This window comes from Haloarcula salina (assembly GCF_049603855.1).
Classification (GTDB): Archaea; Halobacteriota; Halobacteria; order Halobacteriales; family Haloarculaceae; genus Haloarcula; species Haloarcula salina_A.
Genome location: NZ_CP187146.1, coordinates 57,672 through 165,165 on the forward strand (window position 1 = coordinate 57,672; position 107,494 = coordinate 165,165).

Here is a 107,494-nt window from a genome sequence, read left to right on the forward strand (position 1 = left end):
GAGCAGGCCGGCCACCCCCACGTCCATGAGCGCCGCCAGCTCCAGCTGGGCCGCCAGCGCGATGAAGACGAACGAGAGCACCAGCAGCGTGATGTCGCCTTTGAACGCCTCGATGTCCTCCTCGTAGGGGTGGTCCACGTTGCCCAGCGCCATCCCGGCCGTCGCGGCGGCGGCGACGCCCGCCTCCGTCGCGATGGTGTTCGCGCCCGCGTAGGCGATGAGCGCGCCGGCGAGCACGAGCAGCCGGGAGTTCCGCGGGGCGTCGCCGGGCGAGAGATCCACGTACTGCAAGAGATAGTAGACGACGCCGGCGACGACGAGGCCGACGAGCAGGCCGGTCCCCAGCCGCAGCGCGAACGCCTGTAGCAGGCCGTCGCTGGAGACGGCGGGGTTCACGGTCTCGAAGACGACGACGGCGATGATGGCCGCGGTCACGTCGTTGACGATGCCCTCCGTCTCCAGTGCGGCAGCGACGCGGTCCCTGACGGGCACGACGTTGAGGATCGGCGTGATGACCGTCGGTCCGGTGGCGACCAGCAGCGCGCCGACGAGGAAGGAGAGCTTCCAGGACACCGCCGGCGACGAGAAGGCGAACTTGACGGCGATGGCCGTTCCGACGAGTGCGATCGCCGCGCCGACGGTGACGAGGCGGAACGTCGCGGTCGGGGCCTCCCGCAAACGATCGAAGCGGAGGTGATAGGCCCCCTCGAAGACGATGATCGCGACCGCCAGCCCGACGATCGCCGAGAGCGCCCCGCCGAACGTCCCGCTGGTGATGATACCCAGTCCCGGCTGGCCGATGACGACGCCGACCAGCAGGTAGAAGATGATGCTCGGGACGCGCAGGCGCGCCGCTAACACCTGTGCGAGCACGCCGAGTCCGATGATACCGGCGACGAGCGGAATCAGCAACGTCGAGCTACCAGCCACGGTTGGCCTCCATCTGTCCGGGCGAACGGGCCCCCCCGGTATAAACGCACTCACTCCCTCCCGCAGGTGCCGGCTTATCGCGCGTCCGTCGCCGTCACTCCTCGCGGTTGTCGAGCGCGACGAGGACGCCGCGGACGTTCAGCCGCGCCTCGGCCCGCCCCTTCCGCTCGCCCCAGACGTCGGCGTCGGCCCGCTCGACGAAGTAGTCGACGACCGCCTCGTCGTCTTCGAGTTCCGCGCGCTTCTGTGCGACGCTCTCGACCCACTCCGGCAGGATTTCGGCGTAGGTCTCCAGTTTGTCGCCGGCGAGTGCCGGGCCGTAGTGCCCGTACAGCAGCGTCTCCGGGTCGAGGTCCTGCAACATCGCCACGTCGTCGAGTGCGCCCTCCAGCGTGAAGTTGATCGGCGGCGTCGTGACGTGGACCTCGTCGGTCGACGGCGTGTAGATGCCGGCGGCGTCGGCGGTGAACACGGCGTCGATGGCGGGATCGTGGAAGACGACCTGGTGGGGGGCGTGACCCGGTGCGTGGAGCGCGCGAAGCTCGTGGTCGCCGAGGTCGATCACGTCGCCGTCGGTCAGCTCTTCGATGCGCGCTTCGGGGACCGGCTTCGGCTCGCCGTAGTACTGGATCTGGTCGCCGACCGCGTGCTTGGTCCCCTCCCAGAGCCGCTCGGGGTCGACGAGGTGCCGCGACCCCATCTCGTGGACGTAGACGGTGGCGTTCGGGCACGCCTCGGCGAGGTAGCCGGCCCCGCCCGCGTGGTCGAGATGGACGTGCGTGACCGCGATGACCTCCAGGTCCTCGGGCGCGATGCCGACCGACTCCAGGGCCGCGACGATGTTCTCGTGGCGCGCGCCGATGCCGGTGTCGACCACCGCCGGTCGCTCCGCGTCGACGACGTACACCGACCCGTACTCGGGCACGTCGTACATCCCGGTGTCGACGTAGTGAACGTCCGTACAGCTCCCGACCGTCACCTCGTAAACGTCACCGATTGCCATACGCACTCCCCCGGCCGGCGCGGGCAAAACCGTTGTGCCGACAGACCTGACGGGAAACTGTCAGGAACCGCAAGTGGGTTCACCGGGTATCGGAAACACTGCGGTATGTACGACGCCGTGCTCCTCCCGACCGACGGCTCCGCGGACTCCGCTCTCGCGGCCGACCACGCCATCGACCTCGCCGAGCGTCACGACGCCGCCCTGCACGCGCTGTACGTCCTCGAGACGTCCCACGCCGTCGACCAGCTAGAGGGCTTCGAGGACACCAGCATCTTCGACCGCCTCGAAGCCGCCGGCACGCAGGCCGTCGCGGCCGTCGCCGACCGGGCCGAAGACGCCGACGTCGACGTCGTCGAGACGACTGTCGTGCAGGGCGTGCCCCACGAGGAGATCGTCGATTACGTCGCGGCCGCGGACATCGACGTGGTCGTGATGGCGACGGCCGGCCGGACCGGGACCTCGCGCGAACTCATCGGGAGCGTCACCGAGCGCGTCGTTCGCGCCTCGCCCGTCCCGGTGCTCGCGGTCAAGGCCGGCGACGAGTAGCCGCGCTCCCGCGGCCGCGACGCCGCGGCACGGCCCCGCGACACCTGCGCCGGCCGGGACCGACACGCCTAATTTCCGCCGTCGAGAACCCTCGGCCATGTTATCGAGACAGTTCGTCCGGGAGCACCCCGAGACGGTCCGGGACGCCATCGAGCGCAAGGGCGTCACGGGCGTGGACCTCGACGAAATCCTCGCCATCGACGAGGAGTGGCGCGAACTGAAGGCGAAAGGCGACGGGCTGCGACAGGAGCGCAACGAGATCTCGAGCAAGATCGGCCAGTACAAACAGGAGGGCGACGAGGACGCGGCCCAGGAGGCCATCGAACGCTCCCAGGAACTCAAAGACGAACTGCAGGACGTCGAGGACCGCGCGGACGAACTGGAGTCGAAACTGGAGACGGCGCTGCTGGAACTCCCGAACGTCCCGCACGAGTCGGTCCCGACCGGCGAGGGCGAGGCCGACAACGTCGAGCGCTACCGCGAGGGCTTCGACGACCTCCGGGACCTGCCCGACGAGGTCGTCCCGCACTACGACCTCGGTGAGGAACTCGACCTGCTCGACTTCGAGCGCGGCGCGAAGGTGACCGGCGGCGGCTACCAGTTCGTCAAGGGCGACGGCGCGCGCCTCGAACACGCGCTCATCCAGTTCATGCTCGACGTGCACCGCGAGCAGGAGTACGTCGACGTGCTGCCGCCCATCCCGGTCAACTCCGACTCGATGGAGGGGACCGGTCAGCTCCCGAAGTTCGACGAGGACGCCTACCGCGTCGGCGCGCGCCAGGACGACGACTACGACAGCGACGACCTCTGGCTGCTGCCGACGGCGGAGGTCCCGGTCACGAACATGTACCGCGACGAGATCCTGCTGGACGACGACCTCCCGGTCAAACACCAGGCGTTCTCGCCGAACTTCCGCCGGGAGGCCGGCGAGCACGGCACCGAGACGCGCGGGTACGTCCGCGTCCACCAGTTCCACAAGGTCGAACTCGTCAACTTCGTCCGCCCGGAAGACAGCTACGACCGACTGGAGGGGCTGCTCGACGAGGCCGCCGAGGTGCTCGACCGCCTCGACCTGCCCTACCGCGTGCTGGACATGTGCACCGGCGACATGGGCTTCACGCAGGCCAAGAAGTACGACATCGAGGTGTGGGCCCCCGGAGACGACATGGACGAGGGTCCCGAGATCGGCGGTCGCTGGCTCGAGGTCTCCTCGGTCTCGAACTTCGAGGACTTCCAGGCGCGCCGCGCCGGCCTGCGATTCCGGCCCGAGCGCCACGAGTCCGCCGAGTACCTCCACACGCTGAACGGCTCCGGGCTCGCGGTGCCCCGCGTGCTGGTCGCCATCCTCGAGTACTACCAGAACGACGACGGCACCGTCACGGTCCCCGAACCGCTGCGCCCGTACATGGGCGGTCAGGAAGTCATCGAAGGCCACGAGCCGATCGGCGAGAGCGCCGTCGGGGCCGGCGAGAAGGACTGACCGATCGCCGCGCTCGCACCGCTCGCTCGCACTGGCGATTTTCTCCGCCGCTATCGCGTGTACGTCTCGATGCGCTCGATGCCGCCGTCGGCAAACGAGAACACGTCGACGAAGCCGACGATGCGCTCGCCGTCGCTATCGAGCAGTCGCCCGCGGGCGACGACCTCGTCCGCCGTGCCGTCGCCGGCCGGGCAGTAGAGCCCGTCCAGCGGATGGCTCGTGTCGGGCTGAGGTCGTTCCTCGCGCATGAACCGGACGAAGCGCTCTCGCCCCTCGATGGTCCGGTCCGGTCGGTCGTGGACGAAGCTCTCGGCGAGCAGCGACGCCAGTCGGTCGTAGTCGCCGCCGTCGATGGTCTCGTAGTACGTTCGGGCGCGCTCGACGCGCTCGGTGTTCGTCACGAGTCCGCCCCCGGCTCCTCGCCGTCCGCTCGGGCCGCGTTCTTGACCCGTTCGCCCTCGCTCTCCTCGTCGCGCTCGGCCGCCGTCGCTCCGCCGCCTGTCTCGACCGCCCCGCCGTCCGTATCGGCCTCGTCGTCGCCGGCCGGTCCGGCGTCGGTCGGCCCGTCCTCGTCGTCGCCGGCCGTGGGGTCGGCGAGGTCGAGTTCGGCCGGACCGCCCGCCTCGTCTTCGGCCTCGGCCGCTGGCTCCGCCCCCGAGTCGGATTGATCCGGTCGGTCGTCGGCCGCCGGTTGGTTCGGTTCGCCGGCCGCGTCGGCGTCTTCACGCGGGCCGTCCGCACCGACCGTCTCCGGCGGCGCGTCGACCATCGCCGTCGGCGTCTCGTCGAGCGGCTCGGTCGGCCGGGTCTCGGCCTCGCTCGCCGCCAGTTCGGCCTGTATCTCTTCGATGTCCGTCTCGTCCACGTCGGTGAGTTCGCCGTCGCTCGCGGCGGACGCCCGCGCGTCGTCGCCGTCAGCCTCGGTCTGGTCGCCCGGCGGTCTCGGCTCGGGTTCCGAAGCTGTCGGCGCTTCAGTCTCGTCCACCGCCGATTCGTCGCCGTCGGCCCGCTCGACCTCGTCGTCGATGTCCACGCCGAGGGAGGTGTCGACGTCCTCCGTTTCCGTCGGAAGGAAGGACCCGTCTTCCGCCGGTTCGTCCTTCTCCAGCGACTCGACCGCGGGCGGCCACTGCTCGTCGGGGTCGGGCGGCTCCCGGTAACCGCGCGCGTCTTCGAGCGGGCACTCGGCGTCGTCGCGGAGTTCCTGGCCCTCCGCACCGCTGCCACTGGAGTAGGCACTCGCGGCCCGGGTGAGCCAGTCGCTGGCCTGCCACAGCGCGTTGGCCTTCGCCTTCGCCCCCTCGTAGATCGGTGACAGCGACCCGTCGTCGACGAACCGGACGGCGGTATCGAAGTGGTCCTCGGCCGCCGCGAACTCCTCGCGGGCCTGCTGGAAGTCGCCCTGTGCCACGACCCACTCCGAGTCTCGAAACCCGCCCATCGCCGCGGTGAACGACCGCCGCCCCTCGGTGTAGTGAGCGTGGCCGACGCGGTAGCGGGCGAAGGCGGTGTCGTCACCGCCGGTGTCCGCGATGGCGTCCTTGATCTCCTCGACGCGGGGCAGTTCCTGGAGGTCGTCTGTGCTCCAGGCGTACTGAACCTCGCCGTCGTGGTCGATGACGACGACGGCTCGCTCGACGAGGCGCTGGCCGATGGGGTCCACGAAGTCGACGCCGTACTCGCGGGCGACCTCGTGGTCGGTGTCGGCGAGCAGCGGGACCTTCAGGTCGTAGCGCTCGGCGAAGGCCCGGTGGCTGTACACCGAGTCCGGGCTGATTCCGAGGATGGTCACGTCCTTCTGCATCGTAAAGAGGTCGAGTTCGCCGAGGTCACACGAGGCGTCGTCGCAGGCCGGGTTGAAGTCCGCCGGGTAGAACGCGAGGATGACCACGTCCTCGCCGAGGTACTCCGACAGCGCGACCCGCTTGCGTGACCCGTCGACCAGCGCCGGGAGTTCGAACTCCGGCGCCGCTGTCCCCTCCGAAAGCACGTCCTCACAGATCCGCCCCGTCTATAACAGTGTTTGCCCCGTATCGCGGAGCGAGCCCCTTTTACCGCCCAGCGCGCTACGAACGGTGTGGAACTGCACGTCCGATACGAGGGCGACGACGACCCAGACAAGTGCAGCGCGCGGAAACTCGCGCGGATGGACGAGGCCGAACTCCACCGCGCGACGCGCTCGACACCGCCGGGTATCGTCCTCAACCCCTTCGCCGACCAGGCGCTCTCGCCGGCCGACCGTCCGGGCCCCGGCGACGGCGCGCGACACAGCCGCGTGGTCGCCCTCGACTGCTCGTGGGAGACGGCCGAGCGGGAGGCGTTCGATCTCGAGGGCATCCACCGGTCGCTGCCCTTCCTCGTCGCGGGGAACCCGGTCAACTTCGGGACGCCATTCCAGTTGAACACCGTCGAGGCCTTCGCCGGCGCGCTCGCCATCCTGGGCGAGCGCGAGCACGCCGAGCGCATCCTCTCGTCGTTCTCGTGGGGCCACACCTTTCTGGAACTGAACGAGGAACCGCTGCGGCGCTACGCGGACTGCGAGGATTCGAGCGACGTGATCGCCGTCCAGGACGACTACCTCGCCGAGGAGTGACGGTCACCGGGGCTGTGCTGGCTTCTCGTTGAGCGGCGCATCGCAGTGCGGGCAGGCCTCTCGGGCGTGGGCCTCGAACACGTCTTCGATGCGCTCGCCGCAGGCTTGGCAGCGCATACTGGACACTACCACACGTCGAATATTGTAGCTTTCCCTATATGTTTCATGGACGCTGGTGGCCCGCGCCTCAGCGAAAGCCGGTCCCGATGCCGACGGGTGATTCCGGTGGCTTCAGGGGGCTCGTCGGCAGGTCTGCCGCCGGGTCCGGGTCGTTGTAGCCGCCCGGTGCCACGTCGTTGGGGCCGTCGGGATACCACAGCGACGCGAGCGCCTGGACGTGGTCCCGGCCGACGCCGAGTTCGAACTGGCCGCCGCCGTAGAGGTCGATGTCGTTTCGCTCGCAGTACGCGATGGTGTCCAGCACGGACTCGACGGTGCCACACCGGGACGGTTTCATGTTGAGCCACTCGGGTTCGAACGGCAGGGCCTCGATGCTCTCGACGCCGGTGATCGGCACGTCCCACGTCACCCGTTCCTCCCGCCCGTCGAACACCGGCCGGGTCGCGTCGGTCAGGTTCGGGTCCTCGACCAGCGCGTTCGGGAGCCCGTCCACGACGCGGCGGTAGAACGCGGGGTCCGCGTCGACGCCGACCTCGCCGTCGTCGTACAGCCCTTTCAGGTCGAGCACCCGCACGTCGTACTCGCTCACCTCGGCGACGAGGCCGTCGTCCCAGGACGGCGTGGGGTCGAGCTTGAACCCGAGATCGCCGTAGCGGTCGTACAGTGTCGCCAGCCGGTTGGCGGCTGGGGGCGCGTCGTCGCCGGGATCCGACAGCCGCGTCGAGACGACGAACGAGACGGGGTCGTAGGACCGTCCGACCGCCGCCCCGAGAGAGGTGTCGGCCTGCTTCAGCGCGAGGTCGAGCGCCGCGCTCTCGAAGCCCCAGCGCCGGTAGTGGCGAAAGCGCTCCTCCTCGGGGGGCTCGGGCCAGAGGTCGGCTCCGTCGAGCGCCGTCGAGAAGGTGTCGAGCGTGTACTCACCCGCCAGCGACACCTCGTGACCCTGAAGCGCGTCGTGAGCCTCTGTGGCGTAGGTCACGTCCTCGCCACGACCCGTCACACCGTTTCCTTCGAGAGAAATCGTTGTCGTCGCCCGGTCGAACCCACTCGACGTGGCGCGCTCTCGGCGTTCGAAACTGCAGTCCTCGACGGACAGGGGGAGCGCTGCGACTTCGTCGTACATAGGGGTCCTTCGCGCGGCGGCCGCCTAAAAGCGACGGGGCGGGCGACACCCGCTCTCGGACGGATCTTGGACGAACGTTTATGGGAATTCCGGGCGACGTTGCTCACATGAGCGTGTTAGAGACCGTCAAAGACGTACTGCGGGCGTCCACGGAGTCGGCCGACCGCGGCGAGGGGTCGGGCGCGGCCTCGAAGGGGGCGTACTGGTGTGACGACTGCGGCGAGCGGATCCCCGACGCCGACGTGGAGGGAGACGACCCGCCCGCGTGCCCGTCCTGCGGCGAGACGATGCGGTTCGAGCGCTCCCCGAGTTCCACCGGGTGCGCGTGCTGACCGACCATGGACGTGGACAAACGTATCGAGGCGTACCTCGACGCGCTCGAAGAGTGGCTGCACGGCCTGTATCACGGGATGATCGAACACCCGTCGGTCGAGAAGATCGAGAAGGAGGCCGAGGACACGGCGGACGTGTTCATGTTCGCCTGCTTCGCCGACGCCTTCGGAATCCCCAGCCCGGTCTCGTACTACACCGCCGAGCTCCTGCCGTATCTCACCGACGAGTTCACCCAGTGGGAGCGCCGGATGTGGGACCGACAGTCGCTGCTCGAACGCAAGGGCCAGCAGTACCACTTCTGAGATGAACAGGTTCGTCTTCTTCGGCGGTAAGGGCGGGGTCGGCAAGACCACCGTCTCGGCCGCCTACGGACTCAACTGCGCTCGCGCCGGCCTGGACACGCTTCTGGTCTCGACGGACCCGGCTCACAGCACGTCCGACGTGTTCGACCAGCAGTTCGGCGACGAGCCGACCGCGGTCGACGGTCACGACGGCCTCTGGGCGATGGAGATCGACCCCGAGGCCGAGATCGACCGCCACATGCGCGAGATCAAGGCGACGATGTCGGACCAGGTGAGCCCGGCCATCGTCAACGAGATCGACCGCCAGATCGAACTCGCCCATCGCACGCCCGGGGCCTACGAGGCGGCGCTGTTCGACCGCCTCATCGACGTGATGCGGTCGAGCGAGGACTACGACCGCGTCGTCTTCGACACCTCGCCGACCGGCGGGACCCTGCGCCTGCTGTCGCTCCCGGAATTCCTCGAATCGTGGGTCGAGCGCCTCCGCGAGAAACGCGCCGAGAGCGTGGACCTGTTCGAGAAGGCGGCGATCGGTGACCAGGAGGCGCGGGCGAAACTCGCCGACGACCCCATCCTGGCGCGACTGGCCGAGCGCAAGGAGCAGTTCGCGTTCGCCGGCGAGACGCTCCGGGAGGACGCCGCGTTCTTCCTCGTGCTCAACCCCGACGACCTCTCTATCGAGGAGTCCCACCGCGCCGTCGACGACCTCGAATCGGCGGGGCTGAGCGTCGGCGGCCTCGTCGTCAACAAGGTCGCCCCCGAACCCGACCCCGAGGAGAGCGGGACCGGCGCGACGTTCCTGCGGGAGCGCCACCGGACCGAGCGGGACCGACTGGACCGCATCGAAGGGGAGTTCGACCAGCCGATCGTCGCCGTCATCGAACAGCGGGTCGCCGAGATCAAGGGCAACCTCCTCGACGAGATCGCCGCCGAACTCGACATCGACGTGACGGCCGCGCCGCCGGAGCAAGGGTAGCCGTCACCGCCCGGATTCGCGGCGGCACGGCCGCGGTGTGACGACCGATTCCGTCGGTACGAAACCGATTCCTTCGTGAGAGAAATGCCGAAGTAGCCACGGCAGTGCCACTTTTGCCGACCGGGACTGACGTTTTTGCGCCAGAGGCGGGCTGTAGCCTGACCATTCAGAGACTGTTATAAAAAATCGTCAGCAATTATTAAGTGAGTATTGGACGCAACGATATGTGAGGTTCACTATCATGGTACAAGTCATCTGGCTCGTCATCGCAACGCTCGTGACGTTCACGGTCGGCTACGTCAGTTACTCCCGGTATCTCGCGCAGTTCGTCGAACTCGACGACAGCAACGAGACACCGGCACACAAGTACGAGGACGGCCAGGAGTACGTCCCGGCGAAGAAGCCGGTGTTGCTGGGTCACCACTACTCCAGCATCGCCGGCGGCGCGCCCATCGTCGGCCCGATCACCGCCGGCGTCGTCTGGGGGTGGGTGCCGGCGCTGCTGTGGATCGCCATCGGGAATCCGCTGATGGGCAGCGTTCACGACTTCGTGTCGCTGTCCGGGAGCCTGCGACACGAGGGCAAGTCGATCGGCTACATCATCGGCGAGTACGTCGGCGACCGCGGCAAGAACATGCTGCTGTGGTTCGCGTTCCTGACGATCATCCTCGTCGTCGCGGTGTTCGCGCTCGTGGTCGCCATCGTGTTCAACGCCTACCCGCAGGCGGCGACGGCCAGTTTCGTCTACATCGCGCTCGCGCTCGTCTTCGGCGTGTACCTCTATCAGTTCGACCTGCCGTTCATCCCCGGGACGGCCGTCTTCGTCACCGCAGTGTTCGGCGGCGTCTGGGTCGGTCTCAATTTCCCTATCGCGCTGTTCCCGGCCGCGGAGGGGTCGTCGTACGCACCCGAAACGATCGTCCTGTTCGGCTCGGGACTGGCCTCGATCGTGCCCGCGGCGGGGACGCTCGGCGCGAACACGGCCGGCTGGATTCCGGTCATTCTCGTCTACGCGGCAGTCGCGTCGGTGCTACCGGTGTGGATGCTGCTCCAGCCGCGTGACTTCCTCTCGTCGTTCCTGCTGTACGCGGGGGTCGGCGGGGCGCTGCTCGCCGTCATCGTCGGGACGATCTTCGGGACGGCCGCGGAGCCCCTGACCATCTCGCTCGAACCGTACTACGGCTTCATGGGGACCGCTGGGCTCCCGCTGTTCCCGCTGCTGTTCGTGACCATCGCCTGCGGGACCATCAGCGGCTTCCACTCGCTCGTGTCCTCGGGCACGACCGCGAAGCAACTGAACAAGGAGAGCGACGCCCGGACCATCGGCTACGGCGGGATGCTCGGCGAGGGACTGCTCGCGACGGTGGCGCTCGGCACGGTCGCCATCGCCGGCGTCACCGCCGGCGGCGGTATCGGACGCGCGCTCCCGAACTTCGCCAGCGGCGGATCCGTCATGCTGTCGAGCTTCGGTATCCCGCTGGAGGTCGGCGCGGTGTTCATGGCGCTCGTGTTGGTGAGCTTCCTGCTGACCTCGACCGACACCGCGGTCCGCCTCGGCCGCTACATGGCCGAGGAGATCGTCGGGGCGCCGACCGCCTCCTCGTCGGCCGTCCGGCAGGTCCAGTCGGTCGGTATCAACCGCTACAGCAACGCCGTGATCCAGTGCCTCGTCGCGTACGCGCTCGTCGCCAGCGGGTCGTGGGCGAGCCTCTGGCCGCTGTTCGGCGGCGCGAACCAGTTGCTCGCCGCGCTGGCGCTGCTGACCGCGACCGTCTGGCTCGCCAACTGGGACGACGACAAGCAGCTCATCAGCACCGGCGTCCCGATGGCGCTGATGACAGCCATCACCGTCTGTGCGCTGCTGTACCTCTCGCTGTATCAGAACCTCTATCAGCAGTTCATCATGGGCGGCTTCGCGGATAGCGCGGGGCTCGTCACCCGCATCTCCGTCGCGGTCCAGATCATCCTCGCGCTCGTGCTCGTCGGCCTCGCGCTGTCGCTGGTCTGGATCGGCTACAACAACATCAAGTCCGTCCGCCGGGAACCCGGCACGACGCCCGCTGACGACTGACTGCCGCCGACGCGACGCCTCGATTTTCCGTTTCTCACCCGACGAGAAGCCGCCGGCTCAGCCGAGCCACGTGCGGAGTCGCCCGAGCAGGCCCCGCGGCTCGGTCGCTTCGAGGTCGCGCCACAGTTCGAACGCCGCCGCCACGTCGGCCTCGGTGCTGGCGACGGCCTCCTCGCGGTCGGGCGCGACGACGGCGAGGTTGACCTCGTAGGCCCCGTAGTAGCCGTACTTCAGGAGCGTGCGGTCGCGGAAGCCGTCGATGAACTCCCGGACCGCCTCGGGGATGCGGGGCGCGACGAGGACGAACGTGAACTCCGTCCCGTGGTGTTCCTCGTCGGCGTCGACGCGCTCGTCCGCGAGGTCGTGGCCCAGGTCGACGAGGGCCTCCAGATCGGCGGTGGAGACGCCGCCGACGCGCCGGGCGAACAGGTGTTCGACGGTCTCGTAGTTGGCCCAGTTCAGCGACTGGTGGAGCACCTGCTTCTGGCTCTCGATGGTGAGCCGGCCGTACAGGTCGAACCGCTCGCTCCCGGCGGTGTGGTCCCGTTCGAGGTCGTAGTTGAACGCGAGCCGGTCGGCGACGGCGTCGAGGTACTGGTCGTCCCACTCCGGTCGCTCGTCCCGGGCGGGTTCCAGTTCGTCCGCCGCCGGGTCGTCTGTGCCGCTCATCGTCACTCCTCGTAGGCGTGGGCGTCGTCGACCGCCGGCGCGCCGACGACGACGGCGCGAACCGACTCGTCGGCCGATTCGGGGACGAACGCCCGCTGGGGACTGTCGGGTTCGACGACGAACACCTCCTCGGCCCCGACCTCGAAGGTCTCGTCCGGCGTCTCGACGTGGAGCGTCCCCGAACCGACGTAGAACACCTCCTCCTGCTCGTCGTGAGTGTGATAGGCCAGCGGGATCTGCTCGCCGGGCGCGACGTCGTAGACGTTCGCCCCGAGGTTCTCCAGCCCGGCGGCCTCGCTGACCGACCGCCGTGTGCACGGGCGCTCGGGCGTCGTCTCGATGTCATCGACGGCAATGTGGTGGTATCCCATGGCAACCCCGTACGCCCTGTGTCCCCGTAAAACGTCGGGCGCGCCGACGACCCCGACCTGCGGTCCCAGTACGCCGCCGAAGCGACCCGAATGGCGGCGGCCCACGACCCGGCCGACCCGATCTAGCCCTCCGCTGTCGTCGTCGCGCCGCCGAAAGGCCTGACCGTCGGGGGCCACAAGGTCCTGTCAATGACGGAACTGGACGGTCGAGACGGGCCGGCGACGTTCGCCCGCCGATACACGAAGACGTGGGTCCACGCCGTCGCCACGGCGGCGCTGACGGCGTTCGGGACGCTGACCGTCGTCGACCAGCGCTTCGCCGCCGTCGCCATCGCGGCGTACGTCCTGCCGCCGGTCGTGCTGTATCTCGGCGTCGACGGTGACGGCGACGCGGCGGCCGCCTCATCGTCGGAGACAGGTCCTGGGTCGTCCGCAGCATCGGCAACGGACTCGGCGACGTGGACGCTCGCCTCCGTCCCGACCGACGCTCGCCTGTACGACGCGGCATCGACCGAGGCGGGCGCGTACGCCGTCGGCGCAGACGGCACCCTCGTCGCGGACGACGGCACGGGCTGGGAGACGGTGCTCTCCGACGGACCGCGCGCCCAGTCGCAGACGCTCCGCGGCGTCGACTCGGTCGGCGACGGCGGCGGCGTCTGGATCGCGGGCGACGGCGGGACGGTCGCCCGCGTCGACCCCGAGACCGGGCGGCACGTCGACCACTCGGAGCCTGCCGGCGACACGTCGAATCTCGTCGCCGTGGCCGCGAGTAGCGGGCCGGACGGCGAACGCGTCCTGCTGGGCGACGGGTCGGGACGGGTCCGCCGGGGCGACTACCGCGACGGGAGCGTCGCCTGGCGCGACCCCGTGACGCCCGGGAGCGGGTCGAGCCTCGCCGGCCTCGCCTTCGGTGCCGACGCCACCGGCTGGGTCTGCGACACCAGCCAGGGCGTGTTCGAGACCGCCGACGCCGGCCGGTCGTTCACCGACGCCGGAATCGGGGGCGTCACCGGGACGCTGACCGACGTGGCCGCGACGAGCGCCGGCCCCGTGGTCGGCACCGACGCTGGCGTCGTCTACCGGAGGGATTCGGGCTCGTGGACTCCGGAACGGGTCGCGGACGCGGCGCTCCGGTCCGTGGCCGGCCGCGGCGACCGCTGGCTCGCGTGCGGCGATGACGGCGCGGTCTTCGAGCGAGCGGCCGCCGCCGACTGGGAGCGCGCCGTGACCCCGACGACCGAGTCGCTCAACGGCGTCGCCGTCGGCGGGTCGCGCGCCCTCGCCGTCGGGGACGGCGGGACCGTTCTCGAATGCGACGGGCAGTGACGCGGTGCTCGGTCACAGAATCAGTGCCGGCGGCACGGCGGCCGCCGTAGTTCGTCTTCGCGTCGACGATGCTGGAAGCCGACGGTGCTCGCACAGAGGCGAGCTTAGTTCGTCTTCGCATCGGTCTCCTCCCCCGGCTCTGTCACATCAACACCCTCCACGGCTTCGACCGCCTCGGTGACCTTCTCGGTGTCGACGTGCCAGCGGTCGACGTCCTGCTCGTAGTCGGCGAGCTTGTTCGAGACGCGCATCTTCAGGTCGTCGTCGTTGACGTTGACCTCGAAGACGTACTCGGGGCGCTCCTCGTCGCCGGTCCGCTGGAGGTTCGCGCTGACGAGGTCGTTGTCGAAGTAGTACGGCGCGATCTGTGTCATCACGTTGCGGTAGACCGCGTCTTCGACCTTCCGCAGGGCCTTCCGACTGGCCGAGTCGGCGGCGCGGGCGACGTAGTCGACGGACTCGCTCCAGCGCTCCATGGCCTCGTTGGGCTCGTCGAGGTTCTCGTAGGACTCGCTCAGCTTCTCGCCGGCAGTCTGGAGGTCCTCGTCGGGGTCCTTGCCCGCCTGCTCGCCCTTGCCCTCGTCGATGCTGGCCTGCTCGGCGGTCTTCTCGTTGACGTCCTCGTCGAGTCGCTCGTGGCTCTTGGGACGCCACTCGTCGAACTCCTCCAGCGAGTCGAGATCGACCGTCGCCTCCTCGCCGATGTCTTTCAGCGCCCGGGTGATGCGCTCACCGTGTTCGACGACGTCCACCCAGCCACCGCGTGTCTTGAAGCCTGAAACGCTCTCTTCGATATCAGCCATGGTACAATAAGTGCGTGTGCGACAGCCGCCGTCCCTGCAGGTGGCTGTCCATTATACTCTCCTCGTTACTGCTCAGAGCGGTTAAGCGTTTCCGCACCGGCGGCGAGCGGCCACTTATCAGTCACGACCACGAATTATCCGTCGATGTCATCCGCACTGTTCGTCGTGAGCGAACACGGCTACTGGGGCGAGGAGTGTATCGAGCCGCTGACCACGCTGTCCGACGCCGGCGTGGACGTCACGGTGGCGACGCCCACTGGAGAGCCGCCGGTGCTCGACGAGCGCTCGGTCGACCCCGACCAGGTCGACGAGGAACTGGCAGAGCGCGTCCGCGAGGTCCACGAGACCGACGACCGGCTCAACGATCCAATCCCGCTGGCGCGGGCCGACGCCGCCGACTACGACGCCGTCGTCTTCCCCGGTGGCCACGGCACCGAGTGGGACATCAATCAGGACACGCACGCGCGGCAGTTGCTCCGCGAGGCCGTCGAGGGCGACGACGGCACGGCCCTCGTCGTCTGTCACGCCGTCGGGATTCTGGCGTTCACGCGGTCGAGCGACGACGATTTCCTGGTCGAAGGCCGGTCCGTCACCGGCTTCCCGAACGCCTGGGAGGAGGGTATCGTCGACGACGACGACCTGATGCCCGACGGCCGTAAGCTCCCGTACTGGGTCGAAGACGAGGTCAAAGCCGCCGGCGCGAACTGGGACGCCGAACTCGACGCAGACACGAGCGTCACCGTCGACGGCGACCTGATCACGGCCCGCGGCCCGCCCTCCTCGGCCGCGGCCGCGCAGACCCTCCTGGACGAACTGGGTATCGAGACGCCGGCGTAGGCCGCGACGTGCTGGTCGTCGACCGCTCTTCGGTGTCCGGCCGACCGGGTCGGCACGTCCTAGGAGACTCGCGTTTTACGTAGCCAGTCGGCCCGGACACGACACCGGCTCCCGTCGTTCCCTCGTGAGTACCGATCACTAACTTTGATACGTTTCGTGCGTGAGAATAACGAACATCGGCTTGCCGTCTCCCGAATATATTGCTATATCGGTCTCTCGAGAACAGTAAAGTAACCGTTGTATTATAGATAACACTTTTCAACATGCCGTCCAACGTAGCAGTACGTATGGCTGACAACTCTTCGCGTCGACGGTTCCTCAAGACAGTCGGAATCACCGGAGTCGCTGCCCTCGCCGGGTGTAGTGGTGACGGCGGTGACGGTGGCGGCGATGGTGGCGACGGTGGCGCAACCGAGACAGAGGGCGACGGCGGCGGAATGACCGAGACGGAGGGTGACGGCGGCGGGATGACCGAGACCGAGGGCGACGGCGGCGACGGCGGGAGCGGAGACACCCGGCTCTCGTGGCACGCGGGCGGGACCGGCGGGACGTACTTCCCGCTCTCGAACGAGTTCAAGTCCGTCGTCGAGGCCAACACCGACTTCACGCTGAACGTCCAGTCGACCGGGGCGAGCGTCGAGAACGTCGGCAATCTCGCCAGCGGCGACGCCGACTTCGCGCTCATCCAGAACGACGTGGCGTACTTCGCGAAGAACGGGACCGGCATCGACGCCTTCCAGGGCAACGCCATCGAGAACCTGCGGGGCGTCGCGACGCTGTACCCCGAGACCATCACCGTCGTCACGCTGGCGGACACGGGCATCACCTCGCTGTCCGACCTCTCGGGGGCGATCATCAACACCGGCGACCTCGGGAGCGGGACGCAGGTCAACGCGAACCAGATCCTCGAAGCCGTCGGTATCTCCGATTTCACCGAGCAGAACGCCTCCTTCTCGCAGGCGGCCGACCAGCTCCGTAACGGCGACATCGACGCCGCGTTCGTCGTCGGTGGCTGGCCGGTCGGGGCCATCGAGGACCTTGCGAACACTAACGACCTCGTCATCGTCCCGATTCAGGGCGACAACCGCGAGGCCGTCAAGGACGCGGCCTCGTGGTTCGCCGACGACACCATCCCGGCCGGGACCTACACCGGCGTCGATCAGGCCATCGAGACGGTCGCCGTCCAGGCCATGATCGCGACCAACGCCGAACAGCCCGAAGCCACGGTCGAGACGATCACGGCGGCCATCTTCGACAACGTCGACGACCTGACGATCAAGACGGACTTCATCAGCAAGGACTCCGCACAGGACGGGATGTCCATCGAACTCCACCCCGGTGCGGCGGCCTACTTCGACATGTAGGCCCCCGCCGCCCCGTCGAATCGCGGTCGACCGCTCGCTGACCGCTCGTGGACGAGACGAGATGAGACGACGATACGTAGCTATCACGGCGCTCGTTGCACTGTTGCTCATCGGATCAGCAGCGGCGCTACCAGGCGGCCGCGTGCTGGTCGTCGAGGACGCTCAGACCGGTGACGCGTACCTGCAGGTCCCGGTCGAGGACGGCACCGTCGTGGCGCTGGAGTACACTCACAGCGTGGAGAAGACACGCGTCTACGACGAGTACACCGTCCGCGGCGACCACCTGGAGATGACCCGCATGGAGTTCGAGTCCTTCGGCTGGGGGCTACCCAGCGGTGCGAACGTCACCCGCGAGGACGGCGTGTACGTCTTCGACCCGCCCGGCAACTACACCCGCATCACCGTCGCTCCGGGCGAGATTGCCGGTCACAAACTTCACGTCAACGGGGAAACATACGACTTGGTAGCACAGACCAATGAGCGCTCGGTCACGATCCACGTGGCCCGCCGCTCGGCGTTCGATGCTGCAACGGACCACCTCGACACATGACCGACGACACGACACCTGACGACCGCGAGGCCGAGACTGTATCGGACGAGGAAGTCGAAGAAGTGCTCCAGGAGATCGAGCGCAAGCGGTCGCTCCGGGGGGTGAGCGTCGTCGCCGTCGCCGTCATCGGCATCGCCTTCTCGCTGTTCCAGATGTGGCTCGCGGCCAAGGGGTTCATCCTCTCGATCGACGTGCCCGGCGTCGGCCGGGTCACGCTGGCGTCGCTGCAGCTCCTCCAGATCAACGCCATCCACGTCGCGTTCGGCCTGATACTGGCGTTCCTGCTGTACCCGCCGTCGACCGGTGACGGGCCGTTCTCGCGGGGCTGTCGCGCGCTGGCGGCGCGGACCGAATCGCAGTTCGGTCCGTCCCACCCGGTCACGAACGCCGTCCGGACGGTCGGATCGGTCCTCGCGTTCCTGTTCGTCGACCCCGACCTCGACCGCATCACGCCGGTCGACGTGCTGTTCTCGCTCCTGATGGTGCTGGCGGCGGCGTACTTCATCACCGACTTCCAGGAGATCCAGCGCATGCGGGCCCTGGGGCTCGAACGCGGCCGGCCGATCCAGGAAGTGTTCACCTTTCTCGAACCGACCGCCGGCCTGCTCGGGCCGCTCGCCGACACCTCCTACGCGTTCGTCCTCGGCGTCCTCGGCGTCCTCCTCGTCCTCGAAGCCACCCGGCGGGCGATCAGTCTCTACCTCATGGTCATCGTCGCCGCGTTCGTCGTCTACGCGCGCTTCGGCGTGCTCATCCCGCAGAATGCGGCCTACGTCGGCGTCCTCTCCATTCCGGAACTCGGGTGGGGTTCGATCATCCAGAACCTCTGGTACAACACGGAGAACGGGGTCTTCGGTATCCCGATCACCGTCTCGGTGCAGTTCATCTACATCTTCATCCTCTTTGGCGCGTTCCTCGAGATGTCCGGCGCGGGCCAGTGGTTCATCGACCTCGCGTACTCGGCGACGGGGACGCGAAAGGGCGGCCCGGCGAAGGCGAGCATCCTCGCCAGCGGCTTCATGGGGACCATCTCCGGGTCTTCCATCGCGAACACGGTGACGACCGGCGCGTTCACCATCCCGCTCATGAAGCGCTCTGGCTACCGCCCCGAGTTCGCCGGCGGCGTCGAGGCGTCGGCGTCCTCCGGCGGCCAGATCCTCCCGCCCGTGATGGGGGCCGCGGCGTTCCTCATCGTCCAGTACACGGTGACGCCGTTCGCCGACGTCATCGTCGCCGCCACCGTCCCGGCCATCGTCTTCTTCTTCGGCGTCTGGGTGATGGTCCACTTCGAGGCGACGCGAAAGGGCATCGGCGGCCTCGACCGCTCGGAACTGGTCGACCTGCGGTCGCACCTCCTGAGCGGGTGGTTCTACCTCGTCCCCATCGGCCTGTTGCTGTACTACCTCATCATCGAGCGGCTGTCGGTGGCCCGCTCCGCGTGGTTCACGCTCATCGCCATCGGGGCGCTGATCACGCTCGTGGCCGCCTACAGCGACGAGACGCGCGGCCGCCTCGCCGCGATCTTCGCCGGCCTCTTCGCTCTGACGCTGCTCTCGCAGTTCCTCACCGGCGCGGGCGTGCTGACCGCACTGTCTGGCGGCGGCCCCGGCAGCCAGTCCATCGGCGCGGCCTTCTCAGCGACCGTCGGACAGGTGGGCACGGTCGCCATCCTCGCCGGCGTCCTCACGCTCGCGACGAAGCCGCGGCTGGACGCCGCGCTACTGGAGTTCGATTCAGCGGTGGACGACGCCGCGGAGTCGACCGCCGACGCGGTGAATCGGCCGAATCTCGCCGACAACGGCCTGTACCGCCTCGGCGTCTTCCTCGGCAAGTCGATGGAGGGCGGCGCGCGGACGGCGGTCCCCGTCGTCGTCGCCGTCGCCGCGGCCGGGATCATCCCCGGCGTCATCAGCGTCTCCGGCCTCGGCCCGAACCTCGTCGCGCTCATCGAGGCCGTCGCGGGCGGCTCGCTCGTCCTCCTGCTGGTCGTCACGGCCTTTTCCTCCATCCTGCTCGGGATGGGGATGCCGACGACGGTCACCTACATCATCCTCGTCTCCCTGCTCGCGCCGGCGCTCGTCGACTTCGGCGTCCCGGAGCTGACGGCCCACCTCTACATCCTCTACTTCGGCGTCATCGCCGACATCACGCCGCCGGTGGCCGTCGCCGCCTACGCGGCCTCCGGGGTCGCGAAGTCCGACCCGTTCCAGACGGGCATCGAGGCGTTCTCGCTCTCGCTGAACAAGGCCATCGTCCCGATGGCGTTCGTCCTCGCGCCGGGCATCATGCTGATCCGCCGGAAGGCCAACTGGCAGGAACTCGAACAGGACGAACAGCACCGCGTCCTCCAGCTCGCGGACCTCGGCGACGTCGGGTTCATCGTCCCGGAGGTCCTGTTGCCCATCGCCGGCGTCTTCCTCGGTGTCGTCGCCCTGGCCGCGACGGTCATCGGGCACGCCTACGCCAGGGTCACCATCGCCGAGCGCGCCGCGTTCGCGGTCAGTTCGCTTCTCCTGATGGCACCGGGGCTGGCGGTGCTGACCGTCTACGACCTCATGGGCCTGCTCGGACTCGGCGGCGGCGAGATGACGCTCGTGATCGACCTCGCGCTCCGCGGGGTCGGCCTGGTGCTGTTCGCCGCGCTCATGGTGCGCAACCGCAGGCGGAGCCGAGCGACGCTCGAGCAGTCGGGGACGCCGGAGCCGGCCTGAGACGGCCTGCTGTCACCGTGTCGAGACGGCCGTCGAGCCGTCCCGACGACCGCCGGAACGAGGTTTCGGCGACTCCCGTATCGGCGCCCCGACGCGCCGGCGTATTGAGAACTATTTATGCCGACGGGGGTCGACGGCCCGGGTATGCCAATCGAACAGCGCGGCGACGCGTCCGTCGTCACCCACGCGCTGGCGAAGGACGAACTGACGCGAATCCGAAACGTCGAGACCGAACAGGTCGCCTTTCGCAAGGGCCTGGTCCGGCTGGGCCGCATCTGCGGCTACGAGATCATCGACGGCCGGATGGAGACCGAGTACACCGAAGTCCAGACGCCGCTGACGACGACGATGGGCGAGCGCGTCAAGGGCCTCGACGACGTGGTCATCGTCAACGTCCTCCGGGCGGCGACGCCGTTCGTCGAGGGCCTGTTGAAGGCCTTCCCGCGCGCCAGACAGGGCGTCATCTCCGCCAGCCGTGACGAGGAGGCCGGGATGAACGAGGACGGGGAGTTCCCCATCTCCGTCGAGTACGTCAAGCTCCCCGAGATCACCGAGGACGACACCGTCATCGTCGCCGACCCGATGCTCGCGACGGGGTCGACGATGACGACGGTCCTCGAGTACATCGCCTCCGAGAAGACCGAACCGGAGAACCTGCTCGTCCTCGCCGCCGTCTCCGCTCCCGAGGGTATCGTCCGCGTCTCCGAGGCGGATGCCGACGCCGACATCATCAGCGTCGCTATCGACGACGAACTCGACGATGACGGCTTCATCGTCCCCGGTCTCGGCGACGCCGGCGACAGGGCGTTCCGGACGACCTGAGGTCGACGCCGGGCGAGTGTCGCTCCGAGACGGAACCCTTTTCCCTCGGACTCTAATTATCAGCAGGCGTCGCGATTTCTCGCTGACCGCTGGTGCCACAACCCTTTCGCTTCACGTGGAGACCGACAGACGGCGGCCAGATCCATCTCCAGTTGAAATCCGCTCGCCAGTGTGGCGCGGCCCGCGCGTGGGCCCTGTCCATCTCGAACTTGGGCGGGCGGGCCGTCTCACATCGGGGGTTTTTCGTGTCGAGCGAGCGGTCACTGGGCATGGGCCGTCGCCGATACCGAATCGCAGACACCGCTCAGCAGGTCGTCGGGGGGTTCCTCCTCGCTGGGCCGTTCGTCGTGACCGAGGAGGTCTGGGTCCTCGCCGAGAACATGTCGTGGTACCACGCAATCGCGGTCACCGCTATCGTCTTCGCCATCGGGTACGGCGCGCTGTACAAGGCCGACGCCGGGCGAGACATCGACCGTGAGGCGGAGGTCGCCGGGGTTCCGATCCGGTTCGTCTCGCTGATGCTCGTCGCGTTCAGTTCTGTCGCGATCCTGGCCGTTGCGCTGACCGCGCCCGACGCCTTCCTCGTCGAAGGTGGGATCCTCGCGAACGCGACACCGACACTGGTCGCGCTGACGACGCTGAAAGCGGTCGCCGTCGGCGCGATCTTCAGCGTCGTCGGAGCCGCGACCGCCGACAGCGTGTTCTGACCCGCTGATACCCGTATACTTAATTGGCCCCGAGTCCCCTTGGAGACCACATGGAGTACACGCTGGCTATCGACAACGCGCCGGAGACGATACCGGGCGGGACGGGCATTCTCCTCCTCCATCCGAGCACCGGCGAGACGGACCGACTGGACACCGACTTCCTCTCGACCGACACGGACGCGATGCTCGTCATCTCGACCCGAACGACCGCCAGAGAGGTCACGCAGAAACTGGACTACTACGAGGTCGACGAGTCGAAGGCCGACATCCTCGACACGCTCTCGGTCGAGCGGGGCTACACCCGCCGGCGCTCGGAGAACGTCCGGTACGTCTCCGCACCGGACGACCTGAGCGGCATCGTCGACGAGACAGAGTCGTTCCTGCACGAGCACGACGGCAAACTCCGCGTGAGCTTCGACTCGCTGACGGAGCTCATCTACTACGCCGACGAGGAGGGCGCGCTGGCGGCCGTCGAAGACATCCTCGACCTGCTCGACGAGTACGACGCCGTCGGGATGTTCCACCTCGCCGACGAGGTCCACGACGAGGCGACCGTCGCGTCCTTCCGCGACCTCTTCGACGGAGTCATCGAACTCTCGGAGGACGGCTCTATCGAGAGTTCGTTCGACGGCGAGTGAGCGAGCACGGCAGTTCGTGACAGCCGAACGACTCGAGTCCGTTCATCCGTTGCGAACGAAACGCCGATTTCACCGGGTAGACGGGCCAGCCCTTGGAGACCTATCATCTTGCCAGACCAACAACCATTAAGAGGGTCTGACCCCCATACAGGCCTGTATGCCGGAATGCCAGAACTGCGGTAATTTTGTCACGGCTGACTATGCGCGTGTGTTCACGCCGAACGGGGTCGAAAAGCCCAGGGTCTGTCCGCAGTGCGAAGACAAGATTCGTGACGGGGCAGACGTCCGTGAGGCTCGGTCCACACGACGCGGATAGCGCGTCCAACCGGGTCAGGAATCGCCGCCCTGTGACCACTTCGGTTGCGGGGGATTCTCACCTCCTCGCTTCTGTGCCAGCGCCCGCTAGCGGCGGGCGTCGTCGACGACAGTCCGTGCCTCCTCGAACGCAGCGTCGGCCCGATCGGTGTCTCTGGCCTCGGCCGTGATCCGGACCAGCGGCTGCGTCCCGCTGGCCCGCAGGAGGAACCACGCGTCGCCGAGGTCGACGCGAACGCCGTCGAGCGTCGTCACGTCGTCGTACTCGTCGGTTACCCGCTCGCGGATTCGCTCCATCACCGCTCCCTTCTCGTCCGTCTCGACGCTGTCCCGTCGGATGGGGTAGGTCGGCACGTCGGCGGCACGCTCACCGAGCGGTCGGTCGGCGTCCAGCGCGGCGACCGTACAGGCCGCGAGCGGCCCGTCGGGACAGAGCGTCCGGTCGGGCCAGATCCACGCGCCGCTCGGTTCGCCGCCGAAGGCGACCCCCTCTTCGCTCGCGGCCTCGGCCACGTACACGTCTCCGACGGGAGTGTACTCCACGTCCACATCGGTCTCGGCGAGGTGGTCCGCGACGGCGAGGCTCGTGTCGACGGGGACTGCCACCCGTTCGCCGGCCGACGCCGCGGCGCGGGCGAAGACGGCGAGCAGTTCGTCCCCCGAGAGGAAGGTCCCGTCGGCCGCCACCGCTCGCATCCGGTCGGCGTCGCCGTCGTGGGCGATGCCGAGGTCCGCGTCTGACTCGGCGACCAGCGTCGACAGCGACTCGCAGTGCGCCGCTTTCGGCTCCGAGGGCCGCCCCGGGAACGAGCCGTCCGGCTGACCGTTCAGCGTCTCGACGGCACAGCCCAGTTCGCTCAGCGCCTCGACGCTGACGCGGCCCGCCCCGTTGCCGAGGTCGACGACGACGCGACTGTCGAGGCCCGACGCGCCGACTTCGGTGACCAGCGCGTCGACGTGGCGCTGGCCAGCGTCCCACGATTCGACCGTCCCGCTCGCGTCCCAGTCCGCCGGGTCGAACGCCCCGTCGCGCAGGCGCTCCTCGATGGTCGCCCGGAGGGCCGCGTCGAAGGCCTGGCCGCTGGGTTGCCAGAGCTTGATGCCGTTGTCCTGGGGTGGGTTGTGACTCGCCGTCACCGAGACGCCGGCGTCGGCGTCCTCCCAGGCCACGGCGCGCCCAACCGTCGGCGTCGCCGCCACGCCGAGGTCAACCACGTCTGCGCCGCTCTCGCGCAGGCCGGCCGCGAGCGCCGCCTGCAGGTATTCGCCGCTCTCGCGGGGGTCCCGCCCGACGACGACTCGCTCGCTGTCGATACCGAGCGCGCGACCCACCGACAGCGCGAGGTCGGCCGTGACCGTCTCGCCGACCGGTCCGCGGATCCCGCTCGTTCCGAACTGTGTCATTACCCGCCCCTGCGAGCGGCCGCCCTAAAACGTATCCGGCGTCGGGCGGTCGCGGCCGTGATTGACGCCGACACTATCGTTTTTACACCCCCGTCTGTAGGACGCGCCGTGCCAACCGTCGCCGACACCCACATCGTCAACCGCGAACGCGTCCAGCCGACCCACGCCAACAACTACGAGAGCGCCCACGGGGGCATCGTCATGAAGTGGATGGACGAGATCGGTGCGATGTCCGCCATGCGGGCCGCCCGCGAGACCTGCGTGACCGCCCAGATGTCCCGCGTCGACTTCGAGCGCCCCATCCCCATCGGAAACACCGCCCTGGTCGAGTCCTACGCCTACGCCACCGGCCGGACGAGCGTCCGCGTCCGCATCGAAGTCTCTCGCGAGGATCCCCGGACCGGCGAGACCGAACAGACCACCAGCGCCTACGCCACCTTCGTCGCCATCAGCGACGGCGAACCGACCGAAGTTCCGGAACTGACGGTCAAAGGCGAGAAGTGCCGGGAACTGCGGGACACGGCACTGGCCGAGGAACCTGAGCGATAACGGTCTGTCTCTCGCGGAGATCGAACTCCGCGCAGATAATTCGCGTGAGACGCCTCGGCCGGAATTTGAACCGGAGTCAGACGGTTCTGCTCGTCTCGCGGTGCTCGACTGCGCGGACTGCGACTGACAGGGATTCAAATTCTGGTTCAGATTCTCCGACCACAGCGGTCGCTCGGCGACGGAGCGCCTCGCAGAAGTGTGGTCGGAAGAAGCCTCGGCCGGAATTTGAACTACGCGAAGACGGTCGCTCACATCCGTTCGCGCTGCGTCTTCTCTCGATTCAAATCCCGGATCCGGTTTCTCACGCACTCTGGACCCGTCGCTGCCGCTCCGGGTCAGTCGCTTGGAGAAAGCCTAGGCCGGAATTTGAATCCGGGGTCTCGTCCTTACCAAGGACGCGCTTTACCGCTAAGCTACCCAGGCGCGCATCAGTGTGTATCCGGCAATTGTCTTTAGGCGTTTCGATTCGGGGCCGGCGTGCCGGTCACTGTCAGTGGTCGGCCGCGGCCTCGGTCCCGTCGCCGGCGTGCTGTTCGGTGCCCGAACGGGCTCGGAGGGCGTCGGCGACGTCCTCGGCGAGCAGGTCGGCGTTCGAGGGCAGACCGTCGGCGGCCAGCCCGGTCGCGTACTCCCGGAGCGTCGCGGTGGGGCGGATGCCCGCGGCGGTGACGCCGGCGACGACGGCGAGTTCGAGGATGTCCGTCTCCAGCGCGCCCTCGAGTCGTTCGTCGCCGGTGGTCCGCTGGACGGTCTGATCGCGGCCGAACGAGCGGACGACAGAGACGGCGGCGTCCGCGGCGTCGGTCCGGGCAAGCAGGTAGAAGCCCCGCGAGACGAGGATGTCCGCGATGAGGATGTCGAGGTCCGCCGTCTCGCCGTCGCCGCCGTCCCAGGGGTCGTCGCGGGCGAGCTGGCGGGTGAGCGAGAGTCCCTCGTAGATGAGCTGGACGCCGGCGGCCCGGTCGGCGACGCCGTCGGCGAGGTCGGCCGGGGGATCGCGTGCCGCACCGGCGCTGACGAGGGTCAACACGCCGGGTGCGAGCGACGCCTCGTCGAGGCGCGCGTCGATGCGCGCACGGAGCCGGTCGGGCTCGACGTCGTCGACTGCCGCCAACGCTGCTCGGCGGACCGCCGCCACTTCCTCCATTAGCGCGACCTAGCGGCGGCAAGGGCAAAGACCTTTGGAAACGGCCGAGTGGAGGGCGGCATGGTTCGGACGACGACCGACGACGGCGTCTGTGTCCTGACGCTCGACCGACCCGAGCAGCGGAACGCGCTGACGCGGGCGGCCCTGCGCGACCTCGAAGCGGCGGTCGACGACGCGACGGCACCGGTGCTGTATCTCCACGGGGCCGGCGAGGCGTTCTGCGCCGGCGCGGACCTGGACGTGGTCCGGGACCTGGACGCCGACGGTGCGGACGCGTTCGCGGCGCTCGGACAGCGGGTCGCACGCACGCTGGAGACCTACGACGGTGCGGTCGTCGCCGGCATCGACGGTGCGGCGCGGGGCGGCGGCGTCGAACTGGCGCTGGCCTGTGACGTTCGGGTGGCGACGCCGGACGCGACGCTGGCCGAGACAGGTGTCAAACTCGGGCTGTTCGGCGCGTGGGGCGGCACGGCGCGGTTGCCCGACGTCGTCGGCGCGGGCGAGGCGCTGGATATTGCGCTCTCGGGCCGGACGCTCGACGCCCGGACGGCGCTCCGAATGGGGCTGGTCTCGCGCGTCACGGACGACCCGCGGACGGTCGCCGACGAACTCGCCGCCGTCGACGAGCGGGCGCTCCGCACGCTGAAAACGCGGATGCGAGACGATGCCGACCGGGAAAATCAGGAGGAACGCGAGCGGGCGGCCTTCGCCGATCTGATCGCGAACGCGGACCTGTGAGCAGAGGAAAGGGTACAAGAGGGGCGCTTGCCTAGCGAGGCGCGATGGTCGACTGTGACTACTGCGGGGAATCGTTCGATGGCGAGGACGCGTACCTGGACCACCTCGCCGACGCCCACGACGGGGAACTTGGTGCCATCGACCGGCGTCGGGTGGACAACCACGTCGGGAGCGACGACGGCGACGGGCTCCCGCTGGGCCCCATCGTGCTCGGCGTCGTGGTCCTCTTCGCACTCGGAATCGGCGTGTACGTGACGCAACTGAGCGGCGGGAGCGGCGGCGTCGAGGTCGACGGCATCGAGGCCGAACCGCTGGCCGAGTCCGGCGACACCGACCGCCTCGAAGCGGTCGAGTCGTTCCCGAACCAGGGGACCCAGCACGTCCAGCAGGGGTCCACGGTCGACTACGCGCAGATGCCGCCGCTGTCGGGGCCACACTACAGGTCGACCGTCGATGCAGGGTTCTACGAGGAGACGCCGCCGCTCGGCGACATCGTCCACACGCTCGAACACGGCGCGGTCGTCGTCTACTACGACCCCGCGGCGCTCTCGAACGAGTCGCGAGCGAGCCTGCGGGAGTTCGCGAACGCCCACACGGGGACCTACCGGAGCGTGGTCGTCGCGCCGAACCCCAGCGACGACCCAGAGGCGGCGTTCGTCCTGACCGCCTGGCAACACCGGCTGTACATGGACGACTACGACGCCCGGACGGTCCACGCGTTCCTCTCGGAGTACCTCGGTCGCGGGCCGGAGAACCCGGTCCGGTAGTCGTCGATAGCGGGAGTGAAACTCAGTACAGCGGGCTCGGGCCCGGCGGCATCGCGCGCTTGTGCGCGCTCGACTCGTGCATCTCCCGGACCCTGTCGATGACGTCCGTCGAGACGCCGATGTGGTCCGCCGTCGCGGCCGCCGGCACGCCGCCGTCGACGTGCAGCGCGAGGATGGAATCGAGCGTGTCGTAGTCCATCCCCATCTCGTCGGCGTCGGTCTGGCCCGACCACATCTCCGCGCTGGCGGTCTTCTCGGCGAGGTCCTCGGGGACCCCGATGTGGGCCGCGAGCTGTCGGACCTGCTGCTTGTACAGCGCCGCGATGGGGTGGCAGTCGACCGCGCCGTCGCCGTACTTCGTGTAGTACCCCACTGCCGCCTCGCTGCGGTTCCCGGTCCCCAGCACCAGCCCCTCCTCGTGGTTGCCCACCAGGTAGTTCAGCACCGCTCGACAGCGCACGCGGAGGTTTCCGACCGCGAGCTGGTCGCCTTCGGCCTCTGGATAGGCGTCGAGGAACGCGTCGACCAGCGGATTGATCTCGATCACGTCGTAGTCGATGCCGAGCAGGTCGTTTGCCACCCGCTCGGCGTCGCTCATGTTGTCCGCGCGGTTGACCTCGCTCGGCATGACGAGCCCGTGGACGGCGTCCTGGCCCAGCGCCTCGACGGCCAGGTGAGAGGTGAGCGTGCTGTCGATGCCGCCGGAGAGCCCGATGACCGCTGTCTCGACGCCCGCGGCGTCGAGCTGTCCCGCGATGAAGTCCGTGATATGCTCGCGGTGGGCCGCCAGCTCGGCCTCGGAGAACGTGAGGTCGAGCGGGTCGTCCGCCCGCACGATGGAGTCGGCTGTCGCCATACCGGTCGGTCGGCCGGCCGGAACTAATAGCCATCCATCGACGCGATATTTCCGGACGCGCGTCCACTCGAAACGCTACGTTCAAGTGCGACGACTGACCACAGTCTGATACGAAGTGCCTGTCGTGCGTCGGTGACGACCCACCTCGGTGGCGACTCCCGGCGCGACTGATGTGTACGCCGGCGGAAAGCGATTCCCCTGAATCGCAATCCTCGGGCGAGTGTAACGGGCGCCGGTGGTGAGCAGTTCCGTCGGAACTGCGAGCCTCGGGGCACGAGCGAACGAAGTGAGCGATGTGCGCCGGTGGTCCAGTGGTAGGACATTGGCTTCCCAAGCCAATAGCCCGGGTTCAATTCCCGGCCGGCGCACTCCCTGCGGTCGTTTGCCGCCCGATGTTCGCAATCGCTCCGCGATTGCTCACTCCCGGCCGGCGCATTCTGCTGTGAGCAGTCCGCCCCTCTCTAGCCGCCGCGGTGTCTTGACCACGGCCGGCGAGACACACGGACCGCGGGATACTTGTCGGGGCCGGGCGTACCAGCGGTGAGCAATGGACGCGCCGCTGTGGACGGAGACCCACGCCCCGGAGCTGTCGGAGATTCGCCAGCCGAAGGCCCGCGAGCACCTCGAAGGGGCCATCGAGGAGCCGATGAACCTCCTGGTCCACGGGCCGAAGGGGGCCGGCAAGACGGCCGCCGTCCGCGCGTTCGCCCGCGAGGTCCACGCGAACCCCGACGCGGACTTCACCGAACTCAACGTCGCCGACGTCTTCGACATGACGAAAAAGGAGGTCGCGAACGACCCGCGCTTCTCGTCGTTCATCGACAGCAAGCGCCGGCGCGAGTCCTCGAAGGCCGACCTCATCAACCACGTCCTGAAAGAGTCGGCCAGCTACACGCCGATGTCGGGGAGCTACAAGACCATCCTGCTGGACAACGCCGAGGGGATGCGCGAGGACTTCCAGCAGGCGCTGCGGCGGGTGATGGAGCAGTACTACGAGGCGACGCAGTTCGTCATCGCGACGCGCCAGCCCTCCGCGCTGATTCCGCCGATTCGCTCGCGGTGTTTCCCCGTCGTGGTGCGCGCACCGACTCACGAGGAGACGGTGTCCGTCCTGGGCGACATCGTCGCCGCGGAGGGGGTCGACCACGACGACGACGGCCTGGAGTACGTCGCCGGCTACGCGGAGGGCGACCTTCGGACGGCGGTGCTGGCAGCGCAGACGACCGCCGAGGAGGAAGGCGAGATCACGATGGACGCCGCCTTCGAGACGCTGAACGCCGTCGAGGCCGACGACCAGGTCGAGCAGATGGTCGAAGCGGCCGAGGAGGGGCGCTTTACCGACGCGCGCTCGACGCTCGACGACCTGCTCGTCGACGAGGGCTACGGTGCGTCCGACGTGCTCGACGACCTGCTGGCGGTGGCCCGTTCGCGGTACTCCGGCCAGCGACTGGCCGAGGTCCACCGGCTGGCCGGCGAGACGGACATGGCGCTGGTCGACGCGGCCAACGAGCGGATCCACCTCTCGCACCTGCTGGCCCAGCTCGGGCAGCGATAGCGGGCGCGGGCGGTCGTCGGGGACCCCCGCGTCGCTGGGAACAGCGGGCGTGCAGCCGTCGAGCGGGCGTCCCGGGCTTCGAAATCCTTTTACGCGCTTCGACGGGTAGATACGGACAACGAACCATGGATATCGACATCATCGAGGAAGACGAAAATCCCATGTTGCACCGAACGGACGTCCGCTTCGAGGTCGTCCACGACGAAGCCACGCCCTCCCGTCTCTCCGTGCGCGACTCGCTCGCCGCGACGCTGAACAAGGACGCCGAGGAAGTCGTCATCCACAAGCTCGACACGAAGTTCGGCATGCGAAAGACCATCGGCTACGCCAAGGTCTACGACTCCCCCGAGGCCGCCCGCGACGTCGAGCAGGACCACATGCTCGAACGCAACAAGATCGTCGCCGACGGCGAGGAAGAGGCGGAGGAGGCATAGATGCCCCACAACGAGTACTACGACGACGGCGAACTGGCCCGCGAGACCTGCCCCCGGTGTGGCGACACCGTCCTCGCCGAGCACGAGGACCGCCAGCACTGCGGCAAGTGCGGCTACACCGAGTGGAAGTAAGGCCGCCCGATGCGCGTTCTGGGTATCGAGGGAACCGCCTGGGCAGCCAGCGCTGCGGTGTTCGAGACGCCTGACCCCGCCCGGGCGACCGACGACGACCACGTTTTCATCGAGACCGACGCCTACGCGCCCGAGAGCGGCGGCATCCACCCGCGCGAGGCCGCCGAACACATGGGCGAGGCCGTCCCGACCGTCGTCGAGACGGCCATCGACCACGCCCGCGAGCGAGCGGCCGCGGCCGGCGAGGACGGAACTCCGATCGACGCCGTCGCCTTTGCGCGCGGCCCGGGGCTCGGACCCTGCCTGCGCATCGTCGGCACGGCCGCCCGCGCCGTCGCCCAGCGCTTCGACGTGGCGCTCGTCGGCGTGAACCACATGGTCGCCCACCTGGAAGTGGGTCGCCGCCGCTCGGGCTTCGACTCGCCGGTGTGTCTCAACGCCTCCGGCGCGAACGCCCACGTTCTGGGCTACCGGAACGGCCGCTACCGCGTGCTCGGCGAGACGATGGACACCGGCGTCGGCAACGCCATCGACAAGTTCACCCGCCACGTCGGGTGGTCCCACCCCGGCGGCCCGAAGGTCGAGCGCCGTGCTCGCGAGGGCCAGTACCACGAACTCCCCTACGTCGTCAAAGGGATGGACTTCTCCTTCTCGGGCATCATGAGCGCCGCGAAGCAGGCCGTCGACGATGGAGTCCCGGTCGAGGACGTCTGTCGCGGGATGGAGGAGACCATCTTCGCGATGCTCACCGAAGTCTCCGAGCGGGCGCTGTCGCTGACCGGGGCCGACGAACTGGTACTCGGCGGCGGCGTCGGCCAGAACGACCGCTTGCAGGGGATGCTCGCCGAGATGTGCGACCAGCGCGGGGCCGACTTCTTCGCCCCCGAGGACCGCTTCCTCCGCGACAACGCCGGCATGATCGCGATGCTCGGCGCGACGATGTACGCCGCCGGCGACACCGTCGCTATCGAGGACTCCGGCATCGACTCGAACTTCCGGCCGGACGAGGTGGCCGTCACGTGGCGGGGTCCCGAGGAGTCCGTCGACCGCACCCGGGAGGCAGAGACCGAGGTCCAGGGCGCGGAGGCGACGGTCCGCTTTGAGGCCGACCGCGTCGTCAAGGAACGGGTCCCCCGGAGCTACCGCCACCCCGCCCTCGACGAGCGCCTCCGGACCGAGCGAACCAGACAGGAGGCCCGTCTCACCAGCGAGGCGCGTCGGAACGGCGTCCCAACGCCGCTGATTCGCGACGTGGACCCCCAGGAGGCCCGCATCGTCTTCCAGCGCGTCGGCGAGGCTGACCTGCGTGAAGGGCTGTCCGAATCACGGGTCGCGGACGTGGGCCGCTGGCTCGCCCGCATCCACGACGCCGGGTTCGTCCACGGCGACCCGACGACGCGGAACGTCCGGGTCGGGGCCCGCAACGCTCACCCGGACCGTACCATCCTCATCGACTTCGGCCTCGGCTACTACACGAAGGACGCCGAGGACCACGCGATGGACCTCCACGTGCTGGCCCAGTCACTGGCCGGGACCGCCGACGACCCCGAGACGCTGCTGTCGGCCGCCGAGGACGCCTACCGGGCCGAGAGCGACCACGCCGACGCGGTGTTCGCGAGTCTCGACGACATCGAGGGGCGCGGGCGGTATCAGTAGCTGATAAGTGCAGTGTAGCGGCCTGACGCGTTCGGCGGCGAAGCCGCCGATTCACCGGAAACCGCGTCGCGGCGCTTCCGGCCGTTTTCCCCACCGTCAGAACGCCGTTCTGACGAGCCTGCCTCGCATCGCTCGGCAAGATCACGTTTTTCCGTGACCGGTGGTCTGCGGACACCATCCGAAGCAAAAAGCTGGGGGTGGACAAATGGTTTAACGTCGGCCCGAGTAGGGAGTGGTATGGCTGACAAACCGCAGTCGGGAACGTTGTTCGGCGTGCCGTACAACTTCGAGCGACCGAGCCTCAAGCGTCTCGTCTCGTCGTACTGGAAGCCGGGCGAGGACATGCTGGTCGAGAAGCCCTTCGGCATCGGCTACACGCTGAACCTGGCGAACTGGCGCTCGTGGGTCGTGCTCGCGGTCGCCGGCGTGATGCTGTACCTCGAACGCGGCGGCGGCGAGGCGGAGTTCGAGTCCGAGTCCGAGGACGAACCGGTCGAAGTCGTCGTCGACTGAACGCTTTCGACGGCTCTTTTGTCGCCGGACGCGGTGTGCCGGTATGCTCAATTTCGTCACGACCAACCCCGGGAAGGTCCGGGAGGCGACGGCGTATCTCGACGACGAGGTCCGGCAGTTCGACTTCGACTATCCGGAGGTGCAGGCCGACGACCTCGGGACGGTGGCGGCCGAGGGCGCGCGGGCGGCCTACCGCGCGGCGGACGGCCCGGTCATCGTCGACGACGCGGGGCTGTTCGTCGACGCCTTCGACGGCTTTCCCGGTCCGTACTCCTCGTACGTCGAGGACACGGTCGGCGTCGAGCGCGTCTGGCGCATGACCGAACCCGAAGACGACCGCGCGGCGGCGTTCAAGACGGTCATCGCGTACTGCGACGGCGAGGACTTCGCCGCAACGCCGGAGCCCGTGGACCGGACGGAGCGCCGGGGCCAGGACCTCGCGGCCGACGACCGCGGCGCGGCCACGACGGACGAGCAGGTCCGCGCCGGCGACGACGACGCGCTCCCGGTCAAACTGTTCGAGGGCCGCGTCCCCGGTGAGATCGTCGCCCCGCGTGGCGAGGGCGGCTTCGGATTCGATCCGATCTTCGAGCACGACGGCACGACGTTCGCCGAGATGAGCACCGAAGAGAAGAACGCGGTGTCCCACCGCGGGCGGGCGCTGTCGAAGTTCGCCGAGTGGTACGGTGAGCGCTAGCGAGCCGTCCGTCGAGGGATGGCGGTCCATCCCTCGGAAGTTTCAGCGGAGACGCGGCGCGGAGACGCTGAAACCCGCGACGACAGTCGGAGCGTGGTACGGTGAGCGCTAACGACGCGATCCGGCGCGGCGACCCCGCGCTGATCACCGGCGCGTCGGCCGGAATCGGTGCGGCGCTGGCACGGGAGTTCGCCGCGAACGGGCACGATCTCGTGCTGGTCGCCCGACGCGAGGACAGACTGGCGAGCCTTGCTGACGATCTCGAATCCGAGGGAGTCGTGGTCACGCCGATCGCGATGGATCTGGACCGCGGGTCGGCCGCAGAAGACCTCTACGATGAGGTCAACGACCGCGGGCTGGACGTGGGCGTGCTCGTCAACAACGTCGGCGTGGGGACCTACGGCCCGTTCGCCGAGAGCGACCTCGACGCCGAGCGCACGCAGTTGCAGTTAAACGTCGTCCTCCCCGTCGAACTGACGCGGCTGTTCCTCGACGACTTCGCGGACGGCGGCGCGGTCCTGAACGTGGGGTCGGTCGCCGGCTTCCAGCCCGGTCCGTGGCTGGCGGGCTACTACGCGAGCAAGGCGTACGTCAACAGCTTCAGCGAGGCGCTGGCCGAGGAGCTTCGGGAGACGCCCGTCGACGTGACCGTGGTCTGTCCCGGCCCGGTCGACACCGAGTTCCAGACCCGCGCGGGGATGGGTGATTCCGCGGTGGGAACGCTCACCTCGAACACGCCCGAGGCGGTCGCGTCGGCGGCCTACGACGGCCTGGCCGCCGGTGAGACGGTCGTCGTGCCCCGACGGACGATGAGGGCGATCGACCTCCTCGGCCGCGTCCTGCCCCGCGGTGTCGTCCGGCGTGTCGCGAACTGGGTCAACGGCGACCGATAACGTCAGATCTGATAACGATCTGCTATTCGGACTCGAAAACTCCTATCCTCCTCTATCGTTCGGGTATATCTTTTTCAACTTCCGATAATCTGCGGGAGTGTTTATAAGCAGTACGTCGAAAGCGTTCGGTATGCCTACAGACCCGGTCGAACGGTACAAACAGTTCATACGGAAGACGCTCGCCATCGCCGGCGTCTCGGAGTCCATCGAACGGAAGGTGCTCGCCGCCGTCGGCCTGCAGTTCGCGGCCTCGGTCGCGCTGGCGCTCGTCTCGGTCGTCACGGGGGGGACCCTCCAGCTCCTCCTCACCGGGGCGCTGCTCGCCGGCGCGGTGGTCGCGTTCGCGAACACCGTGTTCATCACGCGGGAGGACCTCGTCGAACCGGTCGTGGCGATGTCCGAGAGCGCAGATCACATCGCCGCCGGCGAACTCGACGCCGACCTGCCCGAGAGCGACCGCGACGACGAGGTCGCGAGCCTGCTGGCGTCGTTCCGGTCGATGCACGCGTACCTCGAAACCGTCTCCGAGCAGGCTGACGCGCTCTCCAGACAGGAGTTCGACGCCGACGTGCTCGACGAGGACGTGCCGGGCACCTTCGGCCGGTCGCTGGAGCGGATGGCGGCGAGCATGGACGACTACACCACCGAACTCCAGGCGATGACGAGCGACCTCGAACGTCGGTCGCAGGCGCTCAACGACCTCGTGGTCGCCTTCGGCGAGGCCGCCGAGCGAGCCAAGGACGGCGACCTGACGGCGACCATCGACGAGGAGTTCGCCGCCGTCGACGACGAGCAGTTCGAGGCCGTCGTCGAAAACTACAACGACCTCGTGACGACGCTCGGGGACACGGTGGGGACCGTCGCGGCCTTCGCCGACGAGGTCGACGACACCAGCGACCACGTCACCCGGAGTGTCGAGGAGATCGACGACGCCAGCGACGAGATCGCCCGCTCGGTCCAGGAGATCTCCGCCGGAGCCAGCCAGCAGTCGGACCGCCACGCCGACGTGGCTTCCGAGATGAACACGCTGTCGGCCACGGTCGAGGAGATCGCCGCAACCGCCGAGAACGCCGCCGACACGGCCGAAAAGGCGAGCCGGCGGGGACGGGAGGGACGCGCCGACGCCGAGGCGGCCATCGACGAACTCGACGAGATGGAGACTCGGATCGGCGACATCGCCGCGTCGGTGGAGAGCCTCGGCGACCAGATCGGCGAGATCGACGAGATCGTCGAGGTCATCACCGACATCGCCGAGCAGACGAACATGCTCGCGCTGAACGCTTCCATCGAGGCGGCCCGCGCGGACGGCGAGGGCGACGGGTTCGCCGTCGTCGCCGACGAGGTCAAGACGCTCGCCGAGGAGACCCACGACGCCGCGACCGACGTGTCGAACCGCATCGAGTCGGTCCAGGCGGAGGCGACCGAGACGGTGACCGACGTGGAGGCGACGAACCAGCAGGTGACCGACAGCGTCGAGACCATCGAGTCGGCGCTCCGGGACTTCGAGGACATCGTCGACGTGCTCGGCGAGGTCAACGACTCGATCCAGGAGATATCGGAAGCGACCGCGGAGCAGTCCGACACCACCCAGGAGGTCGTCGACATGGTCGACGAGGTGGCGTCGGTGAGTGAACAGACCAGTTCGGAGTCCGAATCCGTCGCCGCCGCGACGGAGGAACAGACCGCGACCATCACGGAAGTGACCGACGAGGTGCAGGCGATGGCGTCACGGACCGACGATTTGCAGGACGTGCTCGACGAGTTCGAGGTCGCAGACGACGCGATCGGCACGTCGGGCGCGGTGGACGAATCGACCACCGTGCCGGCCGACGACTAGGCTCTCGGGTCTCGATCCGGGCCGGGGTAGGGACCGCTTTCTACGACGGCGTACAGCGATTCCGCATCGAACAGCCGGGCGAAGGCGTCCGGCGGCCTGACGCTCAGCGACGCGTGCCGACTCAGCGACGCGGCGGTCTTCGCGCTCCGCAGTCGGTCGTCGTAGGAGAGCAGGTGCGCCGCGCCACCCCGGTAGGCGGCGGCCAGTGCGGGGTGGTCGTCGGCGGGGTGTTCGACCAGTTCGCATTCAGATTCGAGTTGCGCTCGCCAGTCGGCCGCAAGCGACGCGTCGGCGAGGTCGCGGACGACGGCGGACGCGTCGTCGAGCAACGCCTCGCTCGCGACCAGCGTGACCCACGAGTGCCGGCGGACGTGATCGAGCGCCGCGCGGGCGTCGCCGTCGGGCCCACACAGCAGGTCCGCGGCGAGCACGTCTGCGTCGGCGACGATGCGGGCGGGCGAGGACTCAGGCATCGCCGTCCTCCGCCCGGTGGTCGGCGAGGGATTCGCAGACGGCCTCGACCGTGGTCTGGTACTCCGTCGCGCGCTCGAAGAGGGTCGCCCAGGTCATACCGGACGCAGGGTCGCGCCGGTGAAAAAGCCGCGCCGTCTGTCGTCCGTCGTCCGCTCGTCTGACGGGTGTTTATGCGCACCGGTTCCCTCCGAACCGATACGGGCGCGCTTCGACGGCCTCAGTGTGTGTCGGTGACACTGACAGCCATCCTATCCTCCCCTCACGCGCGCCCGGACACCGCGATCCTCCCTTTCGATATCCTCGCCGAGAGACCCGTCTCCGCAACTCAGGCCGGCGCGTCGCCGCGGAGCGTCGCCCGAACGTCGTCGAGGCCGCCGGGGTCGGCCATGACAGCGAGGCTGTCGCCCGGTTCGATCGTGGTCTGTGGCAGCGGAATCGTCATCGGCTCGTGGCCGCTGCCGTGGGCGTAGATGTGGGCGTCACCGGGCAGTTCCACCTCGACGACGCGCTGTCCGACGAAGGGCGACCCGTCCGGGACGCGGATGCTGGCGACGGAGAGCTGTTCGGTCAGGTCGGCGAGGACGTTGAAGTCGCCGCCCAGCAGCGCCGTCTTCGCGCCGGCCGCACCGAGGCGCTCGGGGTAGATGATCTCGTCGACGTCCGCGGCGTACTTCTCGTAGATCTCCTCGCGGTAGTCGGCGTCGATGCGCAGGACGGTTCGACAGCCGTGTTCCTTCCCGATCATGCAGGCGGTGAAGTTCGTGTTCAGGTCGCCGGTCAGGCCGCCGATGGCGTCGACCGACGCGACGCCGGCTTCCTCGAGAACGCTCTCCTCGTTGCCGTCCCCCTGGATGGTCGTGAACCCGGCTTCCCTCGCCCGTTCGACTTTGGCGGGGTCGTTGTCGACGATCGTGACCTCGTGGCCCTCGCTCTGCAGGATCCGCGCGGTTCGGATACCGACTCGGCCGTAGCCGACGATCAGGAACTTCATGGGCCACGGTACGACGGCCACTGTTAAAAATGTGAACGGGTAACAGGTGACAGGCTCAGTTAGCCTTCGGTCGTCGCCTGTTCGGTGCCTTCCTCAGTCCCGCTCTCGGTGGGTTCTTCGGTTTCCTCGATTGGCTCGGAGGTTTCGTCTTCAGTGGGTTCCTCGGTCTCGTTGCCGATGGGTTCCGCGGTTTCGTCTTCAGTGGGCTCTTCGGTTTCGTTGTCGATCGGAGCCTCAGTCTCGTTCTCAGTGGGCTCCTCGGTCTCGTTGTCGACGGGAGCCTCGGTCTCGTTTTCGGTCGGCTCCTCGGTTTCGTTGTCGATCGGAGCTTCGGTCTCGTTCTCAGTGGGCTCCTCGGTCTCGTTGTCGACGGGAGCTTCGGTCTCGTTTTCGGTCGGCTCCTCGGTCGGGGTCTCCGTCGGCTCCTCGGGGGCCTCTTCGACGGTGAGTTCGGCGAATTCGCCGTCGTCACGCGTGAAGACGCTGTGGACGTACGTCCCGGGATCGACGTCGGACGTCGAGAGGTTGAACGAGACGTCGGTCGTCTCGTTGGCCGAGAGGTTCACCGACTGGGTGGCGAGTCGCGCGCCGTCGAGTCGGAACTCGACGGACTGGGTCGTCTGGAAGTCGTTGGGGTTGGTGACGGTCGCGTTGACCGTGACGTTGTCACCGGCCGTGACGTTCGACGGGGCGTCCAGGCTGTCGAGCGTGAACGACTCGGAGACGGTGATCGCCGCGATCTGCCCGTCGTCGCTGGTGAAGACGCCGTGGCGGTACTCGCCCGTGTCGAGGCCGGTCGTGTTGGCCTCGAACGTGACGGACGCGCTCTCGTTGGCGTCGAGCGAGACGACCGTCCGCTCGACGACTTCGCCGCCGAGGCGGAACTCGACGGGCTCGGTCACGGCCTCGTCACCGTTGTTCGTCACCGTGGCGGCGACGGTCACGGTCGAGTTCGGTGCGGTGCTGTTCGGTGCTGTCAGCGAGTCGACGCTGACACCTGTGGTCGGTGCTGTCGGCGCTTCCTGTTGCGCTGTCGCGCCCGGGACGGCCCCCGCCTGTGCGGCGAGGCCGCCGGCGACGAGCAGCGCGACGAATACGGCGAGCGTATGGGTACGTATCATGGATAGTGTAGCTGTGGTGTGGCAGTGGTCGGAGGCAGTGCAGACGGTGAGATGGCGCACGGCTGTATAAACCGAATCGACCGTTCAGCGGCGAATAACGAGGTGCTAAGCCATAATTCGAGATTGGAAGGACGTGGGTGCGAACGTTGCCCGACCTTACTCCGGACGCGAAACGTTTGGATGGTTATTAAAACCGGCCTCCGGGTGATTCGACCGCGTTCTCGGGTCGTCGGGGTAGACGATGCAGGGCGCGAACGGCGGCGCAGTGTGTGACTCCGTCACCCGACACGTCGGCTTTCGACACCTGTTTACCCGTCGGCGGCCCAGCATTCGACGCTATGCGCGTGACGTTCCTGGGAACGAGTGGGGCCGTGCCGACGACCCAGCGCAACACCAGCAGCATCTTCTGCAACCGCGACGGCGACTACCTCCTCTTCGACTGCGGCGAGGGGACCCAGCGCCAGATGATGCGCTACGGCACGGGCTTTGCCATCGACCACCTGTTCGTCACGCACCTCCACGGGGACCACGTCCTCGGAATTCCGGGCCTGCTCCAGACGTGGGACTTCAACGAGCGCGACCGTGCCATCGCCATCCACACGCCGGCGGGCACCCGCGGCAACATCGAGCAACTGATTCAGGCCAACGGGACGACGCCGTCGTACCCGGTCCGCGTCAACGAGGTGTCGGCCGGCGACGTCGTCCTCGACCGCCCGGAGTACGAGGTCCGGGCCATCGAGACCGAACACCGCTGTGCCTGCGTCGGCTACGTCATCGACGAGGACGACCGCAAGGGGAAGTTCGACCGCGAGAAGGCCGAAGAGGAGTTCGGCATCCCACCGGGTCCGAAGTACTCGAAACTCCACCGCGGCGAGGCGGTCGAGCACGACGGCGAGACGATTCCGGCCGAGGCCGTGGTCGGACCGCCGCGGCCCGGCCGGACCGTCGTCTACACGGGCGATACGCTCCCGACCGAGAGCATCGTCGAAGCCAGCGAGGACGCCGACCTGCTGGTCCACGACGCCACGTTCGCCGAGGACCGCAACGAGCGAGCGAAGGCGACGGCCCACTCGACCGCGCGGGAGGCCGCCGACATCGCCCAGCAGGCCGGCGTCCGGTCGCTGGCGCTGACGCACATCTCGACGCGGTACGCCGGCGGAGCCGACCAGTTGGCCGCGGAGGCCCGCGACGCCTTCGACGGCGAGGTGTTCGTCGCCGAGGACGGGATGGAGCGCCACGTCCAGTTCCCCGACGCCGACGAATAACGGTCGAATATTGATGAAATAGTGCAGCATTTATCCTCTCGAACGGTACCACGACTATGACACAGCGACTGGTCCACGTCGGCCTGGGCGGACAGGGGTCCACCTGGGCGACCGACGCCATCCCACCGAACGTCGACGACGGCCGCATCGAAGTCGTCGCAGCGGTCGATACCGACCCCGAACGACTCGCACGCGCCGAGACGTACCTCGACCTCTCGCCGGAGCAGTGTTACACCGACCTCGAAACCGCGCTCGGCGAGCGCGAGGCCGACGTCTGCTCGGTCGTGACGCCGCCTTCGACCCACGAACCGGTCGTCGAGACGGCGCTCGAACACGACCTCCACATCATCTCGGAGAAGCCCGTCGCCGACACGCTGGAGGGGTCGGTCCGCATCGCCGAGAAGGTCAGCGACGCCGGCAAGAAGATGGGCGTCACGATGAGCCACCGCTTCGACCGCGACAAGACGACGTTCCGACGCGCCGTTGCCGAGGCGGGCGCGGTCGACTATCTGACGGGGCGCTACACCGGCAACGTCCGCGAGCGCGGCTTCTACGCCGACTACGTCTACGAGATGGACGACATGCTCCTGCTCGACGGCGCGATTCACCACCTCGACATCCTCGCGTCGCTGGCCGACGCGCCCTGCGAGCGGGTGTACGCCGAGACGTGGACGCCGGAGGGGGCCGACTACGACGGCGACTGCGCCGGTCTCGTGACGCTGCACTTCGCCGACGGGACGCGCGCCCAGTACGAGGGCAGTTACGCCAACGCGACGACGCTCAACGGCTGGGGTCACGAGCAGTTCCGCGCCGAGTGCACGGACCAGACCGTCGTGCTCGACCGCCGCGACGTCGAGCGGTTCCACGCCGACGACTACCCGGTCGGGAACTTCGAGAGCATCGGCAACGGCGACGGCGAGACGGTCCCGCTGGCCGAGCGCCCCCACTGGAAGAACGCCTGGCTCATCGAGCAGTTCGTCGACTGGGTCGAGGGCGGCGAGCCGATGCCGACGAGCGTCGACAGCGTCCTCGAATCGATGGCCATCGTCTTCGCGGCCATCGAGAGCAGCGAAACCGGCGAGGCCGTCGACGTGCAGGACATGCTCGACGAGGCCCGCACCTACGCCTGACTACTCGCTCCGAGCGCCGCGGAACACGTCGCCGCGTCGCTCGTACTCCATCTCCTCGCAGACGGCCGCCGCCACGTCCGCGCCCCACTCGCGCTCGACGAGATAGAGCGCGAGGTCGAGGCCGGCCGTGACGCCGCCGCAGGTCAGCACGTCGCCGTCGTCGACGACGCGCGCGTCGACCACCTTCGCGTCGGTCGCTCGCAGGTCGTCGAGCGCGCCGCCGTGTGTCACCGCTGGTCGGTCGTCGAGGATGCCGGCCCGCGCGAGCAACATGCCGCCGGTGCAGACGCCGGCGACGGTCGCCCCGCGGTCGTGAGCCGCCGCGACGGCGTCGGGCAGGTCGCCGCGCTCGGCCTCCGCCCACGCACCCGCGTCGCTCCGCGCGTTCCAGCCGCCGCCGGCCACGACGAGGAGGGCAGGGTCGGCGTCGGCCAGCGGGCCGTCCGGTTCGACCCGGAGGCCGTGGCTCGCGGTGACCGTCTCGGCGTCCCGGACCGAACGGAGCGTCACGTCCCACGACGCGCCCATTCGCGCCGCGTTCTCGAACACCTCGTAGGGGCCGACGGCGTCCAGTTCGTCGAACCCGTCGAAGCAGACGACTGCCACAGTGTCCATGCGTTCATCTCGGGTCCCGCCGGCAAATAGCCACGCGCTCGCTGGCCGAGACGCCTGCGACGGTCTCTCGGGCTGTTCGTGCTGACTTCGCGTGGCCGACCCACTCTCCGGGTCCGTCACCACTGGTCGACCGGCAAACACTTTTCCCCCGGTGGCGTGTCAGAATCGCCCGATGGCAACCGCCCTCCATCCCTCCAAGACCCTCCTCGTGGTCCTCGCCATCGGCCTGCTCTGTGGCACGGTTCCGCTCTTCGTCGGGACGCCACAGCAGGACGACTGCCAGTATCAGGCGACGGCGTTCGACCCCGAGACCGAAGCGAACGTCCTGGCGCACCGCTCGGACGACGTGACGAACCTGTCGTACTACGACGACACGAACCGAACCCGGCGGCTCGTCCGTCGGGCCACCAACGGCGAGGCGGTCACGTTCGCCACGAACGACAGCGAACTCTCTGGCCTCCCCCACGAGAACGAACACGCCGTCTACCGCGGCGAGTACTACCGCCTGAACGTCACCGAACGCGACGAGACGGCGACCCTCAGACTCGAACCCCGCAGTGCGGACGCGTTCGTGAGCGACCTCGCGGTCGAGTACGAGTCCGCCCGCCCATCGGTCCAGCGGGTGGTCGACCGTGGGAACGGCACCGTCTCGGCTGCCAACGCGTCGGCACCGATCGGGTTCGGCGGCGGCGTTCCCTCCGTCGTAGAGAAAGACGGCACGTACTACGTCGTCGAACCGACGAACGAACTGGCCGTCATCGCCCGGTTCCTGCTCGGCATGGCGTGGCTGATGGTCGGCCAGACGCTGGTGTGGCTCGCCGGCGGCTACCTCGGTGCCGGGCTGGGCGTGTACGCCGTGCAAGTCGCTCGCGGACGACGCCGGGCGCTCACCGCTCGCTCGGTGGCCGTCGTGGTCGCGCTGGTCGCGGTCGCCAGCGGGGTCGGAACCGCCGTCTGGCAGGTCACTGTGGCCGGAGCGACGTGGGGAGGCGGCGAGGCCCTCCTCCTGAGCGCGGTCATGGCGGCCCCGTCGGCCGTCGCGCTGGCGTTGCTCCTCGGCGTCGGCGTGGCGCTCCGCCGCCGGTCTTCGGACACCGAACTCGTCACCGCCGGTGCGCTCGTCGTCGGTGCCGTCCTCGTCGGTGCGGCCGTCGACGCCGCGATGGCGGGGTCGGTGTTCCTGTTCGTCTCGACGGCCGTCATCGACACCGTGACGACGACCGTCTTCGGACTGCCACTCGCCGCGCTGGGATACGTCCACGCCGACGCGAAACCAGCCGGAAGCGCCTGACGGCGCTCACCGGGCCACCTCGCTAGCAGTTCACACTGTGCCCCAGCGCTCTTTTGCGTCCCCGTCCAGGCCACCAGTATGTCTCACCCGTTCCACATCGTCGACGTGTTCGCCAGGCAGCGCTACGCCGGGAACCAGCTCGCCGTGGTGACCGACGCCGGCGACCTCGACGGCGAGGAGATGCAGGCCATCGCCGCCGAGATGGATTACTCCGAGACGACGTTCGTCACCGGGGAGCCGACCGACGGCGCGTGGCCGGTCCGCATCTTCACGCCCGCCGCGGAGATTCCCTTCGCCGGCCACCCGACGCTCGGCACCGCCGCTGTGATCCGCGAGCACCTCGCGGACGGCCGCCCGGAGTCGGTGGCGCTCGACCTGGACGTGGGCGAGGTCCCCGTCGAGGTCCGCCGGCGCGACGGCCGCGAGACGCTGTGGATGACACAGCGCCCGCCGACGTTCGGCGAGGAGCTGGAACACGCCCGCCTCGCAGAGGTGCTCGGACTCCCGGTCGCGGACCTCGACGGCGACTGGCCGGTCCAGGTGGTCTCGACGGGGCTGCCGACCATCGTGGTTCCGGTGGCCGATCGGGCCGCGCTGACGGCCATCGACCTCGACCGGGCGGCCTACGACGCCGTCACCGGCGACCGGGAGGCCAAGAACGTCCTCGCCGTCTGCCGGGACCCGCGCGATGACGACAACGACCTCGCAGTCCGGGTGTTCGCGCCGTTCTACGACGTGCCCGAGGACCCCGCGACCGGCTCGTCGAACGGCTGTCTGGCCGCCTATCTCGCCCGTCACGAGGTGCTCGGCGGCCCCGTCGTCGACGCCCGCGTCGAGCAGGGCTACGAGATGGGGCGACCGTCGCTGTTGCACCTCGCCGCCGACGCGACGGGCGACGCGGTGGCGGTGGAGGTGGGCGGCGGCGTCGTGCCCGTCGCCCGCGGCGACCTGCTGTAGCGGCCGCGACCGGCACACTCATTTCGGCCCCGGCGGAATCCCGTCGTATGGATCTCGCACACGTTGCGATCTGCGTCACGGACCTCGACCGCGCGATGGAGTTCTACGGCGACCTCGGCTTCGAAGAGACCCACCGCTTCACGCTCGATGGCGTGACGAACGTCTATCTCGGCCGCGACAGCGACGGCGCGGCCGACCTGCAACTGCGCCACGACCCGGACCGGACGACCCCCATCGCCCCCTCGCGTGCGGACGTGGACCACGTCGCCTTCACGGTCGAAGACGTGGACGACACCTACGAGACGGCCATCGACGCCGGCGCGGCTCCGGTGGTCGAACCGACGGAAATCGACGCCGCCGGGGCCTACGTGACTTTCGTCGAGGACCCCGACGGATACACGCTGGAGTTCTACCGCTGGCTCTGAGGCGCACAAGAGGGCCGTCCGGGCGGGCCGGTAGCACCAATATTCAACTGTGAGTCGGGAGAATCCGTCTCCTGTGAGTACCTACTCTATCGCCGTGATTCCCGGCGACGGCATCGGCCCGGCTGTCACACGCGCATCGGCCGAGACGGTGGCGGACGTGGCGGACCGGTTCGGATTCGCGGTCGAGACGACGGAGTTCGACTGGGGGACGGAGCGCTACCTCGACCGCGGGGCGATGATGCCCGAGGACGGACTCGACCGACTGGCCGAGTTCGACGCCGTGTTCCTCGGCGCGGTCGGTCACCCCGACGTGCCCGACCACGTGACCCTCCACGGGCTGTTGTTGCCGATCCGAAAGGGGTTCGACCAGTACGTCTGCAAGCGGCCGAACGTCCTCTTCGAGGGCATCGAGAGCCCGCTCCGGGGATACGAGGGCGGCGACATCGACTTCGTGGTCTACCGGGAGAACACGGAGGGCGAGTACGCCGACATCGGCGGCCGCGAGCACGCGGGCTTCGAGCACGAGGCCGCGGTCCAGTCGGCGCTGTTCACCCGGCGCGGGACCGAACGCATCGTCCGTGCGGCCTTCGAGGCGGCGACGGAGCGCGCGGGCACGCTCACCAGCGTCACCAAGTCGAACGCGCAGGCCCACAGCATGGTGTTCTGGGACGACGTGGTGGCGGACGTAAGCGAGGAGTACCCCGAGGTGTCGGTCGAGCGGATACTGGTCGACGCGGCGGCGATGGACCTGATCCGCCGGCCCGACGAGTTCGACGTGGTCGTCGCGTCGAACCTCTTTGGCGACGTGCTGACCGACATCGGCGCGCAGGTCACCGGCAGCATGGGACTCGCTCCGTCGGGGAACATCCACCCCGGTGAGGCGTACCCTTCGATGTTCGAGCCGGTCCACGGCAGCGCCCCCGACATCGTCGGCGAGGGCGTGGCGAACCCGCTCGCGGCCGTGCTCTCGTGGTCGATGCTGTTCGAGGACCTCGGCGAGGACGACGCGGCGGCGGCCCTCTGGGACGCCGTCGCCGAACAACTCGCGGACGAGTCGGCCCCGCGGACGCCCGATCTCGGCGGCGACGCCGGCACCGAGGCGGTCGTGGCGGACCTCCGGGACCGCCTCTGAGCCGCACGGCGCGGGTGGCGACCGCGACCCCACTCCCGCTCGCTGTGTCCGCGTGACCGCCGGAGAGACAACCGTTATGCCCGTCCGGTCTGTAGCGGCCCCGGTGTGACGGCGAGACGTGATCGAATGCCGATCTGGCGGGAGGCGCGTCGACGCGGGACGGAGGCACACCGCGGGACGTCCGCGGCGCGTGACCCGCGGCCCAACGGTGGGTGTCGGCCGTGAAGTCGGGCGTGCGACTCCCGTCGCTCTCGGGGCTCCGGCGGTTCGACGCGCTGGCGTTGACCTCGGCGCTCTGGTTCCTCGGGAAGTTCGTCCGGTACGCGTTCCCGCCGCTGTTCGAACAGCTGGCGGGCGTCTACGACGTGTCGACGGCAGTGCTCGGAACCGCCTTCAGCGCCCTCCTGTTCGTCTACGCGCTAATGCAGTTCCCGTCAGGGTGGCTCGCCGACCGGTTCAGCTCCGTCGTCGTTATCGGTGCCGGGGCGACGGGTGCGGCGCTCGGTGCGCTCGTCCTCGCCGTCGACGGGCCGCTGGCGGTCCTCGTCGGAGCGATGGTGGCCATCGGAGCCGGAACGGGGACGCTGAAGACGGTCGGCGTCCGACTGCTCTCGCGGACCTACCCCGCCCAGACCGGGCGCGTCCTCGGCGTGTTCGACACGTTCGGAACCTTCGCCGGGGTCGCCGCGCCGGCCGTCGCGCTCGCCTTCGCGGCCCGGCCCGGCGTGGTGGGGGCCGGCTGGCGGACGACGTTCCTCGCCGCGGGCGTCGCCACCGTCGCCGTGGCCGCCGCCTTCGTCGCGCGGGTCCCGCACCGGCTCTCGGCCGCTGGCGCCGCCGGCACCGACGGGGACGCCGACGTGTCGCTGTCTTCGTATCTCTCCCTGTTCCGCCGGTGGCGCTTCACGGCGTTCGTCGCGGTCGCAGTGCTGTTTTCGTTCGTGTTCAACGGGACCATCGCCTTCCTCCCGCTGTTTCTCACGCGACAGGCCGGGTTCGGGCCCGGCACCGCGGGGCTCCTCTACAGCGCCCTGTTCGCCGTCAGCCTCGTCCAACTCGTCACCGGCGAGGTCAGCGACCGTGTCGGCCCGCTCCCGGTGCTCGCGGCCACGCTCGGCCTCTCGTCGACCGCACTGGCCGGCCTGATCGTCCTCGCGGGAGACGCCGGTCCGCTGGCGGTCGGTGCCGTGGTCGCGGTGCTCGGCATCGGCATGCACGGGTACCGCCCGGTCCGGGGTGCCTACCTGATGGCCGTCATCCCGTCGTCCGTCGCCGGCGGCAGCCTCGGCGTCGTCCGCACCCTGCTGATGATCGCCGGCGCGCTCGCCCCGGCGGTCGTCGGCGTCCTCTCGGAGACGGCCGGCTTCCCACCCGTGTTCTGGGGTCTCACGGCCCTGCTGGCGCTCTCGACGGGACTCACCGGGGTGCTGTGGGTCGCCGGAGACTGACCTCTGGGACTGTGTTCGTCGCCGTCGCTTCTCACTCACAGCCAGTCGGAGAACATCTCGCTCACGGCTCACTCCGCTCGCCGCTGCGACTCGCGTGCTCAAACCACAGCGGTGGCGCACACTCGCTCACGGATGCTGAGAACACGCTACGCGGTTCTCGGCGGTCTGTTCGCAGTAGAAACGCCAGGACTGGGATTTGAACAGATGGGAGACGGTCCGGGCGTGCGGCCTCCACTTCGGTCGGCTGTTCCGGGGCTGCGACTCCCGTGTTCAAATCCCAGCGTCGGGGGTCACCGTCACGGGGGACGCGGCGCGATGAAACGCGCCGCTCACAGTCAGATTCCGTAGAAACGTCCGCTCACGGCTCACTCCGTTCGCCGTTCGCGGTTTCGGAAGTTCTCACTTCGTTCGAACTTCCCTACGCCAGGACTGGGATTTGAACCCAGAATCCCGAAAGGGAACACGCTTTCCAGGCGTGCGCCTTACCGTTCGGCCATCCTGGCACGCAGACGAGAGTCCGGGGGCGGCCGATTAAGGGCTTTCGTTTCCGAACAGGCGCGGCTGGGTGGCGTAGGTGGCCAGCGCGGCCCCGACGGCGACGGCCAGCGTGACCCCGGCCTTCACCGCGACCGTGACCGGCACGCCGGCGAGGAGTTCGTAGCCCTGGACGAGCACGAGGAAGGCCAGCCCGCCGACGACGCCCCACAGCAGACTCGATTTGGTCCGTGGCTTCATCGGTGCTGGGAAGCGGCCGCGCCGATACTTGCTGTCCTGACGGTTCGGTCCATATCCGAAATCGGGACCGCCGTCGTCAAAACACCGCCGAAATCAGAGCAGGAGCGTGACGATGGCCAGCACGACGAAGACCACGACGAGGAGCTTCGCGACGCGCATGCTCAGGCCGGCGACCCCGCGGAACCCGGCGACGCCGGCGATCAGCGCGAGGACGAAGAAGACGATGGCGTAGTACAGCAGGCCGCCACCGCCGGCCTGGAGCGGGACGGCAGTCGAGAGCGCGGCGAGGGGTGCGACTACCATTGCGACCACCCGGCGGAACGGCGGTGCGACGACGGTTGTCCGGGACGCGTCTGCGGCTGTTGTGGCATTCGTGACATGATTTTCCGTTCGAGGCCCGGTCCCCACCGTGTTGTGCTTGCGAGCGCATCCAGCGCGGAACGGGCCGCAGCGGGACGTGCGAGGACCGCCGACGTCGGTGACGCGAGCGCCCGCGACCAGGGAGGGTATCAGACGCCAGTCATACACCTTTCGCACGCAGGGGTGGGACGCTCCGCGCGGCGTCGGCCTCAGACGAGTACGTCGACCTCGTAGCCCGCGTCACGCAGCGCCGACAGGAGGTGGTCGACGTGGTCCGGGCCGCGGGTCTCCAGGTCCAGTTCGACCTCGGCGGAGTTCATCGCCACGTCGCGGTTGGTCCGCTCGTGCTCGATGGCGTAGATGTTGACCTCCTCGCGAGAGAGCACCGTCACGAGCTCTTCGAGTGCTCCGGGGTGGTCTTTGAGCACGGTCCGAATCTTGAGGTAGCGCCCGGTCTCGACCAGCCCGCGCATGATGACGTTGGTCAGCATGTTCAGGTCGATGTTCCCGCCACACAGCGCCGGAACGATGGTCTCGTCCTCGGCGTAGTCGAACTTCTCCTCCATGACGGCGGCCAGCGGGACGGCCCCCGCACCCTCGGCGAGCGTCTTCGAGCGCTCCAGCAGCGCCGTCAGCGCGACGGCGATCTCGGAGTCGCTGACGGTGACGACCTCGTCGACGCGCTCGCGGATGACCTCGAAAGTCTGCTCGCCGACGGTCCGGGTCGCGATGCCGTCGGCGATGGTTTCGACGCTGTCGCGCTCGATCCGGTGGCCCTTCTGCAGGGACTCGGCGACGCTCGACGCGCCCTCGGCCTGGACGCCGACGACGCGGATGTCCTCGTCTTTGCCCTTCAGCGCGGTCGCGATGCCGCTGATGAGGCCGCCGCCGCCGATGGGGACGACGACCGTCTCGACGCTGGGGAGGTCCTCGTAGATCTCTAGGCCGATGGTCCCCTGGCCGGCCATCACCCGCTCGTCGTCGAAGGCGTGGACGTAGGTCCGCCCCTCCTCGCGCTCGATCTCGTGGGCGCGTTCGGCGGCCGCGTCGTAGTCGCGGCCGTGGAGGACGACCTCGCCGCCGTAGCTCCGGGTCGCCTTCACCTTCGAGACGGGGGCCTGCTCGGGCATGACGATCTTGGAATCGACGCCGATGCGCGTGGCGGCGAGTGCGACGCCCTGGGCGTGATTGCCGGCGCTCGCCGTGACGACGCCCGCCTCGCGCTCCGCGGGCGAGAGCGTGGCGATGCGGTTCGTCGCGCCTCGGACCTTGAACGACCCGGTCCGCTGGAACAGTTCGTGTTTGAGGTGGAGGTCTGCACCCGTCATCGCGGAGAAGGTGTGCGAGTAGTCGAGCGGCGTGTGCCTGGCCGTCTCGGAGACCCGATCCTGTGCGGCGAGGACGTCCTCGAACGAGAGCATGGCCGTGGCTATTCGCCGAACCGTGTTATACTGTCGGCTGTCGCGTTGCGATGGCCCCACCGTTCGCGGAGTGGTAACTATCGGGGATGTACTCGGGAGGGAAAGGGGAGCGTGTGACTGCAATCGGGGAGTCGTTCCCGAGTGACTTAAAGGCAGTCGTAGCAGAGTGAAAGTGAAAGTGCCGGACGCGGACGGGGTGAGTCGGCCACCAGCGAGACGACTGGCCCTGTATCTCGTGCCCCCCGCGGCCGTCGACTACCGGTCAGAACTGTTTTGGTTTCGGTGCGTAAGGTTGGGGTAGATGGACACCTGGCAGCGACGGACCTTCCTGTACGTCCTCGCCCTCGTCGGCATCATTCTCGGGTACGCTCTCGCCTACGACTACGGGATGTCGGCCTTCGAGAACGAGCCGCGGTCGTTCCTCAAATCGCTGCAGATCGTCGTCGAGACGTTCACGACGACCGGGTACGGATCGGATGGAGACTGGCAGAGCACAGGGATGTTGCTCCTCATCATCGTGATGGACCTCACCGGCGTCGTCCTCATCTTCCTCGCACTCCCGGTCCTCCTCTTCCCGCTGTTCGAGGAGGCGATGGCGACGAACGCCCCGACGTCAATCGAGGAGGCCATCGCCGATCACGTCGTCATCTGCCAGTTCACCCCCCGCGGCGAGACGCTCATCACGGAACTCGAGACGTGGGACGTGCCGTACGTCGTCGTCGAACCGGACCGCGATCGGGCCAACGAACTCTACGAGGAGGGGTACCACGTCATCCACGCCGACCCGCAGTCCGTCGAGGGACTCGAACGGGCACGCCTGTCCTCGGCCCGCGCGCTCGTCGCCGACGCCTCCGACCAGGTGAACACGAGCATCATCCTCACCGCACGCGAAGTCGACGAGTCCGTCCAGACCGTCAGCGTCGTCGAGGAACCGGATCGCGCGCGCTACCACGACCTCGCCGGGGCCGACGCCGTCCTCTCGCCGCGCCGATTGCTCGGCGAGAGCCTCGCGAGCAAGGTCACCACCGGCGTCTCGACGACGCTCGGCGACTCCATCGAGATCGGACAGGACTTCGACATCGCCGAACTCCCCGTCCACCGGGGAAGCGACCTCGTCGGGACGACGCTGGCCGACAGCGGCATCCGCGAGGAAACCGGCGTCAACGTCATCGGGGCGTGGTTCCGCGGCCAGTTCGTCAGCCCGCCGGACCCGGACGCCGAACTGGACGGCAGCACGGTCCTGCTGGTCTCGGGGACCGAGCGCCAACTGGAGCAACTGAAAGAGATGACGCTGTCCAGCGTCCGGGGCTTTCGCCGCGGCGAGACCGTCATCATCGGCTCCGGCGAGGTCGGCCAGGCCATCGCCGCGGACCTGCGGGGTGCTGGCGTTCCCCATACCGTCCTCGACAAGTCCGACAAGCCCGGCGTCGACGTGGTCGGGGACGCGACGGAACCGGACGACCTCCGCGCCGCCGGCATCGAAGACGCCCGGACGGTGATCCTCGCGCTCTCCGAGGACACCGACACGGAGTTCGCCACGCTGGTCATCCGCGATCTGAATCCCGGCGTCGAGATCATTGCCCGCGCCGAGCAGACCGCGAACGTCAAGAAGATCTACCGTGCGGGGGCGGACTACGTGCTCTCGCTGTCGACGGTCAGCGGTCGGATGCTCGCCTCCACGATCCTCGAAGACGAGGACGTCATCTCGATGGACCAGCAGGTCGAGATCATCCGCGTCTCCGCCGACGGCCTCGGTGGGACCTCTCTCGGCGAGGCGGACATTCGATCTCGGACGGGCTGTACCGTCATCGCCATCGAGCGCAACGGGACCGTGCTCACCAACCTCGGTCCCGACGTGCGGATCCAGTCGGGGGACAAGCTCGTCATCGCGGGAACCGACGACGGCGTGAACCGGTTCCAGTCGCTGTTCGAGTAGGACCGACGGAAAATCTGCGACTGAACTACCTCGTTACCGCTCGTCCAGGGGAACGAACGTCGTGTCTTCGGGCGTCGCCCCGACGTAGCGGGCACGCGGGCGGATCAGGCGGTTGTCCTCCACCTTTTTCGTCGTCGGGTTTCCTCGCTCGCGTTGCTCGCTGCGGGAACCGCTCCTCGAAAAACGTGGGCGAAAAAGGCGAGTGCTCGCTTCGCTCGCACTCGGAACTGCGTCGTTATCGCTCGTCCAGGGGAACGAACGTCGTGTCTTCGGGCGTCGCACCGACGTAGCGGGCACGCGGGCGGATCAGGCGGTTGTCCTCGATGTACTCGAAGACGTGGGCCACCCAGCCACCGACGCGGGACATCGCGAAGATGGGGGTGTAGATGTCGATGGGGATGCCCATCTGGTAGTACGTCGACGCGGAGTAGAAGTCGACGTTCGGGGCCAGGCCCTTCTCCTCCATGAGGTAGTCCTCGATGGTGGTCGACATCTCGTACCACTTGAGCGAGCCGGCGGCCTCGCCGAGTTCCTTCGAGCGCTCGCCGAGGATCTTCGCGCGGGGGTCCTTGACGTTGTAGACGCGGTGGCCGAACCCGGAGACGCGGCGGCCCTCGTCGAGGGCGGTCTGGACCCACTCCAGCGGGTCCATCTCGGCGTCGTCGACCTCCTTTAGCATCTCCATAACGTCCTGGTTGGCCCCGCCGTGGAGCGGCCCCTTCAGCGTCCCGATGGCCGAGGTGACGGCGCTGTGCACGTCGGAGAGCGTCGACGCGGTGACGATGGCCGAGAACGTCGAGGCGTTGAGTCCGTGGTCGGCGTGGAGCACGAGCGCCTGGTCGAACACGTCGGCCAGCACGTCGTCGGGCTCCTCGCCGTTGAGCATGTAGAGGAAGTTCGCCGCGTGGTCCAGGTCTTCCCGCGGTTCGACGGGCTCCTCGCCGTCGCGGATGCGGGTGAACGCCGCGATGATGGTCGGGATCTTGGCCGTGATCCGCCGTCCCGTCTCCAGGTTGACCGTCTCGTCGGTCGGTTCGGCGTCTTCCGGCGCGGGGTCGAACGCCGAGAGCATCGACACCGCCGTGCGGAGCGCAGCCATCGGGTCTTCGTCGGCCTCGGCGAGCTGACGAACCGTCGAGATGACGTCCTCGTCCACGTCGCGGGCGTCCACCATCGCCTGCTTGAACGTGGCGAGTTCGTCGCTGTCGGGCAGCTGGCCGTGCCAGAGCAGATACAGCACCTCTTCGTAGCTGGCACCCTTCGCGAGGTCCTCGATGGTGTACCCCCGATACACGAGTTCGCCCTTGTCACCGTCGATGACGCTGAGTTCGGATTCGGCGACGAGGACACCCTCGAGTCCCTTCTTGAGGTCGTCGGACATACGCAATCAGTTCCCAACCTGCCGGGAAAAGCATTTTCTTTCCAAGCGTGTGTGCCACAATGTCAGGACTGTTTTACTGGACGTTTGGCCACTAATTCCTCCACAGTAGAGTAATTTTATTCCAATCTGGCACCGTCGCTGTGGTTCTGGCGTGCAGATTCGAGCGAAACGGGGACCGATACCGTCTCTCACAGTGAGGAACGCTTTTCCTCGGTGCAATCGAAGCGAGGCGTATGGATCGGACGGGGACGGTCGAGTACGAGCCGGTCAGCGTCAAGGAGCTGCTGGCCGAGATGAAAGACACCGCCGAGTTGCTCATCGACCTCTCGTACTCGGCCGTTCTGCTCGGGAGCGACGACGTGGCCGCGGAGGTGCTGGAACTCGAAGAGAAGATGGACGTGCTCCAGTTGCGGGCCCGGATGAGCCTGTTGATGGCCTGTCGGTCGACGGAGGACGCGGAGGCGCTCGCGCCGGTGCTGGGGATGGTCGGGGCCGCCGAGAAGATCAGCGACGCTGCCGGCGACATCGCGAAGGTCGTCCTGGAGGACATCGGCCTGCCGGACACGATGCGGGCGGCGCTGCCCGAGGCCGTCGAGACACTCGTCCGCGCGACCGTCGAACCGTCGTCGCGGCTGGCCGGCGAGACGCTGGGCGCGCTGAACCTCGAAACCGAGACGGGCGTGCGGGCGCTGGCCATCCGCCGGCAGGGGAGCTGGCTGCTCAACCCCGACCGGGAGACGCGCATCGAGGCCGGCGACGTGGTCCTCTTTCGCGGCCCCGAGGACGGCGTCGCGGAGGTCTACCGCGACGCCACGGGCGAGGCGTACGAACCGCCCGAGCCGCCGGACGGGGGAATTCGGGACCTCGAACGGGCCGTCGACTCCATCGTCCTGATGAAGGACATGGGCGAACTGGCGGTCGACCTGGCCTATGGCGCGGTGCTGTTCGATAGCACGGAGGTCGCCGAAGAGGTCGTCGAACTCGAAGCCGAGGTCGACGCGCTCCAGTCCCGTCTCGAAGCGTGGACGCTCCGGGCCGCCGCCGACATCGACGACCCGGTGTCGCTGCGCGGCCTCGTCCACCTGGCCCGCTCGACGGAGGTCATCTCGGACGCCGCTCTGGAGATGAGCGAGGGCGTGCTCCGCGGCCTCTCGACGCACCCGGTCGTCGCCGAGGCCGTCCGCGAGTCCGACGAGGTCATCGTTCGGACGACGGTGTCGCCCGGCAGCGACCTCGCGGGGACGACCATCGGCGAGGCAGCGGTCAAGACGGCGACGGGAATGCGCATCATCGCCATCCGGCGAGCCGCCGGCGAGAGCGAGCGCACCGGCCGCGAGGGTGGCGACTGGGTCGTCTCACCGGGACCGGAGACGCCGCTGCGGACGGGCGACGTGCTCATCGCGAAGGGGACGCGGACCGGCGGCGATCGGCTCGCGGACCTGGCGGCGGGCTGACCCGTCAGGCTGGCTCGGCCGTCGCCTCGGGTGCCACAGCGACGACAGCACCGAGCGTGTACAGGAACCCCAGGATGCCGAGCACGGCGACGACGGGCGCGAGCGCGAGCGAGTCCCCGCCGGCCGCGTGCCCGAGCGCCAGCGGCGTGGTGCTCACCCCGAACACCCCCGCGGCGTAGCCGAGCTTGTCCCGGCGGCGGTCGAACGAGAAGACGCCGGTCCGTAGCGCCGCCGGATAGCTGGCCGCGAAGTAACACCAGCCGACGTACAGCGCGGCGGCCCCGAGAGACAGGTACCACCCGGCGGCCAGTAGTTGTGAGAGGACGATGCCGACGGCGAGTCCGACGACCGCCGCGAGCGGGAGGGCTCTGTCCATATCAGACCGTGTCGACACCGCGACATAAATCCCCGCGCCTCGCGAGAGCGCTATCGCGGGCCGTCCCGGCGCGCCAGCCGAACGGCAGAGACCGCCGTCAGCAGCGCCGTCACAAGCCCGCCGAGCGAGACGGTCAGGACGAACGCCAGCGCGACGTACAGCGCCATCGGTCGCTGGGTCCCCGGCAGCACGAACAGGGCGAACACTGCCGCCGTGAACAGGGCGGAAATTGCGAACCCGATGGCCGCGTTCCGCGGGACCTCGAGCGCCGAGACCATCGCTGCCTTCCCGCTCCGTGGCTCGGACTCTGACACGACCGCCGGTACGGCCGGCGGCCCCAAGACGCCGTCGGTCCGGCGCCGCGCGAATCCGAACCAGTAAAGGCTCCCAACGCAAACGTGTCGGTAATGGTTACTCTCGGTACGGCGAGCGCCGCTCCCGGCGAGATCGACACGGGGCGGCTGGAGGTCGGCGAGGCCCGCGACGGGTCAGCCGTCGGGCTACCCGTCGCCGTCGTCAACGGCGTCGACGACGGCCGGACGCTCTACATCCAGGCCGCGAGCGACGGCGACGAACTGAACGGCGTCGGCGTCATCCGGCGCGTGCTCCCGCGACTCGACCCGGCCGAACTGTCCGGGACGATTCTTGTCTGTGGCATCGTCAACTATCACGCGTTCCAGGTCGCCGAGCACCGCAACCCCATCGACGACACGAAGATGAATCGGGCCTACCCCGGCGACCACTCGGGAACGTCGAGCGAGCGAATCGCCGCGGCCACCTTCGACGCCGCCATCAGCGCCGACCTCGTCCTCGACCTCCACCAGGGGTCGACCTCCCGGATGATCGACGAAGTCCGGGTGCGCTGTGGCTCCCGCCACCGCCTCCACAGTGACTGCCTGGAACTCGCCAAGGTGTTCGGCTGCGGCCACATCCTCGACCAGAAGGGGCCTGACGGCCAGCTCGCCCGCGCGGCCCCCGACGAGGGCGTTCCGACCATCGACCCCGAACTCGGCGGCTGCGTCGGCTGGGACGAGTCCTCGATCCAGCGCGGCGTCGACGGCGTGTTCAACGTCCTCACGTACTACGACTTTCTCGACGGCCGTCACGACCCCCGCCCCCAGACCCGGGCGACGGGCTTCGAGCAGTACGGCTCGCCCGTCGGCGGCCTCGTCGACCTCCAGGTCGACCTCGGCGACCGCGTCTCGCGGGGCGAGACGCTGTTCGAGGTCACGGACGTGTTCGGACGGACGAAAGCCGAAATCACCGCCGACTCCAACGGGATCTTCTGGCGCGCTCGCCGCCTCCCCCAGGTCGCGACCGGCGAGTACGTCTGCTCGGTCGGAACGAACATCGATACGTACTGAACCTCGCGCGGTGGCGACGCCGTCACCGCATCAACAGGGTCGAAACGGGGAACTCAGCGTCGACAGAAAGCCACTGGTTCTCGACGTCGGTCGCGTCGACGTCCGGCGCGTAGCAGATGAATCGGTCGGTACCGTCAGGGCGGGAGCGCACCACCGCGGGCAAGGCCCCTTCGTCCGTGTCGGGGGTAGTCGTCACGTCGTCCGTTGACCGAGTGTCCGAGTCCATACCTTCGCTGTTGATATCAGTACTCATTGTTACCAGTCGATTATCGTCAGAAAGGACTACTGAACGTCCTCGAGCGACACGAGCGCGTCCGCCGGCACGGCCAGCCATTTCGACTTGGCTTCGGAGCCGGATCCGTTCGCCGGGTAGAGTATCGCTCGCTCGCCACCGTCGACCGCCGGCTCGCGCTCGACGGCCAGTAGCTTCTCCGTGACGTCATCGTCAGACGCATTTCGCCGCTCCGTCTCGCGGTTCTCGCCGTTCATACCAACCGTGTACACCGAACCGTGGGATTGTTATCCGCCACCTAAACGGTCGTTTTCAGTTCTGGTACTCCGACGTTACCAGGCCGGCCGGCGTACTGACGGCCCGCCGCCTCGGCCACGACGGGAAGGCAGTACCGACGACGGTACGCGCTCAGTCAGCGATATCATTCTCGCACGAAGGCAGTGACTGTGCGGCCCCGCGTGCACCCCTCTCTGGCTCTCACCGCGACGGGTGCGTGGGCGCGTCGAACCCACCGCGCACGAGCGGCTTCGCGATGTGGCGGCGCGCCACCGGCGGGACCTCGTACCAGCCCCGTTCGAGGCCGCGGTCGAGCGTGCGTTCGACCTTCCCGTCGGCGCTGGTGTCGCAGTCCCGACAGCGATAGCCCTGATCGCGTCCCGCCGACTTCATCGACCGGCCGCAGTCCGGGCAGTCCGGCGTGACGCGTTCCGTCGTCACCAGGTCGCGAACGCCGAACTTCTCCAGTTTGAGCGTCCCGTCGCTGACCTCGCCGCAGACGGTGACCCGGTCGCCGGTTCTGAGCGCCCGGACCCGGTCGCGAAAGCCCTTCGTCGGTTCGAACGCCGCGCAGTCGAGGGTCGCCCCGCCGTCGCCGAGCGCGAAGAACACGTGTCCGCCGCGGCGCGTCTCTGGCGGCTCGGTCACGTCGCCGGTGACGCGGTAGGCGCTGTCGGCCGTGACCGCCTCGACCGCGGCGTCCTGTAAGTGCACGTCGGTCCCCTGATTGGTGACGAACGTGGCACGCTCGTCGATCGGTTCGCTCTCGATCGCGTCGGCGACGGCGCGGCAGGCCGCGGGGTCGTCACCACGGATCCCGTAGAGGACGGGACACGGCGTTCGCGGGACGCAGACCGGATAGCCCGACGCGCGGTCGACCGTGTCCCAGACGGACGGATAGCGCTCCTCGGCGGCGGCACGCACGCTCTCGGCGTCGACCGCGCGCTCGGTCCCCCACCGCTCGCGCTCGCGGTAGGCGATGTGTTCGTACGTCCAGTCCGAGAACGCCGCCCACGCGCCGACGGCCGCGAGCGCGCCGATCACGCCCCGCCCGTTGCCACGCTGCCGGCGGGCGAAGCCGACCACGTCGGACAGCGTCGTCGCCGCCACTGGATCCTGAATCGACCGGACGGCGTCGCGGGCGAACGTCGCGACCTGCTCCGGCACCGCGTCGGGGTCGCAGTCGGCGACGACCGCGCCGGGGTTGGTCCGCGGGTCGTCGGTCTCGGCCATGTCGAGCGCGTCGTCGACCAGCGTGACCGCCGTCTCGGCGTCGAGATCCGTGTGGACCGCGAGCGCGGCGTTGCCGCGGGTCTTGTGCTCGACGGCGGGGTTGAGGCGGACGAGGAGCAAGCGCTCGACACGCCCCCCTGCGTCGCGTATCGAACCGGCGAGTCGGGCGGCGGCGTAGGTCGTGCACATCCCTCGCTCGCGCGAGTCCGTGTCGTCGAGGCCAACGACCGTCATGGCACCCTGTAGTCCCGAGTCGGCCAAACCCCTTTCGTCAGCCCGCCGAACGCCTTCGCAGGTACCGTAATCTCCGTATAACCGTGCCTGAAACTTCAACGAGCGGCGCAACGCATATAACCGGTGAATGGCTTATCATCACAATAGAGGTACAGAGGACTATGTCACGGTCGGCGCTGGTCGGAAACGTCATGGCGATGCTCGAGGACGCTGGCTTCCTCGTCAGCGATCGCTGTGCGATTCGTCCGAAGAGCTTCGACGTCGCGGCCCGACGCGGGGAAGACGTGTTGCTCCTGAAGATACTGGGGAACATCGACGCCTTCGACGCCCAGACCGGCGGCGAGATGCGGCGGCTCGGCACCTACCTGAACGCCACGCCGATCGTGGTCGGCCTCCGGACGCGCGACGAAGAACTGAAGCCCGGCGTCGTCTACTTCCGCCACGGCGTCCCGGTGCTGTCACCGGACACCGCGATGGACCTGTTCGTCGAGGAGGTCCCGCCGCTCATCTACGCGGCCCCCGGCGGGCTCTACGTCAACATCGACTCCGAGATCCTCGCCGACGTGCGCGAGGAGCGCGACTGGTCGCTCGGCCGCCTCGCCAAGGAGCTCGGCGTCTCCAGGCGTACGGTCTCGAAGTACGAGGACGGCATGGACGCCTCCGTCGAGGTGGCCGCCGAACTCGAAGACCTGTTCGACGCACCGCTGACCTCGCCGGTCAGCGTCCTCGACGGCGCAGAGGGGGTCCGCGACGACGAGCCGACGCCCGACGACCCCGACGTGGCCCCGGAGGACGAACCCATGGTCACCGTGTTCACCCGGATCGGCTTCGAGGTCCACCCGACCGATCGCGCGCCGTTCAAGAGCGTCAACGAGAACGCCGACCGCCGCGAGCAGGTGCTCGCCGGTCACTCCGCGTTCACCGAGACCGCCGAGAAGCGAGCGCGCATCATGTCTTCGGTCGGCGAGGTGACCCGCACCCGCTCGGTGTACGTCGTCGACGAACTCCGCCGCGAGTCCGTCGAAGGGACCGCGCTCATCGAAGAGGAGGAGATGGAGAACATCGAGGACGCCGTCGACCTGCGCGACCTCATCATGGAGCGCGGCGAGGAACCCGAGGAAGTGGCCTGAGCGGCGCTCTCTGATTCGTTCGACGCTTCGAGTCGAAAAGCGGCGGCTCCGTTACTGTCCGTAGGTCTCTTCGAGGTACTCGACGATGTCAGTCCCACCTTTTTCGTCGTCGCCGTTCCTCGCTCGCTTCGCTCGCTGCGGGACGACTCCTGGAAAAACGTGGGTGAAAAACCGCCCGCTCACGTCGTTCGCGGGCGAACGAGTAGCTTACTGTCCGTAGGTCTCTTCGAGGTACTCGACGATGTCGTCGGACTCGGCCATCCCGTCGATGCCGTTGTCGGGGTCGACGAGCACCGGCACGCCGGTCTGGCCCGAGACTTCCTTCACCTCGGTCCGCTCGTCGTGCGAGCGCGGGACCATGTGAGACTCGTAGTCCAGGCCCAGTTCGTCCAGTTTGGTCTTGACCTTCGCGCAGTACGGACAGCCCGACAGTTCGTAGAGTTCGAGGGTAGCCATTGCGTCACCCCGTAACGGGTCCTCCGTCAAGAACACATCGGTGGTGTGTCCGTGACGTACAGGACCGCGGACGGGCGTGTGGCGAGTGGGGGCGCTATCGTGACGAAACAGTTATATATTGGTGTAAAACATGTTTTACTGTAAAGCGAGCTTTACACACAGATCGATTTACACTGATACAGATGGTTACACAACATCCAGTCCAGGCCGGTCGGCGATATCGACGCCTCTCGCTCGGCATCCTCGCTGTCGGGGTCGTGAGCCTCTTCGTCGGAGCCCAGATCGGACAGTACATGGTCGGCCTCGTGATTTACGCCGTGGCGGTCGTCGGCGGTTTCGCTCTCATGGGATACGTATGGTACAACAGTTCGATGACTCTCCAGGACGAGCGAGAGGCGACTCTCGAGCGCCGAGCGAGCCACCTTACCTTCCGGTTGTTCGGATACGTCTGCTTGTTCGCGTTTATCGGCGTCTTCCTCGTCACTGAAGCCGGCTACTACGAGCCCTCACAGACGGTTACGACGCTCCTGTATGCCTTCAGTGCCGTCTCGCTGGCCTGGGGTGGGATCTACACCGGCCTCCGGTTCCGATCATGAACAATGCTGTTCGAGACCATCGGGAGGACGAGGGACTGAGTCAGGCCGACCTTGCCGGCGCTGTCGGCGTCACTCGCCAGACGATCAACGCGATCGAACGCGAGCGTTACGATCCATCACTGGAACTCGCGTTCAAACTGGCTGCCCACTTCGACTGCCGGCTGGAAGACCTGTTCGACCCCAGAATCGATACCACGTCACACGCAGAACGAAATACAGAGCAATGATTCAACGATACACCGAACTCGACACAGTAGTACAGTCAGCACGTCTCTCGACGACGACGATGGACGTACTCCTCGCAACGACGATCTTCCTCGGGGCGATATCGCACGTCGCGATGGTCGCGGGGGAACCGGAGATGATGGCTCTGGTCGCATTCGCTGGCGTCGCTTTCCTCTTGGTGGCTGCGACCCTGCAGCGACAGGCGACCACACTCAGTGCCCGCAATTTCGAGCGGTAGCCGAGTCGAGACAACAACAGCGTAGCCGTCCACCGGGACTCGATCGACTCGCGCTACGCGTCCACGTCCTCGGGGGCGTCGGCGAGCAGGTCCGAGGCGGTCACCAGCGACTCCAGTTCGAGGCCGTGCTCGGCGAGGTTCTCGCGAGCCCCCTCCTCGCGGTCGACGACGACGAGGACCCGCTCGACGGTCGCGCCGGCCTCGCGGAGCGCCTCGGCGGCGTCGACGGCGCTCTGGCCGGTGGTCGCGATGTCTTCGAGGATGACGACCTCCTCGCCCGCGGCGAGGTTCCCTTCGATGCGGTTGCCCGTGCCGTACTCCTTGGCCTGCTTGCGGGCGATGACGTAGGGAATGCCCGTCTCGACGCTGGTGACCGCGACCAGCGGGACGGCGCCGAGAGCGACGCCGGCGAGCGTCGGCTGTTCGTCCCACTCGGCGATGCGCTCGGCGAACGCTTCGGCGATGCGCTGGAGGCAGGTCGGGTCCGTCTCGAAGACGTACTTGTCGACGTAGTAGTTCGACGTGCCGCCGTGCGAGAGCTCGAATTCGCCGAATTTGACGGCCTCCGCGTCTCGGAGCGCCGCGATGAGTTCCTCGTTTGCCATACCTGCACTGCACGGGCACGGGGCTAATGACTGTTGGAATCGGGCGGCCCCTGATTGACGAAGCAGATGGCGACATTCCTAAGCACCTCGCCCTCACACACTCGCTCGAATGCAAGTGTTCGGGTCGAGCGGCGTCCGCGGTGTCGCGGGTCACGAGCTGACACCTCGGTACGTCCTGCGAGTTGCACAGGCCGCCGGGGCCGTCTGGCGCGAGGACCACGACCGTGTCGCTATCGCCCGAGACACGCGGATGACCGGGCGGACGTTCACCAACGCCGCGACGGCCGGGCTGACGGGCGTCGGGTTCGACGTCGACCGCCTCGGCGTCGTGCCGACCCCGGGGCTGCAGGCCTACTGCGAGCGCGAGGGCGTCCCGGGCGTGATGATCACCGCCAGCCACAACCCGCCGGCGTACAACGGCGTGAAGCTCATCGGCCACGAGGGCGTCGAACTGACCCGCTCGACGCTCGACCGCATCGAGACGGCGTTGCGGGCGGACGATCCGGCCTACGCGGACTGGGAGACGGTGGGGGCCGATACCGCCATCGAGAGCACGCGGCGGCGCTACCGCGAGCAGTTGCTCGAGGCGGTCGACCGCGACCGCATCGCTGACGCCGACCTCACCGTGGTCGTCGACCCCGGCCACGGCGCCGGTTCGCTGACCAGCCCCGAACTGTTCCGCGAACTCGGTTGCGAGGTCCACACCGTCAACGCCCAGCCCGACGGCCGCTTCCCCGGCCGGAACCCCGAGCCCGTCGCCGAGAACCTCGCTGACCTGCGCTCGCTCGTGCGCTCGACCGACGCCGACCTCGGATTCGCCCACGACGGCGACGCCGACCGGGCGATGTTCGTCGACGAGACCGGATCCCACGTCGAGGGCGACGCCGCACTGGCCGCGCTCGCGGCGGCGGAACTCGACGCGGACGACAGCGTCGTCTCGGCGGTCAACGCCTCTCAGCGCCTCGTCGACGTGGTCGAGGACGCCGGCGCGTCGCTGTCACTGACGCCCATCGGCTCGACGTACATCGTCAGCCGCATTCGGAACCTCCAGAACGAGGGGGCGCACGTCGCCATCGCCGGCGAGGGCAACGGCGGCATCCTCTTTCCCGACTACCGCATCGCTCGCGACGGCGCGTTCACCGCCGCGAAGTTCCTCGAACTCGTCGCCGACCGGCCCGCGAGCGACATCGCGGCGGCCTACGACGACTATCACAACGTCAGGCGCAACCTCCACTACGAGACCGAGGACGAGCGCGAGACGATGCTCGACGGCATCGAGACCCACGCCCGGGAGGCGACTGCCGACCTCGACACGACCGACGGCTACCGCCTCGACTACGGCGACGGCTGGGTGCTGGCCCGCCCCTCCGGCACCGAGCCGGTCGTCCGCGTCTACGCCGAGGCGCGCACGCCGGACCGCGCCGGGGAACTCGCCGAGACGATGGTCGACCGGGCGACGCGGGACGTCGAGGCCTACACTGAGGAGTAAGTCTCCAGCGCGTCCTCGACGGCCGCGAGCCGCTTCCGGGCGGCCGCCAGTTCTTCGTCGACGGCGCCGCTCGCGAGCCGTTCGCGCTCCGATTCGGTGAGGTCCGACCGGGCGACGCTACTCTCGCGCAGTCGCTCGTAGTCGTCCCGGCGCGCCAGCGCCCGTACCTCGCGGAGCGCGGCGACGACCGACTCGTCGGCGAATCGGGCGACGACGGACCGGTACTCCCGGCAGCGCCACGGGAGTTCCGCGGCCGTCGGCGGCGGCCAGTCGAACCGGAGCGGCTCGGCGTCCAGCCCGCGCAGGTACGTCCGCCGGGTGGCGACGGCGCTCTGGAGCGCCGACACGTCGTCGACGTAGTGGTCGAGCTTCGAGGGCGAGTAGTCGGCGTAGTCGAGCAGTTTCGGAATCGGTTCCCGCCCGGCGTCGTGATTCTGGACGTATTCGAGGAGTTCGTCTGGCGGCGACCGGAAGTCCACCAGCGGGTAGGCGTCGGCGCGCTCGATCACCGCCAGCACGTCCCTGGCCGGTGCCTCGCTCCGGAAGTCCCGGAACGCCTCGGTGACGGCCTCGTCGTAGCGCTCGATTGGGTCGCGGAGGCGCTCGACCGGCGCGTCGAGGTCCGCCTCGCCCAGCCGCAGGAGGCGTTCGAGGTCCGCGATGCGGTCTTCGAGGTCGTCTCGCCGGTGCCGGGCGTCGCGGCGCGCGTCTCTGTAGCGCTCGCGGGCCTCGTCGCGCTCGTCCAGTCGGCCGACGAGGTCGCCGACCGGGGCCAGCATCTCGCGGGCCTCCTCGAAGTCGCCTTCGGTGAGACGGCGCTGCTGGAGGAAGTCGTCGACCGCCTCGAAGGTCTCACGCTCGGGGAGGTCCTCGGAGAGGTCGTCGGTCAGCGTGCCGACGCGGCCCTGAAATTCCATGAACGCCTCGAAGTCGCCGCCGCCGGTCGCTCGCCCGTCGTAGCGTTCAAGCAGGTCCGTCAGTTCCCGATAGATCTCCTGACATTCCCGGAGCGGTTCCTCGCCGACCGCTTCGACCCGTTCCCGCGCCCGCTCGTACTCGCTCGCGGCCCGTTCCAGGGACTCGACGGCGTCGGGCGTGCCGCCACCTTGCTGGAGGTCCGTGTCGGAGGCCATCAGTACACGTCGTCCGGGTCGAACACCTGTTCGCCGACGGTCTCCCCGTCGACCGTGCGGTGGAAGCAGGACTCGTAGCCGGTGTGGCAGGCCCCGCCCGCCTGGTCGACGACGTACAGCAGGGCGTCGCCGTCGCAGTCGACCCGGACCTCCTCGACGGCCTGCGTGTGCCCGCTCGTGGCTCCCTTGTGCCAGAGTTCGTCGCGGCTCCGCGAGTAGTAGTGGGCCTCCCCCGTCTCGCGGGTCCGTTCGAGCGCCTCTTCGGTGACGTAGGCGAGCATGAGCACGTCGCCGGTGTCGGCGTCCTGGGCGATGGCGGGGATGTACTCCTGCTCGTCGAACACGAGGTCCACGTCGGTCATACTCGGGCGGAGGCGTGTCCGAAAAATAGGTCTTCTGCTCGTTCTGACCGCGACCCGCTATCGCAACGCGTCGCCGAGTGCGTCGGCGAACGCCTCGGCGCTCGCGTACCGGCGCTCCGGGTCGGTCGCCATCGCGCGTCGGACGACCGCGTCGACGCCCGACGGCACCCCCGTCCCGTCGCTGGGCGGTCGGACGGCCTCGTTCTGGATGGCGTCTCGGAGGCTGCCCTCGCCGCGGAACGGCTCGCGCCCGCAGAGCAGCCGGTACGCGACGGCTCCGAGCTGGTACACCGCTGTCGTCGTCGCGATTGCTCCCGCTAGCTGCTCCGGCGCGGTGTAGGGCGTGACCGGCCGCTCGTCGAACGCGGTTCGAACGGCGCGCTCGACCCCCCACCCGGCGAGCGCCGCTCGGGCGGGCTCGTCCCGCGAGCGGATTCGGACCGAGTCGGGCCTGATCGCGGTGGCGTACACGTCGCGTCCCGCCGCCGCGTCAACTGCCGCCGCGACGTCCTCGACGAGGCGGAGCCGCGAGTCGAGCGAGAGGTCGCCAGCGAGCCGTTCTGCCGATCCCTCGCCGGCGTGGTACGCCACCCACGGGCTCGGGCTGACGCCGACGTCGTAGACGGTCGCGACGGTCGGCTCGTCGGCGAGCGCCCGCCAGTCCTCGACGGTCGTCACGAACCGCTTGGCCGCGACGCGCTCGCCGCTTCGGTCCGGGTCGAGCAGCGCGATGCGGGCGTCCTCCCCATCGGTCCACGTCCCGCGGTAGCGGTGGACGTAGCCGCTTGTGTCGAGTTCCTCCAGCTGCGTGAGGTCGGGAATCGCGGCCATCAGCGTGCTCGACGGCGTCGCCGGCCCGATGTCGAGCGGGTCCGTCTCGTCATCGTCGTCGTCCGTCGGCGTCGACTCCGAGGCCGTCGCCGGGAGACGCTCGCGGTCGAACCGGACGCCCGACTCCGCGATGCCGTGACGGAGGAAGCGGTGTTCGACCGTCTCCTCCGTCGTCCCGTCCTCGCGGCGGACTTCCAGCCGCTTGAAGTCGTACTCTCGGAGTACTCTCTTGCCCGCCTCGTACGCTCCTTCGAGGTCGGACGCGGCGTGGAAGACGACGGGCTCGCCGTCGGGGGCGACCACCCACGCGTCGAGCATCGGACTCCGCTCGACCGCGAGGCGCTCGAACAGTTCGTTCCAGTAGATGTCGCCGACGATGTCGGGCGCATCCCACCGCAAGAGACAGGGATGGCGGTCGGCGTCCATCCGCTCTTGCCCCGCCCGCATCGCGTCGATGCGGCGGTCGTACGCGGCGAAGGTCGCCGCGGCGGCCCTGTCACGACGATACTCCCGGACCAGCCACTCACCATCGGCCTCGGCGAGTTCGAGCGGCGGCCGACAGGGCGGGCGTGGAACGGCAGCCGAGCCCGCGGCGGCGGCCGCGCGCCGCGTCTCGTTCCCGCTCATCTAGCGGGCGACTCCGCGCGCGCCGCTTCGGTCCTCGCCCAACACGAGTGGTTTCCCCAATCCCCTGACCATGATTGATACGGGAATACCTAAGCCTATTTTCATATAAAAAGTCTCGGTTGAGAGAAACGTTCGCCCCGACTGGTCACGCCAGCCCGAGCGCCTGCAGCACCGAGAACAGCACGTCGCCGTAGGTGAGCGAGACGACCAGGCCGACGAACATCGGGACGAGGAACGGGATTCCCGGCGACACCCACACTTCCTCGCGCTCGGTCAGGACTTCCAGCCCGTCGCGGAGTTGGTCGGGCGAGGTGCCGTACGCCGAGTGGTCGATGTCCGAGAGGAACCGCTCCGCGCCCCACGGGTCGTCGAACGCCTCGTCGTCGCCCGCCTGCCGGGCGGCGTCTGCCTCGTCGTCGGCATCGGCCGCCGGTTCGCCGCCGTCGGTCGCCAGCGACCCGTCGCCGGGGTCGTTCGGGACGCGCGGGAGCGAGGTCGGCAGCCGGTGCCGCGTCGGGTCCGACCGGATGTCCTCGAGCGTGCAGCCGCGCCAGCGCAGGTACATCCGCAGGGCGTCGAGGTCGAGGCCCCGGCGGTCGAACCCGTCGGGCGATTCGAGCAGGCGGCCGTACTCCTCGGTGACGTCCGCGACGGTGACGGGCCGCCCGATGACCATCGCGGGCGAGAGCCGGCCGCGGGCGAGATTGCCGAGCGCGACGGCCACCGGGTACGCGACGCCGGCGAGGACGGTGTTCGAGAGGATCGTCAGCGAGAAGACGCCGATGGCGGTCTGTTGCAGCGGGAGCGCGACGGTCGGCAGGTAGTACACCGGATAGACGGGAAAGAGGACCGCGACGAGCATGAACGCCTTCGCGTCGGCTCCGCCGAAGCCGCCGATGTACCAGAAGGCGTACGACAGCGGGACGACGAACCCGAGGCTGATGGCGACGCGGACGAAGAACAGGCGCTGGCCGACCGAGAGTGGGCCGGTCCACACCGCGTATGCGTCCCACAGTAGCAAGAGGACCGCCAGCACGGCGAGCGGGGTCCAGGTCCGGTTCGGCACGCGGCGCGTCTTCACGTCGCGGTAGGCCGCCCACCCGAACACCGGGACGGCGACCAGGCGAAGCAGGTCCGGTATCGACCCGAGCACGGCTGTACTCAACACAGCGGTGCCCCTAACGCTTCCGGTGGCCCGGGAGCGACGGCGCTCCCGCTATCGCGATATAGATCGGTGCAGAAACCGCAGCGGCCGCGTTATATGACGCGGTTCTGCAGGTAGTCGAGGTGCTTGGCGTTGTAGACGATCTTGACTTCGTCGGCGTCCGGGCTGCCGATGCAGGTCAGTCGGACGTTCTTGTCGTCGACCTCCTCGTCGCTGAGGATCTGCTGCATGTCCATGTCGATGTCGCCTTCGAGGACGATGGCAGCGCAGTTCGCACAGGCCCCGGCGCGGCACGAGAAGGGCCAGTCGTAGCCCTGTGCCTCGGCCGCTTCGAGGATGTACTCGCCTTCGTTGACTTCGAGGGACCCGTGGTCCTCGTCGTCGAGGTCGAGGTCGGACGCCTCTGCGAAGACGTCGTCGTCGTACATGTCCCAGCCGTTATCGTCCACTACTTCGTAGTTAAGGTACTCTACCGTGGGCATCACCTGCTCGGTTCGAACCCCGACTTGTTAGACTTTGCCCTTCGGGTTTAGGTCGTGCAAAATAATGAGAGACGGCGGCCGGATCTGTCCCGGAATCGAAACGAAAACTGCCGCTATTTTCAGTCAGACGCCGGGAACGAACCTGAAGACGAGGTAGGCCGCCACCGTGGCGATGGAGGGCACGACGTTCTGGAGGAAGATGACGCGGGCGGTCGTCCCGGGCTCGAACAGGTCCGAGGCCGCGGGGATGTCGTCGCTCGACTCCTCGCCGATGGGCTCGGTCTCGCCCGATTTCGGCGTTCCCTTCGTGCCGCCGACCGTCGGCGCGTCGGTGGCCTCGGCGTCTGCGGCCAGCGCTCCCACGGAGGCCGCGGGCGTCTCGCCCTGCACGGTGTCCGAGAGGCGCGTCGTTCGGGTGGCCCGCCCCCAGCCGAGGCCGACGATGCTCATGGTGGCGATGATGACGAAACTGGCGGGGATGCCGAGCGCCGAGAGGAAGGTCACGATGGTCGAGGCCACCGTCGCGACGACGATGGCAGCCACGAGCGGGAGGTCGGTGAGGTCGTTGCCGACGGTGTCCATCGTCCGCCGGGCGATGGTGAACGCGCCGAGGCCGATGGCGCTCCCGCCCAGCACGATGGCCGGGTACATCTCCAGCGAGCCGTTGCCCACGAGGGGCGCGACGGCGTTGGCGACGTTCGACGCGCCCGCGGAGAAGCCCATGTAACAGCCGATGCCGATGACGACGACGGTGCCCACGAACTCGCGTGGCGTCGTGTTGTCGCCGAGGACCGGCCGCGGCAGGCCCCCAGATCGGTCGACGTCGAGCAGCGCGCCCTCGCTCTGTGAGACCGCGAACCACTCGACGAGCGTCGGGTAGAAGTACCGGCCGATGACGCCGCTGACCCAGAAGGCGATGATCGGCGAGACGAGCCACCACGAGACGATTTCGAGCATCAGGGCCGCGTTCAGCGTCCCGCGGGCCAGCCCCAGTCCGGCGATCGCGCCGACGGCGGTCATCGAGGTCGACGCCGGCACGCCGACGACGTTCGAGAGGAACAGCGCGACCCCGATGAAAAAGAGGACCACGATGCTGATGAGCGGGGAGAACTGCGTCGCGACGAGGTCGCTCCCGAGGCTCTCGACGACCGCCGGCCCGACGAGCAGGCCGCCGAGGAGGGCGAAGATAGTCATCAGCGCCGCCGCCGAGAGTTTCGAGAGCGTGTTCGACCCGACCGCCGGTCCGAACGCGACGCCGGTGGAGGAGCCGCCGATGTTGAAGCCGACGAAGATCGCGACGAGGACGCCCAGGGCAAAGAGAACCTCGACCATACGGTATCCAACGGCGGCGCCGGGTAAAGGGTACCGTCTCTCGGCCTGTGGGTCGACGACTGCTAGTAGGCGAGTACGTACTGGAAGACGAGGAAGGACGCGACGGCGGAGATAGACGGCGTCAGAATCCAGAGCATGACGACCCGCCCGGTCGCCGCGGGGTCGAAGAGATCGGCGGCGGCGGTCACAGACTCCGGGTCCTCCTCGCCGATGGGCGCGACCTCTCGCTCCTCCGGCGGCGACCACGCGGCCTCGTCGCGGTCGGTCGTCAGCGCGTCGACGGTGACGGTCCCGCCCCCACCGGCCGCGGCCGCGCCGCTGACGGCTGCACCCGCCGCGTCGGCCAGCGAGGTGGTCCGCGTCGCCCGGCCCCAGCCGAGACCGACGACGCACATCGTCGCCGAGACGGCCAGGCTCGCCGGGATTCCGGCCCACGACAGCAGGCCGATGATGGTCGCGCTCACCGTCTCGACGATGAGCGCCGCCAGGATCGGGAGTTCGGTGAGATCGTTGCCGACCGTGTCGAGCGTCCGCCGGGCGATGGTGAACGCGCCGAGGCTGATGGCGACGCCGGCGATAGCGACGCCGGGGTAGAGACCGAGTTCGCCGCTCCCGACCAGCGGGGCGACGGCGTTGGCGACGTTCGAGGCCCCCGCCGCGAAGGCCATGTAACAGCCGATGGCGACGACCAGCACCTTCCCGACCTGTTCGCGCCGCGACGTGCCGGGCCCCTTGCTCTCGAAGGCGATTCGAACCTCCAGATGGGGGTAGAGGTAGCGCCCGACGACGGCTGAGAGCCAGAACGCGGTGATGGGGGCGACGAGCCACCACGAGACGATGCGGCCCATGACTGTCCAGTCGATGGTCCCCGTGGCGACGCCGAGACCGGCGATGGCGCCGACGGCGGTCATCGAGGTCGACGCCGGCACGCCGAAGAGGTTCGAGACGAGCAAGGCGAGCCCGACGAAAAAGAGGATGGCGACGCTCGCCAGGAGCGTGAACTGCTCGCTGGGGACGATGCGTCCCCCCATCGTGTCGATGACCTCCGTGCCGATGGTCGCCCCGCCGAGGAGGGCGAACCCGGACATCAGCGCGGCGGCCCACTCCTTCGAGAGCGTGTCGGACCCGACGGCGGGGCCGAACGCCACGCCGGTGGAGGAACCGCCGATGTTGAAGCCGACGAAGACGGCGACCAGAATACCGAGGGCGAAGAGAACCGAGACCATGTCGGACGGCAAACACGGGCGCGTCTAAAGAATACCGACCGCAATTCGGCCGCCGTCTCTCGACCGCAATTCGGCCGCCGTCTCTCGACCGCAATTCAGTCGCCGTCCTGACCGCAATTCAGTCGCGGCTCTCGTCCTCGCCGTCGCGCTCTTTGTCCGCCGGAACCGTCTCCTCGACCTCGGTGGCCGTCTCCTCGACTTCGGAGGCTTTCTCCTTTGCCGACTGGACCTCTTTCTGGACGGACTCGGCCTGCTCTTTGGCGTCTTTCGTCTTGTCCTTGGCTTCCGTCACCTGCTCGGCGGCGTCGCGGTCGCCGGCCCGCTCGGCGGTCTGTTCCACGTCGGCGGCGGCCTCGTCGACGGTGTCGGCCGCGTCCTCCACGGTGTCGGCCGTCGTCTCCAGTTCCGTGGCCGTCTCCTCCAGTTGTTCGGCCGCCTGCTCCAGTTCGGCGGCCTTCGTGGCCACGTCCTCGTTCGTCCGTTCGAGGACGTTCGCGAGGACGAGAAACTGCAGGACGCCGACGATGACGAACGCCGTCACGGCGACGCTCGCCGCGGTCCCGAGTACCGACTGTCCGCCTGCCCCCACGTCGATCACGCCGAGCGCGACCAGCCCGTAGGCGAGCACCAGTCCGGCGGCGACGGCCACCACGGCCTGCGTGAACAGCCGGTACTGGCGCTCGTAGTCCCCGAACATCACCGTTTCGAGCCATCGCGCCAGCGGCGTGAGCAGTGGGATACCAGACGACATAGTTGGACAATTCAGAGCGCCCGTGATAAATTTGTGGCACGGGACGGCGGGATCGCAACGCGTATCGGAATGGGATCTGTTACCGGGACCGATGCCCTCCACCGAACGTGCGATCCGGTCGAAGCGACGCGTCTCTCGTGCCAACCGTGTTTTCAGCGCCCCACCAGACAGGACGGTGAGTCCCTAATGCCCTCGTTCTCGACACGGTTGGCCGACGGCTGGGAGCGGGCGCTCGATCACCTGTCGCTGGCGCTCGTTCCGCTGGTACTCGCGCTCTCGCGGACGGACAAGATCGGTTCCGTGCTCGCCTACGACGGGGTCCACGTCAGCCTCAGGCTGGGGATTCCGGCGTCGGTGGTGACCCTCTGGCAGTTCGTCGACCCGCCGAGCTCCGCAGAGTTCACCGTCACCACCGGACTGCCGCTGTCGGTCCCGTTCGCGGCCACCCTCGTCCCGGCGTATGTCGCCCTCGAAGCCGCCCTGTACGCGGGGTACTTCGGCGCGATCGCGGCCGCGCTGGTTGACCGCGACCGCGGCTTCAGGGCGAGCGTCGGGGCGTACTTCGCGCCGTTTCTCGTCGTGACCGTCCTGCCGTACCTCGTCGTCCTCCCGGTCGCGCTGGGACTGTTCGGCCTCGGAACCCTCGGCGGGGGCGCGCTGGTCGCCGTACTCGTCCTCCTGCCGGTGTTGATCGTCGCGAGCTATCTGCTCTGGGCGACGCCGTACCTCGTCGTGCTGCGCGAGACTGGCCTCGTCGCGGCGGCCCGCGGGTCGTACGAACTGGCCGTCGGCGGCGCTCCGTACTTCGCGTACACCGCGGGTTACGCGGGGATCGTCCTGCTCGTTTCTCCGTTCCTCAGTTTCATGGTTGTCTCGGTCCCGCTGGTCGGCTTACCGGTCGGACTCGCCGTCGCGAGCGTCCTCGGACTGGCGCTGAATTTCGTGACGATGCGATTCGTCGCGGACATCGACCCCGAATCGCCGTCGGCCGGGTCCTGGACCGAGGCACACGCTGGAACGGGTGGCTCGCCCGCGCTCGAGGAGTCGTAGAAAAGCGCTACTCGCTCTGCTCGTCGAGTCGCTCGATGAGGCTGATACCGTAGACGGTCCGCAGCACCGTGCTGGCGTCGCCGGCCTCGTAGATGAGCCCGTCACGGCTGCTGACGTGGTCGACAACGTCGCCGGAGGCGTGGGCAGGCGCGGCGGCGATGCCCGCGTCGTGGTCCTCGATCCAGCGCATCACCCGCAGGTCGCTCTTGCTGTCGCCCATCACGAGCGCGAACGGGTCGTCGATGCCGAGCACGTCGAAGGCTTCCTCGACGCCGGCGGACTTGTCCAGTTCGAGGCTGACCAGTTCGGCCGCGTCGCCCTCGTAGTAGCCGAGGTCGACCCGCTCGACGATGTCGCGGAAGGCGTCGGGCGCGTCGCCGATGTCGGCGTCCGTCGACAGGCCACCGGCTTCGAGCACGTCCAGGATTTCCGGGTCGCGGCTGAAGTACGACCGCGCGTAGCCTGCCGGATCGGCCACGTCGGCGTCGACCTGCGCGGCGATGGCCTCGCCGACCAGCCCGCAGAGGTAGCGCAGCGACTCGTCGATGATCTCGACGGCGTCGTCGCTGCCGACCTCGGCGTTGGGCTTGAGCGTGACGTTGAACTCGTTGCCCTGGAGGTGACAGCGGTGGCGCACGTCTTCGGGGGCCTCCGAGAGGACGCGGCCGCGGACGTGCTCGAACACGTCGACGACGGCGTCGTCGAGGCGCTCGTACAGCAGGCGCTTGGTGTCCTGGCCGTGCTTGGGCGTGAACACGCCGTTACCGGACTCGTAGACGATGCTCATCTGCCCCGAGGAGACGAGGTCGTTCCCGAGGCCCTGGATCATGAATCCCTTGACGTTCTCCAGGGTCTGGCCGGTGCAGACGACGATGGGCACGCCCTCCTCGTAGAACTGGGTGAGCAGGTACAGCGTGTTCCGAGGGATCTCGTTGTCCGTGTCACCGGCCGACCGGAGCGTCTCGTCCACGTCGAGGACGAGCGCGTTCACCGACCGACCGTACTTCGAGTAGAGGTCGAGCGCGGTGAACGCCTCGTCGCGGGTCAGGCGGGCCGCGATCTCCGCGTAGGTGTCACCGGTGCCGGGAAAGTCGTCGGTGATCTCCGCTTTGAGTTCCTCGAGGCGGTCGCTCGCGGTCTCCCACTGCTCCAGTGCGACCGTCGAACTGAGCGGCGGAAACAGGTCGACGAACTCCTGGTAGCCGCGCAGCGTCGTCGTATCGGTGCCCTGATAGAGGCGGTAGAGTTGGTCGTATTGTTCCATAGCGAATCCACAGGATAGATATCGTCTATCAGCGAGCGCACTTTACCTATCGGGTTTGCTCCGCGAGCCGAATCGATCGTCGTGCCCCGAAAAAATAGCACGTCTGGCGACCCGCCGGGAGTCGATGTCGAAGACCGTCGTGTCGCCGCTGTCGTCTCCCTACGCGCCGTCCTCGCCGTCGCCGGTGTCGTCTCCGCCGCCGTCGGTCACGATCTCCGTCTCGACGCCCTCCTCGTTGAGGAACGACGGCAGCTCCTCGCCGTCGTCTTCACCGGGCTCCTCGTCGCGCTCCCGGGCGGTCGCACGCTCCATCCACGGTCGCTTCTCGCCTCTGTGGTGGCACATGGCGTCTCACCAGTCGACGGTCAGTACTGTGTCGTGTTAACTTTTCCCATACTTGTGCCCCGCGTCCGACAGCAGACAGTCTCAAGTCGCTCCGAGCGGTAGCCGGGGGCAAGAGCATGCGGGGCCAGCAATGACCGACATCCAGCGACTCGACGACCGGACCGTCGAACGCATCGCGGCCGGCGAGGTGGTCGAGCGGCCGGCCTCCGTCGTGAAGGAACTGGTCGAGAACGCCATCGACGCCGACGCGAACCGGGTGGACGTGACCGTCCACTCCGGCGGGACCGAGGGCATCCGCGTCACCGACGACGGCGTGGGGATGGACCGCGAGGCCGTCGAACGGGCCGTCGAGAAACACACCACGTCGAAGATCAGCGACATCGGCGACCTGGAGAGCGGCGTCGGCACGCTCGGGTTCCGCGGCGAGGCGCTGCACGCCATCGGCGCGGTGTCGCGGCTGACTGTCAGAACCCGCCCCCGCGGGGGCGACGTGGGGACCGAACTCGTTCTCGAGGGCGGCGAGGTTACCTCCGTCGGCCCCGCGGGCTGCCCGGAGGGGACGACCATCGAGGTCGAGGACCTGTTCTACAACGTCCCGGCCCGCCGGAAGTACCTCAAACAGGAGTCGACGGAGTTCGCCCACGTCAACACCGTCGTCGCCAGCTACGCGCTGGCGAACCCAGACGTGGCCGTCTCGCTGACCCACGGCGACCGCGAGACGTTCTCGACGACCGGGCAGGGCGACCGCCGCGAGACCGTCATGTCGGTCTACGGCCGGGAGGTCGCCGAGTCGATGATTCCCGTCGGGGCGACGACCGAGTCCGACCGCGACGGCGACGGCCTCCCCGACGGCCCGATCGACGGCGTCAGCGGCCTCGTCTCCCACCCCGAGACGAACCGCGCCGGCCGCGAGTATCTCTCGACGTACGTCAACGGCCGGTACGTCCGCGCCGGCACGGTCCGGGACGCCGTCGTCGACGCCTACGGCACCCAGATCGCCCCCGACCGCTACCCCTTCGCCGTCCTCTTTCTCGACGTGCCGGCCGGCGACGTGGACGTGAACGTCCACCCCCGAAAGATGGAGGTCCGCTTCGCCGACGACGAGGGCGTCCGCGAGCAGGTCCGCACGGCCGTCGAGGACGCGCTCCTGCGGGAGGGCCTGCTACGCTCGACGGCCCCGCGCGGCCGGTCCGCCCCCGAACAGACGGAGATCGCGCCGGACTCGTCGAGCGGACGCGGTTCGGCCGAACAGCACGACTCGGCGGATCCTCGTGACGGCGCGGCCGCCAGCGGCAGTGACTCGGCGGACGGTGACGGCCGGGCCGATAGCGGTCGGCCCGCCGAGGCAGAGTCGACTGCGGTGGACCATGCGACAGCGAACGCCCCGAATACCGACCGACCGGAATCGGAGCGCGGTGGCTCGACCGATCCGCCCGGTGACGGGTCCTCGACAGCGGCCGACGCTCCCGGGGACAGCACTGCTGCGACTGCAGAGACGACCGAATCGAGTCAGGGGGTCGAGACGAAACGGTCCTCGACGAGAGATTCGAACGGCGCGCAGTCGGGCGAATCGACCGCCCGGGACCGAAGGGGTAGCGTTTCGAGTGGAGGTAGCGATTCGCATGCGGCCGACCGTCACCGATCGACGACAGACAGCCCGGACCGCAAGTTCTCCGGCGGGCAGGAACAGGCCCGCCTCGGGGACGCGCCGGAGACGGACCACGACTCGCTGCCGTCGATGCGGATTCTCGGACAGTTAGCCGACACCTACGTCGTCGCAGAGACCGACGACGGCCTCGTCCTCGTCGACCAGCACGCGGCGGACGAGCGGATCAACTACGAGCGGCTGAAGGCCGAGTTCGAGGGCGAGACGACGACGCAGGCGCTCGCCGACCCAGTCGAACTGGAACTCACCGCCCGGGAAGCCGCGGTGTTCGACGAGCGCAGCGACGCGCTGGCGAGCCTCGGATTCCACACCGCTCGCACCGGCGAGCGGACCGTCGAGGTGCGGACGCTTCCGGGCGTCGTCGCCGAGGCCGCCGGGCCGGACATCGTGCGGGACGTGCTCGGTGCGTTCGTCGCCGGCGACGACGAGGCGGCCGCGACCGTCGAGGCGGCGGCCGACGAACTGCTCGGCGACCTCGCCTGCTACCCGTCGGTGACGGGCAACACCTCGCTCACGGACGGATCGGTCCGGGACCTGCTGGCGGCACTGGACGACTGCGAGAACCCCTACGCCTGCCCGCACGGCCGGCCGACGCTCATCCACATCGACGCCGGGGAACTCGAAGACCGCTTCGAACGGGACTACCCCGGTCACGGCGGCCGTCGGCGATAGCGGGCCGGCACCGTGATTTCGGCGACCGATACGGCCGATTAAACTAAACCTACGTCTCTCGATGAGAACGGTATGTCTCTCGTAACGTTCGGTGAGACCGCCCTCAGATTCGCCCCGCCCGACGGTCATCGGTTCGAGACCGCTCGCGAGGCCACCATCCGCGTCGACGGCACCGCGAGCAGCGTCGCTGTGACCGCCGGCCGCCTCGGCGCGGACGCCCGCTGGCTCTCGAAGGTCCCCGACACCCCGCTCGGACGGCGCGTGGTCGCGGAACTCCACGAGTTCGGACTGGAGACGGACGTGATCTGGGCCGACCCGGAGACGGGACGGCAGGGCCTCACGTTCCACGAGGACGCGTCGGCGCCCCGGCGCGCCCGCCTCCTGCAGGACCGGACCGACACCGCGATGGCGACGGTGACGCCCGGCGAGATGCCGATGGGAGCGATACAGAACGCCGACGTGGTGTTCTCCTCCGGCACGACATTGTCGCTCTCCGAGACCGCACGAGACACGACCGGAGCCCTTCTCAGGGCGGCCGCGGGGACGCGCGCCTTCGATCTGGATTTCCACCCTGGCCTCTGGGACGCCGAGGCGGCCCGCGACGCGCTGGACGACCTGCTCCCCGCCGTCGACGTGCTCTTCGTCGCCGAGGACCAGGCGTCGGCCGTCTTCGGGAAGGCGGGCACGCCGCGCGAACTGGTCCACACCCTCGCCACCGAGTACGAACTCAACCGCGTCTTCCTCACCCGAAGCGAGTACGGCGCGGTGGCCTACCACGACGGCGTCGTCCACGAGCAGGACGCGATGGAGACGGACGCAATCGACGAATCGGGCCAGCACGAGGCGCTCGTCGGCGCGGTCCTCCAGCAGCTGGCCGACGGGGCAGGGACGGACGAAGCGTTGCTCCACGGCGTCGCCGCGGCCGCGCTCGCCCGGACGATGTCGGGGCCGATGACGCCGCTGGAGCCCGACGAGGTCACCCGCCTCGCGGAATCTCAGCAGTCGCGGCGGCCGTAGGAGGCTCCTACCGCCAATAGAGATTTATGTCCATCCAGTTAATTAGTGAAATATGGCTGCTTACCGTGATGCATTCGTCGTCTGTCTCGTGGCGCTGCTGGTGGGGACTACAGCGTCCGGAACCGTTGCCGCACAGTCGCAGGTGACGCTCACCGTCACCGTCGTCGACCAGGACGGGAATACGATAAGCGACGTCGACATCTCCGCGAGGTGGGACGACGGGGCCGGCGGACCGGTCAACGAGACGACGCGCGCGAACGGGCAGGCGCTCGTCGACGTGCCGGCCGGCGCAAACGTCTCCATCCAGATCCACGACGACCGGTACGTTCGGAACGTCCCAGTCGAGGTCGTCGACGCCGAGACGCAGGCCGTCGAGGTCGACGTGTCCGAGTCCGCGACGGCGACCGTCCGGGCGGTGAATGCCGCCGGCGACCCGGTCGAGAACCCGCGGATTCGCCTGTACCGCGACGGTAACTACGTGGTCGACCGGAACGCGGGCGGCGACGGAGCGCTCACCACGAAGCCGATCGAGGAGGGGGAGTACCGCGTCATCGTCACGAAGCCGGGGTTCTACCGCAACCTGACCAGCGTCGACGTCTCGGATGAGACGAGCGCGACGATTCAGCTCAGAGAGGGGTCGGTCCTGCTGCGGGCGTCCGTCGTGGACGACTACTTCGACGACCCGCGCCCCATCCGTGACGCGACCGTCAGTATCTCCTCGGACAACGGCTTCTCCGGGACCGTTCCGACGCTCTCCGACGGGACGGCGTCGGTCAGCGTCCCGGTCAACGACCGCTACGACGTGTCGGTGTCGAAAGACGGGTACGAGACCGTCGAGCGCCGCGTCCGCGTCGACGAGAGCGAGACCGCCATCGACGTGGCGATCCAGCGGACGCCGGCGCTCACGCTCACGCCGGCGAACCAGCGCGTCGTCGTCGGCGAGACCGTTCGCCTCTCCGTCGTCGACGAGTACGGCGAACCGGTGGCGAACGCGACGGTGAGCCAGGGCGGGTCGGAGGTCGGGCTGACCGACGCCGAGGGCGAACTGTCCGCGACGGTCCCGTCGGCCGGTAACGTCACGTTCACGGCGACGGCAGGCGACCTCTCCGCGACCGCGAACGTCACCGGCGTCTCCGCGGACGGTGACGGCGGCGCGGCGACGCCGGCCCCCACGCAGGCCCAGACCACCGCGACGACAGACACCAGCGGCCCCGGCTTCACCGTCGGACTGACCGCGCTGGCGCTGCTCGCCACGGCGCTGCTCGCACGCCGCCGGTAGCGGGACGCTTTTCCCCGCGAGGGCCGCATGACTGAGCAATGACTGTTCTGCAGAGCGTCCACGAGGCCCACGGAGCGACGTTCAGGGAGGTCGGCGGTCGGCGCGTCGTCGACACCTACGGCCGGCCCGAGCGCACTCACCGCGCGGTCCGGAACGTCGTCGGGACGATCGAGCACGGCTACGGCGTCATCGTCGTCACCGGCGAGGACCGCGTCGAGTACGTCGACAACGCCGTCTCGAACCGCGTCCCCACCGAGGACGGGGCCGGCTGTTACGCCCTCCTGCTCGACCCCGACGGCCGCGTCGACACGGACATGTACGTCTACAACGCCGGCGAGCGGCTGCTCGTGTTCACGCCGCCCCAGACCGCCGCCGACTTGGCGGCGGAGTGGGACGAGAAGACGTTCATCCAGGACGTCGACTTCGAGGTCGCGACCGACGACTTCGCCGTCTTCGGCGTTCACGGGCCGAAGGCGACCGAGAAGATCGCGAGCGTCCTCCACCAGACCGGCACGCCCGAAGACGTACTGACCTTCGAGCGCGGCGAACTCGGCGACGCCGGCGTCACGGTCGTTCGGACCGACAACCTCGCCGGCGAGGAGAGCTACGACGTGGTCTGTGGCGCGGGCGACGCCGAAGCGGTGTTCGACACGCTGGTCAACCGCGGCCTGAACGCCGTCCCCTTCGGCTACCGGACCTGGGAGACGCTGACGCTCGAGGCCGGGTCGCCGCTGTTCGACACCGAGATCGCCGGCGCGCTCCCGAACGACCTCGGTCTCCGCAACGCGCTGGACTTCGAGAAGGGGTGTTACGTCGGACAGGAGGTGGTCTCGCGCATCGAGAACCGCGGCCATCCGACACAGCGCCTCGTCGGTCTCGCCGTGGAGGCAGTCCCCGAGGCCGGGGCGGCGGTGTTCGCCGGCGACGAGCACGTCGGCGAGGTGAGCCGCGCCGGACAGAGCCCGATGCGGGAGGCCCCCATCGCGCTGGCGACCGTCGACTGGGACCTGCCAACCGAGTCGCTGACGGTCCGCGTCGACGGCGACCCCGTGAGCGCACAGCGCGTCGACCTCCCCTTCGTCGACGGGTCGGCGCGGTCGGCGCGCCTGCCGGCCTACGAGTGACTCACGGCGGGCGCGCTCACCCCTCCCCGCCGTCGTCGCCGCTCCCGTCGCGTCGCTCACTGACCGCCCGATACCCGAGCGCGCCGACCGCCGCGCCGCCCAGCGCCCCCGCTGCGGTCCACACCGTCGGGCCCGAGCCGCCGCGCCGAACGCGCGATAGCGTCCCGTCGCCGGCGTCCGTGACTTCCAGGTCGTACTCGTGGCGCTCGTCGACGCCGATGCTTGCGGTTCTGGTCACGTTCACGATCCCCCCTTCGGTGTCGGCGACGATGACTGACAGTTCGTAGTCGGCTTCCTCGATCCCGTACACGCCGAGGCGGTACGTGCCGGGCGCGGCCCCGTGACGCCGGCGCAGTCGCGGGTACCGGCCGCGCGACCGGTCCATGTGCTCGCTCTCGATCCGCTCCAGTTCCCTGCCGCGCGGGCCGACCGCGGTGACGTTCACGTCGGCGGTGTCGGCCGTGACGACCATCGTGGGGAACAGTTCCTCGCGCACCGTCTCTCGGTCGGCCGCGACGTGGTCCAGCGGGCCCACGTCCGACCGGTCCGTCGCTCGCTCGATCTGGTCGTAGCGGTTGAACACGACCGTCGTGTACTGCCGGTAGGGCCGCATCGACGCCGTGTCACCGTCCCGCGTGAACCGAAGTGTCGGCGTCCGCTGCTGGTAGGCCAGCGCCGACCAGTTCGGGTCGTATATCGGGATTTCGACCGTCTCACCGTCCGTCCGGTAGTCGTAGGCGAGCACCTGGTGGCCGCTCAGCGAGCCATCGAACAGGAACAGCGAGGCCTTTCCGGTGGTCTCGACGACCGTGCGAATGTGGTCGAGCAACTGCGCCGTGTCGATTCGGTCAGCGTACACGACCGCTTGCCGGCCGAGCCACGAGCGAAACCGGAAGTACTGCTCGGCCTGGGAGGTGACGATGTCGTCGTACACCGGGGCTGCCGGGTCGTCGAGCGGGACCGTCGGGACCTCGATGTCGCTCGCCGCCGGCCGGTCCACCGGCATCGTCTCCGGTCGGTCGAAGTACCGCTGTGCGGCCAGGACCATCCCGTAGCAGTGTCCGTTCGTCCCGGCGCGCTGGACGACCGCTGCCCGGAGCTGTCGTGTGAGCGCGTCGACCAGCGTCGACGGTAACTGCGCCGGGTCGAGACCGAGGACCGCCCGCGCCTTGTCGCTCCACTCGGCCCGAATCTGCTCGCGGACCGCGGCGGGGTCCGGCTGTGGCGGGTCCTCGAAGTACTGGTCGCTCAGCGACCAGTTCCGGAACCCGAACCCGTGTTCGGCCGGCACGAACGACGACGGCCCGGGCTGCTGCTGGGCGGATGCTCGGGTCGCGCTCACCCACGACGCCGCGGCCAGTGTGCCCACGTGGGCGAGAAAGTCACGGCGGGACCTGTCGCCTGTCACACCTGAACGTGACGCTCGCGGTACAAATTATTCGGGGTGGTCGGACCGATGCGGGCGTCACTCGATTTCGATGTCTGCCCGCCCGCTGGTCGCGCTTCGGATGCGGTCCCGAAGCGCGCTACCCTCGTCGGTCGGAACCCGGACTGCGAACGTCACCTCCGTCTCGTAGTCGGCCTCGAACTCGACGCCGGCGGATTCGAGCAGGCCGCGGACGCTCCCGGAGTCGTCGTAGGCGACCGTCACGGTGAAACGCTCGTGAGGGACCTCCTCGACGACGCCGGCGGCGTCGACGGCGTCCCTGACCGCCCGCGAGTACGAGCGGGCGAGTCCGCCGACGCCGAGGTTCGTCCCGCCGTAGTAGCGCGTGACTACCGCGACGACGTTCTCGATTTCGCGTTGCTGGAGGACGTTCAGCGCGGGGCCGCCGGCGCTGGCGCTCGGTTCGCCGGCGTCACTGGAGTACTCTCGGAAGGGGTCGGCCCGGACGCGGTAGGCGGGGACGTTGTGCGTCGCGTCGGCGTACTCCTCGCCGACGCGCTCGACGAACGCCTCGGCCGCCTCGACGGTCGCAGCGGGCGCGACGTGGCCGATGAACTCCGAGCCCCGGACCTCGAAGCGCGCCTCGCCGCGGCCGGCGACCGTCCGATAGCTGTCCGTCACGGCTCGCCGTTCGGCGGGCCGCCGAATAGCGTTTGCCGTTGCGCCCGACGCGGCCCCGCTCTCCCCGTCCCGAGTGTCAGTCCCGGCTTTCATCGCGACCGTTGGCCGTCTCGACCGTGATCGTCGCCGATATCAGAGCCGCTGGAGGTGCGTGTCGCCGAACTCGCGGTCGGCGTACTTCAGGCCGAACCCGAACAGCCGGTCCGCCCCGATGTGAGCGGTCCAGACGAGCGCCACGCCGACGGCGAGGTCGACGCCGGCGACGACGCCGACCGCGGCGAGCAGCCCAGGCCCGATGTACGTGTGAACGGCGTTGTAGGCGGCCGCGCCGACGCGCTTGCCGTGCAGATACCCCGCCATCGAGAGGTCCGGTGCGATAATGAGCGCGAGGAACAGCAGCGTCGACCGGCCCTGGAGGGCGTACAGCGCGGCCGCGCCGCCGCCGACGAGCGCCCCTTCGAGACGGACGAGCAGGCGAGGGTTCATACACGCTAGACGGGCGACGCGCCCAAAACCGTTTGTCCGGCCCGTTACTCACCGTCGGCGGACCGCTTTTCGACCCGACGGACGAGCACCGAGAGACCCTCCTCCAGTGCGGCGAAGACGTCGTAACAGAGGGCGACGAGCGCGCCGTCGCCGGAGCGAGTCACGCCAGCTCGATGGTGCGGACGAACGGGAGCCGGCGAATCTCGTTGATGAGGTCGCCGGGGAGTTCCGCGTCGGTGATGACGTACAGTTTCGGCTCGTCGGTGAACTCGGGGTCCTCGCTGAGCACCTGCCGGATGGAGATGTCGCGGTCGGCGATGGCGTTCGTGACCGTCGAGACGATGCCGGACTCGTCGGCGGCCCGCACGGTGACGGTGATCGCGTGCAGGTCGAGGACGGGCGCGAGGTCGAGCAGGCTCGGCACCGAGGAGATGTTCCGAAAGATGCGCCGCAGGTCGTCGTCGGCGAGGATCGCGTCCGTCGTGGCGTTGACGACACGGCGGTCGACGCCGGCCTCGCGGGCGATGCCCGTGTTCGGGATCTCGATGCCGCCGGAGACCACCCGCCCGTCCTCGTTGACCGAGAACCCCCGTTCGAGCAGCAGGCGAATCACGTCCTGCTGTCCGGGGGAGTCCTCGAACTTCCGCATGATCTCGTCGAACATACCCGAAGCCACGGCGTCCCTTCGTAATATTTCACCGCTTGGACCGCCCGGTCGAATCGTATTTATCCGCGTCCCTGCACTGTGCGGTCATGTCGCACGTGCTGGCGAAAGTCGGCGGGACGGTCGGCTGTCTCGGACTCGTCGGCGTCGTCGCCTTCGGGAACCGCTACGGGCGCAGTTCGCCGGTCGCGGAGGCGCTCGGCCTCGGTGACGGGACGGTGCCGTTCGTCGCGAGCCTCCTGTTGCTCGCCGCCGGTGTGGCGCTCGTCGACCGCTTCTGGGAGCGAACGGACGACGATGGCGGCGACTGACTCGGTTGGCGACGGCTGCCGCTGTTGGCAGCGGTCGGGCCGCTCCTCGCTCAGAGTTCGCCCTTCGTGCTCGCCACGTCGGAGCGCCGCTCGTCGATACGCGTCGCGTCGTCGAGGGCCCGTGCGAGGCCCTTGAACAGCGCTTCGACCTCGTGGTGGGCGTTCTCGCCGTCGACCTCGCAGTGCAGCGTCAGCCCGGCGTTGGTCGCCAGCGAGCGACAGAAGTGCTTCGCCATGTGGCTGGTCATCTCGCCGACTTGGGCCTGCGAGAACGCGCCGTCGAAGGCGAAGTACGGCCGGCCGGAGACGTCGACGACGACGCCGGCGACGGCCTCGTCGAGCGGGACCTTGCGGTCGGCGAAGCGCTCGATACCGCGCTTGTCGCCGAGCGCCTCGGTGAACGCCTCGCCGAGCGTGATGGCCACGTCCTCGACGGTGTGGTGGGCGTCGATCTCAAGGTCGCCGTCGCACTGCACGGTCAGGTCGAACAGGCCGTGGGTCGAAAACGAGTCGAGCATGTGGTCGAAGAAGCCGATGCCGGTGTCGACGGTGCTGTCGCCGTCGCCGTCCACGTCGAGCGTGACTTCGATGTCCGTCTCGGCCGTCGTCCGCGTGACGGCCGCCGTCCGGTCGGTCATACCTACACCCTCTCGGTCCGCGTATATGGGGATTCCGCTGGGGAGCGATGACGGGAGCGCTGCGGTTGCCCCGCTCACTCGGCGTGCTCGTCCAGCATCGCCAGCAGCCGGTCGGTCACCGCCGGCGCGTGTTCGACGTAACAGCAGTGTCGGCCCTCGACGGCCTCGGCGCTCCCGCGTGGCAGGTCCGCGGCCAGCGCCTCCGCGGCGTCGGGCGCGACGACGGGGTCGTCCAGCCCGTAGTACACCTCTGTCGGCTGGGTGACCTCGTACAGCGGCGGGGCGTCGAATCCGGTCATCGCCGCGGCCTGCGCGGCGCGAGCGTCGCCGGTCGCGTCCTCCTCGGTACGCCACGCGGCGATTCGGTCGAGCAGGTCGGGCGCGCCCTCGCGGAACGCCGGCGAGAACGCGCCGGCGAGCGAGTCCGGGCCGTCGAGCGCGAGGGCTGAGAGCGCCGACTCGTCGACGGCGTCGCCCGAGGCGGCCGTGCAGTACAGTGTGAGTGTCCGAGCGCGGTTGTAGCGGTGGGCGTACCGGAGCGCGACCATCCCGCCCAGGCCGGCCCCGACCAGGTGGGCGGACGCGACGCCGTGATCCGAGAGCACGGCTTCGAGGGTGGCCGCGAGCGTCGCCACGTCGAGCGGTCCCTCCGGCGCGTCCGAGCGGCCGGTTCCCGGGAGGTCCCACACCAGCGTCTCGTATGGGCCGGCGACCGCGTCGTTGTGCCAGCCCCACAGCCACGCGCCGTAGCCCACGTCGCTGACGAAGACGACGGTGGGACCGTCGCCGTCGGTCTCGTAGTGTATCGACGCCCCGTGCGTGCTGACAGTCGGCATTGCTCGTCGGTTCCCGCGGCGGCGGCCTGTCTCTTTCGGTGGGTAGGCCTTTGGCGCTGGCCGTCGAACCGCCGGCACGCACGTGTCCGAAGCAGCGTCACTCATCGGAGCGGTCGCGCTCGTCGTGAGTCTCGGCGTCACCGCCCAGCTGGTCGGGGACTGGCTCAAGATCCCCAGCGTCGCCTTCCTGCTGGTCGCCGGCGTGCTCGTCGGGCCGCAGGCGCTCGGGCTGGTCGACCCGGCGATGTTCGGCCAGACCGGCCTCCAGGCCATCGTCGGGCTCAGCGTCGGCATCATCGTCTTCGAGGGGGCGTACCACCTCACCGTCGAGCGGGTCCGCGAGGCCTCCCGGGAAGCGCTCGGCCTCGTGACGGTCGGCGCGTTCGTCTCGCTCGCCGGGACCGCCGTCGCCGTCAGGGTCGTCTTCGGGACCGGCTGGCCCGTGGCCGTCCTCGTCGGGAGCCTCCTCATCGCCACCGGGCCGACGGTCATCACGCCCATCATGCAGGTCGTCCCGGTGCGCGACCGGGTCGCCGCCGCGCTGGAGACGGAGGGCATCATCAACGACGTGATCGCGGCGATTCTCGCGGTCGCGACCTTCGAGTTCGTCGTCGCCAGTCGCTCGTCGCCGCTGGTCGTCGTCGAGGCGTTCGTGGCCCGCCTGCTGGTCGGGGTCGCCGTCGGCGTGCTCGTCGGCGGCGGCGTCGCGGCGCTGCTCAAGCGGATGAACCTCTCGACGGGGAACGCGCCACAGAACGCCCGCGTCGTGGTCCTCACCGCGGCGCTGATCGCGTACGCCGTGGGGAGCAGCCTGCTCTCCGAGGCCGGCATCGCGGCGGCGGCCGTCGCCGGCATCGTGATGGGGAACGCGGACATCCCCCACGAGGAGGACATCGCCGACTTCAAGGGCGGGATCACGCTGTTCGTCCTCTCGTTCGTGTTCGTCGTCCTGGCCGCCCAGCTATCGCTCGACGACCTGCGCGCGCTCGGCATCGGCGGCCTCGTCGTCGTCATCGTCGTCGTCGCGCTCCTCCGCCCGCTCGGCGTGTTCCTCTCGACGCTCGGCGGCCGGCTGACGCTCCGCGAGCGGGCGTTCGTCGGCGCGATGGGGCCCCGCGGCATCGTCCCCGCCAGCGTCGCGACGCTGTTCGCCATCGAACTCCGACCGGACGACCCCGCGGCCGCGACGGTCCTCGTCGGCACGGTCTTTCTCGTCATCTTCGCGACCGTCATGTTTCAAGGCGGCCTGGCCCGACACTTCGCGCAAGCCCTCGACATCCTCCCCATGCAAACGCTCATCGTCGGCGCCGGCCGCGTCGGCCGGGAACTGGCAACGCGCTACGAGTCACGCGGCGAAGAGGTGGTCCTGATCGACAAAGACCCGGACACCGTCGAGCGGGTCCGGGCCGACGGCCACCGCGTCGTCAGCGGCGACGCGACCGACGCCGCCGTCCTCGACCGGGCCGGCGCGGACCGCGCGGGCGTCGTCGTCGCCGCCACCGCGGACGACGACGTGAACCTCCTCGTCGCCCAGCTCGCGACGACGCGCTTCGACGTGGACACCGTGGTCGCCAGGGCGAACCAGCCGGACAACGTCGCGGCCTTCGAGGACCTCGACGTGGAGACCATCTCGGCGGGCTTCGCTGTCGCCGACGCCATCGACGACGCGGTCGAACGCCCCGCCCTCGCGCGCTGGCTCGCCGACTCCGCGCGCACCGGGGACGTGCTCGAAGTCGAACTCACGAACGAGACGCTGGTCGACCGCACGGTCGGGTCCGCCGTCGACGAACTGCCGGACGGCTGTCTGGTGGCGATGGTGAGCCGCAACGGCGACGACCGGGTCCCGGACAGCGACTTTCGTCTCGACGACGGCGACCACCTGACCCTGGTGTGCGAGACGAACGAGGCGATGCAGGACGCCCGGTCGCTGTGCCGGGGCGAGTAGCGGGCATCGGGAGCGCGAATCCGCGACGCGAAAAACGGGTGGTGACTACCGGATCTGGTCGAGCGAGACGGTCGCCGACCGGTCGGCGGTCACCCACTCGGTGACGGACTTCTGGATGTCCGAGGCGAAGATAGTGAGCTCCGTGGGATTCTCGGGGTCGTCGTACAGGCAGTCCAGTTCGAACTCCGGCGTCTCGTTCAGTTCGGTGTCCGACGGGGGCTCGGTGGTAACACTCATGAGTCAGGCGGAGGGCTTCGGGCGGCAGTTCTCACACAGCGGTGGGGCAGCGCGACTCGACTCGACGGGGACGCCGGTCCCGCACCGCGGGCACGTCCGGCGTGACCGAACGTACTCGGTGTGGGACTGAACGTGCGACATCTCAGGTTTCCCGCTCATATCTGTGATGAACGGGCACTTACTAAAAATACTTTTGGAAGTATATCCACATACTCCTTATATCGGTAAATGTACTTGAATTCGCGGGCCCACCGCGACGCATTCGAACGGAAAATCGCCGTCGAATCGAACACTCGACCGCCGCACCAGACCGATGCCACGCCCGTCGCCGTCGCTGCTGAACGGTCGAGCGAGACGGGAAAACGGGCGAATCGAACGCTGTCGTTCCGAACTGTGGAACGTCGCTCAGGCGTTCGCGACGGTTCTGAGAATCTCCGGCGCGTCGTCGAGCGCGTCGTCGAGCGCCTCGGCGTCAGGACCGCCGCCCTGCGCGAAGTCCGGCGGCCCGCCGCCGCCGCCGCCGACGCGGCCGGCCAGTTCGCCGACGACCTCGCCGGCGTCGACCTCGACGCCCTCGGGGACCGAGACGACGAACTGCGCGCCGTCGAGGCCCGAGCCCAGCACCGCGATCTTGCCCTGTTCGACGAGCGCGTTGGCCTGCGCGCGGAGTTCGTCCATGTCGGCGTCGATGCGCTGGACGACGGCCGTCACGTCGCCCACGTCGACCTCCTCGCTGTCCGCGCCGCCGCTGGCGCGGGCCTCCGCGAGTTGCTCTTTGAGCTGTTCGATCTCCTTGCCGCGGGCCTTCCACTCGTCGAAGAACCGCGCGGCGGTCTCGGGGACTGCCTCGGGGGCCACGTCGAGGACCTCGGCAGCCTCGGTGAGCGCGTCCTCGGTGCGCTGGGTGGCCTCGATGGCCGCGTTGCCCGCGGCGAACGACAACCGGATGACGCCGTCCTGAATCCGCTCGGTCCCGAGCAGTTTGATGGTCCCGATGTCGCCGGTGCGGGCGACGTGCGTGCCGCCGCAGGCCTGCACGTCCTCGGCCACCTTGATGAGTCGGATCTGCTCGCCCGCCGGGATGCCGCCCTGGTAGAGGTCGAAGCCGTGGCGCTCCTCGGCCTCGTTGCGGTCCGGCCACTCCTGGGTGACCGGGACGTTGTCCTGGACGATCTCGTTGGCGAGTGCCTCGATCTGTTTGACCTGCTCGCGGGTGACCGACTCGTAGTGGCGGATGTCGATGCGCGAGGAGTCGGTTCCCTTCTGCGCGCCGGCCTGGCGGACGTGCTCGCCGAGGATCTGCCGGGCGCTGTGGATGACGAGGTGCGTCGCGGTGTGGTGTTGCATCAGGCGCTTGCGGCGGGTGGCGTCGACCTGTCCGCGGACGAACTCGCCCTTGCCGGGGTCCTCGTCGCAGGTGTGGACGATCACGTCGCCGTAACGCTGCACGTCGGTCACCTCGGCGGTCACGTCGTCGGTCGACAGCGTCCCGTGGTCCGGTGGCTGGCCCCCGCCCTCGGGGTAGAACATCGTCTGGTCCAGCACCACGTCGTAGGTGTCCTCGTCGCGGTCGAACACCTCGAGGACGACCGCCTCGAACTCCGTCCGCTGCTGGTCCTCGTAGTAGAGCTGGTCGGTCTCGGGCAGCTCCGCGAGCTGGTCCGCGTACGGCGTCTCGGACTCCTCGGTGGTCCCGCCACCGCCGCCGTGGCGCTGGGCCACGACCGAGTAGAAGTCGTCGGGGACGTCGACGTCGACGCCCTTCTCGGCGGCGATCTCCTCGACCATGTCCGGCTGGATGCCGTGGGAGTCGTACAGTTCGACCAGCTCCTCGGTGGGGATGGCCTCGCCGCGCTCGGCGTACTCCTCGGCCAATTGGCGGACCCGCCGGCCGCCACGGTCGAGCGTCTCGCGGTACTTCTCGACCTCGGTGCGGACGATGTCCCGGACCGTGTCGCGGTTCTCGTAGCCGAGTCGCTCGGCCTGCATGTCGACGAGTTCGTCCAGCGGCGCGTCGACGCCGACGCCGTCCACCAGCCGCTTCGTGCGCCGGAGGACCATCCGCGCGAGGTAGCCCGTCCCGACGTTCGAGGGGACGATGCCGTCGCCGAGCATGTACGCGAGCGTCCGACAGTGGTCGGCGATGGCGTAGATGTCCTCGAGCGGAGCCATCAGCTCGCGCAGTTCCTCGACCTCGACGCCGACCTCGGCGGCGATGGTGTCGCGTTCGGCCTCGATGTCTTCTGCCTCGTCGATGTCCATCCGGCCCGCGAGCTTCGCGGCCTCGTGGACGATAGCCTCCTCCTCGTCGGTGAGCTCGATCCCGGCGTTGTCCTTGAGGAAAGCGATCGTGTCGGGGTAGATCGCCTCGTACACCGTCGGCGTCCCCTGGGACATCCAGGTCCAGCGCTCCAGCCCGTAGCCGGTGTCGACGATGTAGGTGTCCATCTCCGAGTACCGGTTCCCGTCTTTCATCTCGTAGTCGCCGTCGGGGTCCTGCTCCATCGACATGAAGACGAGCGTCGCCAGTTCGGCCCCGCGGTAGATGACCTCGAAGGCCGGTCCGGCGTTGCCGCCGCCGACCCACGGGTCCTCGATGAAGGTGAGTTCGTCGGCGTCGGCCCCCAGCTCCTCGAACAGTTCGACGCAGTACTCGACGGTCTCGTCCTTCCAGTACACCTCGCCCTGGTAGGCGTACTGTTCGGGGTCTTCGAGGTCCTCGCGGGCGTTGAATGCGTGGTGGGCCATCATCTCGAAGGCCATCGTGTGCCGGCCGGTCTTGCCGACGTTGTCGATGTCCTGCATCCGGATGCAGGGCTGGCTGATACACAGCGGGTTCGCCGGCGGCGGCGTCGTGCCGGAGGTCACCAGCGGCTGGAAGTCGTAGATCGACGCCTGGGTCAACAGTACGTCGTCGCGCCAGCGGTTGGCGGCGACCGGGTAGGGTTCGATGCGCTCGTGGTCGCGCTCCTCGAAAAAGGAGAGGAACGCCTCGCGCATCTCCGTCAGCGAGTACGCTTCGTCGAATCCGGGGTTGTCGATGAAGTCGTACTCCGCGCAGGGAGGTTCGCCGCAGGTGTCCTGATCGGTCCGAGACCAGAACTTCGCGCCACAGGAGTGACACTCCTGGCGTCGGAATCCCGCCTCGTCGAAATAGTCGAGTTGGTAGGCCTCGTCGAGGTCGCTCATTGGGGTACAGTTGGCCCACGTTCGCCTAAAACTGTTCCGAAGGGGGCCGCTTTTCCGCCCCTCACACCGTCACGGCGGACTCGCCGGACAGCGTCTTGGGGACGACGATCTGCTCGACCGTGGTCCCGCCGGACGGTGACGTGATGCGTAGCGTCGCCGTCTCGCCTTCCGGCAGCGGCTCGCCGAACGGTTGCGTGCCGCTGATATCGGACGACGTTCCCAGATCGAGCGAGATAGTGAAGCGGTCTTCGAGGTCGTTCAGCACCGGCTGGGACCCGTCGTCGTCCTGAACGGTCGAGATCTGGAACCGCCCGTCCGGGTTCCCCTGCGCGCCGCCCGATGCGAGCTGGTAGTAGGACCCGCTCGGGCCGATCCACTGGATCGTCGTCTTGTGGAGGTCGACGTTGCTCGCGCCCGGTCCCTTCTTCACCGTAATGTTGACGACGCCGACCTCGCTGTCGGCCGTGAAGTGGCTGCCGGTCATGCTCACCACCTGAATGCGGCTCGTCGTCGAGTCGCTGGACTGCTGGCCCGTGGCCTCGGCGGAACTCTGGAGGAACCCGGCCGTGTTGATGAGGACGCCGGCGGCGATGGCCGCGACGAGGACCATCGCGATGAACACGATGAGCGTCCCGATCCCCACCTGTCCCCGGTCGTCGTGCGCACCCGACGCCGACGGTCGTGATCGATCCATTTCAGTTACTGATATTCTACTTCCCAGTTACACATAAGGCTCACCCACCAGTTATCAGACGTGAGAAGGCTCGGAGTCCGCGATTTGCCGGCCGCCAGCCGACGCTACTCGTCCCGGGCGAGCGAGGCCAACATCGCTTCAAGCTGGACCCGCTCGTTCGCGCCGCGGGTGATCCGGTAGTCGGTCTCGCCGATGCGTTCCAGTACGCGGACGGCCGCCTCGTCGCTGACGTCGAACTCCCAGATGGAGCGGTGGAGCTGATCGATGATGTCGCCGCCCGCGATGCCCTCCTCGGTCAGCAGGCGGTCGAGGGTCGCGCGGGCCGCCGTGAAGTCGCCGTCGAGGGCCGACTGGACCATCTCTCTGATCTCCTCGGGCCGGGCCGTCGAGGTGATGGCGTACACCGCCTCTTCGTCGACCGTGTCGCCGCTGACGGAGGCCGCCTGCAGGCCGTTGATGGCCTTGCGCATGTCTCCGTCGGCGGCGTAGATGAGCGCGTCCAGCCCATCGTCGGTCAGTTCGATTCCCTCCTCGGCGGCGATGTGGCGGATCTCCTCGGCGACGGCGTCGTCGGCCAGCGGCGAGAAGCGAAAGACCGCACACCGCGACTGGATGGGGTCGATGATCTGACTGGAGTAGTTACACGAGAGGATGAAGCGGACGTTGTTCGAGAACTGCTCCATCGTCCGGCGCAGCGCGGACTGGGCGTCGCTCGTGAGGGCGTCGGCCTCGTCCAGGAAGATGATGCGGTACTCGTGGCCGCCGAAACTGGTCCGCGCGAAGTTCTTGATGCGGTCCCGGACCACGTCGATGCCGCGCTCGTCGGAGGCGTTCAGTTCGAGGAAGTGCTCGCGCCAGTCCTCGCCGTACAGCTCGCGGGCGATGGCCGTGGCGCAGGTCGTCTTCCCCGTCCCCGCCGGCCCGGAAAAGAGCATGTGGCTCAGATCGTTGCGAGAGACGTAGCTCTGGAGGCGGCCGACGATGTTCTCGTGGCCCATCACGTCGTCGAGAGTCTGGGGGCGGTACTTCTCGATCCACACTTCCTCGCGTCCCGCCCGCGACTCGGACTCGGCCTCGCTCATGGACGAATCGAGGCGTGGCCCGGTCTTAACTCTTACAAACTAAGCCCCGACCTCAAGTGGTTGTTCGAGAATCGGAGGTTGTCGTGAGTCCGAAAATTTTAGATTTTCTGACGACAACGCAGAGAGCGTGAGGGCGAATGAAACAGACTGCCGAGAAGACGGTCGTGGCGAAAATCCTCACCGACGACCTCACACAGTCGAAACTTGACGCTATCAACCATGAGTACGAAGCGTTCCAGCAATACGTTCGTGGTGATGAGGACGTAGACCTGTACTCGGCCACGAAACAATGCGCTGACGCCTATGTAGATACTGACAACCTACGCGACGACCACGACTACCCGTGGTTCATCCGCAACGACGTGTTCGCCGTTGGTGTTGACGTAGAGCAGCACGATACAGACCTGACGGACTGGTGGCTGAAACTCCCTGTCTCGCAGGTCTGGGGTGGCGTGAACGTCCCGATTCAACCGCACGACGAGATTCCAGACGAAACCGACGTGAAGGACTCGAAAATAGTTCGTGAGGATGGCAGCTATTACGCCCACCTCACAGTCCGGCAAGAGGTGGAAGTGAGCGAGGGGTACGACGGTGTTATCGGCGTAGACTTCGGAATCAGATGGGTAGCAACGTCGGTGGCGTTGCCGTCCCGAAACACCGAGTTCTACGGCAGAGAGATTCGTCGTATCCGTCGTCATTATCATGACCTTCGCACTCGTCTGCAAGAAAAGGGTGCCTACGACACGCTCCAGTCGGTCAAGGAGAAGGAGTCCCGCCGAGTGAACGACCGCCTCCACAAGATTTCCCGCGCTATCGTGGAGGAAGCGAAAGAGCGCCGTGCGCTTATCGTGGTCGGCGATCTCGAAGGTATCCAGAATCAAGACCGCGGAGCGGAGATGAATCGCCGACTCCACTCGATGCCACACCACACGTTAAAGAACTATATCGAGTACAAGGCGGCCTTCGCTGGTATCGCGGTGAAATCCGTGAACGAATATATGACGAGCCAGACCTGCTGGCGGTGTGGCGAGCAGGAAGCGACAACTCGTAGGGGACAGGGCCGACACCTATGTCACGAGTGTGGATTGGACGACAACGCAGATAAGAACGGTGCGACGAACATCGCAAAGAAAGGGCTGGGTAAGGACATCGCGTGCCCACTATCCAGTCTCGGCGCAGTTTGTGAGCCTGCGCTCCAACCGAGCGGTGCTGACCAAGCCTCTGCCACGGTACGCTTGCGAGCCGACTTGGAAACCCCTGCCTCAACGAAGCGAGCCGTCCAGCAAACGAAATAGGCAGGAGTAGTTCACACCCCGCGAGAGTCGACAGTCTCAGGTGCGTCGGCGGCCAACGGCGGGCATGCGCGTCACTGTCGACATCGCCGGCGAAGACACCCACGAACTGGAGGTCGGCGCGGACGCCACCTACGCCGACTTGCTCGCGCCCGTCGACCTGAGCCCCCACGAGGTGTCTGTCCTCGTCGACGGCGAGCACGTGCCCACCGACCAGCCCGTCGCGGCCGACCGCGTCCGCGTCGTGCGCCTCATCAAGGGCGGATAGTCCGCGATGCGCGTCCGCGAGGCCACCGAGGACGACCTGCCCGCCGTGATGAACGTCCTCGACGGCGCGGCCCTCGAGATCGACGTGGCGACGGTCCGCGCCGGTATCGCGGGCGACGGCACGCTCGTCGCGGTTTCCGGTGGTTTCGAGGGTGACGCGGCAACCGAGACCGACCGCGTCCTCGGCGCGCTCGTCCTCGACGGCGACCGCGTCGCGGCCGTGGCGGTCCGTCGCCGCCGCCGCGGACAGGGCATCGGGACGGCGCTCGTCGAGGCCGCGCTCGACCGCCGGGACCGGCTCATCGCCGACTTCGACGCGGACGTGCACCCGTTCTACGACCGACTGGGGTTCGACGTGGCACCGCTCGCCGCCGACGGCGACCGCTTTCGCGGCAGGTGCGAGTAGGGTCGAGTCAGTTCCGTCGGCCGGTCAGTTCCGCCGCCCGGTCAGTTCCTCGACGGACAGTTCGTACAGCGTCACGTCCATCTCGTCGGTCGGCTCGTCGAACACCCGGATCGGCGCGTAGCGCTCGTTGATCTCGACGGCTTCGTTGGCCGGATCGTCCTCGGGGACGGCCGTTATCGGCCCGCGGGCGACGACGCTCCAGCCGGTCCACGCCTCCGCGTCCGGCGTCGACTCTGTCTCGGTGACGACGTACGTCGCCGTCTCCGTCGCATCGAGATACGACGACTTCTCGCTCTCGCTCGTCTCGCCCAGGCGGAAGTACAGCGACCCGTCCTCGTAGTGGTGAAACACCGGGAAGGCGTACGCGTCGTCCCCGTCGGCCAGCGCGAGCACCCCCTCGACGGTCGATTCGAGGCACTCGCGGACGGCTTCGTCGGGCATCCCTTCCGTATAGGCGAACGCGATGTCGGTGTCCATGCGCCGACGACACGCGCCGCGGGCTTAAACGAGGGGCTCGACCAGGTCCCGCCCGGCGTCGAGCAGGTCGTCGACGCGCTCGTCGCTGCCGGCCTCGGCGTAGACGCGGAGCTTCGGCTCCGTCCCCGAGGGACGGACGAGCACCCACGTCCCGTCTTCGAGGCGGATCTTGAAGCCGTCGACGGTGTTGACGCCGTCGACCGCCACGCCGGCGAGGGCGTCGGGAAGCGCGACTTCGAGGTCTTCGAGGACGGCCGCCTTCCGGTCGTCGGGGCAGTCGACGCTGATTCTGTCCTGGTGGATCTCGCCGTGTTCGGCGAGCAGGCGGTCGACGCGCTCGTCGAGCGGCTCCTCGCGCTCGGCGGCGGCCGCGGCCAGCGCCATGATGACGCCGTCCTTGTTGCGGAGGTGGGCGGGCAGGCCGAAGCCGCCCGATTCCTCGCCGCCGAACAGCGCGTCGTGGTCGGCCATCGCCTCGGCGACCCACTTGAAGCCGACGGCGACCTCGTGGACGGCCTGCCCGTGGGCCTCGGCGACGCGGTCGACGATGCTCGACGTGGAGACCGTCCTGACCACGTCGCCCGACGCGTCCTCCAGCAGGAAGTCGTACATCGCGGCGAAGAACAGGTTCGGGTCGAGGTAGCCCCGCTCCGGCGTGACGATGCCGATGCGGTCGGCGTCGCCGTCGTTGATGACGCCCAGCGCCGCGTCGCCGTCGCAGACGTGCTCGACGAGTCCCGCGGAGTTCTCGGCCGACGGCTCGGGCGACCCGCCGCCGAACTCGGGGTCCTGCTCGCAGTTGAGCCGCGTCACGTCGGCCCCGGCGGCGGCGAGGAGGTCGTCCGTGACGCCGCGACCGCTCCCGTACAGCGCGTCGTAGGCGACCGGGAGGCCGTCGAGGTCGGCGTCGACGAACGACAGCGCGTGCTCGCGGTAGGGGGCGACGAGGTCTTCTTCGGCTCGCTCGCCCCACTCCTCCTCGGGCAGCGGGTCGAGCACGGCGAGGTTCTCCTCGAAGGCGGCCGTCCAGTCCGGGAGCGCCGGCGACCCGTCGCCGGGGATGAACTTCACGCCGTTGTACTCCGGGGGGTTGTGGCTGGCCGTGATCTGGAGCGCGCCGGCGAGGTCGCGGTCCTTGACCGTCCACGCGACGACCGGCGTCGGCGTGTCCCGTTCGGGGAGGAGCACGTCGAAGCCGTTCGCCCGCAACACCTCGGCCAGGTCGTCGGCGAACCCGGGCGAGGTCTCGCGGGCGTCGTACCCGATCGCCACCGTTCCGGTCGCGCCGCGCTCGGAGAGCGTCGTGGCGACCGCCTGTCCCACCATCCGTACCCGCGGCGTGGTGAAGACGTCGAGCGTCGCCCGCCACCCGTCCGTTCCGAAGGCGATCGCGCCCGCGTCGACATCCGCGTCGTGTGTCATACCGGCGCTTCTCGGGGATGGGTCAAAAAATCACGCCCGGTGCGGCGGCCGTCGGTTTCGGGCGCTCCTGTGGCCGCGCTCAGGGGTCGAACGCGTCCTCGGCGTCACTCGACTCGACGAGGCGCTCCTTTTGCGCTCTGGCGCGCTGTTTGAGTTCGTACTCGCGGCTCATCGCCGCCGATCGCGAGTCGAAGGACTCGACGTGGACGAGTTCCACCGGCGTCCGCCCGCGGGTGTACTTCGCGCCCTCGCCCGCGTCGTGTTCGCGGACGCGCCGCTCGACGTCGGTCGTGTATCCGGTGTAAAACGTTCCGTCGCTACACCGGAGGACGTACACGTAATGGGGGCTCCGCGTGGTGGTCATCGCACGATCCCGTCGGCCCAGCGGGCCTCACACTTCGTGGGCGCGCTCTCTCGATACCTCGGCGATGCCAGCGTTCGCCGAGCAGTTCGGGCAAGCCCTGATGTGTCCGCGCTGATCCGCGAACACCCGGGCGAACTGGTCCGAGACGTGCGCGCCGCAATGGTCACATTCAGGCATCGTGTTCGTCGGCGACACCACCGCCGACACCTGTGACTATGCGTGACGGACGCATAACGGTTTACCCAAATGATTGGGTACTCTCTCCCGATTTCGTCGGAACTGTCACCGCGCATCGTCGAGCTGTCTGGCGATCAGGCCGGCCTGCGTCCCGGCGGTGAACCCGGCGTCGATGTTGACCACGGAGAGGGCGGTACAGGACTGGAGCATCCCCGAGAGCGCCGCCTGGCCCTCGCCGCCGTGACCGTAGCCGGTCGAGACCGGCAAGCCGATGATCGGAACGTCCACGAGGCCGGCGACAACTGTCGGGAGCGCCCCCTCACGGCCCGCGGCGATGATGAGCACGTCCTGGTCGCGCAGGCGCTCGACGGCGTCGATCGTCCGGGCGAGGCTCGCGACGCCCACGTCGTCGATACGCGTCACCGTCGCGCCCATCTCCCGGACCACGAGGGCGGCCTCACCGGCCGGGACGGCGTCGGACGTGCCGGCGGTGACGATGCCGACCGCGGCGTCTAAGTCGGGGCGCTCGAAGTCCGGCGTCGTCGCGACGAGCCAGTGCGAGCGGTCGTTCCACCGCACGGTCGCCTCCGGAACGGCGGTCGCGAGCCGCTCCGAAACGGCCGCCGCCGTCTCGTCGCCGATTCGCGTCACCAGCGCCCGGTCCGTCGTCTCGATGGCTGTCGCCGCCAGGTCCGCCACCTCGGCGGGCGTCTTGCCGTCAGCGAGGATGGCCTCGGGGACGCCGGCCCGCTCCTCGCGCGCGGCGTCGAACCGTCCCGCCCCGCTGGTCGCGTAGCCTGAAAGCGACGCTTCGGCCTCGGCGGGGGAGAGGTCGCCCGCCGCGACCGCGTCGAGTATGTCGCGCATGGGGGACAGTCGGCGGTCCGCCTACTCCTATCCGTCGGTCCGCGGTCGCCCCTCGATGGCCCGCCTGACTTGCCGTTTCGGAGAGCGCGCGCGAGCGGCCCGCGACCGAAGACTCGCCGCCACAGCCGTCTGTTTCCGGCAGAAACGGGTATTATGACCACCCAAAGGCAACAAAATAACTGATTTATAAGGGGTCGAAGACCGAATATCGCCTCAAACTGCCGCGAATACCGGCGAGAGCGAACCGATTGGAGAAAGTATATAAGCAACCCCCGCGGATGCCTCGTCTGTATGGCAGACCTAATCGTCAAAGCCGCCGTTAAGGAAGAGCTCAGCGACATGAACGTAGCGTCCGACTTCTACGACGCGCTCGACGCGGAAGTCGAGGAGCTGCTCGAGGACGCAGCCCGCCGAGCCGACGAGAACGACCGCAAGACGGTCCAGCCGCGCGACCTGTAAGGTCGTTCAGCACGACGTTTTTTTGCAGCGCTCGACCCGACAGCGACAGCTATCGTAGCTCCCTGACCGAGACGCCGTCGTCGGTCCCGACGTGGACTTCGTCCGCCAGCCCGACGAACAGCCCGTGCGCGACGACGCCCGGCGTCTCCGAGAGGCGTCCGGCGAGCGCCGCTGGGTCCTCGATCGCGCCGAAGTCGCAGTCGAGCACGAGGTTCCCGTTGTCGGTGACGACGGGGCCGTCCTTGCGCTCGGCCCGGCGGAGGTCGGGCTCTCCGTCCAGCGCTTCGACCGCCTCGGCGACCGTCGAGCGGGCCATCGGGAGGACTTCGACGGGGACGGGGTGTGCCAGCACGTCGGCCTCCTTCGTCGGGTCCGCGACGACGAGAAAGCGGTCGGCGCTCGCATCGACCACCTTCTCGCGGGCGTGGGCCGCACCCCCGCCCTTGATCAGGTCGCCGCCGGCCACCTCGTCGGCCCCGTCGATGGCGAGGTCGACCGACGCGTCGTCGAGGTCCGCGAGCGGAATCCCGCAGTCGCGGGCCAGTTCGCGCGACTGGAAGGAGGTGGGGACGCCGACCACGTCGAGGCCGGCGTCGACGGCCCGGCCGATGGCGCGGATGGCGTGGGCCGCCGTCGATCCGGTCCCCAGACCGACGACCATCCCGTCCTCGACCGCCTCGGCCGCCGATTCCCCCGCTGCGCGTTTCGCCGCGTCGGTGCCGCCCTGTTTCATGTGCGCAGGGTCGACAGACGCGGACAAAACGTTTGTTCTCCGGACCGCAACGTCCGCTATGGCCGACTGCACGTTCTGCGGGCGTCCGGTCGAGGCTCACGACCCCCTGTACCTCAGCGAGACGCCGGGCGGCGATCCGACGAGCCAGTTCTGCAACTACGGCTGCCTGTCGGCGCACGTCGACGCGGCCGACCTGACGACCGGGTCGGCCTGCGAGTGGTCGCCCGATCGGTAGCGCCGGACGCTCCGACCGCCGGACCGGCGACTCCTCGGGTAGACAGCGGCAGCAAAAACGCGGGGGCGGGGCGACGGTGACCGCTCACCCGGTGAACTGGTGGTACTCCAGACCCTTGTGCTTCATCTCGTTGTGTTTGCGTTCGAGGAACGAGTACACGGAGCCGTGGGGCGCGCCGTCGAGCAGCATCTCGGCGGCCTCGCGGACCGCGTCGACCTGCTCCGGGCCGCCGATGATGCCGAGCGTCGAGCCGTAGATGACGACGGCCGCCCCGGTGAGTTCCTGCATGAGTTCCCGCGTCCGCCCGCCTTCGCCGATGAGCCGCCCCTTCTGGCGGCGGAAGTCGTTCTTGTTGCGCGAGGCGGCCTCGATGTCGATGAGTTCGAACATCATCATGTCGTCGTCCAGCAGCGCCAGCGCGTCGTCCGGCGCGAACCCGCGGCCGATGGCCTTGACGATGTCCGGCCCCTTCAGCCCCGTAACCGGGTCCCCCACGGACTCGACTTTGACCGTGCCGTCCTCCGAGTCGATGTCGAGCCGAACTTCCGCCCGCGATTCGATCTCGCGCATCGTCTCACCTCCCTCGCCGATCAGCACACCGATCCGGTCCTGCGGAATCTTCACGTGTTGCATAAGTATACGTCCCCGTAGGAGGTTCAGCCTGTTTAAAACTTCGGCGTCGGTCCCGCCGTGCTGAACGCGGTCTGTCCCGACTACTCCTCGTCGCGGCGGTCCGCGGGCGTGCCCTGTGGCACGGCGTCGTCGTCGCTGCCCGGCGCGGTGTCGTCCTTGTCTTTCGGGGTCGCGTACTCCTGGACGTACGCGAGCAGGTCCTCTGGCGTGGCGTCGACGCCCTGCCTGGCGAAGAAGTTCGCGACGTTGCGACAGTCCCGTTCGAGGAACTCCTCGGCGTTGGGGTGGTGGATGGTCACCGCCTGGCCGAGGTCGATGATGTACAGCTGGCCCTCGTGGAAGACGACGTTGTACTCAGAGAGGTCGCCGTGGACGAGGCCGGCGTCGTAGAGCCGCCGGACGTACTCCTTGACGACCTCGTAGGCCGTCTCGGGATTCTCGATGTGGACCTCGTTGAGCCGCTTCGCTCGCCCTTCCTCGGTCCCGAGGTATTCCATCACGAGGACGTTGCGCTCGACAGCGATGGGCTTCGGCGTGCGGACGCCGGCCCGGCGGGCGCGCTTGAGGTTCGAGGACTCCTTGCGGACCCACGCGGTGACGACCTTCTTCTTGTCCGAGCCGATGCCCTCGAAGCGGGGGTCCCCGTCGAGGTAGCCCCGCATGTCCGTGAAGTCGGAGGCGTTGATGCGGTAGACCTTGACCGCCACCTCCTCGTCGCCCGACAGCGCGGTGTAGACGTTGGCCTCTTTCCCCGTCGATATCGGCCCGCCGAAGGCGTCGATGTGGCCGTCCTGGACGAGTTTGTACAGCGCGCCGTAGGTCGCGTCGTCGAAGACGCTGGCCTCGACCTTGAACTGGTCTGCGTCCTTGATGCGCTTGCGGAACTCGCTGAACTCACGGTCGCGCTTGCGTGCGATTCGGTCGGCCTCCGTGTCCGAGACGTCGAGTTCCTCCCACTCGTCGCCCGGTGCGTCGGCCTCGTCAGTGTCGAGGAGGCCGAACTGTCCCTCGGTCACGCTTTGTCCCCCGTCGGCGCCGCGGCAACGAGCATACGGTCGTTACTCCTGAATGTGTCCCTCCTCGCGGAGCTGGTCCGCGTCCTGCTTCTCGTAGCGCCAGGTGATGTCGGCCTTCTCGTCTTGCCAGTCCCACGGTTCCACGAGGACCACGTCGTCCTCGCGGATCCAGATGCGCTTTTGCATCTTGCCCGGAATCCGGGCGGTGCGCTCGACCCCGTCCATGCAGCGTACCTTGACGCGGTTCGCGCCGAGCATGTCTTTCACGACCGCGAACACCTCGTCGTCCTCCGGCATGCGGAGGTTCTTCCTGCTGTCGTTGTCGCTCATGGTCGGTACTTCGACGGGGAGAGGTTTAAGGTTTGGAAAATTCCGACCGCGAGTCGCGTCCGAGACCGCCGCACGGGGTGGGACAGACGTGTGCTGGGGCCGTCTCGGTACGAGCCGGGAGCGGCGACCGGCCGCTAGTCAGCGCCGAGACAACCGACCCACGAGCAGTCGGTGCAGGTCTCGATACCCGTCTCGGTGGTCGTCTCGCTGCGACAGCGTGGGCAGACGGTGCCGATTTCGGGCGGCTGGACGGCCTTACTCATCGGTGATGATGTCCGCCGAGAGGCCCTGTGCCATCTCGATGTCCTTGGAGTTGTTCAGCGTCCAGGCGGTGCGCTCGGTGACGGCCTCGATGACTTCGCGGCCGCTCGGGAGGCCGTTGCCGGACTTCTTGACGCCGCCGAAGGGCAGGTGGACCTCTGCGCCGATACAGGGGAGGTTCCCGTACGCGAGGCCGATCTCGGCCTCGTCGCGGAACTGATTGATCTCGCGGTAGTCCTCCGAGATGATTGCGCCGGCGAGGCCGTAGTCGACGTTGTTATGCATCTCCAGGGCCTCGTCGAAGTCGCCTGAGTACTTCAGCAGGGCGACGTGCGGGCCGAAGACCTCCTCGTTGATGCAGCGCAGGTCCTCGTCGTAGTCGATCTCGTAGACGAACGGGCCGACCCAGTGGCCCTCCTCGTGGCCCTCGGGGATCTCGTCGGCGTCGAGGTCGGCACGGTCGACGAGGACGTTCGCGCCCTCGTCGCGGGCGAGGTCGTTGTACTTCTGGAACTTCTCGACCTGTCCGGCCTCGATGAGCGGCCCCATGAAGGTGTCCTCGTCGAGCGGGTCGCCGACGGCGATGTCCTCGGCGATATCGACGAAGCGCTCTTTGAACTCGTCGTAGACCTCCTCGTGGACGATGAGGCGCTCGGAGGAGACACAGCGCTGGCCGGTCGTCTTGAAGCTCGACATCACGGCCGAGTGGACGGCAACGTCGAGGTCGGCCTGCTCGCTGACGACGACGGCGTTCTTCCCGCCCATCTCGCAGGCGGCGATCTTGCCGGGCTGGCCGCCGACCTTCGAGGCGATCTTGTGGCCGACCTCGGCGCTACCCGTAAAGAGGACCGTCTCGACGCGGTCGTCCTCGACGATGGCGTTCCCAGCGTCGCCGTAGCCCTGGACGAGGTTGAACACGCCGTCGGGGATGCCCGCGTCCTCGAACATCTCGGCGACGATATGGGCGCACCACGGCGTCTGTTCGGCGGGCTTCCAGACGACGGTGTTGCCCTCGACCAGCGTGACTGCGAGATGCCAGAACGGGATGGCCACCGGGAAGTTCCACGGCGTGATACAGCCGACGACGCCCTTGGGCTTGCGGCGCATGTAGGCGTCCTTGCTGGCGATTTCGGAGGGGACCACGTCGCCGTGGGGGTGGCGGGCGTTGCCGGCGGCCCACTCGACCATGTGCCAGGACTCGGTCACGTCGGCCAGCCCCTCGCTGATCTCCTTGCCGCACTCCTTGGTGACGATCTCGCCCAGTTCCTCGTGGCGGTCGCGAAGCTCGTGGTAGATCTCCCAGAGGTACTCCGCGCGGTCGATGTGCGAGAGCGAGCGCCACTCGTCGTAGGCGTCCTCCGCGGCGGCCAGCGCCCGGTCGACGTCGTCTTCGGTCCCGCGGTGGAACGACGCCAGTTCCTCGCCCGTCGCGGGGTTTCGGCTCGCGAACGTCTCGTCGCCTGTCCCGGCGGTCCATTCGCCGTCGATGTAGTGCTTCCGTGAGTCGTCGGTACTCATGAACGGTACTGTACGCTAGTCACACCAATAGGTTCCCCCGTCCATGGTCAGGGGTCGTCACTTGCCCCGCGGTGGGCGACGCCCCGACGACCTCGGTGGCCTACCATGGTCGGGGTTTCACTTATGAACACTAGGTTTATTGGCGTTCGTATCGTGCTTGTTCGTATTATCCCTCGATACGGAGGGACGGTATCATGAGCGAATCACAGACTGACGACGGCGGGCTCCAGTTGACGCTGAGCATCTGGCACCCGAAGTGCTGGACGCTGGAGGTCACCGACGAGACGGCCGCTGGCCTGCTCGCCCACGGCGTGTACAACACCAAGAACCAGAACGTCAAGGGGCTGTTCACCGCGTACGCGGACAGTATCACCGACGTGGACGAACTCATCGAGGCGACCAGAGAATCGGACCTGACCGAGTCGGTGCTGGAACTGCGCGAGCGCCACGGGGCGACCGGAACCGGATCGCCGCCGGGGAACACGACGCGCGAGCTGTTCGTCGAGTACGACCCCGACAACACCATCAGCGACAGCCTGCTGTCACGTGGATTCATCCACAACGACCCCGTCCGCGTCCGGCACGGTCGCGAGCACTGGCCGGTGTTCTTCCCCGGGACGCGTGACGAGGCCGAGACCGCCATCGCCGAGATTCGCGAGGAGAAAGACGCCGACATCGAGGTGACGCGCATCACCTCGGCCGGCGGGAGCAACCCCCAGCAGCTCCGGCGGATGGACCGCCTCTCTGACAGCCAGCGCGAGGCGTTCGAACTCGCCCGGCAGGAGGACTACTACGCGTGGCCCCGAGGCATCTCGACGCGGGAACTCGCGTCGGAACTGGGCGTCTCGAAGACGACGCTGCTGGAACACCTCCGCAAAGCCGAGGCGAAACTGCTCGACCCGGACCCGCGGTAAGACTCAGTTCAGAACCGCCCGGACCGCAAACAGCGCGTTCTCCTTGCGCTCGCGGACGCGCCGGTAGAAGTACGAGAACCACTTCTCGCCGTAGGGGATGTACTGCCACGTCGGGACGCCTTCCGCGGCGAGGTCTCGCTGTGCGTCCTCGCGGACGCCCATCAGCATCTGCACCTCGTAGTCCGTGCCGTACTCGTCGTGGAGGTCGCGCGCGTAGTCGATCATCGCCGGGTCGTGACTGCCGACGGCGATCCCGCCCTCGAACTGCTCGAACATCAGTTCGAGGCAGTCCTCGTAGGCCTCGTTGACGCGCGCTTTCTGCTTGTAGGAGACGCTCTTGGGCTCGGAGTAGGCCCCCTTGACCAGCCGAACCTTGCCGGGGAGCGGCGCGAGCCGTTCGAGGTCCTCGGGCGTGCGCTTCAAGTTCGCCTGCGTGCAGACGCCGACGCCGCCGTCGTGTTGCGTGACCAGGCGCTCGTAGGCGTCGAGCGTCACGTCGGTCGTGGTGTAGTCCTCCATGTCGACCCAGACGAACACGCCGTGCTCGTCGCCCGCCGCGACGATGCGTTCGAGGTTGTCGACGAACACCTCGTCGCCCACGTCCAGCCCGATCTGGGACGGCTTGACCGAGACGCAGCAGTCGAGTCCGCTCCCGGCGATGTCCTCGATGAGCGAGACGTACGCGTCGGCGTCTTCGTCGGCCGGCGGCCGCTCCTCGTAGTGTTCGCCGAGCAGATTCAGGATGCCGTATACGCCGTCGTCGTTCAGCGACGCGACGTGATCGAGCGCCTGTGGAGCCGACTTCCCGGCGACGAAATTACTCGCGATCGGGGGGATCATTGTCGATTACGAACCACTATATGGGCCTAAACAAACACCCTACCAAAAATATCCCCAGGATACAGTTGAAATTAATGTCGCTGCCTTCTCCGCCCACATCCGCTTCGTGTATCCGGTACGATTTCTCAGATCCACGGCCCGATATAACAGGATTAATCATGCACTCTTTACATCTACACACTGATTCTCGAAATACGTTCCTGTTCGTAAAAATCGGTCACAGGGGTACCGATAGCGGTGTAAACGAGCGAACAGAACGCGTGACCTACCATGGACGGGGACAGGGTTATACATAGTGTTACGTAACAGAACAGCAGAATCCTATGAACGACCACGAAGACCGTTCGATCGACCGACGTAGCGTAATCAAAGCCGCCGCAAGCGCGGGACTCGTCGGCCTCGCCGGCTGTTCCGGCGGGGCGCCGGAGGAGAGCGGAAGCGGCGGCGACGGCGGGAGCGGCGATGGCGGGAGCGGCGACGGCGGAAGCGGCGAGGGCGGGTCGACAGACTCCTCGACGGCGTCCGGCGGGGACACCTACACCATCGGCATGGTGGACAGCCTTTCGGGGTCGCTGTCGGCGTTCGGCCAGCGGAACCAGCGCGGGAAGGAGATCGCGCTCGACGCCGTCAACGCGGTCGGCGTCAAGGGCGGCGAACTGGCGATCTCCCAGCAGGACGACCAGAGCACGAGCCAGGGCGGGGTCAGCGCGGCCCAGACGCTCGTCAATCAGGAGGGCGTCCCGCTGCTCATCGGGACGGTCGGCAGCGGTGTCAGCACGGCCATCTACGAGAGCGTCGTCAAGAACACCGACGTGGTCCAGATCAGCCAGAACAGCACCAGCCCGTCGCTGACCGACCTCCCGGGCCTCCTGCGGATGCCGCCGACCGGTTCGGCACAGGCGTCTGCGCTCTCGACGATGGTCTCCGACGACGGACACGGCAGCGTGGCGCTGGCCTGGATCAACAACAGCTACGGCGAGGCCATCGGCGAGGCCTTCGTCGACAGCTACGAGGGCGAGATCGTCTACAACGAGCCCCACGACCAGGGGAAGGCGTCCTACAGCAACGTCATCTCGTCGATGGCCGACACCGACGCCGACGCGTGGGTGTTCCTCACGTACCAGCCGGAGTTCGCCACGATGTCGCAGGAGGCGTTCGACCTCGGCGTGACCGACCAGGCCGCCTGGTACGGCGGCGACAGCGTCAAGGGGCCGAAAGTCCTCGAAGCAGCGCCCGAGGGGAGCCTCGACGGCATGAAGGCCGTCGTTCCCAGCGTCCCGCAGGACGCCGAGAACTACCAGGCCTTCGTCGAGGAGTTCGAGAGCCGCTTCGGCGAGGAACCGACCTCGTGGTCGGCGTACGCCTACGATGCCGTCGTCGTCAGCGCGCTCGCCATCCAGGCGGCCGACGAGTTCACCGGCGCGGCGCTCAGCGAGGTCGTCCGCGACGTGACCCGTCCGGAGGGCCAGGAGGCGACCTCCTACGAGGAGGCCCACCAGATTCTCGCCGAGGGCGGCAGCCCCGCGGACGTGGACTACACTGGCGTCAGCGGCCCCATCGACCTCGACGAGAACGGTGACCCGGTCGGCTTCCTCCAGATCTTCGAGGTCGTGGACCACGCCTACGAGTCGGCCGGTACCATCGAGGGCTGAGGCGGACACCACCCCATTCTCACTAATGGCGCAGATATTACAGTACCTGGCGAACGGGCTGGTATACAGTAGCATCATCATCCTCGGGAGCATCGGGCTCTCGCTGGTCTACAGCATCGCCGACTTCGCGAACTTCGCCCACGGCGACACGATGACGGTCGGCGCGTACGGGAGCTTCGTCGCGTTCGGCCTCCTCGGCGGGATGGGCGGCTCGCTGCTCGGACTGCCGCTCGGCTTCTACGTGTCGCTGCTCGTCGGGATGGCGCTCGCCGCCGCCATCGCCGTCCTGACGCATCTGGCAGTCTACGAACCGCTCGATACGGACTCCATCGGCCTGCTCATCACGAGCATCGGCGTGGCGTTCGTCTACCGGGCGTCGCTCATGGGCATCTTCGGGACCGACTTCCTGCAGTACGACATCACGCGTAGCGGTCCGATCCCGTTCCTGCTGGAGAACTTCGACGTGGCGATCACCCAGCGGGACGTGGCTATCGTCGTCAGCGCGGCGGTCCTCGTCGGGTCGCTGCACTTCCTGCTCCAGCGGACGACGCTGGGCCGGAAGATGCGTGCGACGGCCGACAACCCCGACCTCGCCCGCGTGAGCGGCATTCGGACCGACCGCGTCATCCTCGTGATGTGGGTCATCGGAAGCGCGCTGGCCGCGGCCGGCGGCGTCTTCCTGGCGCTCTACAGCCAACTGGACCCGCGCATCGGCTTCGGCATCCTGCTGGTCGTCTTCGCTGCCGTCATCGTCGGCGGCATCGGCTCGGTGTACGGCGCGATGCTCGGTGGCCTCCTCATCGGGATGATCCACGAACTGACGCCGCTGCTCGGCGATATCGGCATCCCCATCGGGACCGCCTACGCGCCGGCCATCGCGTTCGTCATCATGGTCGCGGTCCTGTTAGTCAAACCGCGCGGCATCGCGGGTGATCTGACGTGAGCGCGCTCGACATGGGTGCGTTCTCCGCCCGCGAGAAGGGCGTCGCCGGCCTCCTGACCGGGGTCGGCGTCCTCCTGCTCATCGCCGTGGTCTCCGGCGTGCTCGCGCCGGCGTACCTGCTGTATCTGGTCTCGCTGTCGGCGATGTACATGCTCCTCTCGATGGGGCTGAACGTCCAGTGGGGCTACGGCGGCCTCATCAACTTCAGCGTCGCGGCGTTCTTCGGCCTCGGCGCGTACGGATCGGCGCTCCTGACGGCGAACTCCTCGCCCATCGCGGGCAACGTCAGCCCGATCATCGCGCTGTTCGGCGGCCTCCTCCTCGCCGCGGTCCTCGCGGTGCTCATCGGCTACCCGACGCTGAAACTGCGTGACGACTATCTCGCCATCGCCTCGCTCGGCCTCGCGGAGGTCGTCCGCATCTTCATCCTCAACGAGAACCAGTGGACCGCCGGCAGCGCCGGCCTGACCGGTATCCCGCTGTTCTTCGCCGACTGGCCGGTGCTCGGCGACCTGAGTTATCCCTACGTGTTCCAGGTCGGCGGCACGGCCATCTTCTACATGCGTCAGCCGGTCATCACCGGCCTGCTGAACCTCGTGCTGGTCGGCGCGTTCGTCGCCGGCGTCTATCTCTTCCTGCGACGCATCCACCGGTCGCCGTGGGGGCGCGTCCTGCGGACGATCAAGACCGACGAGGACCTCGCCGAGACGCTCGGCAAGGACACGTTCGCGTTCAAGATGCAGGCGTTCGTCATCGGCAGCCTCATCATGGCGCTCGCGGGCGTCTTCTACACCCACCTCGTGCTGTACGTCAGCCCGCCGGACCTCCAGCCCATCACGACGTTCTACGTCTGGGTCGCCGTCATCCTCGGCGGGACCGGCAGCGACCGCGGCGCGATGCTCGGCGGCTTCACCATCGTCGCCATCCAGCAGGGGACGCGCTTCCTGAACGACGCCGTTCAGCTCCCCATCGGGCCGGCCCCGCTACGGTTGATGCTCGTCGGCCTGCTCATCATCCTCATCGTGAGGCTCCGCCCGGAGGGGATCCTCCCGCCGGAGCGCGAACTGATCTGGCCAGACGCCATGCGGGGTGACCGCGATGAGTGAGCAGTCGCTCGTCTCCGACGGCCCCGTCCTCGACAAGGCCGACCCGGTCCTCCTCGCGGAGGGACTGGAGAAGCGCTTCGGCGGCCTCGTCGCCACGGACAACGCCTCGATCGCCGTCGAGCGCGGCTCGATCACGGGCCTCATCGGCCCGAACGGGGCCGGCAAGTCGACGCTGTTCAACCTCATGTCGGGCTTCTACGAGCCCGACGGCGGCCGGGTCACGGTCAACGGCGTCGACGTGACTGGCAAGGAGCCACACGAGATCGCCGACCAGGGGATGATCCGAACGTTCCAGACGCCGCGCAAGCCCGAGGACATGACCGTCCGCGAGGCGCTGCTGGTCGGTCCTCACGACCAGACCGGCGAGTCGATCATCCCGCTGTTCACGTCGCCCTCGACCGTCGAGCGCGAGGAGCGGCGGTCGCTGGAGCGCGCCCAGGAGATGCTGGAGCGCTTCGAGATCGGCGACCTCGCGACCCAGCCCGCCACGGACCTCTCGGGCGGGCAGATGAAGCTGGTCGAACTTGCCCGCGGGATGATGGCCGAGCCGGACCTGCTCTTGCTCGACGAGCCCGTCGCCGGGGTCAACCCCGTCCTCGCGGACAAGCTCGCCGGCTTCATCGAAGAACTCAACGAGGAGGGGATCACCTTCCTCATCATCGAACACGACATGAGCTTCATCATGCGACTGGCCGACCCGATCATCGTCCTCAATCAGGGCAGCGTCCTCGTCGAGGGACCGCCGGAG

118 protein-coding genes and 3 tRNA genes (2 of these 121 only partly in view) are annotated in these 107,494 nt (G+C 68.4%); 61 read left to right on the forward strand and 60 right to left on the reverse strand.

Annotated features, from left to right (window positions below):
• Together ACOZ4I_RS00300 and ACOZ4I_RS00305 are read right to left on the reverse strand one after the other, a co-directional pair.
• On the reverse strand, positions 1-930 hold the 5' portion of the coding sequence (locus ACOZ4I_RS00300; protein WP_424001878.1) for a cation:proton antiporter. Its footprint begins 975 nt before the window's first position; the window shows 930 of its 1,905 coding nt (coding positions 1-930); the start codon lies at positions 928-930; the stop codon falls past the left edge of the window.
• 94 nt (positions 931-1,024) lie between these two features.
• Positions 1,025-1,933: an MBL fold metallo-hydrolase gene (locus tag ACOZ4I_RS00305; RefSeq protein WP_424001880.1), complete on the reverse strand. Its 909-nt coding sequence runs from the start codon at positions 1,931-1,933 to the stop codon at positions 1,025-1,027.
• 105 nt (positions 1,934-2,038) lie between these two features.
• Here ACOZ4I_RS00305 and ACOZ4I_RS00310 point away from each other — a divergent pair, with 105 nt between their 5' ends.
• Complete coding sequence (locus ACOZ4I_RS00310; protein WP_424001882.1) at positions 2,039-2,479, forward strand: universal stress protein; 441 nt, start codon at positions 2,039-2,041, stop codon at positions 2,477-2,479.
• 97 nt (positions 2,480-2,576) lie between these two features.
• The gene (gene serS, locus ACOZ4I_RS00315; protein WP_424001884.1) at positions 2,577-3,959 is read left to right on the forward strand and encodes a serine--tRNA ligase; all 1,383 of its coding nucleotides are present in this window, start codon (positions 2,577-2,579) and stop codon (positions 3,957-3,959) included.
• 50 nt (positions 3,960-4,009) lie between these two features.
• Here the strand turns inward: serS and ACOZ4I_RS00320 are convergent, their stop codons facing one another.
• Together ACOZ4I_RS00320 and ACOZ4I_RS00325 are read right to left on the reverse strand one after the other, a co-directional pair.
• Positions 4,010-4,360: a nuclear transport factor 2 family protein gene (locus tag ACOZ4I_RS00320; protein WP_424001886.1), complete on the reverse strand. Its 351-nt coding sequence runs from the start codon at positions 4,358-4,360 to the stop codon at positions 4,010-4,012.
• Complete coding sequence (locus tag ACOZ4I_RS00325; protein ID WP_424001888.1) at positions 4,357-5,949, reverse strand: redoxin domain-containing protein; 1,593 nt, start codon at positions 5,947-5,949, stop codon at positions 4,357-4,359. Before ACOZ4I_RS00325 ends, ACOZ4I_RS00320 begins: the two co-directional genes overlap by 4 nt.
• Before the next feature lie 87 nt (positions 5,950-6,036).
• Between ACOZ4I_RS00325 and ACOZ4I_RS00330 the strand changes: the two genes are divergently transcribed.
• Entirely contained in the window at positions 6,037-6,552 is a 516-nt protein-coding gene (locus ACOZ4I_RS00330; RefSeq protein ID WP_424001890.1) for a DUF367 family protein, read from the forward strand.
• A 187-nt stretch (positions 6,553-6,739) separates the two neighbouring features.
• Here the strand turns inward: ACOZ4I_RS00330 and ACOZ4I_RS00335 are convergent, their stop codons facing one another.
• Positions 6,740-7,795 carry a hypothetical protein gene (locus tag ACOZ4I_RS00335; RefSeq protein WP_424001892.1) on the reverse strand — a complete coding sequence of 352 codons (1,056 nt, stop codon included), beginning with the start codon at positions 7,793-7,795 and terminating at the stop codon, positions 6,740-6,742.
• 107 nt (positions 7,796-7,902) lie between these two features.
• On the opposite strand from ACOZ4I_RS00335, the gene ACOZ4I_RS00340 reads away from it, so the two are divergent.
• From ACOZ4I_RS00340 to ACOZ4I_RS00355, 4 genes are all read left to right on the forward strand, one after another.
• The gene (locus ACOZ4I_RS00340) at positions 7,903-8,127 is read left to right on the forward strand and encodes a hypothetical protein (protein ID WP_424001894.1); all 225 of its coding nucleotides are present in this window, start codon (positions 7,903-7,905) and stop codon (positions 8,125-8,127) included.
• A 6-nt stretch (positions 8,128-8,133) separates the two neighbouring features.
• On the forward strand, positions 8,134-8,430 hold the full coding sequence (locus ACOZ4I_RS00345) for a hypothetical protein (RefSeq protein WP_424001897.1): 297 nt from the start codon (positions 8,134-8,136) through the stop codon (positions 8,428-8,430).
• A gap of 1 nt (position 8,431) precedes the next feature.
• Positions 8,432-9,406 carry an ArsA family ATPase gene (locus ACOZ4I_RS00350; protein ID WP_424001899.1) on the forward strand — a complete coding sequence of 325 codons (975 nt, stop codon included), beginning with the start codon at positions 8,432-8,434 and terminating at the stop codon, positions 9,404-9,406.
• A 241-nt stretch (positions 9,407-9,647) separates the two neighbouring features.
• Complete coding sequence (locus ACOZ4I_RS00355; RefSeq protein WP_424001901.1) at positions 9,648-11,477, forward strand: carbon starvation CstA family protein; 1,830 nt, start codon at positions 9,648-9,650, stop codon at positions 11,475-11,477.
• Positions 11,478-11,534: 57 nt separating this feature from the next.
• Here the strand turns inward: ACOZ4I_RS00355 and ACOZ4I_RS00360 are convergent, their stop codons facing one another.
• On the reverse strand, positions 11,535-12,146 hold the full coding sequence (locus ACOZ4I_RS00360; protein WP_424001903.1) for a hypothetical protein: 612 nt from the start codon (positions 12,144-12,146) through the stop codon (positions 11,535-11,537).
• A gap of 2 nt (positions 12,147-12,148) precedes the next feature.
• On the reverse strand, positions 12,149-12,517 hold the full coding sequence (locus tag ACOZ4I_RS00365) for a cupin domain-containing protein (RefSeq protein ID WP_424001904.1): 369 nt from the start codon (positions 12,515-12,517) through the stop codon (positions 12,149-12,151).
• A gap of 189 nt (positions 12,518-12,706) precedes the next feature.
• Between ACOZ4I_RS00365 and ACOZ4I_RS00370 the strand changes: the two genes are divergently transcribed.
• The gene (locus ACOZ4I_RS00370; protein ID WP_424001906.1) at positions 12,707-13,843 is read left to right on the forward strand and encodes a WD40/YVTN/BNR-like repeat-containing protein; all 1,137 of its coding nucleotides are present in this window, start codon (positions 12,707-12,709) and stop codon (positions 13,841-13,843) included.
• 104 nt (positions 13,844-13,947) lie between these two features.
• On the opposite strand, the gene ACOZ4I_RS00375 is transcribed toward ACOZ4I_RS00370, so the two are convergent.
• Positions 13,948-14,646 carry a DUF5828 family protein gene (locus ACOZ4I_RS00375; protein WP_424001908.1) on the reverse strand — a complete coding sequence of 233 codons (699 nt, stop codon included), beginning with the start codon at positions 14,644-14,646 and terminating at the stop codon, positions 13,948-13,950.
• A gap of 144 nt (positions 14,647-14,790) precedes the next feature.
• Between ACOZ4I_RS00375 and ACOZ4I_RS00380 the strand changes: the two genes are divergently transcribed.
• The 8 genes from ACOZ4I_RS00380 to ACOZ4I_RS00415 all read left to right on the forward strand — a co-directional run bounded on the left by ACOZ4I_RS00380 (position 14,791) and on the right by ACOZ4I_RS00415 (position 22,591).
• Complete coding sequence (locus tag ACOZ4I_RS00380; protein ID WP_424001910.1) at positions 14,791-15,483, forward strand: type 1 glutamine amidotransferase domain-containing protein; 693 nt, start codon at positions 14,791-14,793, stop codon at positions 15,481-15,483.
• A gap of 287 nt (positions 15,484-15,770) precedes the next feature.
• The gene (locus ACOZ4I_RS00385) at positions 15,771-16,847 is read left to right on the forward strand and encodes a TAXI family TRAP transporter solute-binding subunit (protein WP_424001912.1); all 1,077 of its coding nucleotides are present in this window, start codon (positions 15,771-15,773) and stop codon (positions 16,845-16,847) included.
• A gap of 61 nt (positions 16,848-16,908) precedes the next feature.
• On the forward strand, positions 16,909-17,397 hold the full coding sequence (locus ACOZ4I_RS00390) for a DUF1850 domain-containing protein (RefSeq protein ID WP_424001914.1): 489 nt from the start codon (positions 16,909-16,911) through the stop codon (positions 17,395-17,397).
• Entirely contained in the window at positions 17,394-20,108 is a 2,715-nt protein-coding gene (locus ACOZ4I_RS00395; protein WP_424001916.1) for a TRAP transporter permease, read from the forward strand. The genes ACOZ4I_RS00390 and ACOZ4I_RS00395 overlap by 4 nt, the downstream gene beginning before the upstream one ends.
• A gap of 144 nt (positions 20,109-20,252) precedes the next feature.
• Complete coding sequence (upp, locus tag ACOZ4I_RS00400) at positions 20,253-20,930, forward strand: uracil phosphoribosyltransferase (protein WP_424001918.1); 678 nt, start codon at positions 20,253-20,255, stop codon at positions 20,928-20,930.
• A gap of 269 nt (positions 20,931-21,199) precedes the next feature.
• The gene (locus tag ACOZ4I_RS00405) at positions 21,200-21,637 is read left to right on the forward strand and encodes a DUF2391 domain-containing protein (protein WP_424001920.1); all 438 of its coding nucleotides are present in this window, start codon (positions 21,200-21,202) and stop codon (positions 21,635-21,637) included.
• A 50-nt stretch (positions 21,638-21,687) separates the two neighbouring features.
• Positions 21,688-22,275, forward strand: coding sequence for a DUF7090 family protein (locus tag ACOZ4I_RS00410; RefSeq protein ID WP_424001922.1), 588 nt, complete (start codon positions 21,688-21,690; stop codon positions 22,273-22,275).
• Positions 22,276-22,432: 157 nt separating this feature from the next.
• The gene (locus ACOZ4I_RS00415; RefSeq protein ID WP_044952319.1) at positions 22,433-22,591 is read left to right on the forward strand and encodes a DUF7563 family protein; all 159 of its coding nucleotides are present in this window, start codon (positions 22,433-22,435) and stop codon (positions 22,589-22,591) included.
• Between the two features lie 86 nt (positions 22,592-22,677).
• On the opposite strand, the gene glmM (ACOZ4I_RS00420) is transcribed toward ACOZ4I_RS00415, so the two are convergent.
• Positions 22,678-23,994 (reverse strand): phosphoglucosamine mutase, encoded by a 1,317-nt coding sequence (gene glmM, locus ACOZ4I_RS00420; RefSeq protein WP_424001924.1) that lies wholly within the window; start codon positions 23,992-23,994, stop codon positions 22,678-22,680.
• Between the two features lie 108 nt (positions 23,995-24,102).
• Here glmM (ACOZ4I_RS00420) and ACOZ4I_RS00425 point away from each other — a divergent pair, with 108 nt between their 5' ends.
• On the forward strand, positions 24,103-24,543 hold the full coding sequence (locus ACOZ4I_RS00425) for an acyl-CoA thioesterase (RefSeq protein ID WP_424001926.1): 441 nt from the start codon (positions 24,103-24,105) through the stop codon (positions 24,541-24,543).
• A gap of 351 nt (positions 24,544-24,894) precedes the next feature.
• Here the strand turns inward: ACOZ4I_RS00425 and ACOZ4I_RS00430 are convergent.
• A tRNA-Thr gene (locus ACOZ4I_RS00430) sits at positions 24,895-24,966 on the reverse strand.
• A gap of 67 nt (positions 24,967-25,033) precedes the next feature.
• Positions 25,034-25,690: a DUF7114 family protein gene (locus ACOZ4I_RS00435; RefSeq protein WP_424001928.1), complete on the reverse strand. Its 657-nt coding sequence runs from the start codon at positions 25,688-25,690 to the stop codon at positions 25,034-25,036.
• Positions 25,691-25,750: 60 nt separating this feature from the next.
• Between ACOZ4I_RS00435 and ACOZ4I_RS00440 the strand changes: the two genes are divergently transcribed.
• Both ACOZ4I_RS00440 and ACOZ4I_RS00445 read left to right on the forward strand, forming a co-directional pair.
• On the forward strand, positions 25,751-26,428 hold the full coding sequence (locus ACOZ4I_RS00440) for an enoyl-CoA hydratase/isomerase family protein (RefSeq protein WP_424001930.1): 678 nt from the start codon (positions 25,751-25,753) through the stop codon (positions 26,426-26,428).
• A gap of 44 nt (positions 26,429-26,472) precedes the next feature.
• Entirely contained in the window at positions 26,473-27,195 is a 723-nt protein-coding gene (locus ACOZ4I_RS00445) for a DUF3105 domain-containing protein (protein WP_424001932.1), read from the forward strand.
• A gap of 22 nt (positions 27,196-27,217) precedes the next feature.
• On the opposite strand, the gene ACOZ4I_RS00450 is transcribed toward ACOZ4I_RS00445, so the two are convergent.
• Positions 27,218-28,051, reverse strand: a complete 834-nt coding sequence (locus tag ACOZ4I_RS00450) for an NAD+ synthase (protein WP_424001934.1) — start codon at positions 28,049-28,051, stop codon at positions 27,218-27,220.
• A 297-nt stretch (positions 28,052-28,348) separates the two neighbouring features.
• Between ACOZ4I_RS00450 and ACOZ4I_RS00455 the strand changes: the two genes are divergently transcribed.
• The 9 genes from ACOZ4I_RS00455 to ACOZ4I_RS00495 all read left to right on the forward strand — a co-directional run bounded on the left by ACOZ4I_RS00455 (position 28,349) and on the right by ACOZ4I_RS00495 (position 35,768).
• Positions 28,349-28,419: transfer RNA gene (locus tag ACOZ4I_RS00455), tRNA-Gly, on the forward strand.
• A gap of 179 nt (positions 28,420-28,598) precedes the next feature.
• Positions 28,599-29,606 carry an AAA family ATPase gene (locus ACOZ4I_RS00460; RefSeq protein ID WP_424001936.1) on the forward strand — a complete coding sequence of 336 codons (1,008 nt, stop codon included), beginning with the start codon at positions 28,599-28,601 and terminating at the stop codon, positions 29,604-29,606.
• Positions 29,607-29,731: 125 nt separating this feature from the next.
• A complete protein-coding gene (locus tag ACOZ4I_RS00465; protein WP_162413659.1) occupies positions 29,732-30,040 on the forward strand; it encodes a 30S ribosomal protein S24e in 309 nt (102 codons plus the stop codon).
• Entirely contained in the window at positions 30,041-30,172 is a 132-nt protein-coding gene (locus ACOZ4I_RS00470; protein WP_162413660.1) for a 30S ribosomal protein S27ae, read from the forward strand. It abuts the gene before it with no gap.
• 9 nt (positions 30,173-30,181) lie between these two features.
• Positions 30,182-31,828: a bifunctional N(6)-L-threonylcarbamoyladenine synthase/serine/threonine protein kinase gene (locus ACOZ4I_RS00475; protein ID WP_424001938.1), complete on the forward strand. Its 1,647-nt coding sequence runs from the start codon at positions 30,182-30,184 to the stop codon at positions 31,826-31,828.
• A 237-nt stretch (positions 31,829-32,065) separates the two neighbouring features.
• Positions 32,066-32,341, forward strand: a complete 276-nt coding sequence (locus tag ACOZ4I_RS00480) for a DUF5808 domain-containing protein (RefSeq protein ID WP_424001940.1) — start codon at positions 32,066-32,068, stop codon at positions 32,339-32,341.
• Positions 32,342-32,384: 43 nt separating this feature from the next.
• Positions 32,385-33,038 carry a non-canonical purine NTP pyrophosphatase gene (locus tag ACOZ4I_RS00485; RefSeq protein WP_424001942.1) on the forward strand — a complete coding sequence of 218 codons (654 nt, stop codon included), beginning with the start codon at positions 32,385-32,387 and terminating at the stop codon, positions 33,036-33,038.
• 101 nt (positions 33,039-33,139) lie between these two features.
• A complete protein-coding gene (locus ACOZ4I_RS00490) occupies positions 33,140-33,931 on the forward strand; it encodes an SDR family NAD(P)-dependent oxidoreductase (RefSeq protein ID WP_424001944.1) in 792 nt (263 codons plus the stop codon).
• Positions 33,932-34,061: 130 nt separating this feature from the next.
• Positions 34,062-35,768, forward strand: a complete 1,707-nt coding sequence (locus ACOZ4I_RS00495) for a methyl-accepting chemotaxis protein (RefSeq protein WP_424001946.1) — start codon at positions 34,062-34,064, stop codon at positions 35,766-35,768.
• Here ACOZ4I_RS00495 and ACOZ4I_RS00500 read toward each other — a convergent pair.
• From ACOZ4I_RS00500 to ACOZ4I_RS00510, 3 genes are all read right to left on the reverse strand, one after another.
• Positions 35,765-36,241 (reverse strand): DUF7384 family protein, encoded by a 477-nt coding sequence (locus tag ACOZ4I_RS00500; RefSeq protein ID WP_424001948.1) that lies wholly within the window; start codon positions 36,239-36,241, stop codon positions 35,765-35,767. The genes ACOZ4I_RS00495 and ACOZ4I_RS00500 overlap by 4 nt on opposite strands.
• 326 nt (positions 36,242-36,567) lie before the next feature.
• On the reverse strand, positions 36,568-37,233 hold the full coding sequence (locus ACOZ4I_RS00505; protein ID WP_424001950.1) for a potassium channel family protein: 666 nt from the start codon (positions 37,231-37,233) through the stop codon (positions 36,568-36,570).
• Between the two features lie 59 nt (positions 37,234-37,292).
• Complete coding sequence (locus tag ACOZ4I_RS00510; RefSeq protein WP_424001952.1) at positions 37,293-38,354, reverse strand: CARDB domain-containing protein; 1,062 nt, start codon at positions 38,352-38,354, stop codon at positions 37,293-37,295.
• Between the two features lie 338 nt (positions 38,355-38,692).
• Between ACOZ4I_RS00510 and rnz the strand changes: the two genes are divergently transcribed.
• Positions 38,693-39,619 (forward strand): ribonuclease Z, encoded by a 927-nt coding sequence (rnz, locus tag ACOZ4I_RS00515; RefSeq protein WP_424001954.1) that lies wholly within the window; start codon positions 38,693-38,695, stop codon positions 39,617-39,619.
• A 56-nt stretch (positions 39,620-39,675) separates the two neighbouring features.
• On the forward strand, positions 39,676-40,749 hold the full coding sequence (locus ACOZ4I_RS00520; protein ID WP_424001956.1) for a Gfo/Idh/MocA family protein: 1,074 nt from the start codon (positions 39,676-39,678) through the stop codon (positions 40,747-40,749).
• On the opposite strand, the gene ACOZ4I_RS00525 is transcribed toward ACOZ4I_RS00520, so the two are convergent.
• Complete coding sequence (locus ACOZ4I_RS00525; RefSeq protein ID WP_424001958.1) at positions 40,750-41,364, reverse strand: DJ-1/PfpI family protein; 615 nt, start codon at positions 41,362-41,364, stop codon at positions 40,750-40,752.
• Between the two features lie 172 nt (positions 41,365-41,536).
• Here ACOZ4I_RS00525 and ACOZ4I_RS00530 point away from each other — a divergent pair, with 172 nt between their 5' ends.
• The 5 genes from ACOZ4I_RS00530 to ACOZ4I_RS00550 all read left to right on the forward strand — a co-directional run bounded on the left by ACOZ4I_RS00530 (position 41,537) and on the right by ACOZ4I_RS00550 (position 46,617).
• Positions 41,537-42,655 (forward strand): hypothetical protein, encoded by a 1,119-nt coding sequence (locus ACOZ4I_RS00530; protein ID WP_424001960.1) that lies wholly within the window; start codon positions 41,537-41,539, stop codon positions 42,653-42,655.
• 78 nt (positions 42,656-42,733) lie between these two features.
• Positions 42,734-43,612: a PhzF family phenazine biosynthesis protein gene (locus ACOZ4I_RS00535; RefSeq protein WP_424001962.1), complete on the forward strand. Its 879-nt coding sequence runs from the start codon at positions 42,734-42,736 to the stop codon at positions 43,610-43,612.
• Between the two features lie 47 nt (positions 43,613-43,659).
• On the forward strand, positions 43,660-44,037 hold the full coding sequence (locus ACOZ4I_RS00540) for a VOC family protein (RefSeq protein ID WP_424001964.1): 378 nt from the start codon (positions 43,660-43,662) through the stop codon (positions 44,035-44,037).
• A 73-nt stretch (positions 44,038-44,110) separates the two neighbouring features.
• The gene (locus ACOZ4I_RS00545; protein ID WP_424001966.1) at positions 44,111-45,169 is read left to right on the forward strand and encodes an isocitrate/isopropylmalate dehydrogenase family protein; all 1,059 of its coding nucleotides are present in this window, start codon (positions 44,111-44,113) and stop codon (positions 45,167-45,169) included.
• A gap of 221 nt (positions 45,170-45,390) precedes the next feature.
• On the forward strand, positions 45,391-46,617 hold the full coding sequence (locus ACOZ4I_RS00550) for an MFS transporter (protein ID WP_424001968.1): 1,227 nt from the start codon (positions 45,391-45,393) through the stop codon (positions 46,615-46,617).
• A gap of 421 nt (positions 46,618-47,038) precedes the next feature.
• Here ACOZ4I_RS00550 and ACOZ4I_RS00555 read toward each other — a convergent pair.
• The 4 genes from ACOZ4I_RS00555 to ilvA form a co-directional block, all read right to left on the reverse strand.
• A tRNA-Ser gene (locus tag ACOZ4I_RS00555) sits at positions 47,039-47,120 on the reverse strand.
• A gap of 28 nt (positions 47,121-47,148) precedes the next feature.
• Entirely contained in the window at positions 47,149-47,352 is a 204-nt protein-coding gene (locus ACOZ4I_RS00560; protein ID WP_424001970.1) for a hypothetical protein, read from the reverse strand.
• A 93-nt stretch (positions 47,353-47,445) separates the two neighbouring features.
• A complete protein-coding gene (locus ACOZ4I_RS00565) occupies positions 47,446-47,655 on the reverse strand; it encodes a DUF1328 family protein (protein WP_424001972.1) in 210 nt (69 codons plus the stop codon).
• Between the two features lie 266 nt (positions 47,656-47,921).
• On the reverse strand, positions 47,922-49,133 hold the full coding sequence (ilvA, locus tag ACOZ4I_RS00570) for a threonine ammonia-lyase (protein ID WP_424001974.1): 1,212 nt from the start codon (positions 49,131-49,133) through the stop codon (positions 47,922-47,924).
• Between the two features lie 301 nt (positions 49,134-49,434).
• Here ilvA and ACOZ4I_RS00575 point away from each other — a divergent pair, with 301 nt between their 5' ends.
• On the forward strand, positions 49,435-51,069 hold the full coding sequence (locus tag ACOZ4I_RS00575) for a potassium channel family protein (protein ID WP_424001976.1): 1,635 nt from the start codon (positions 49,435-49,437) through the stop codon (positions 51,067-51,069).
• Between the two features lie 235 nt (positions 51,070-51,304).
• On the opposite strand, the gene citZ is transcribed toward ACOZ4I_RS00575, so the two are convergent.
• Complete coding sequence (citZ, locus tag ACOZ4I_RS00580) at positions 51,305-52,450, reverse strand: citrate synthase (RefSeq protein ID WP_424001978.1); 1,146 nt, start codon at positions 52,448-52,450, stop codon at positions 51,305-51,307.
• Between the two features lie 233 nt (positions 52,451-52,683).
• On the opposite strand from citZ, the gene ACOZ4I_RS00585 reads away from it, so the two are divergent.
• Positions 52,684-53,904, forward strand: a complete 1,221-nt coding sequence (locus ACOZ4I_RS00585; RefSeq protein ID WP_424001980.1) for a potassium channel family protein — start codon at positions 52,684-52,686, stop codon at positions 53,902-53,904.
• Between the two features lie 4 nt (positions 53,905-53,908).
• Here ACOZ4I_RS00585 and ACOZ4I_RS00590 read toward each other — a convergent pair whose 3' ends face one another.
• Positions 53,909-54,280, reverse strand: coding sequence for a hypothetical protein (locus ACOZ4I_RS00590; protein ID WP_424001982.1), 372 nt, complete (start codon positions 54,278-54,280; stop codon positions 53,909-53,911).
• A 50-nt stretch (positions 54,281-54,330) separates the two neighbouring features.
• On the reverse strand, positions 54,331-54,594 hold the full coding sequence (locus ACOZ4I_RS00595) for a DUF7536 family protein (RefSeq protein WP_424001984.1): 264 nt from the start codon (positions 54,592-54,594) through the stop codon (positions 54,331-54,333).
• Positions 54,595-54,687: 93 nt separating this feature from the next.
• Here ACOZ4I_RS00595 and ACOZ4I_RS00600 point away from each other — a divergent pair, with 93 nt between their 5' ends.
• Positions 54,688-55,644 carry a succinylglutamate desuccinylase/aspartoacylase family protein gene (locus ACOZ4I_RS00600; RefSeq protein WP_424001986.1) on the forward strand — a complete coding sequence of 319 codons (957 nt, stop codon included), beginning with the start codon at positions 54,688-54,690 and terminating at the stop codon, positions 55,642-55,644.
• A 22-nt stretch (positions 55,645-55,666) separates the two neighbouring features.
• Here ACOZ4I_RS00600 and ACOZ4I_RS00605 read toward each other — a convergent pair whose 3' ends face one another.
• From ACOZ4I_RS00605 to ACOZ4I_RS00615, 3 genes are all read right to left on the reverse strand, one after another.
• Complete coding sequence (locus tag ACOZ4I_RS00605; RefSeq protein WP_424001988.1) at positions 55,667-55,897, reverse strand: hypothetical protein; 231 nt, start codon at positions 55,895-55,897, stop codon at positions 55,667-55,669.
• Positions 55,898-55,926: 29 nt separating this feature from the next.
• Entirely contained in the window at positions 55,927-56,148 is a 222-nt protein-coding gene (locus ACOZ4I_RS00610; protein ID WP_424001990.1) for a hypothetical protein, read from the reverse strand.
• A 205-nt stretch (positions 56,149-56,353) separates the two neighbouring features.
• Positions 56,354-57,619: a TiaS agmantine-binding domain-containing protein gene (locus tag ACOZ4I_RS00615; protein WP_424001992.1), complete on the reverse strand. Its 1,266-nt coding sequence runs from the start codon at positions 57,617-57,619 to the stop codon at positions 56,354-56,356.
• A 161-nt stretch (positions 57,620-57,780) separates the two neighbouring features.
• Between ACOZ4I_RS00615 and ACOZ4I_RS00620 the strand changes: the two genes are divergently transcribed.
• The gene (locus ACOZ4I_RS00620; protein WP_424001994.1) at positions 57,781-58,749 is read left to right on the forward strand and encodes a transcriptional regulator; all 969 of its coding nucleotides are present in this window, start codon (positions 57,781-57,783) and stop codon (positions 58,747-58,749) included.
• A gap of 207 nt (positions 58,750-58,956) precedes the next feature.
• Here ACOZ4I_RS00620 and ACOZ4I_RS00625 read toward each other — a convergent pair whose 3' ends face one another.
• Entirely contained in the window at positions 58,957-59,205 is a 249-nt protein-coding gene (locus ACOZ4I_RS00625; RefSeq protein ID WP_424001996.1) for a glutathione S-transferase N-terminal domain-containing protein, read from the reverse strand.
• Between the two features lie 182 nt (positions 59,206-59,387).
• On the opposite strand from ACOZ4I_RS00625, the gene ACOZ4I_RS00630 reads away from it, so the two are divergent.
• The 3 genes from ACOZ4I_RS00630 to ACOZ4I_RS00640 are packed head-to-tail and all read left to right on the forward strand — an operon-like array spanning position 59,388 to position 60,264.
• Complete coding sequence (locus tag ACOZ4I_RS00630) at positions 59,388-59,801, forward strand: DUF2178 domain-containing protein (protein WP_424001998.1); 414 nt, start codon at positions 59,388-59,390, stop codon at positions 59,799-59,801.
• On the forward strand, positions 59,798-60,028 hold the full coding sequence (locus ACOZ4I_RS00635) for a helix-turn-helix transcriptional regulator (protein ID WP_424002000.1): 231 nt from the start codon (positions 59,798-59,800) through the stop codon (positions 60,026-60,028). Before ACOZ4I_RS00630 ends, ACOZ4I_RS00635 begins: the two co-directional genes overlap by 4 nt.
• 59 nt (positions 60,029-60,087) lie before the next feature.
• Positions 60,088-60,264, forward strand: a complete 177-nt coding sequence (locus ACOZ4I_RS00640) for a hypothetical protein (protein ID WP_424002002.1) — start codon at positions 60,088-60,090, stop codon at positions 60,262-60,264.
• Between the two features lie 53 nt (positions 60,265-60,317).
• Here ACOZ4I_RS00640 and pyrE read toward each other — a convergent pair whose 3' ends face one another.
• On the reverse strand, positions 60,318-60,869 hold the full coding sequence (pyrE, locus tag ACOZ4I_RS00645; RefSeq protein WP_424002004.1) for an orotate phosphoribosyltransferase: 552 nt from the start codon (positions 60,867-60,869) through the stop codon (positions 60,318-60,320).
• Between the two features lie 109 nt (positions 60,870-60,978).
• Here pyrE and glmM (ACOZ4I_RS00650) point away from each other — a divergent pair, with 109 nt between their 5' ends.
• Positions 60,979-62,358, forward strand: a complete 1,380-nt coding sequence (glmM, locus tag ACOZ4I_RS00650; RefSeq protein WP_424002006.1) for a phosphoglucosamine mutase — start codon at positions 60,979-60,981, stop codon at positions 62,356-62,358.
• On the opposite strand, the gene ACOZ4I_RS00655 is transcribed toward glmM (ACOZ4I_RS00650), so the two are convergent.
• The 8 genes from ACOZ4I_RS00655 to ACOZ4I_RS00690 all read right to left on the reverse strand — a co-directional run bounded on the left by ACOZ4I_RS00655 (position 62,343) and on the right by ACOZ4I_RS00690 (position 70,267).
• On the reverse strand, positions 62,343-63,494 hold the full coding sequence (locus ACOZ4I_RS00655) for a DUF7118 family protein (protein ID WP_424004835.1): 1,152 nt from the start codon (positions 63,492-63,494) through the stop codon (positions 62,343-62,345). The two genes, glmM (ACOZ4I_RS00650) and ACOZ4I_RS00655, sit on opposite strands and share 16 nt — an antisense overlap.
• A complete protein-coding gene (gene hisI / locus ACOZ4I_RS00660; RefSeq protein WP_424002008.1) occupies positions 63,491-63,853 on the reverse strand; it encodes a phosphoribosyl-AMP cyclohydrolase in 363 nt (120 codons plus the stop codon). The genes ACOZ4I_RS00655 and hisI overlap by 4 nt, the downstream gene beginning before the upstream one ends.
• Positions 63,854-63,910: 57 nt before the next feature.
• Positions 63,911-65,311, reverse strand: coding sequence for a hypothetical protein (locus tag ACOZ4I_RS00665; RefSeq protein WP_424002010.1), 1,401 nt, complete (start codon positions 65,309-65,311; stop codon positions 63,911-63,913).
• A gap of 145 nt (positions 65,312-65,456) precedes the next feature.
• On the reverse strand, positions 65,457-66,464 hold the full coding sequence (locus ACOZ4I_RS00670) for an A24 family peptidase C-terminal domain-containing protein (protein ID WP_424002012.1): 1,008 nt from the start codon (positions 66,462-66,464) through the stop codon (positions 65,457-65,459).
• A gap of 104 nt (positions 66,465-66,568) precedes the next feature.
• Entirely contained in the window at positions 66,569-66,958 is a 390-nt protein-coding gene (gene fer1 / locus ACOZ4I_RS00675) for a ferredoxin Fer1 (RefSeq protein ID WP_424002014.1), read from the reverse strand.
• 123 nt (positions 66,959-67,081) lie between these two features.
• Positions 67,082-68,290 (reverse strand): anion permease, encoded by a 1,209-nt coding sequence (locus ACOZ4I_RS00680; RefSeq protein WP_424002016.1) that lies wholly within the window; start codon positions 68,288-68,290, stop codon positions 67,082-67,084.
• A gap of 62 nt (positions 68,291-68,352) precedes the next feature.
• A complete protein-coding gene (locus tag ACOZ4I_RS00685; protein ID WP_424002018.1) occupies positions 68,353-69,516 on the reverse strand; it encodes an anion permease in 1,164 nt (387 codons plus the stop codon).
• A gap of 118 nt (positions 69,517-69,634) precedes the next feature.
• Positions 69,635-70,267 carry a hypothetical protein gene (locus ACOZ4I_RS00690; protein ID WP_424002020.1) on the reverse strand — a complete coding sequence of 211 codons (633 nt, stop codon included), beginning with the start codon at positions 70,265-70,267 and terminating at the stop codon, positions 69,635-69,637.
• A 186-nt stretch (positions 70,268-70,453) separates the two neighbouring features.
• On the opposite strand from ACOZ4I_RS00690, the gene ACOZ4I_RS00695 reads away from it, so the two are divergent.
• Complete coding sequence (locus tag ACOZ4I_RS00695) at positions 70,454-71,317, forward strand: hypothetical protein (RefSeq protein ID WP_424002022.1); 864 nt, start codon at positions 70,454-70,456, stop codon at positions 71,315-71,317.
• 7 nt (positions 71,318-71,324) lie between these two features.
• On the opposite strand, the gene ACOZ4I_RS00700 is transcribed toward ACOZ4I_RS00695, so the two are convergent.
• Together ACOZ4I_RS00700 and ACOZ4I_RS00705 are read right to left on the reverse strand one after the other, a co-directional pair.
• Positions 71,325-72,581 (reverse strand): HAD family hydrolase, encoded by a 1,257-nt coding sequence (locus ACOZ4I_RS00700; RefSeq protein ID WP_424002024.1) that lies wholly within the window; start codon positions 72,579-72,581, stop codon positions 71,325-71,327.
• A 159-nt stretch (positions 72,582-72,740) separates the two neighbouring features.
• Positions 72,741-72,926, reverse strand: a complete 186-nt coding sequence (locus tag ACOZ4I_RS00705) for a hypothetical protein (RefSeq protein WP_424002026.1) — start codon at positions 72,924-72,926, stop codon at positions 72,741-72,743.
• A 130-nt stretch (positions 72,927-73,056) separates the two neighbouring features.
• Between ACOZ4I_RS00705 and mutL the strand changes: the two genes are divergently transcribed.
• From mutL to ACOZ4I_RS00725, 4 genes are all read left to right on the forward strand, one after another.
• On the forward strand, positions 73,057-75,264 hold the full coding sequence (gene mutL / locus ACOZ4I_RS00710; protein ID WP_424002028.1) for a DNA mismatch repair endonuclease MutL: 2,208 nt from the start codon (positions 73,057-73,059) through the stop codon (positions 75,262-75,264).
• Between the two features lie 72 nt (positions 75,265-75,336).
• Positions 75,337-76,281 carry a sugar kinase gene (locus ACOZ4I_RS00715; RefSeq protein ID WP_424002030.1) on the forward strand — a complete coding sequence of 315 codons (945 nt, stop codon included), beginning with the start codon at positions 75,337-75,339 and terminating at the stop codon, positions 76,279-76,281.
• Positions 76,282-76,333: 52 nt separating this feature from the next.
• Positions 76,334-77,560 carry a carboxypeptidase regulatory-like domain-containing protein gene (locus ACOZ4I_RS00720; RefSeq protein WP_424002032.1) on the forward strand — a complete coding sequence of 409 codons (1,227 nt, stop codon included), beginning with the start codon at positions 76,334-76,336 and terminating at the stop codon, positions 77,558-77,560.
• 38 nt (positions 77,561-77,598) lie between these two features.
• Positions 77,599-78,684, forward strand: coding sequence for an aminomethyltransferase family protein (locus ACOZ4I_RS00725; RefSeq protein WP_424002034.1), 1,086 nt, complete (start codon positions 77,599-77,601; stop codon positions 78,682-78,684).
• 16 nt (positions 78,685-78,700) lie between these two features.
• Here the strand turns inward: ACOZ4I_RS00725 and ACOZ4I_RS00730 are convergent, their stop codons facing one another.
• The 4 genes from ACOZ4I_RS00730 to ACOZ4I_RS00745 all read right to left on the reverse strand — a co-directional run bounded on the left by ACOZ4I_RS00730 (position 78,701) and on the right by ACOZ4I_RS00745 (position 81,902).
• Positions 78,701-80,092, reverse strand: a complete 1,392-nt coding sequence (locus ACOZ4I_RS00730) for a hypothetical protein (RefSeq protein ID WP_424002036.1) — start codon at positions 80,090-80,092, stop codon at positions 78,701-78,703.
• Positions 80,093-80,149: 57 nt separating this feature from the next.
• Complete coding sequence (locus ACOZ4I_RS00735) at positions 80,150-80,752, reverse strand: IMPACT family protein (protein ID WP_424002038.1); 603 nt, start codon at positions 80,750-80,752, stop codon at positions 80,150-80,152.
• Between the two features lie 132 nt (positions 80,753-80,884).
• Positions 80,885-81,238, reverse strand: a complete 354-nt coding sequence (locus tag ACOZ4I_RS00740; RefSeq protein ID WP_424002040.1) for a DUF4260 domain-containing protein — start codon at positions 81,236-81,238, stop codon at positions 80,885-80,887.
• 160 nt (positions 81,239-81,398) lie between these two features.
• Complete coding sequence (locus ACOZ4I_RS00745; RefSeq protein ID WP_424002042.1) at positions 81,399-81,902, reverse strand: ACT domain-containing protein; 504 nt, start codon at positions 81,900-81,902, stop codon at positions 81,399-81,401.
• 89 nt (positions 81,903-81,991) lie between these two features.
• Between ACOZ4I_RS00745 and ACOZ4I_RS00750 the strand changes: the two genes are divergently transcribed.
• Entirely contained in the window at positions 81,992-82,213 is a 222-nt protein-coding gene (locus tag ACOZ4I_RS00750) for a hypothetical protein (protein ID WP_424002044.1), read from the forward strand.
• Between the two features lie 50 nt (positions 82,214-82,263).
• Here ACOZ4I_RS00750 and hisB read toward each other — a convergent pair whose 3' ends face one another.
• Positions 82,264-82,851: an imidazoleglycerol-phosphate dehydratase HisB gene (gene hisB, locus ACOZ4I_RS00755; protein ID WP_424002046.1), complete on the reverse strand. Its 588-nt coding sequence runs from the start codon at positions 82,849-82,851 to the stop codon at positions 82,264-82,266.
• 74 nt (positions 82,852-82,925) lie between these two features.
• The gene (locus ACOZ4I_RS00760) at positions 82,926-83,687 is read right to left on the reverse strand and encodes an alpha/beta fold hydrolase (protein WP_424002048.1); all 762 of its coding nucleotides are present in this window, start codon (positions 83,685-83,687) and stop codon (positions 82,926-82,928) included.
• Positions 83,688-83,769: 82 nt separating this feature from the next.
• Between ACOZ4I_RS00760 and ACOZ4I_RS00765 the strand changes: the two genes are divergently transcribed.
• Positions 83,770-85,632, forward strand: a complete 1,863-nt coding sequence (locus ACOZ4I_RS00765; protein WP_424002050.1) for a cation:proton antiporter — start codon at positions 83,770-83,772, stop codon at positions 85,630-85,632.
• Positions 85,633-85,677: 45 nt separating this feature from the next.
• Here ACOZ4I_RS00765 and ACOZ4I_RS00770 read toward each other — a convergent pair whose 3' ends face one another.
• A complete protein-coding gene (locus ACOZ4I_RS00770; protein WP_424002052.1) occupies positions 85,678-85,869 on the reverse strand; it encodes a hypothetical protein in 192 nt (63 codons plus the stop codon).
• On the opposite strand from ACOZ4I_RS00770, the gene ACOZ4I_RS00775 reads away from it, so the two are divergent.
• Positions 85,868-85,999, forward strand: coding sequence for a hypothetical protein (locus ACOZ4I_RS00775; RefSeq protein WP_424002054.1), 132 nt, complete (start codon positions 85,868-85,870; stop codon positions 85,997-85,999). The two genes, ACOZ4I_RS00770 and ACOZ4I_RS00775, sit on opposite strands and share 2 nt — an antisense overlap.
• A 275-nt stretch (positions 86,000-86,274) precedes the next feature.
• Here the strand turns inward: ACOZ4I_RS00775 and alaS are convergent, their stop codons facing one another.
• From alaS to ACOZ4I_RS00790, 3 genes are all read right to left on the reverse strand, one after another.
• Entirely contained in the window at positions 86,275-89,058 is a 2,784-nt protein-coding gene (gene alaS / locus ACOZ4I_RS00780) for an alanine--tRNA ligase (protein WP_424002056.1), read from the reverse strand.
• Positions 89,059-89,119: 61 nt separating this feature from the next.
• Positions 89,120-89,752: an archaellin/type IV pilin N-terminal domain-containing protein gene (locus tag ACOZ4I_RS00785; RefSeq protein ID WP_424002058.1), complete on the reverse strand. Its 633-nt coding sequence runs from the start codon at positions 89,750-89,752 to the stop codon at positions 89,120-89,122.
• 104 nt (positions 89,753-89,856) lie between these two features.
• On the reverse strand, positions 89,857-90,834 hold the full coding sequence (locus ACOZ4I_RS00790) for a replication factor C small subunit (RefSeq protein WP_424002060.1): 978 nt from the start codon (positions 90,832-90,834) through the stop codon (positions 89,857-89,859).
• A gap of 137 nt (positions 90,835-90,971) precedes the next feature.
• On the opposite strand from ACOZ4I_RS00790, the gene ACOZ4I_RS00795 reads away from it, so the two are divergent.
• The 3 genes from ACOZ4I_RS00795 (at position 90,972) to ACOZ4I_RS00805 (ending at position 92,799) form a co-directional block, all read left to right on the forward strand.
• Complete coding sequence (locus ACOZ4I_RS00795) at positions 90,972-92,129, forward strand: RNA-guided endonuclease InsQ/TnpB family protein (protein WP_424002062.1); 1,158 nt, start codon at positions 90,972-90,974, stop codon at positions 92,127-92,129.
• Between the two features lie 64 nt (positions 92,130-92,193).
• Positions 92,194-92,394 (forward strand): ubiquitin-like small modifier protein SAMP2, encoded by a 201-nt coding sequence (gene samp2 / locus ACOZ4I_RS00800; RefSeq protein ID WP_424002064.1) that lies wholly within the window; start codon positions 92,194-92,196, stop codon positions 92,392-92,394.
• A 6-nt stretch (positions 92,395-92,400) separates the two neighbouring features.
• A complete protein-coding gene (locus tag ACOZ4I_RS00805; RefSeq protein WP_424002066.1) occupies positions 92,401-92,799 on the forward strand; it encodes a GNAT family N-acetyltransferase in 399 nt (132 codons plus the stop codon).
• 24 nt (positions 92,800-92,823) lie between these two features.
• Here the strand turns inward: ACOZ4I_RS00805 and ACOZ4I_RS00810 are convergent, their stop codons facing one another.
• From ACOZ4I_RS00810 to larB, 5 genes are all read right to left on the reverse strand, one after another.
• Complete coding sequence (locus tag ACOZ4I_RS00810) at positions 92,824-93,276, reverse strand: pyridoxamine 5'-phosphate oxidase family protein (protein ID WP_424002068.1); 453 nt, start codon at positions 93,274-93,276, stop codon at positions 92,824-92,826.
• A 24-nt stretch (positions 93,277-93,300) separates the two neighbouring features.
• A complete protein-coding gene (locus ACOZ4I_RS00815) occupies positions 93,301-94,698 on the reverse strand; it encodes a phosphoglucomutase/phosphomannomutase family protein (RefSeq protein ID WP_424002070.1) in 1,398 nt (465 codons plus the stop codon).
• A gap of 79 nt (positions 94,699-94,777) precedes the next feature.
• On the reverse strand, positions 94,778-95,062 hold the full coding sequence (locus ACOZ4I_RS00820) for a GIY-YIG nuclease family protein (protein WP_424002072.1): 285 nt from the start codon (positions 95,060-95,062) through the stop codon (positions 94,778-94,780).
• Between the two features lie 27 nt (positions 95,063-95,089).
• Positions 95,090-95,239, reverse strand: coding sequence for a DUF7563 family protein (locus ACOZ4I_RS00825; RefSeq protein ID WP_424002074.1), 150 nt, complete (start codon positions 95,237-95,239; stop codon positions 95,090-95,092).
• 105 nt (positions 95,240-95,344) lie between these two features.
• Positions 95,345-96,106 carry a nickel pincer cofactor biosynthesis protein LarB gene (gene larB / locus ACOZ4I_RS00830; protein ID WP_424002076.1) on the reverse strand — a complete coding sequence of 254 codons (762 nt, stop codon included), beginning with the start codon at positions 96,104-96,106 and terminating at the stop codon, positions 95,345-95,347.
• A gap of 291 nt (positions 96,107-96,397) precedes the next feature.
• On the opposite strand from larB, the gene ACOZ4I_RS00835 reads away from it, so the two are divergent.
• Positions 96,398-96,565 (forward strand): DUF1931 domain-containing protein, encoded by a 168-nt coding sequence (locus tag ACOZ4I_RS00835; RefSeq protein WP_424002078.1) that lies wholly within the window; start codon positions 96,398-96,400, stop codon positions 96,563-96,565.
• A 49-nt stretch (positions 96,566-96,614) separates the two neighbouring features.
• On the opposite strand, the gene rpiA is transcribed toward ACOZ4I_RS00835, so the two are convergent.
• Positions 96,615-97,298 (reverse strand): ribose-5-phosphate isomerase RpiA, encoded by a 684-nt coding sequence (gene rpiA, locus ACOZ4I_RS00840; protein WP_424002080.1) that lies wholly within the window; start codon positions 97,296-97,298, stop codon positions 96,615-96,617.
• A gap of 58 nt (positions 97,299-97,356) precedes the next feature.
• On the opposite strand from rpiA, the gene ACOZ4I_RS00845 reads away from it, so the two are divergent.
• The gene (locus ACOZ4I_RS00845; protein WP_424002082.1) at positions 97,357-97,533 is read left to right on the forward strand and encodes a hypothetical protein; all 177 of its coding nucleotides are present in this window, start codon (positions 97,357-97,359) and stop codon (positions 97,531-97,533) included.
• An 84-nt stretch (positions 97,534-97,617) separates the two neighbouring features.
• Here ACOZ4I_RS00845 and ACOZ4I_RS00850 read toward each other — a convergent pair whose 3' ends face one another.
• The 5 genes from ACOZ4I_RS00850 to ACOZ4I_RS00870 all read right to left on the reverse strand — a co-directional run bounded on the left by ACOZ4I_RS00850 (position 97,618) and on the right by ACOZ4I_RS00870 (position 101,291).
• Positions 97,618-98,166 (reverse strand): KH domain-containing protein, encoded by a 549-nt coding sequence (locus ACOZ4I_RS00850; RefSeq protein WP_424002084.1) that lies wholly within the window; start codon positions 98,164-98,166, stop codon positions 97,618-97,620.
• An 80-nt stretch (positions 98,167-98,246) separates the two neighbouring features.
• A complete protein-coding gene (gene rio1, locus ACOZ4I_RS00855; RefSeq protein ID WP_424002086.1) occupies positions 98,247-99,182 on the reverse strand; it encodes a serine/threonine-protein kinase Rio1 in 936 nt (311 codons plus the stop codon).
• Positions 99,183-99,224: 42 nt separating this feature from the next.
• Entirely contained in the window at positions 99,225-99,512 is a 288-nt protein-coding gene (eif1A, locus tag ACOZ4I_RS00860) for a translation initiation factor eIF-1A (RefSeq protein WP_424002088.1), read from the reverse strand.
• A gap of 134 nt (positions 99,513-99,646) precedes the next feature.
• Positions 99,647-99,775, reverse strand: coding sequence for a hypothetical protein (locus ACOZ4I_RS00865; RefSeq protein WP_424002090.1), 129 nt, complete (start codon positions 99,773-99,775; stop codon positions 99,647-99,649).
• The gene (locus ACOZ4I_RS00870) at positions 99,768-101,291 is read right to left on the reverse strand and encodes an aldehyde dehydrogenase family protein (RefSeq protein WP_424002092.1); all 1,524 of its coding nucleotides are present in this window, start codon (positions 101,289-101,291) and stop codon (positions 99,768-99,770) included. The genes ACOZ4I_RS00865 and ACOZ4I_RS00870 overlap by 8 nt, the downstream gene beginning before the upstream one ends.
• 194 nt (positions 101,292-101,485) lie before the next feature.
• Here ACOZ4I_RS00870 and ACOZ4I_RS00875 point away from each other — a divergent pair, with 194 nt between their 5' ends.
• Positions 101,486-102,205: a helix-turn-helix domain-containing protein gene (locus ACOZ4I_RS00875; RefSeq protein WP_424002094.1), complete on the forward strand. Its 720-nt coding sequence runs from the start codon at positions 101,486-101,488 to the stop codon at positions 102,203-102,205.
• Between the two features lie 3 nt (positions 102,206-102,208).
• Here ACOZ4I_RS00875 and ACOZ4I_RS00880 read toward each other — a convergent pair whose 3' ends face one another.
• Positions 102,209-103,045, reverse strand: a complete 837-nt coding sequence (locus ACOZ4I_RS00880; RefSeq protein WP_424002096.1) for a proline dehydrogenase family protein — start codon at positions 103,043-103,045, stop codon at positions 102,209-102,211.
• A 323-nt stretch (positions 103,046-103,368) separates the two neighbouring features.
• Between ACOZ4I_RS00880 and ACOZ4I_RS00885 the strand changes: the two genes are divergently transcribed.
• The 4 genes in view from ACOZ4I_RS00885 to ACOZ4I_RS00900 are tightly spaced (at most 25 nt apart) and all read left to right on the forward strand, a layout consistent with a single transcriptional unit that may run on beyond the window.
• The gene (locus tag ACOZ4I_RS00885; protein ID WP_424002098.1) at positions 103,369-104,697 is read left to right on the forward strand and encodes an ABC transporter substrate-binding protein; all 1,329 of its coding nucleotides are present in this window, start codon (positions 103,369-103,371) and stop codon (positions 104,695-104,697) included.
• 25 nt (positions 104,698-104,722) lie between these two features.
• A complete protein-coding gene (locus tag ACOZ4I_RS00890; RefSeq protein WP_424002100.1) occupies positions 104,723-105,640 on the forward strand; it encodes a branched-chain amino acid ABC transporter permease in 918 nt (305 codons plus the stop codon).
• Positions 105,637-106,746, forward strand: coding sequence for a branched-chain amino acid ABC transporter permease (locus ACOZ4I_RS00895; protein WP_424002102.1), 1,110 nt, complete (start codon positions 105,637-105,639; stop codon positions 106,744-106,746). Before ACOZ4I_RS00890 ends, ACOZ4I_RS00895 begins: the two co-directional genes overlap by 4 nt.
• Positions 106,739-107,494: the 5' portion of an ABC transporter ATP-binding protein gene (locus ACOZ4I_RS00900; RefSeq protein ID WP_424002104.1), read on the forward strand. It continues 57 nt past the right edge of the window; only the first 756 of its 813 coding nucleotides appear in the window; the start codon lies at positions 106,739-106,741; its stop codon lies off the right edge, out of view. Before ACOZ4I_RS00895 ends, ACOZ4I_RS00900 begins: the two co-directional genes overlap by 8 nt.

Excerpts from the sequence above, each read along its gene's own strand:
- ACOZ4I_RS00335 (WP_424001892.1), bottom strand. The coding sequence starts at position 7,795 with ATGTACGACGAAGTCGCAGCGCTCCCCCTGTCCGTCGAGGACTGCAGT.
- ACOZ4I_RS00820 (WP_424002072.1), bottom strand. The coding sequence starts at position 95,062 with ATGACCACCACGCGGAGCCCCCATTACGTGTACGTCCTCCGGTGTAGC.
- ACOZ4I_RS00875 (WP_424002094.1), top strand. The coding sequence starts at position 101,486 with ATGAGCGAATCACAGACTGACGACGGCGGGCTCCAGTTGACGCTGAGC.
- ACOZ4I_RS00385 (WP_424001912.1), top strand. The coding sequence starts at position 15,771 with ATGGCTGACAACTCTTCGCGTCGACGGTTCCTCAAGACAGTCGGAATC.
- ACOZ4I_RS00715 (WP_424002030.1), top strand. The coding sequence starts at position 75,337 with ATGTCTCTCGTAACGTTCGGTGAGACCGCCCTCAGATTCGCCCCGCCC.
- ACOZ4I_RS00435 (WP_424001928.1), bottom strand. The coding sequence starts at position 25,690 with ATGGAGGAAGTGGCGGCGGTCCGCCGAGCAGCGTTGGCGGCAGTCGAC.
- ACOZ4I_RS00485 (WP_424001942.1), top strand. The coding sequence starts at position 32,385 with ATGCTCAATTTCGTCACGACCAACCCCGGGAAGGTCCGGGAGGCGACG.
- ACOZ4I_RS00805 (WP_424002066.1), top strand. The coding sequence starts at position 92,401 with ATGCGCGTCCGCGAGGCCACCGAGGACGACCTGCCCGCCGTGATGAAC.
- ACOZ4I_RS00635 (WP_424002000.1), top strand. The coding sequence starts at position 59,798 with ATGAACAATGCTGTTCGAGACCATCGGGAGGACGAGGGACTGAGTCAG.
- ACOZ4I_RS00590 (WP_424001982.1), bottom strand. The coding sequence starts at position 54,280 with ATGGACAGAGCCCTCCCGCTCGCGGCGGTCGTCGGACTCGCCGTCGGC.
- ACOZ4I_RS00495 (WP_424001946.1), top strand. The coding sequence starts at position 34,062 with ATGCCTACAGACCCGGTCGAACGGTACAAACAGTTCATACGGAAGACG.
- ACOZ4I_RS00560 (WP_424001970.1), bottom strand. The coding sequence starts at position 47,352 with ATGAAGCCACGGACCAAATCGAGTCTGCTGTGGGGCGTCGTCGGCGGG.
- ACOZ4I_RS00760 (WP_424002048.1), bottom strand. The coding sequence starts at position 83,687 with ATGCCGACTGTCAGCACGCACGGGGCGTCGATACACTACGAGACCGAC.
- ACOZ4I_RS00360 (WP_424001903.1), bottom strand. The coding sequence starts at position 12,146 with ATGAGCGGCACAGACGACCCGGCGGCGGACGAACTGGAACCCGCCCGG.
- ACOZ4I_RS00810 (WP_424002068.1), bottom strand. The coding sequence starts at position 93,276 with ATGGACACCGACATCGCGTTCGCCTATACGGAAGGGATGCCCGACGAA.
- ACOZ4I_RS00310 (WP_424001882.1), top strand. The coding sequence starts at position 2,039 with ATGTACGACGCCGTGCTCCTCCCGACCGACGGCTCCGCGGACTCCGCT.
- ACOZ4I_RS00790 (WP_424002060.1), bottom strand. The coding sequence starts at position 90,834 with ATGAGCGAGGCCGAGTCCGAGTCGCGGGCGGGACGCGAGGAAGTGTGG.
- pyrE (WP_424002004.1), bottom strand. The coding sequence starts at position 60,869 with ATGGCAAACGAGGAACTCATCGCGGCGCTCCGAGACGCGGAGGCCGTC.
- rnz (WP_424001954.1), top strand. The coding sequence starts at position 38,693 with ATGCGCGTGACGTTCCTGGGAACGAGTGGGGCCGTGCCGACGACCCAG.
- ACOZ4I_RS00775 (WP_424002054.1), top strand. The coding sequence starts at position 85,868 with ATGAGTCAGGCGGAGGGCTTCGGGCGGCAGTTCTCACACAGCGGTGGG.
- ACOZ4I_RS00535 (WP_424001962.1), top strand. The coding sequence starts at position 42,734 with ATGTCTCACCCGTTCCACATCGTCGACGTGTTCGCCAGGCAGCGCTAC.
- rpiA (WP_424002080.1), bottom strand. The coding sequence starts at position 97,298 with ATGAAACAGGGCGGCACCGACGCGGCGAAACGCGCAGCGGGGGAATCG.
- ACOZ4I_RS00520 (WP_424001956.1), top strand. The coding sequence starts at position 39,676 with ATGACACAGCGACTGGTCCACGTCGGCCTGGGCGGACAGGGGTCCACC.
- ACOZ4I_RS00405 (WP_424001920.1), top strand. The coding sequence starts at position 21,200 with ATGGGCCGTCGCCGATACCGAATCGCAGACACCGCTCAGCAGGTCGTC.
- samp2 (WP_424002064.1), top strand. The coding sequence starts at position 92,194 with ATGCGCGTCACTGTCGACATCGCCGGCGAAGACACCCACGAACTGGAG.
- ACOZ4I_RS00575 (WP_424001976.1), top strand. The coding sequence starts at position 49,435 with ATGGACACCTGGCAGCGACGGACCTTCCTGTACGTCCTCGCCCTCGTC.
- ACOZ4I_RS00890 (WP_424002100.1), top strand. The coding sequence starts at position 104,723 with ATGGCGCAGATATTACAGTACCTGGCGAACGGGCTGGTATACAGTAGC.
- ACOZ4I_RS00745 (WP_424002042.1), bottom strand. The coding sequence starts at position 81,902 with ATGTTCGACGAGATCATGCGGAAGTTCGAGGACTCCCCCGGACAGCAG.
- ACOZ4I_RS00705 (WP_424002026.1), bottom strand. The coding sequence starts at position 72,926 with ATGTGCCACCACAGAGGCGAGAAGCGACCGTGGATGGAGCGTGCGACC.
- ACOZ4I_RS00725 (WP_424002034.1), top strand. The coding sequence starts at position 77,599 with ATGACTGTTCTGCAGAGCGTCCACGAGGCCCACGGAGCGACGTTCAGG.
- ACOZ4I_RS00350 (WP_424001899.1), top strand. The coding sequence starts at position 8,432 with ATGAACAGGTTCGTCTTCTTCGGCGGTAAGGGCGGGGTCGGCAAGACC.
- ACOZ4I_RS00395 (WP_424001916.1), top strand. The coding sequence starts at position 17,394 with ATGACCGACGACACGACACCTGACGACCGCGAGGCCGAGACTGTATCG.
- ACOZ4I_RS00340 (WP_424001894.1), top strand. The coding sequence starts at position 7,903 with ATGAGCGTGTTAGAGACCGTCAAAGACGTACTGCGGGCGTCCACGGAG.
- ACOZ4I_RS00525 (WP_424001958.1), bottom strand. The coding sequence starts at position 41,364 with ATGGACACTGTGGCAGTCGTCTGCTTCGACGGGTTCGACGAACTGGAC.
- ACOZ4I_RS00540 (WP_424001964.1), top strand. The coding sequence starts at position 43,660 with ATGGATCTCGCACACGTTGCGATCTGCGTCACGGACCTCGACCGCGCG.
- ACOZ4I_RS00720 (WP_424002032.1), top strand. The coding sequence starts at position 76,334 with ATGGCTGCTTACCGTGATGCATTCGTCGTCTGTCTCGTGGCGCTGCTG.
- ACOZ4I_RS00680 (WP_424002016.1), bottom strand. The coding sequence starts at position 68,290 with ATGGTCGAGGTTCTCTTTGCCCTGGGCGTCCTCGTCGCGATCTTCGTC.
- ACOZ4I_RS00510 (WP_424001952.1), bottom strand. The coding sequence starts at position 38,354 with ATGATACGTACCCATACGCTCGCCGTATTCGTCGCGCTGCTCGTCGCC.
- ACOZ4I_RS00480 (WP_424001940.1), top strand. The coding sequence starts at position 32,066 with ATGGCTGACAAACCGCAGTCGGGAACGTTGTTCGGCGTGCCGTACAAC.
- upp (WP_424001918.1), top strand. The coding sequence starts at position 20,253 with ATGCCAATCGAACAGCGCGGCGACGCGTCCGTCGTCACCCACGCGCTG.
- ACOZ4I_RS00565 (WP_424001972.1), bottom strand. The coding sequence starts at position 47,655 with ATGGTAGTCGCACCCCTCGCCGCGCTCTCGACTGCCGTCCCGCTCCAG.
- ACOZ4I_RS00795 (WP_424002062.1), top strand. The coding sequence starts at position 90,972 with ATGAAACAGACTGCCGAGAAGACGGTCGTGGCGAAAATCCTCACCGAC.
- ACOZ4I_RS00865 (WP_424002090.1), bottom strand. The coding sequence starts at position 99,775 with ATGAGTAAGGCCGTCCAGCCGCCCGAAATCGGCACCGTCTGCCCACGC.
- ACOZ4I_RS00460 (WP_424001936.1), top strand. The coding sequence starts at position 28,599 with ATGGACGCGCCGCTGTGGACGGAGACCCACGCCCCGGAGCTGTCGGAG.
- ACOZ4I_RS00695 (WP_424002022.1), top strand. The coding sequence starts at position 70,454 with ATGCCCTCGTTCTCGACACGGTTGGCCGACGGCTGGGAGCGGGCGCTC.
- ACOZ4I_RS00825 (WP_424002074.1), bottom strand. The coding sequence starts at position 95,239 with ATGCCTGAATGTGACCATTGCGGCGCGCACGTCTCGGACCAGTTCGCC.
- ACOZ4I_RS00345 (WP_424001897.1), top strand. The coding sequence starts at position 8,134 with ATGGACGTGGACAAACGTATCGAGGCGTACCTCGACGCGCTCGAAGAG.
- ACOZ4I_RS00375 (WP_424001908.1), bottom strand. The coding sequence starts at position 14,646 with ATGGCTGATATCGAAGAGAGCGTTTCAGGCTTCAAGACACGCGGTGGC.
- ACOZ4I_RS00620 (WP_424001994.1), top strand. The coding sequence starts at position 57,781 with ATGTCACGGTCGGCGCTGGTCGGAAACGTCATGGCGATGCTCGAGGAC.
- larB (WP_424002076.1), bottom strand. The coding sequence starts at position 96,106 with ATGCGCGACATACTCGACGCGGTCGCGGCGGGCGACCTCTCCCCCGCC.
- fer1 (WP_424002014.1), bottom strand. The coding sequence starts at position 66,958 with ATGCCCACGGTAGAGTACCTTAACTACGAAGTAGTGGACGATAACGGC.
- ACOZ4I_RS00605 (WP_424001988.1), bottom strand. The coding sequence starts at position 55,897 with ATGAGTACTGATATCAACAGCGAAGGTATGGACTCGGACACTCGGTCA.
- ACOZ4I_RS00530 (WP_424001960.1), top strand. The coding sequence starts at position 41,537 with ATGGCAACCGCCCTCCATCCCTCCAAGACCCTCCTCGTGGTCCTCGCC.
- ACOZ4I_RS00390 (WP_424001914.1), top strand. The coding sequence starts at position 16,909 with ATGAGACGACGATACGTAGCTATCACGGCGCTCGTTGCACTGTTGCTC.
- ACOZ4I_RS00625 (WP_424001996.1), bottom strand. The coding sequence starts at position 59,205 with ATGGCTACCCTCGAACTCTACGAACTGTCGGGCTGTCCGTACTGCGCG.
- ACOZ4I_RS00750 (WP_424002044.1), top strand. The coding sequence starts at position 81,992 with ATGTCGCACGTGCTGGCGAAAGTCGGCGGGACGGTCGGCTGTCTCGGA.
- ACOZ4I_RS00845 (WP_424002082.1), top strand. The coding sequence starts at position 97,357 with ATGGCCGACTGCACGTTCTGCGGGCGTCCGGTCGAGGCTCACGACCCC.
- hisB (WP_424002046.1), bottom strand. The coding sequence starts at position 82,851 with ATGACCGACCGGACGGCGGCCGTCACGCGGACGACGGCCGAGACGGAC.
- mutL (WP_424002028.1), top strand. The coding sequence starts at position 73,057 with ATGACCGACATCCAGCGACTCGACGACCGGACCGTCGAACGCATCGCG.
- alaS (WP_424002056.1), bottom strand. The coding sequence starts at position 89,058 with ATGAGCGACCTCGACGAGGCCTACCAACTCGACTATTTCGACGAGGCG.
- ACOZ4I_RS00665 (WP_424002010.1), bottom strand. The coding sequence starts at position 65,311 with ATGAGCGGGAACGAGACGCGGCGCGCGGCCGCCGCCGCGGGCTCGGCT.
- serS (WP_424001884.1), top strand. The coding sequence starts at position 2,577 with ATGTTATCGAGACAGTTCGTCCGGGAGCACCCCGAGACGGTCCGGGAC.
- ACOZ4I_RS00355 (WP_424001901.1), top strand. The coding sequence starts at position 9,648 with ATGGTACAAGTCATCTGGCTCGTCATCGCAACGCTCGTGACGTTCACG.
- glmM (WP_424001924.1), bottom strand. The coding sequence starts at position 23,994 with ATGACACAGTTCGGAACGAGCGGGATCCGCGGACCGGTCGGCGAGACG.
- ACOZ4I_RS00690 (WP_424002020.1), bottom strand. The coding sequence starts at position 70,267 with ATGTCGTCTGGTATCCCACTGCTCACGCCGCTGGCGCGATGGCTCGAA.
- ACOZ4I_RS00415 (WP_044952319.1), top strand. The coding sequence starts at position 22,433 with ATGCCGGAATGCCAGAACTGCGGTAATTTTGTCACGGCTGACTATGCG.
- ACOZ4I_RS00885 (WP_424002098.1), top strand. The coding sequence starts at position 103,369 with ATGAACGACCACGAAGACCGTTCGATCGACCGACGTAGCGTAATCAAA.
- ACOZ4I_RS00410 (WP_424001922.1), top strand. The coding sequence starts at position 21,688 with ATGGAGTACACGCTGGCTATCGACAACGCGCCGGAGACGATACCGGGC.
- ACOZ4I_RS00740 (WP_424002040.1), bottom strand. The coding sequence starts at position 81,238 with ATGAACCCTCGCCTGCTCGTCCGTCTCGAAGGGGCGCTCGTCGGCGGC.
- ACOZ4I_RS00615 (WP_424001992.1), bottom strand. The coding sequence starts at position 57,619 with ATGACGGTCGTTGGCCTCGACGACACGGACTCGCGCGAGCGAGGGATG.
- ACOZ4I_RS00870 (WP_424002092.1), bottom strand. The coding sequence starts at position 101,291 with ATGAGTACCGACGACTCACGGAAGCACTACATCGACGGCGAATGGACC.
- ACOZ4I_RS00470 (WP_162413660.1), top strand. The coding sequence starts at position 30,041 with ATGCCCCACAACGAGTACTACGACGACGGCGAACTGGCCCGCGAGACC.
- hisI (WP_424002008.1), bottom strand. The coding sequence starts at position 63,853 with ATGACCGACGTGGACCTCGTGTTCGACGAGCAGGAGTACATCCCCGCC.
- ACOZ4I_RS00505 (WP_424001950.1), bottom strand. The coding sequence starts at position 37,233 with ATGAAGTTCCTGATCGTCGGCTACGGCCGAGTCGGTATCCGAACCGCG.
- ACOZ4I_RS00585 (WP_424001980.1), top strand. The coding sequence starts at position 52,684 with ATGGATCGGACGGGGACGGTCGAGTACGAGCCGGTCAGCGTCAAGGAG.
- ACOZ4I_RS00640 (WP_424002002.1), top strand. The coding sequence starts at position 60,088 with ATGGACGTACTCCTCGCAACGACGATCTTCCTCGGGGCGATATCGCAC.
- ACOZ4I_RS00380 (WP_424001910.1), top strand. The coding sequence starts at position 14,791 with ATGTCATCCGCACTGTTCGTCGTGAGCGAACACGGCTACTGGGGCGAG.
- ACOZ4I_RS00815 (WP_424002070.1), bottom strand. The coding sequence starts at position 94,698 with ATGACACACGACGCGGATGTCGACGCGGGCGCGATCGCCTTCGGAACG.
- ACOZ4I_RS00370 (WP_424001906.1), top strand. The coding sequence starts at position 12,707 with ATGACGGAACTGGACGGTCGAGACGGGCCGGCGACGTTCGCCCGCCGA.
- ACOZ4I_RS00440 (WP_424001930.1), top strand. The coding sequence starts at position 25,751 with ATGGTTCGGACGACGACCGACGACGGCGTCTGTGTCCTGACGCTCGAC.
- ACOZ4I_RS00850 (WP_424002084.1), bottom strand. The coding sequence starts at position 98,166 with ATGCAACACGTGAAGATTCCGCAGGACCGGATCGGTGTGCTGATCGGC.
- ACOZ4I_RS00785 (WP_424002058.1), bottom strand. The coding sequence starts at position 89,752 with ATGGATCGATCACGACCGTCGGCGTCGGGTGCGCACGACGACCGGGGA.
- ACOZ4I_RS00835 (WP_424002078.1), top strand. The coding sequence starts at position 96,398 with ATGGCAGACCTAATCGTCAAAGCCGCCGTTAAGGAAGAGCTCAGCGAC.
- citZ (WP_424001978.1), bottom strand. The coding sequence starts at position 52,450 with ATGTCCGACGACCTCAAGAAGGGACTCGAGGGTGTCCTCGTCGCCGAA.
- eif1A (WP_424002088.1), bottom strand. The coding sequence starts at position 99,512 with ATGAGCGACAACGACAGCAGGAAGAACCTCCGCATGCCGGAGGACGAC.
- glmM (WP_424002006.1), top strand. The coding sequence starts at position 60,979 with ATGCAAGTGTTCGGGTCGAGCGGCGTCCGCGGTGTCGCGGGTCACGAG.
- ACOZ4I_RS00500 (WP_424001948.1), bottom strand. The coding sequence starts at position 36,241 with ATGCCTGAGTCCTCGCCCGCCCGCATCGTCGCCGACGCAGACGTGCTC.
- ACOZ4I_RS00600 (WP_424001986.1), top strand. The coding sequence starts at position 54,688 with ATGGTTACTCTCGGTACGGCGAGCGCCGCTCCCGGCGAGATCGACACG.
- ACOZ4I_RS00700 (WP_424002024.1), bottom strand. The coding sequence starts at position 72,581 with ATGGAACAATACGACCAACTCTACCGCCTCTATCAGGGCACCGATACG.
- ACOZ4I_RS00880 (WP_424002096.1), bottom strand. The coding sequence starts at position 103,045 with ATGATCCCCCCGATCGCGAGTAATTTCGTCGCCGGGAAGTCGGCTCCA.
- ilvA (WP_424001974.1), bottom strand. The coding sequence starts at position 49,133 with ATGCTCTCGTTCGAGGACGTCCTCGCCGCACAGGATCGGGTCTCCGAG.
- ACOZ4I_RS00685 (WP_424002018.1), bottom strand. The coding sequence starts at position 69,516 with ATGGTCTCGGTTCTCTTCGCCCTCGGTATTCTGGTCGCCGTCTTCGTC.
- ACOZ4I_RS00630 (WP_424001998.1), top strand. The coding sequence starts at position 59,388 with ATGGTTACACAACATCCAGTCCAGGCCGGTCGGCGATATCGACGCCTC.
- ACOZ4I_RS00770 (WP_424002052.1), bottom strand. The coding sequence starts at position 85,869 with ATGAGTGTTACCACCGAGCCCCCGTCGGACACCGAACTGAACGAGACG.
- ACOZ4I_RS00305 (WP_424001880.1), bottom strand. The coding sequence starts at position 1,933 with ATGGCAATCGGTGACGTTTACGAGGTGACGGTCGGGAGCTGTACGGAC.
- ACOZ4I_RS00450 (WP_424001934.1), bottom strand. The coding sequence starts at position 28,051 with ATGGCGACAGCCGACTCCATCGTGCGGGCGGACGACCCGCTCGACCTC.
- ACOZ4I_RS00465 (WP_162413659.1), top strand. The coding sequence starts at position 29,732 with ATGGATATCGACATCATCGAGGAAGACGAAAATCCCATGTTGCACCGA.
- ACOZ4I_RS00445 (WP_424001932.1), top strand. The coding sequence starts at position 26,473 with ATGGTCGACTGTGACTACTGCGGGGAATCGTTCGATGGCGAGGACGCG.
- ACOZ4I_RS00475 (WP_424001938.1), top strand. The coding sequence starts at position 30,182 with ATGCGCGTTCTGGGTATCGAGGGAACCGCCTGGGCAGCCAGCGCTGCG.
- ACOZ4I_RS00365 (WP_424001904.1), bottom strand. The coding sequence starts at position 12,517 with ATGGGATACCACCACATTGCCGTCGATGACATCGAGACGACGCCCGAG.